Raw genomic sequence first — 111,573 nt, 5'->3', positions numbered from 1 at the left:
GCCAACGAGCGCGTGTTCATCGCTCGCGTGTGCACCACCGCCCACTGCGCCGAGCCCATCGAGCGTTGGAACGCCGATCCCGGCCGTGAAGTTGCCATCGGAGGCTCCGCCGACCGAGGCGCTCTCGAGGCGGTCGAGCCCGAGCTCCTCAGCCAACCGGCTGGCGCGCGCGAACAATTCCAGCGCGGCCGATTCCTCGAGCGGCGGACGGTTCGCCCCACCGGTGATGTTCAGCTCGGCATCGGGTAACGTCGCCACGAGCGCGCGCATTGCGGTGTCCACTCTGTCTTGCTCGGCGAGCGTGCGCACGCGCACGTCCACGGCGAAGCTGGATGCGGCTGGGACGGTGTTTGTGGTCGTGCCGGAGCGTAGCAATGTCGGTGTGACCGTCGTGCCGAGTTCCGCGTCGCCGAGGCTTGCGACGGCAAGGATCTGGTGCGCGGCCTCGATCGAAGCGTTAACACCCCGCTCGGGCTCGAGACCGGCGTGCGCCGCCCGCCCTTGCACTGCGACCTCGTAGAGTGAGACACCCTTGCGGGCAACCTTGAGGGCGCCGCCGTCGGCCGATGCCTCGAGCACGAGGGCAGCGGCGCATCCGAGCGCCTCGTCTTCGATGAGCTGCCGGGAGCTGGGCGAACCGAGCTCCTCGTCGCCGGTTACCAGGAGGCTCACGCCATCTCGGTTCGGAAGGGCCGCAATGGCATGGAGCGCCATGATGAGTCCCGCCTTCATATCGAAGGAGCCCGGCCCGCGCAACACATCGCCGTTGATCTCGAACGGATGATCGATGAGCGATCCGATCGGCCAGACCGTGTCGTGGTGGCAGAGTACGAGAACCCTGGGGGTACCGAAGCGCCAGCGCAGGTGCGTGCGCCCCTCGATCACGATGCGCTCGGGGGAGCAGCCGAGCAGCCGTTCCCCGAGCTGGGTGATCGTGTCCGCACTGCGGGCGATGGCGGCTAGGTCTGTGGAGGGCGACTCGCGTTCGACGACGGTACGCAGGTCTTCGAGCATCCGCTTGCTGTCGAAGTTCACTGCGCCACCTTGGGCATTGCCCGTGCGCCGAAATGCACGTACTGCTCGCCCGTCGGCAGTGCATAGAAAACCAGCGAGAGCCACGCCTGAGTGCCGGGCGCCCGCAGCGCGAATTGGCCATCGCCCACCGGGGTGAGGGCGTACTCTTCGACGGGATTCGGCATAGATTCGGCGACGACGCCGCTCACGGTCGTGCGCATACGCACGGCCTCCTCCTCCTTAAAGACCTCCATGACGACGCCGGAGCGTTCGTAGGTTCCGAGGTACGGGGACATGTCGCCCGTGTACGGCTCGGCTGGCGGGCCGAACGATCCCGTAATCGAAACCTCGGCCAGCTCGCCGAAAATCTCGTTGTAGAGCTCGATGTACAGGTCGCGCGTGTTGCCGCCGTTGGTGAGCAGTGTCACGGCGATGCCATCTTCTGGCAGGATGCGCAGGAAGGCGGCCTGGCCGATCGTGTTGCCGTCGTGACCGTAGAGGCGCTTTCCGCCCCAGTCGAAGCGGATCCAGCCGAGGCCCCAGGAATCGCCGAGCACGTGCGGGTCGGGAACGTCGGTCTGGTGCGTGGTCATGAGCTCGGCGCTCTCCGCCGAGAGAATGCGGGTACCGTCGGCTGCGAGCCCGGCCTTGAGATGCATGCGGGCGAACTCGAGCACGTCTGCCGCGGTGGCATCGATGAGTCCGGCAGGGCCAAGCGAACGAGGGAGTGACCACATCGGAGCGAGGATGGGGCCGTTCTCATCGGCGCCCACATGGCCGGCGGCGGCACGGTGAAGCAGAGCCTCCTCCGGCAGCGTCACGGTGTGCTTAAGGCCGAGCGGTGTGAACAGGCGATCGCGAAGTGCATCATCCCAGCTGAGACCTGTGAGTTTCTCGATCACGCGGCCCATCAGTGCGTAGCCAGAGTTGCAGTACGAGAAGGTCGCCCCGATGGGGTGGTTCTGCTTGACCTCGGAGAGGGCATCGACGTACTTTTCCAGGCAGTCGTCGCCACGGCCGGTGTCGGTGAAAACGTCACCGTCTATGCCGCTGGTGTGGGTGAGCAGATGGCGCATTGTCACCGACTTGCTCACCTCGGCGTCGGCAACCCGGAACTCGGGGACCACGTCGAGGATCGGAGCATCGAGGTCGAGCTTGCCCTCGTCGACGAGCTGCATGATGACGGTCGCCGTCCACACTTTCGAGATAGAGCCAATCTGGAAGACGGAGTCGTTGGTGGTCTCGACACCGGTGTTGATGTTCAGCACGCCGTGGCTCGCGAGGACAGGCTCCTCGCCGAGGCGCAGGATGCCGAGCGTGGCCCCAGGAACTTTGTGGGCGGCCGCCAGCTCGCTCAGGCGCTGCTGCCAGTGCGCGGCGTTGAGAGCCTTCTTGCGAACGGGGGTCCCGGCGGCCGGGGCATAGCGCTCCACCCAGTCGACGATGCGCTCGTTCCAGTCGGCGCGGTGCGAGGGCGCTCCGCCGAGAATAAACAGGTGCGAGCCGCCCGGGTAGAGCACGAGCTCGCTCGGCACATCCTGTTCGCGGAGGGCGGTGAACCACTGCTCGGCCTGGCCGACTGGGCAACGGTGGTCCTCGCCTCCCTGCACGATGAGGGTCGGGGTGCGAACCTGGCCCACCTGGCTGTAGGGCGATTGCGGGGCCAGGAGTTCCGGGTTCTTCCACGGCAGGGCACGGTTCTCGAGGCGCGACACGAAGTGGCCGGCATCCGATGTGCCGGCGACGCTCGTGAGATCGGCGACAACACCGCCGGCGACGGCAGCCGCGAAGCGGTTGTCGCGCGAGGTGAGATAGCAGGTCATGAAGCCGCCGTAGCTGTAGCCGGTGACGGCGAGGCGTGCGGGGTCGGCAACACCCTCGGCGACGAGATCGCCGATCGGCTCGAGGAAGTCCTTGGCGTCACTCGTGCCCCAGCCGCCGAGAGCTCCGCGGTAGAAGTCGTTGCCGTAGCCGTCGCTTCCGCGCGGGTTGACCGTGAGCACAGCCCATCCGCGGGCAACGAGTTCGTGGTGGTAGGCGTGGATGGGGTCGGCGGCCCCGTTCCACGCATTGTGCGGGCCGCCGTGCACATCGAGCAGGAGCGGGAGGGGGCCGGTGCGTTGCGGGTCGCGGCGCAGCCAGCCGTGCACGACGACGCCATCCGAGATCGTGAAACTTCGCGGCTCGGCGACGATGACGCCGGTCTCCTCTGGCGAGTAGCTCGTGAGCACCGTAACGGTGCCAGAGCACAGATCGACCGTGGAGACTTCACCGAAGGACGTTTCCGTCGCGAGCACGATCGCGGCGGTGTTGCCGACGACGGAGACGCCGGACACGTTGGCCGCTCCGCCGACGATGACACGCTGCACCGCACCGTCGATGCTCGTAGCGTAGAGGTGGGTGTAACCACCGTCGCGCAGGCAGAAGATGACTGTCTGGCCATCGGCACTGAGCTGCGGGAGAGCGCCGGGGTAGCCCGCGCCGCCCGGCATGACATTGCGGTCGAGAGCCGAAGTGATATCTCGTGGCGCTTCGCCGTCGAGGGGAAGGAGCAGCACGCTCGCGTTTCCCACCTCGGCATCGGTGCGACCGACGGCGATGAGCTTGGAGGCATCAGGCGTCCAGCCGGTGACGGAGAGCTGCACGTCGGCGGCACCCACGAGGCGTGGCCTGGCATTGCCATCGCTCGAGGACATCACATAGGCGGCCGTCTCGAAGGTGAGGTCTGAATCGGCCTCTTTGCCGGTGGAGAAGGCGATCCTTTCGCCGTCCGGAGACCAGACCGGATCGCCGGCGTGCCAGTCGCCACGGGTCATCTGAGTTGTCTCGCCGCTGCCGAGGCTCACGACATGGATGTGTTTGCGCACCGTCCCAAGGAGGCCGGCACCGTCGGCTTTGTAGCCGAGCCTGTTTGTGACGATTGGTGCCGTACGGCGCTTCGCGAAGTCATCGCTGCCTTCGGCGGGCAGCGCAGCAGAGTCGATGGGGCCGGAGAACGCGATGCGTGTGCCGTCGCCGCTCCACACGGGGTCGCCAGCGCCGAGAGCCTGCGTCGTGACCTGCTCGGCTTCGCCGCCGCCGATCGGCAGAACCCAAATCTGAGGCGCCCCATCCTGGGCACGCAGGAAGGCCAGACGTGTCCCATCCGGGCTCCACCTCGGTGTCGAGTCGCCCGTTCCCCGGGTCAACCGGCGCGGTTCGCCGCCCTCCGCGGCCACGAGCCACAGCGAGCGTTCGTCGCGGTCTTCGGCGCGGTTGGTGGTCTTCAGAACATAAGCGATGCTGCCGCCGTCCGGCGACAGAGCGGGCTGCTCTGGAAGCTGCGTGGCAATGAGGTCGTCAATGCTTACACGTTGTTGTGCCATCGTGTGGGTCTCCTGATCAATGAGTTGCGCTGTGCGGGGTTTGGCTGGAGCGGATGCTGTTACCAAGCGGGTTCGAAAGGTTGCGGTAGACGGTCTTTTGTGAGCTCGGCGAAGTGGCAGGCCGTGGCGTGCCCCGGCGTCGTGGGAAGCTGTGGGGCGCTCTGCACGCAGATCTGACGCTCGGGGTGGACGAGCGGCCCAATCGGGCAACGCGGGTTGAATCGGCAACCGCTCGGCGGGTGATGTGGGTCTGCGGGTTCGACGTCCAACGGAGCGGCCGGATCAACGGCAAGAAGGTTGCCGTTGCGGGTCGGCACGGATGCGAGCAGCTCGCGGGTATACGGGTGCTTGGCGTTGTTCAGAACCTCATCGACCGGTCCGAGCTCGACGATGTGGCCGAGGTACATCACTGCGATGTAGTCGCTCAGATAGCGCACGACCGAAAGGTTGTGCGAAATGAATAGCATCGTGAGCTCCAGCTCGGCGCAGACATCGCGCACCAGGTTCAGAACCGAGCCCTGCACCGAGACGTCAAGAGCCGAGGTGATCTCATCGGCGATGATGACCTCGGGTCGTGCGGCAAGCGCCCGAGCGAGGCCGATGCGCTGACGTTGGCCGCCCGAGAGAGCACCCGGGAGCGAACCCGCACGGTCGGGGTCAAGGTTGACAAGCTTAAGCAACCGCCCGACCTCGGCTCGCTTGGCCGCGGCTGAGGAGAACGTGCCACGCGGAATCATCTCGGCGATGGACTCACCGATCGTCATGCGTGGATCGAGCGAGGAGAACGGGTCCTGAAAGACCATCTGAATTGGATGCCGGCGCCGCAGCGTCGTGACATCGACGCCGTCGAGCGTGATTGTGCCACCCGTGACAGGGGCGAGTCCGATGGCGGCGCGGGCGAGCGTCGACTTGCCCGAGCCCGATTCGCCGACGAGGCCGACGACCGAACCGGAGGGGATGGTCAGCGAGACGTCATCGACAGCGGTCAGGCCTGTGCTGCGGGATCCATATCTCACGCTGACATGATCAAAACGTAGCTCGCTCACTGTGCGCCTCCCACAGTTGCGACCGGCGCAGCTTCAGTGTGCGCGGCGGCCGTTAGTTCCGGCAGTGTCACGCGAGTATCGCTCTCTACGGGGTTCCAGCAGGCGACCCGGTGCTTATCCCTGTGGATCTCCAACTCGGGGTCGGCCTCGCGGCACTGTGCCGTCGCCAGCGGGCAACGGGCGGCGAAGGCGCATCCAAGCGGTACTTCGCCGGGTGCCGGCGGGCGGCCGGGAATCACGCCGAGGGGCTGTTCGCGGTCGGTGTCGAGATCGGGCACGACCTCAAGCAGGGCTCGGGTATAGGGGTGGCGTGCGCCCGTGTAGAGTTCCGCCGTCGGAAGATCTTCGACGACGCGGCCGGCGTACATGACAAGCACGCGTTCGCAGCTTTGCGAGATGACGGCGATGTCGTGGCTGATCAGCAGGATCGCCGCGTTCGTGTCGGTGCGCACCCGTTCAAGGAGCCGAAGAACCTGGCGCTGCACCGTGACATCGAGGGCGGTGGTCGGTTCGTCGGCGATGATCAGTTTGGGGCTGTTCATGAGGCCCATCGCGATCATCGCCCGCTGTCGCATCCCGCCGGAGAATTCGTGCGGGTACTGTTCGGCGCGCCGGGTGGCCGCGGGCACGCGCACGGCCTGAAGCTGCTTGACGGCGCGTTTCATGGCTTCCTTCTTGCTCATGCCCTGGTGTTCCTGTGCGGCCTCAGCGAGCTGGCTGCCGATGCGTCGGGTGGGGTTGAACGAGGTCATTGGATCCTGAAACACCATTGCGAGTGACGTACCGAGCAACCCACGAATGGTCTTCTCCGGCGCGGTGAGCATCTGGATGCCGTTGAACTCGAGTCGATCGGCGTCCACGACGCCCGGCGGTTCGATGAGCCGGGAGGCGGCCAGCGCGGTCAGGCTCTTGCCCGAGCCGGATTCGCCGACCACGCCCAGCGCCTCACCCTCCCTGACCTCGAAGCTCACTCCGCGAACGGGGTGCACCAGACCGCTGGGGGTTGGGTACGAGACGCGGAGGTTCTCGATGCTGAGAATCGTGCCGACGGAAACGGTAGAAAAGGCGGGAACCGCACGGGTGGTGGGCTGCGGCCGCGGCGGGAGCGTCCAACGACCGATGGTGACGCGGCCACCGGCCACGGATGCTGCGGTCTCGCCGAGCAGGTTGAACGCGAGGCCGGCAACGATAACGGCGACGGCCGGGCCGAAGGCTGCAGCGGGGTTGATGTAGATGCGGTTGAGTCCCTCGCCGAGCAGCTTGCCCCAGTCGTAGGCGGGAACCTGTACGCCGATACCGAGAAAAGACAAGCCGGCGAAGGCCAGTAGCGCACCGCCGGCGGCAACGGTCGCGTTGACGATGAGAGGCTCGGCAATGTTTGGCAGTACGTGCCGGATGAGCACGCGCAGGCGCGAGACGCCGGCGGCGCGTGCGGCAGAGATGAAGTCACGGCCTGCGATCGCGGCAGACATGGTCTGGGTGAGGCGGGCAAAGCCCGGGGCCATGGCAAAGCCGATGGCGAGCACGGCCCCGGTCGTGCCGACACCGAAGATCACGGCGAAGAACAGCGCTAGCAGGAGGCCAGGGAAGGCGACGGCAATGTTGACGATGCCGACGACGAGGCGTCCGGCCCAACGCGGGAGCACGGATGGGGCCGTGCCGAGCAGGGTTCCGACCGTGACGCCGATGACGACTGCGATGACCGCGAGTGCGACCGAGAGCTGGGTAGCAATCAACACGCGGGCGAGAACGTCGCGACCCAGCGCATCCGTGCCAAGGAGGTGCTCAGCGCTTGGACCCTGCTGTGTGCCAGAGGTGTCGATGGCCTCGGCCTGTGCGCCCCAGATCAGGGGGGCAAAGACTGCAAGCAGGGCAAGGAGAAGGACGAGAACTGTGGCGGTGGCCCCGACCGGGCTACGGACGATGGAAAGCCATTTCAGACGAGTGGGCATCAGGACTCCCGAATTGTAGAGCGCGGATCGAGAAGTGCAAGCACGATATCGATTACGAGGTTGACGAGAAGTACACCCATTCCATAGATGAGCACGATGGACTGCACCACCGGGTAGTCCTTGGACAGGATGGACTGCACGATCATGGTGCCGAGGCCGGGCCAAGCGAAGATGTTTTCGACAAGTACGGTGCCCGCTACCATGCCGCTGAGGAGGAGACCGGTGAGCGTGAGCGTCGCCGTCATGGCATTGGGGAGGGCGTGGCGGATATAGATCTTTCGCGGCGCCAAGCGCTTGGCGCGGGCGGTGCGAACGAAGTCTTGGCTGAGGACGCTGAGGACCTCGACTCGGATGATGCGCGAGAAGACAGCGATTGGCCCGACGGCCAGAGTGACAACGGGTAAGACCAGCGCTAACGGACTGTCATTGCCCGCGATCGGGAACCAACCGAGGTTGACCGCGAAGATGTAGACGAGCCCGACGCCGAGGAGGAACTCGGGGATTGCCGCGAACACCACACAAATGATGGCGAAGGTGAGTTCGAGCCCGCGTCTGCGGCTGCCGCGGGTCACCACGGCCATTGTGACGCCGAGCGGAAGGGCGATGAGTAGAACGAGGAGGCAGGCGAGCAGGGCGAGCTGCAGGGTGGCAGGGAACCGTGTCGCGATAATGTGGGCGACCGGCTCGTTGGTGATGGTGGAAACCCCGAGGTTGCCGGTGAAGAGCTTGGCGAAGTAGTTCACATATTGCACGATCAGCGGCTGGTCGAGACCGAGCGCGGCGCGCCTGGCCTCGACCAACTCGGCTGGTGCGTTCATGCCGAGCGCCGCGCGTACGGGATCGCCGGGCACGAGGTGGATCATGAGGAAGGCCGCCGTGATCAGCACCCACAGCGAGAGGATGAACTGTCCGCCGCGTCGCACCGCGAAGGTCAGCCAGGGGCTGATTCCTGCGCGTGATGCGGCAGTCGGTGCCGCCACCGTTTCGGTCATGGTGCTGGTCATGGGGCTACCAAACCTCTCGAGCTACTTGAACAGACGAATTGACGCGGGCTCGAGGCTGTCGCTCTGAACGAACTCCGCCTTGCTGCCGAACACTGACACAACCGAGTTCGCGAACGGGATGACGTCTGCGGCTGCAATGAGTGCTGCCTCAGCGTGCGACCAGTCGTCACAGCCTTCTTTGCCGGGCTTCGTCGCGGCAGAGGTCGTGGCGGCGATGTAGTCGGCGTTATCGGTGTAGCCGAAGTTTGAGCCTTTCGGCGGGGTTGCGCCGGAGAAGAATGGCACGATCTGGCTGGGCAGGCCAACGCCGACTGAGATGAGTGAAACGTCCCAGTCGCCGGTACCGAAGAGCGTCTGGCTCACGCCGTTGGCATCGACACCCTTGGGGGTCGCCGCAACGCCGATCTCTTTCCACATCGACTGCAGCAGCTCCGAGGTCGAGCCGAAGGAGTCGGAAATATACGAGGGGTAGATAACGGTGAGTGAGAGCTTCACTCCGCCCTTCTCGCGTATGCCGTCCGATCCGAGCTTCCAGCCGGCGGAATCGAGTGCGTCGGCTGCGGCCTTCACATCGAAGGCCGGGATGTTGGCCGTCGCCACGTCGGCATGGCAGGGGTTCGGCGCCGAGTTGACGAGGCTGGTCGGCGCGGTGCCCCTGCCGTTCGAGATAACCGCGCGCAGCTTATCGAGGTTCAGGCCCTTGGTGAGGGCAATGCGAAGAGCCTCATCAGAAAGCAGCTTCTTTGGGTTCTTGTTGAACTGAATCTGTCCCAAACCAGCTTGAATATCACTGGAGAAGAGCTTCTTGGTGCGCAGCCGCTCGGAATCGGGCCCCACAACCTGTGCGGCGTTCAGCTCGCCCGAAAGTAGCAGATTTGTCGCAGTGGTCTCGTTGGGCAGGACCTTGAAGATGACAGTGGCGGGGATGCCAGCCTGCTTCGGGTCCCAGTCGCCAGGGCCCCAAACGAACTCCTTGCGCCGGGTCAGTGTGTACTGCGAGTTCGGGGCGATCTTGGTCATCGTGTACATGCCGGTCGCGCCTTCACCCTTGGCGAGCGCATCCGCGTGGCCGAGAGCCGGCCCGCACACCATGTGCACGCTGCCAACGTTTTCGAGGAGGAAGGCGTCGGGCGCGCCGCTCTTCACGCTCAGCACGCCGGTGGCGTCGTCGCCTGTCGCGACCGTGCCGGCTTGTACGTTTAGCCCGACGAGGGGCGAGCCGTTCTTCGGGTCCGCAATGAAGTTGATGTTCTCCGCGAGCATTGACGCGGTGATCGCGGTGCCGTCAGCGCAGGTGGCGTCCTTGCGCAGGGTGAAGGTGGCGTTGGTGGTGTCGGCCTTCCACTTGCTCGCGAGCCCGGAAACGATGGTGCCGTCACTCCCTACCTCGACGAGGCGCGAATAGAGGAAGCGGTCGATGGTGCGCGCGACACTCATCGCGGTGATCATGGGGTTGAGGTTTCCAGGGTCGGCGCCGATTGCCATCGTGAATGTGCCGTCGGTCGCAAGCTCGTTACCGGAGTGGTTGCCGGAAGCGCCGGGCGCGGCGCAGGCCGTGAGAGCAAGTGCTGCCGCCCCAACGAGGGCGACGAATGGGGTAATGGAACGCATGAAATGCCTCCAGCTGGTCGTGTGCGAGATGGGATGTGTGCGGGTGGAGTTACGAAGAGAGCTCCCGGAGGTGCTCAACCGCGAGGTGACCGGCCACGCCGATGGAGGCGTCGACGGCGGGCAAGCGGTCTGCCAGCGAGTCGGCTCTGGTGAAGACGGCGACCGCATACTGCCGTCCGTCTGGGTAGGTGACGACGCCCGCCTCATTGCGCACTGCGGGCACGGTTCCCGTCTTCGCGGCAATCAGTACATCACTCGGGAATCCCGACGACAGCCGGTGCGGCCAGATCTGCTGCGCCATGATGTCTCTGGCGGTCTTGCAGGCCGCTGGAGACGCTGCGGTGTCAGTCCAAATTGCATTCAGAAGCGTCGTGATGTCCCGCGGAGTCGACGCGGCAGTACGCACCGGATCAAGGATCGAGAGGCCCCAGATCTGCTCGGCCGTCGCCGCTTCCAGCAGCTCCTTGAGGTCGCTCTCCGCACCGCCGCCGAGGTCTTCGACGACCGAAGCGAACAAGTCTTCGCAGCAGCCGATCAGACGCGTTTGGCTGAGCCCGAGGTCGCTCACGACCTGGTCAACTGCCTCCCGACCGAGTTGGTGGTAGAGGACGTCGGTTGCGGCATTATCGCTCATCACCATCATGTTGTGGGCAAGGTCACGCCAGCTGGCCTCGACATCGTCGGCGAATCCTGCGGTGCCAACTCCGCCGGTGCGGTAGCGCGCAGTGACAATCGTCCGCCCGCTTGGATCCAGCTGGCCGGCATCAACCGCGCGGACAAAGGCGACCAGGACGAAGATCTTGAAGACGGACGCGAGGATTACGCGCTCGTCGGAGCGGACGGAGACCTCGTGGTCGCAATCCGCCCCGATTTCACGCGCGTGTAGGAAGCCTGTGGCTCCAACCCGCTTGAAGACATCCGGGATGGCGGCGCTCATGCCGACACCCGGCGGTCGGCGCGACCGGTGTGCAGGTACAGCGCGTTGCCGTTGCCGTCGTTGCCCACGAAGGCGTGCGGTGTGTGTAATCCGTTACGGGCTTTACGTGCGATGAGGGTGTCGCCCTTCCAAGGCACCAGCTCGACCGGGGGCCGCTCCAGGGCAAGCTCGGCGAAGATTCCCTTCATCGTCTGTTCGATCCAGATCCGCCCCTCTGTGTCCTGGGTGACGTGGGAGTCCGCGACCTGTGAGCTGTAGGTGCCGACGTAGCGCGAGGCATCGATGGCGTGGACGTCGTTCGCGGGGGTGGGAAGCTCCGGCACGACAATGCCAGTGAGACGGTTGATGACGGGGGAGATGAGCTCCTTGTAAAGGCCAAGAACGTCGCCGCCGTTTGTCAGCACCGCAATCGCGGCCTTCTGCCCAGGGATCACGCGGAGGAAAGCGCTCTGGCCGATTGTTCCTCCGTCGTGGCCGATGACGGGGCCGCCCTCCCAATTGAAGAGCTCCCACCCAAGACCCCAGCTGTCGCCCATGAGACCGAGTTCCGGAAGCTTGACCTGCTGCTCCTGCATTGCTGCGACGCTTTCGGCGCTCAGGATCTGTTTGCCATCCGGGCCAACTCCGCCGTCGATGTGCATCTTTGCGAAGGCGATGAGGTTGCTCGCGCTCATAGCGAAAACGGATCCGGCCGGAGCGTTCGAACGCACAAGTGACCAGACCTGTGCCGGCTCCGGAGCGGCGTCCTCGCTCGGGCTGATGTGACCAAGCGCGGCACGGAACATGATTGCCTCCCCCGCCCCCGTGGCCGCGTGCTTGAGCTGCAGCGGGTCGATGAGGTGTTCGCGCAGGCAAGCCTCATAGTGCTTGCCACGAACAACCTCGACGATGCGGCCGAGAACCGAGAAGGCTGCGTTGTTGTAGGAGAACATTTCGCCGGGTTCGAAGAGCTGTGGCACATCGGCGAGGATCGGCATGAACTTCTCGACGGCGTCTTCGCCCTCGGTCGTGGCTTTGAAGATATCGCCCTCAAAACCGGAGAGGTGGCTGAGGAGCTGACGAACGGTGATCTTCGCCGCGGCGGCCTCGTCGGCGATGACGAAGTCCTTGACGTAGCGGCGAACGGGTGCGTCGAGGTCGACGAGTCCCTCATCGACAAGCTGCATGACGAGCGAGGTTGTCCAGACCTTGGTGATGGAACCGATCTGGAAGACCGAGTCGGTGGTGGCCTCAACGCCGCTCGCTTTGTTCAAGATGCCTGCCGCGGTCCGGACCACGTCGCCATCACTGAGAATCGCCACGGATGCGGCGGGTACCTGGTATTTGGCGATGAGGTCGGGCAGCTTTTCCTCGACCCAAGCACCGATCTGTGACAGTGATTCCACCATGAAAGTTCCTCCTCGTTGAGAATGCGAATTCGCTGAGCCTATTCGCTGCTGCCGCACTAAAAACTGGTAGCAACCGACGAGACTTGCGTGCAGCTTGGTTCGATTGCACAAAGTGGCCCGCTCGCCGTTAGACGCCTCGGATCGCGTGCATCCCGGGCAAAGTAGGTTTCGGTCATCGGGGGTCTCCCTTGAGCGGGCGGCCGGGGAACGCGTCCGTCAGCATGAGACCGCCCCGCACGACGGCTGTACCGCCGACGAAGAGATGGCGCACACCGACGGAGGGACGGGTGGAATCGAGGTAACTTGCGGTGTCGGAGAAGCGCTCCGGCTCGATCACGACGATGTCGGCGTCCGCACCGATACCAAGGTGGCCCTTGGCCCGTGCGCCGGACGCTGCATCGTCGAGAACGCGCGCCGGCAAGTAGGAACAGCGCCGGAACGCCTCGAGCCAGCTCCAGGCGCCGGTCTCACGCACCATCATGCGAATCGACCGGGCAAACGTTCCTGCCGTGCGAGGGTGGGTGGCGCCCCCGGCCGGTAGCGGCCACTGGAGCGATTCGCGAACTTCGCGGGCCCACGTGACGGGCATGGCATCGCTCGCGACGATGGCATCGGGAAAGGCGAGGGCGCTCTGAAGGAGGGCCCGGTCGCTCGGATCCTCTTCGTTGAGGAACGCGACTACGCACGCGGCGGCCGGGTCGGTGCGGCGAATCTCTCTCAGGCGCGCGGCATCCGCGACCCGTTCACCGGTGGTGACGATTGTGATGTCGCTCGGCTTGATGCCCCAGGCGCCGAGGCGCTCCGGAGCGAGGAAGAATGCACCGATCGCGGTGCTGCCCGCGCCATAGGGGTAGGTCTCCACGGTGACGCGGTTTCCCTCGGCCTGAGAGCGTTCGAGCATGCCGAGTACACGGTCAATGTAGCGGCGGGAGGTGCTGTTGACGTGACAGTGGTGCATGGCCGCGCCGGTTTCGGCGGCGGCAATCATGATCTCCGCAGAGCCGTCGATCGGTGTCGTCGGGTCCGCCTCGATCAGTTCACGCACGTGGGTGAATGTTGGAGCCTTCGCTGCGGCGGCGAGACGCGCGACCGCAAGGAACTCCGCCGGATCGGTGCGCGGCGCATAGCCGAGCAGGATGCCGATTCCGAGGGCGCCGTCTGCGATCTCTGTCTCGAGCTGCGCGAGCCAGGTGTTCAACTCACGCGGGCTCGAACTGCGCTGCCACTCTGGTTTGGCGAGTAGGCCGAGGGCGTTGTGCACATCGGCGACCGGTGCCTCGCCTAGGTGAGCAAAGGCGCGCGCCTGCGCCCAGGAGGCCGAAAAGCCGTAGTTGAGGGGGCGGCCCTCGCGGGCGGCATTGGCCATCGCCACAGCGACGGGGGCCAGCCCAGCTTCGAGGTCAAGTGCCGTCGTGACTCCGTCCATCGCCTGCAGGCGCTGCCCGGCGACAGAATGAACGTGGCTGTGGAGGTCGACGAAGCCCGGGCCGACTATGCATCCGCTGACGTCGATGACCGTGGCCCTCTCGGTCTCGGCGCGGGACAGCTGGGCCCCTGCCGCTACTATGCTGCAGTTCTCGATGAGGAGATCGCCGATGTTGTCATGTCCGGTGCCGGGGTCGATGACCCGCCCGCCCTTCAGAAGTGTGCGCATTGAGCCAGCTTGGCAGGTTTCGGATGCCTGCCAATTGGCCATTCTGACGATCGGCACCCCGTGACATCGTCGGGTTGAACCACAACGAGCGCCGTCGTTCGCTTAACTCCGGACGCGCCCGGCCCGGAGCCTGGACCACACCGCGGGCGCCAATACCACCGCGACGCCGACGACGGCCCCGATCACCGTCTCGACGATGCGGTCCCGCAGCAAGAGCCCGGGCGGGACGTTGGCCACCAGCAGGGTGGAAATGAGCGCCAGCGGCGTGACGAATATCTGTGCCACGAGATATTGGCGCGCAATGAAGAGCTCGGCCCCGAACTGGCATGCGGCAATCACCAACACCATTTGCCATGGCGCCGGGCCGAGCCAGAGGATTCCGGCCAACACCAGCAAACCGAGCAGGGTCCCGACGATCCTCTGGATTCCCCGTTGCACCCGATGCCGGGTACTGCGCCCCACCAAGGGAACCACTGCCGCCACCATGGCCCAATAGCCGTGTCCGAAACCGAGCCATTGCCCAGCCAAGGTAGCAAGCGTTCCGGCTAGCCCGGCAGCCACGAAGTAGCCCGAGCCTTCCAGCCAGGCTGCCCGGATTTCCTGTGGCAGCAGCCGTTCCGCCGGTGGTCGCTTCCAGGGCGTCCGGTAGCTCGGGACCACCCGTGCCGACATTCCGATCAGCAACGCCAACACCGCGGTCAAAACGGCGGCCAACATCCCTTCCCAGAGCGGCGGCTGCTGAGGTACGGAGGCGATCGCGGCGAAAGCGAAAATATGGAAGAGGGAACCTGCCGGGCGAAGCCGCCACAGGGCCGTCACCACGGAGCAAAGCGCAGCAACCAACGTGGTGCCGAGCGTCAGGATCCACACGTAAGCGTCCGAACCCTGCGCAGCCCTGGCCGTCAGGGTGGCGAGCAGGATGATGCCCAGCAGCAGCGAACCGGCCCGGAGCTGGCTTCGAAAACGGTGGCTGTGGGGCTCGTTACGGCCATAGATATTCGTGAAGGCCGCAAAGCTGGCGAAGACTACAAGGTCCAGGCGTCCGAACAACACGAGGGTGATCAATGGCAGGAAGACGCCCACCGCGCAGCGCACAGCCGGGTGATGGTCCTTGTTCCCGGGACCGATCCTGAACATCTCTGCCAGGGCGTTCAATGGATTGCCTGCCTCTGTTTGCTTCTCTTGAGCGCTGTACGGCCCAACTAATCCCCACCCCCACCCTCGCCTCGCAAGCTCGGCCAGGGAACCCTGGCGGCGTGGGCCCACGACGGCGGCACTGGCATCCGCTCCGACCTTACGCCGGGCGGCTCCAGGCAGCCCGGTCCCCTTCCGTTGAATGGTAAGCCCTGGCTGTGAGCATGACGCCTCGTCGGCTTCGATTGATAGTCTCATTTCGGTTGTTACCAGCCGGGCCGGGCCTCATTCCGGCCACACCACCCGTACCCATCACCGGAGGTCATCCATGCTCAAAGGTTTCAAGGACTTCGTTCTTCGCGGCAACATTATCGAGCTGTCCATCGCGGTTGTCATCGGCACCGCGTTCACAGCCTTGGTCGCAGCGTTCACCACCAACATCATCAACCCGGTCATCGCCGCCGCCGGCGGTGTCAACGCCGAGGGCCTGGGTTTCTCCATCTGGCCGGACAACGCTAAGACCTTCGTCAACTTCGGCGCCGTCATCACCGCGTTCGTGACCTTCCTGATCACGGCCGCCGTGGTGTACTTCATTTTCGTTGCGCCCATGAACAAGATCAACGAACTGACCAAGCGCCGCGCCTCCATCGAAGAGCCCGAGGACGAGCCGCTACCGGCCGACACCGCCCTGCTGGTTGAAATCCGCGACCTCCTGACCGAGCTCGCAGCTGCCAACAAGAGCAACGAGAACGCTCGTTAATTTTCGGGCGCTAAGGCCAGTTCGGCGCGTCCGGTCGGCGCCGAACTGGCCCGCAGCAGTGCTGCCTAAGATCGTGACGTAGGCGCAATCCGCCTGAAACAGGGCTCCGGCACGATTGGTGCCATGAAGCCGAACACGAGGACTCCCGCTACAGCCGAGCTCACCTGCGAAGTGTGCGGCCAGATGCCCGAGGCTCCGAAGGCCCGGGTAACAGTGGCCCAAATCGCCGTGATGCTGCCCATCGAACTTCTTGTCCACGCCGCCGTGGTTGAAACGCAACTGCCTTACCTGGCCAAGGTGCTCCTCCTGACGGTGACAGCGACGGTCCTGGTCATTTGGGTCGCCGAGCCATCCGCGGCCAGGATTCTGCGGCGCTGGATCCACGCGCCTGCCCTCCGCCACCGCAGGAAGCTCCATTCGGCCCCGGCGCTTTGGCGGGCGAGGACCGTGCTCCGCGACCAGCCGGGCTCCCTCCAACGCATCACCCAATCGCTCGCGCGAACGGACATCAACATCCTCAGCATTCATGTCCATCCCGTGGATGGAGCCGTCATGGACGAATTCGTGTTGTCCGCCCCGGGCCACCTCGGCGAGCATGAGCTGCTGACAGCGCTCGACGACGGCGGCGGTCGGGATTCGCACGTGTGGCCTACCACTGCACTCGCCATGGCGGACGGCCAGACCAAGGCCCTGAGCCTGGCTGCCCGGATCGCCGACAACCCGGACGAACTGCCGCTAGCGGTTGCGGAACTCCTCTCGGCGAAAATCGTCACCCCCGAACCCGAAGGTCCGGCCGCGGAGGCGGAGGCCGCCGTCGGGCCCTCCACGACGTTCCTCAAGATCCCTACCGCCTGGCACGGACCGCTCCTGTTCTCCCGGCCGGGCGAGCCGTTCACACCGGCGGAATCAGCACGTGCCCATCGGCTTGCCGAGCTGGCGGAAATCCTGGCGCACACCCGCAGCGCCGAGTCCAAGGACCGGGACTAAACCGGCCGACAACTGGAAGGCGGTGGCGGGATGAGCGCCATGGACCCGAGGGAGCTGGATTCCGCAGGGGTGCCCGTTCCCGGCCAGCCCAGCGCCGAGGCGGTGGCCACGAGCCGGGAGCCCCAGCACTGGGGCCGGGCGATGGCCGTTGCCATCAGCAAACTCGCGGACCAGCTGACATCGGAGGATGGGCATGAAGCCCTCTTAGGCCGGGAACTGCGGCTCCGCATCACGGCGGATCCGGACGGCGTGCGCATCGCGGTGTGGTGTTTACCGGAGGACTAGTAAGGCGGACGGGACGCTCCGGATTTCGCATCGTGAACCCGACGCCGGTGCCCGCAAACTCCGCAGGTACAGTTTGTCGGGTGACTACCAAGATTGATCTGGAGCGTGCTGCCGATACCCTTCGGGCGTGGGCATTGGATGAAGACCTGAAGCAACATGTCATGTCCACACCAGCCTTGGCGACGATGGCCTCGCGCGTGGCAAGGCGATACTCGGCCGGAGACACTGCCGCGGACGCCATCGAGGTAGCGGCGGCGGCGGTGGCCCGCGGGCATGCCGCGAGTATCGAATACGCCGGTGAGAGCGTACGCAACGCGGACCTGGCACGCTCGGAAGCCGGGGTGTTCCTTGAGTTGGGCGCTGCCCTCGGGAAGGCCGGCCTGCCGAGCACCATCTCTTTCGATCTCTCCCACCTCGGCGCTCTCGTGGACCGCGACCTGGCCCTCAACCATGTGCGCCAGCTTGCCGCGATAACTGAACCGTACGGAACGGGACTGATGATCTCGGCCGAAGGTTCGGATCGGACCGATTTGGTCCTCGACCTGTACGACGAGCTCGCTGCTGAGATCCCCCGCGTCGGGATCACGCTCCAAGCGCGCCTGCACCGCACGCTCGGAGACCTTGAGCGGGTCCTTCGCCACCCGGGCACCGTTCGGCTGGTCAAAGGCGCGTTCCTTGAACCCGAGTCCGTCGCCTACCCTCGCAACAGCGTCGAGCTGACTGCCGCCTACCTCGATCTGGCGAACGAGCTGATCCTTTCCGGCCATTCGCTGTCCCTCGCGACCCACGATGACGCGCTCGTCAACACGCTCATCGCCAGGCACGGCGACGCGCTGAAGTCCGGCGCGATCGAATTCGAGATGCTCCTCGGGCTGGGACCTGAGCTACTGGACCGACTCCATAGGGACGGCTACCGGACGCGCGAGTACGTCATCTTCGGTGGCGAGTGGTGGTTGTACGTCCTCAACCGCACCGCGGAACATCCCGAGCGAGCACTGACGGCTCTCGCCGACCTGAATCCGAGCTAAGCCCTCCCCGATCCTGTCCGCCCTCGACGCCCGAAACGCCTAGTGACTCAGAAATTCCCTATCGACACCGGAATTCGCGCGTCGCCGTACTTTCTCCTCGTCCCATAGCCAGCCGCGCGTCGTGAGGTAGGGAGCGCGTCGTGAGGTAGGGAGCGCGTCGCGAGGTAGGGAGCGCGTCGCCGCCACAACGGGAACCCCGGTACCCTATCCCGCGCCCCCAGGCACCTTTACACCTTCCGGTATCCCACCTGCCCGCCACGCCACCCAAGAAACGCCGCCAATCCAGCCCCGCCAGGCACTCGGTCACATTCCATTTCTTCGCTTTGTATACCAAAACTCTTGACAGTGCGACGGGTCACATCTAATTTTGATTTTGGGATCCCAACGCGGGATCCCAAAACGGACTCAGCGAACCGGCAGCGTCCCTCCTCCAGAAAGAGGACCGGGCCGTTACAGCTGCCGCCGGCGCGAGTCCAGCTGCCGCGGCAACCCGCACCCAGCTCAACAATTCAAGACTTTCCCCGCTCCTCAAACTCCCCCTGAAGGAGAAACTGTGTCTCTCCAAAACACCGAAACAGCGGCGCATGCAGCCGAAGGAAAAACAGCAGAAGAAGCCGGCAAGGACGGCGTGCAGCGACGCACGCGTGTCCGTTGGAGGCTCTTCGTCCTGCTGCTGATCCTGGTAGCCGTCAACTACATCGACCGCGGCTCCATTTCCGTGGCATTGCCCATCATCCAAAAGGAATTCAACCTCGCACCGGAGCTCGTCGGGCTCCTCCTTTCAGCATTCTTCTGGACCTATGCCCTCATGCAGATCCCGGTCGGCTTGCTCATCGACAAGTTCGGTCCCCGCAAGGTCGTCACCGCGTCGTGCATCGGCTGGGGTGCCGCAACGGCAGCATCCGGCCTGGCTGGCGGCTTCCTCAGCATGTTCATTGCACGTTTGGGCATCGGCGTAGCTGAGGCTGGAGTCATGCCGGCCGGCGGCAAACTCAACGCCATCTGGATGCACAAGAAGGAGCGCGGCCGCGGAGCCACGATCCTCGACGCAGGCGCCCCGCTCGGAGCTGGCCTGGGCGGCATCCTCATCACGTGGCTCATCGCCTCAACAGGCAGCTGGCGCTACTCGTTCATCATCGCCGGCGCCGCGACGGTCCTCATGGGCTTGGCTGTCTGGTGGTACGTCCGCGACAATCCCCGCAACCACAAGCGCGTCAACGACGCCGAGGCCGCGTACATCGAGTCGTCTCACGCCGAGGAAGACGCAGAGGCCAGGAAGGACGGCGTCAAGGGCAAGCGCGCCCTCCTCCCCTACCTGAAATTCCGCTCCTTCTGGGCCATGTGCTTTGGCTGGCTTGGCTTCAACGGCGTGTTCTACGGCCTGCTGACGTGGGGCCCGTTGTACCTGGCCCAGGCCAAGCACTTCAACCTGAACACCATCGGCTGGTCCACCTTCGTGATCTTCGGCGCCGGCTTTGTCGGTGAAATCCTTGGCGGCACCATCGCGGACAAATGGCGTGCGGCCGGCGCCTCGGCAAACAAGGTCATGCGCACCCTGCTCGGCATCTCCAGCGTCGTAGTGATTGGCGGCCTGGTAGGCGTCACCATCGTGGCAGACCCGACGACGGCCGTTGTCCTGCTGTCCGTGGTCATGTTCTTCCTCCGCTGGGTCGGCCTCTTCTGGAGCATCCCCGCCATCCTGGGCGGCCGCACCAACTCGGGCGTCCTGGGTGGCGCGATGAACTTCAGCGGCAACATCTCAGGCTTCGTCACCCCGATTGTGGTAGGCCTGATTGTCGGGGCCACGGGCTCCTACACCTGGGCCCTCCTGTACTTTGTCGGCTCCGCGATCATCATGGGCGTCTCCGTGCTGACGCTGGACTACGGCAAACGGCTTCCGGTCTAACTCGCCTGACCGGTCTGGCCGGACGGTCCTGAACCACCCGAAAGCCAGACGCCCGCCGGGCAGCCGGGCGCAATGACTCAAGAGAACACGAATGGAGCAAAGATGCTGATTGCAGATGAAACCCCCACCACGGACCGTCCCCTCAGGGAGTCCGTGCGGGACACCATCCGTTCGCGAATCTTCGAGGGTCATTACGCGCCCGGCACCCGGCTGGTGGAGCGGGACCTCGCTGCCGAATTCAACGTGTCGCGCCTGCCCATCCGCGAAGCCCTTCGCATGCTGCGGCAGGAAGGCCTCATCCAGGACCGGGCCTCCCGCGGTTCCGAAGTGGCAGGGTTGAGCCCCAAAGACGTCGAGGACCTCTTCGACGTCCGTCAGTCACTCGAAGTCCTCGCATGCCGCCTGGTAGCGACCCGTGCCACGGACAAGGACCTCAAACACCTGGCTGGGCTCCTCGATGAGGCCGATCGCTTCCTCGCGAAAGGCTCAATCCTCGAGGCGCACCGCGCCAACAGCGAATTCCACGATGCCATCACGGCCATCGCCAACAACGATTTTCTCCGCACCGCGCTGGAACCGCTCCAGGGCCGCATGCACTGGCTCTTCCGCCACGTGGACGACCTGCCGGAACTGATCCAGGAGCACCGCGATCTCTACGCCGCCATCGCCAGCGGCGATCCCGAGCGCGCCGCAACCCAATCGGCGTCGCACATTGGAAAGTACCGCGAGCAGTTTCCGCAGGACTCGCCCGCCACCGAACTCAAGTTGCAAGGCAAACGACCATGAAATTGCTAGTCATCAATCCCAACATCAGCGAAGATGTCACTGCGCTGATCGACGCCGAAGCCCGCCGCTCGGCGGGGACTGACACCGAACTGATCGTCCGGACCGCCGGACACGGCGTCGAATACATCGAGACCCGTTTTGAAGCCCTCATCGCAGCCGGCGCCGTCGCCGAAATCATCGCCGAGCACTGCGCGGCTCCCGCAGCGGACCACATCGACGGCGTCGTGGTGGCCGCATTCGGCGATCCTGGAATGCCTGCGCTCAAGGAACTCACCGACGTGCCGGTCATCGGCATCACGGAGGCCGCCCTCTGCGCCGCGGCCCTGCAGGGCCAGCGCTTCTCCATCATCGCCATTTCGGACCGCATCACCGCCTGGTACCGGGACTGCGTAGAGCATTTCGGACTTGGCAGCCGTCTCGCTTCGATCCGTTCCATCAACCAGAGCCTCAACGGCATCGGCACCGTACAGCAGGATTTCAAGGAAACCCTCCTGGCACTGAGCCGGCAGGCAGTCGCGGAGGACGGCGCCGACGTCGTCATCCTGGCAGGTGCGCCGCTTGCCGGACTCGCCCGCGAACTTGAAGGACAGATCCCCGTGCCCGTGGTGGACGGGATTTCCGCGGGCATCCGCATGACCGAAGCGGTCGTGGCGCTGCAGTCCGGTTTCCACCGCGAGGGCGCTTTTGCGCCGCCGCCCGTCAAGCACCGCCGGGGGTTGTCCGAAAACCTCGACGCCGCCCTGACCGCCATCCAGTCCGCCGCCGGCTCCTCAGCTGCCGGCAACGCCGCCGTTCCAGCCGGAAAGTAGGGACCACCGTGACCATCCCAGATCTCGTCATCGCCCACGGCACCGTGGTCAACAGCACTGTCTTCAATGACACCGGCCGGCAGGCCGCCCACGTAGTGATCGACGACGGCCGCATCACCCGGCTCATCGACGCCGCTGAACCGGTCCCCGCCGCCTCCCGCACCATCGACGCGTCCGGCAAGTTGGTCATCCCGGGCGGCGTGGACGGCCATTGCCACGTGGCCCAAGTGACCGGCCGCTTCCGTACCCTGGACGACTACCGCACCACCTCCACCGCGGCCCTGTGGGGCGGGACCACAACCATCATCGACTTTGGTATTCCGCGTGACGCCCAGGAATCCCCGCTGGACGCCGTCCTGAACAAGAAGCGATTGGCCGCCGAGTCACGCTGCGACGTCGCGTTGCACGGCTCCGTGGTCAGCTGGGATGAGACCGTGCCCTGGCAGCTGGAGCAGCTCGCCGCCGAGGGCGTCCGTTCGGTAAAGATGTACACCACCAACCGCGGCTCCACCATGGCCGACGGCGACACCATCCTGAAGGTCATGCGCGAAATGGTGCGCTTGGACGGACTCACGTACATCCATGCGGAGCACGATCCCATCATCGCCGACTGCACAGAACAGCACGCCGCTGACGGCCGGATCGGCATCGAGCACCTGCACTCCACGCGCCCTGAACTCGCCGAGGAAATTTCCGTCAAAGAGACCCTCGCCATGGCCGAGTACACCGGAGCGCCGGTCTACTTTGTGCACCAGTCCACCCCGGGTGCCGTGGATCTTGTCACTGAGGCCCGCGAGCGAGGCCAGGAAGCCTACTCCGAGACGTGCCCGCACTACTTGACGCTGGACGACACCGTCTACGGCAGCGAGTTTCCCGAATGGTATGCATGCTGCCCGCCGATGCGCAGCGCCGAAACCGTGGCCGCGCTGAAGGAACGCCTCGCAGCCGGAGCCATCCACACCGTGTCCTCGGACCACTCCTGCTACGACCTCTCGCAGAAGCGCGAGCGCACCGACGACGTCCGCTTCATGCCGCACGGACTGCCCGGCGTCGAAACCCGCATGCCCGTCACGTTCACGGCGATGGGGCCTGACAGCACCGTGGAGGACTTCGTTGAGGTCTTCTCGGCCGGCCCGGCGCGGATCAACGCCGTGCCCGGCAAGGGCACTATCGCCGTAGGGTTCGACGCCGATCTGGTCATCTTTGATCCCGCCGAAGAACGCGAGGTCGACGGCGGCGCCCTCCACATGGGAACTGACTTCTCGCCTTTCGAAGGGAAGACGCTGAGCGGCTGGCCCGCCGTCGTCGTCTCCGCCGGACGCGTGGTGGTCGACGACGGCGGTTTCCACGATCCCGGCCCAGTGGGCCGTTTCGTGGCCCGCAACGGCTTCGCCGCCCACCGCGATGCCCTGTCCGTTCGAGAATCGCTGTCCGTTCCCACCACCGTTCCTGCTTAGGAGAACCATGCCTTCCGCACACCGCCCCACCCGCATCGGCATGATCGTGCCGTCGTCCAACACGTGCCTGGAGCCGCAGAGCTACCGGATCCTGGGTGACCGCCAGGACGTCACCATCCACTTCACGCGGATTCCGGTCACCCGGATTGCGCTGGATGATTCTTCGGACAAACAGTTTGACCCGGCCGTCATGCGGGAGGCCGCCGCATTGCTTGCGACGGCGGACGTGGACGTCATCGCGTGGAACGGAACCTCGGGTTCCTGGCTGGGTGCCGCGCATGACGAGGCCCTGGTCCGGGAAATCACGGAGGCCACCGGGATCCCGGCCACGACGTCCACGTTGGCTTACCTGGAGGCCTTCAAGACGTTCGGCACGGAGAAGATCGGCATGTTCACGCCCTATACCGGGGACGTAAACCAAGCCGTCATTGAGTCATATGCGCGCGAAGGGATCAAGACGGTGGACCATCGCCACCTGGACCTCAGCAACAACGAATCCTTCGCCCGGGTCACGGACGCAGAAATGCTGCCCGGGTCCTTGGAACTTGTCGCCTCGAACCCGGACGCGCTCATTTACTTGTGCACGAACCTTTACGGCGCCAACGTCACCGCGGAAGTGGAGGAAACCACCGGAGTACCAGTGCTTGATTCCGTAGCGGTGACGCTGTGGCATTGCCTCAAGCTTGCCGGAGCGCCGTTACTGGCGCCCAAGTGGGGCCGGCTGCTTGCAGAACTGCCCTAGGAAAAGTGCCCTACCGTCACAGGGGTTGGATGTTCTCCGCCTGGGGGCCTTTCGGGCCCTGCACGACGTCGAACTGGACCCGCTGATTCTCGTCCAGTGATCGGTACCCACTCGAGGCGATCGCCGAGTAGTGGGCAAAGACGTCCGCCGAACCGTCGTCGGGGGCAATGAAGCCGAAACCCTTCTCGGCGTTGAACCATTTGACAATACCTGTTGCCACGGCCGTGTTCCTTCTCTGAATCTGACTGGCCACCGGCTTCAAACCCGGTGCCCCCGAACGTATACGTCCGCTTCCTCAAAGCTACGGGGCTAGGTTCGGGGGCGCAAGGATCTCCGGAGGTCGCATAGCTGCTTTCTTTCCGGGTGCCCGAATCTTGAGGATTTCTTGCTCCTCTGCAGTGCGGGATCTTGAAACTGGGACGGCAGAGTGGTTGACGAATAGCGTCGTCGGCCACAAAGGAGAACACCAAATGGGGTTGCTCCGGCGACGGTTCGAGGCGGCAGCGCCAAAGATCCACGTGGACATCCTCGAAGACCATGCACTGCTCCGGGAGGGTCTGGCTTCTTGGCTTGAGGCCAACGCCACAACCGTTAAGGTGGTGGGCAGGTACAGCTCCTGGGCCGAGCTCGCCGCCTCACTGGGACAGTTGTCTGACGTTGTCCTGTTGGACATCATCCTTGGTGACCGAATCCCGCTGCGCTCCAAAATCCAAGCCATTCTCTCTACCGGATCACAAGTGGTGGTCTGCAGTTCCCTGGCGACGCCACTGGTGATCCGCCAAGCGTTCGACGCCGGCGCCCTGGCCTACATACCCAAGACAGCGGGGGCCGAAGTGCTCACCACAGCCGTGCTCGCCGCGGCGCGCGGCGAGAAGTTCGTCCTGCCCGAGCTTGCTGGCGTCTTTGACGTCCCGGGGCCCCGGATCCGCCTCACCCCGCGCGAACACGAGGCCGTCACGCTGTATCTTGGCGGCCCGGGCGGGACAATGGCCGATGTCGGCGAGAGCCTGGGCATCAGCGCCGACGGCGTGAAGAAGCTCCTCGTCTCAGTCCGCCGCAAAGCCCACGACGGTCTGGAACCACTCGGCCGGCCCGCGCTCCGGGAACTGCTGATCGCCGATGGCTGGCTGCTCCCTGATCAGTGAGGGGCTGTGCCGAGCGGCGACTCACCGCGGCACGCGGCGTGGCCTTACAGCAATGGCGGCTTCAAGGTCGGCTGAGCAGGGGTCCAAGCTACTAGGCGATGATGTCTCGGGATGAGACCACCCGGGCAAAACCGTCGCCCAGGGCTGCGACGAAGGCTGCGTGAACCATCTCGGCGGGGACCACGACCCCGCCAAACTCAAGATCCGGGGCGGCGCATGCGTCATGGACCAGAACAACGTCGAACCCCTGTTCCGCAGCTGCCCGAACACTGGAGTCCACGCACATGCTTGTCATCATTCCGAGCACCACCAGCTCACTTGCTTCAAGCCGCTTGAGCACGGCGCCAAGTTCAGTGCCAACAAAGGCATTGGGCGAGGCCTTGATGATCACAGCCTCCCCTGGGAGCGGCCGCACCGCTTGGTGGATCTCGACGCCGGGGGTTCCCGGTCGCATGAAACTCGCCTCTGGTTCGTCCCACACATGCTGGACATGCACTACTGGCTCGCCGCCCCGCCGAAAGACCTCAACAACCGATGCGGCAGCAACAACCGCCATATCTGAACCGGCAAGGGGGTGTGCGCCTCCAGGGAAGTAGTCGTTTTGAATGTCGATAACAAGCAGTACGCGGCTCACACAATTCCATCCTGTTGCTGGTAGTGCATAATCAAAGAGAATGCCATTCGCTTTCACTATTATGCCCGATTCGCACCAAAGCCGATGGAGGAACACCGTGTCACGCATTACCACTGGCCAAAGCAGGGTCACCGTTGACAACTGGCAGGAGCCAGGGAATCTGCCCTGGTCCTTCCTTCACATGGATGAGCTGTTCGGGACCGCCGCGATTCGCGCCGCGGCCTCGGACTCCGCCGGCCCACCGCAGCGGGCGGTGCCGGGGGATCCCCTCGGGCTCCGAGGCCTGGCGGTGCGCCTGCCCGACGGCTCGGAGAGCACCGTCGAGCGGGTTCTGGCCGCCACCAGCACTGATGCCTGGATGGTCATGCACGGCGATGAGGTTCTCGTCGAGGAGTACTTCGGGGCGATGACACCTGACACAAGGCACCTGCTCATGTCGGTGAGCAAATCCATCGTTTCCACCGTGGTAGGCGTCCTGGCGGCCCAAGGGAAAATCGACACCGCCCAGCCGATAGAGCACTACATTCCCGAACTCCGCGCCAGCGGCTACAGCGGAGCCAGAGTGCGGGACATACTGGACATGCGCAGTGGCATCAAGTTCTCGGAGGAATACCTCGACGCAGGGTCCGAGGTGCGGAAGCTGGACGAGGCCGTGGGCTGGGCACCCCGCAGCGGCGGAGCAGGCACGCTCAAGGAGTTCCTGCTGACATTGGAACAGGTCCGCGAACACGGCGGCGATTTCGAATACCGCAGTTGCGAGACGGATGTACTCGGCTGGCTGTGCGAAGCTGCGAGCGGGAGGCAGTTCGCGGAACTCGCCTCTGAGGTCCTCTGGTCACGGATGGGTGCCCGCCACGACGCCTACATCTCCCTCGACGCGGCCGGTACCGGCATGTTCGACGGCGGCATCTGCGCCACGCTCAGTGACATGGCCCTGTTCGGGGCCATGATCCGCGACGGCGGGGTCTCACTGAACGATGAGCGGATCCTCGAGCCTGCCTGGGTTGACGACATCTTCGCCGGAGGCCCCGATTCCGCAGCGGCCTTCGCGGCCGGCAATCATGCGGAGGCGATGCCAGGCGGGAGGTACCGCAGCCAGTTCTGGTTCCTCTCGGACGATTCGGATACGGCATACTGCCTCGGCATCCATGGGCAAATGGTCTACATCAACCGGAAGTCAGGCGTAGTGGGGGTCAAATTCTCTTCAACCGCGCTGCCCGTCGATCCTGTTGCGGGCCCTGCAGCCGCCGCGATGTTCGAGGCCATCAGCAGGCGGTTGACAAGTTGAACGAGCACTGACGGACGCCACCCCCGCCCTTTGCCGGGACAGGGGTGGCGGTCTGGAGCGGCAACGCGGCCCCGGGGCCTAGAGAAGTCCGACCTTGGTCATCAGCTCGGTGACCTTCTCGCTGTTGAGCTTGGCGGGGTCCACCGAAGGTGCCTGGAGATCCTTGAGGGGCACAAGCTTGGAGTTGGCCGGCACGTCGGAGCCAACGGTGTACTCAAAGGAGTCGCCGTTCTGGAGGACCTGCTGACCCGCTTTACCCGTGATGAACTTCAGGAACTCCTGGGCTTGGGCCTGCTTCTTGCTGGACGCCAGGACAGCGCCGCCGGAGACGCTGACGAATGCACCCGGGTCCTGGTTCTTGAAGTAGTGGAGATCAACATTCTTGCTGTTTTCTCCGGTCTGTGCCTGGTCCACGAAGGAGTAGTAGTGGTAGAGGACTCCTGCGTCGACCTCGCCAGCGTTCACAGCCGCGAGCACCGGGGTGTCGTCCTTGTAGGACTTGAAGTTGGTTTTGGCCGCCTCCAGCCATTTCTGGGTGGCATCTTCTCCCTTGAGCGCAAGCATGGCGCTGACGATGGCCTGGAAATCGGCTCCGCCGGTGGACGCGCCGATGCGTCCCTTCCATGACGGGTCCGCGAGGTCCATCAAGGACTTGGGGAGCTGGTCTGCGCTGAGCTTGTTCTTGTTGTAGGCCAGCACGGTGGAGCGGGCAGCGATGCCCGTCCAGTCGCCGGTGGAGGGCCGGTACTGCGCTGGAACCTGGCTGAGGGTTGCCTGGTCCACAGGGGCGAGCAAGCCGGCACTCGCGATGCGGACCATCGCCGGGGAGTTTTCCGTGAGGAAGACGTCCGCTGGCGAGTTCTTGCCTTCCTCCGTGAGCTGGTTGCTCATTTCAAGGTCGTCACCATTGCGGAGCGTGACCTTGATTCCCGTCTCCTTGGTGAAGGCGTCCACCCACGCGCCGGTGAGGTTTTCATGCTGCGCGTTGTATACGACGATTCCGTCGCCGGATGCCGCGCCGGCAGCGGAACTGCCGCTTGCGGTGGTTCCGCTAGGTGCGCCGCTACACGCCGAAAGCGCCAGCAGCGTGGCCGTGGCGGCGGCAAGGGCCGCAGCGGATTTGATGCCGAATTTCATGGGGGGCCTTTCGGTTTCCGGCTGGGACCGGAATGGTTGGGGGTAGCCCTACCCTTCATGCAGAGCAGCCCGACGGGTCGGGGGAAACGGCAGCAAGATAGGCAAGGCAATCCTTACTGTAATAACAACATGCCGTTGTTGCGTAATTCTGAACACGCTGAGGTCGACTGTTACAAACAGCTGGACAGAACCACTGCCAGAATGAAGCAATGCCCAACCCTCAGCAGTCACAGTCCCACAAGGCTGAGCTCTTTCGCTCGCTTCACGTTCCCGGCAAGCCGTTGGTCCTGAGCAATGTCTGGGATTCAATCAGCGCCCGCACCGTCGCTTCAGCCGAGGGAGTGCGGGCCTTGGCCACGGCAAGCCATGCGATTTCCGAAATGCACGGCGTCCGCGACGGCGAAAACCTGGACCTCGAAACCGTGATCCTCTGGGCCCGCATCATCAGCACCTCGGTGGATCTTCCGGTGTCGATCGATTTTGAAAAGGGATACGCTCCGACGGCGGGTGGAGTAGCGAGGAACGTTCGGCGGCTCATCGAGGAGACACAGGCGGCCGGTCTCAACATCGAAGACACAATAGACGCCGACGCCACGCTCTATTCGCTTACCGAGGCATCCGATCGAATCTCTGCCGCGCGTCGCGGAGTGGAAGAGAGCGAAGTGCCAGCCGTCATCGCAGCCCGGGTGGATGCCCTCGTCGTCGAGCCGGAAAACTGGGACGGCGCGATCGAACGCGCAAACGCCTACCTCCTCGCGGGCGCCGACCTGGTGTTTGTGCGGAGGCTGGCAACAGAGGCTCAGGTAGCGCGCGCCCTCAACGAGATTGACGGCCCGCTCTCAGTCATATGCAATCCAAGCAGCGTTCCCCTTTCCCGCCTTGCCGAGCTCGGCGTGGCCCGCGTTAGTTTTGGTCCGGCGATGATGGGCCTGGCACAGTCAGCACTCTCGTCTGCCGCGGCTACTGTCACGGCGCTCGGCGAATATCCGCCCGCGCTGTCCTTCCCCGTGTAGTCACAGGATGCGGTAGGCCATTAGTGGATCAGCCCGGAAACAAGGTTGATCGTGGTGGCCAAGACAACCACGCCGAAAAGATAGGACAGCAAAGCTTGCCGCAACGCGATTCCGCGAATATCGGACGTTTGGAGATCAGTGTCCGAAACCTGGAACGTCATTCCGATCGTGAAGGCGAGGTATGCGAAATCCACGTAGCAAGGTGGGCGTTCCTGGTTGAAGCCGATGCCGCCGTCGACCCCTTCGTAGTAGATGTGGGCATACCGCAGCGTGTACAGGGTGTGCACCAGCAAGCCTGAGACCGCCAAAACGACCAAGGCCAGGAGGACGATCAAGTCCCGCTCACTCCCTTGGACCGATCCGACTTCCAGAAGCATCACGGCGACGGCCCCTATGCTTGCCACTCCGGCGACGAGGACCAGTACGTTCGAAACGGTCCGGGACGGGTCCTGACGCGTTGCGTGTAACGCAGTGTGTTCGGCGTCCATCCGACCAATCACCGCCCAAACCATCACCAGGTAGACGGACGAGGCAACACCCCACCCCACGGCTGGCCCCAGCGCCGGGGCTCCCGCTGCTGCGGTGCCAATCCCGGCCGCCACGCCCAAAACCACCATGACCACCAACCGCGTACTTGCACGGTAAACGCGGGAACCGTAGGCACGATTCTCCATGACTCCATCGTCCCACCGCTTCACCTTTTAAGAGCGCGCTAAATCTCCACTTGCTGGCGTAAGGAAACCATCAAGACCGACGACGGCCGCCCGGTTTGGTGGTCTGATGAAGATAATAAGGAATGCCCACTCGGGCTTCGGGCTGATCCTCCGAAGGAGCTGAACTCGCCATGAAACGCACTCCCCTCAACAAAGAAACGGCACACGATACCGAGCCCGCCGGCGCTGGTCCGGAAGACTACGTCGTTGTCGATGAGCTCGGTGATTTCACGTACTACCCGTCCAAAACTGCCATGCTCGAGGACTTGGAGTACGTTGACGAAGCAGCCAGCATTCTGGACCGGGCGGGCAACAACTTCCACTTGACGTTGGAAGAGGGCCGGAAGCTAAGGCTGGGCTCCTCGTTCGGCCGAGTGGAATTCACGTGGCTCCGCCAGACCTGGATCAACGACCGGCGCCGCGAACCGCAAGCGCATCGATTGCTCCGCCTCTACCCCACAACGCTGGATGCCCTTCTGGCCGGAATATTTGAAACCCTCACCCTGGAGTTCGCCAGCAGCGCCACCAGTTCGCCCTGGGTATTGGGTGTAGCGGGAAAAGTGACCCACCCCGCGACGCTAAGGGACGTCGATGGCGTCCTCGCGCGGCTGGATCACCTTGAACGAGTAACCGTGCGCGACCCCTTCGGACACGACTACCGGCCAATCCGTCATGCAACACACCGCCTGCACGCCCCTGGCGCAGGGGCGATCTACTACGTGGAGATTGAACCCCACGCCGGAAAGGCCGATCACCGTCCCTGACAGTTTGCCGTGAGTTTCTTCAATGCAGGTTACCGACCGGTAGACGTTCTGCGATAGTTGGGAAGCGCCGTGTCCGCGGCATCTCCCCGGCGCTCTTCCCGCCCAGCAACACAGGAGTCCTAGAAATGGCACAGTTCCTCGTTACCTACCATGGCATGGGCCACCCGACCCCGGACATGATGGAAGCCGGCCGAGAGGCCTTCCGTGCAGTGAGTGCCTGGGCGTCTGAAACCAGGAAGCGGCGGCTGCGAACAGGTTCGCGGCCGCCGCTCTCTGTTTGACCCGAGCTTCAACCCGCACAGAGGAACAACCATGGTGAACGTTCAAACCGAAATACTGATCCAGCGGCCCCGTGAGGTCGTGGCAACTTATACTTCCGACCCCGACAACGCGCCGGCCTGGTACGTGAACATACGATCTGCACAGTGGCAAACGCCGCGACCCCTGGTCGTCGGATCCCTGGTTGCCTTCACCGCGCGGTTCTTAGACCGCAATCTCGACTACATCTACGAGTTCACGGAGCTCGTCCCCGGCGAGAAACTCACCATGCGCACGAGCCAGGGTCCCTTCCCGATGCAGACCACCTACAGCTGGTCCGATGAGAATGGCGCGACACGCATGACTCTTCACAACACGGGTGAACCCTCAGGGTTCTCCACGCTGGCGGGCATCATCATGGCGCCAATGATGCGCATGGCCATGCGAAAGGACCTGGAGAACCTCAAGAGGATCCTCGAAGCCACCTAGGTCACGACGGTCGCAGGCTCTCCCCCACGGCTACGGCGCATCGCAGCGTCCCCGGCCTGAGTTCGGAATGAGCGTCCCGGAGGCCTCCGGCGCGCAGGTTCCCGCTTGGCATCCGGAAGCCAACCAAGCTCAAGCAACAGCACCGCAGCCCGCTCGCTCGATCCGAAGCAGCGAAAACGTGGGGCGAGGCGCCCTGTTCGCCCTCCCGGCCCTCCCGATCGGCGTCGTTCTGTGGCTCGTCATCTGGAGTTTTGGCTGGATGTCCTCGCTCGTCACCTTCGCCGCTGCCGCGATGGCGGCCCGTTTCTATGTGATGGGAGCCGGCGGCCTGAGCCGAAAAGGCGTGTGGGTGATAGCGGGTATCACAGCTGCCACCGCGCTTTTGTCTTTCGTCGCTGGAGTCTGGCTAGACGCCGCCAAATACATCAATAGCCAACCCTTGTCTTTGATCACCAGCTCCGAACCGTGGGACCTGATGAACTACAACCTGGCGAACAACCCGAATTTCGTGAAGGGGTACATGAGCGACTTCTTCATGGCGCTGCTCTTCGGCGCCTTGGGTTGCTTCTTCACGCTTCGTCGCATGTTCGCCGCCACCAAGAACTCCTAACGCTCACAAGGAAGCGGCGGCTGCGAACAGGTTCGCGGCCGCCGCTCTCGCGCTAGCGCTAGGGCACGACGGCGACAACGTCGATCTCGACGAGGAAGTCGCCCAGGAACGAACCCACCGTTGTCCGGGCCGGGTAAGGGGTTTCGACGAACTTTTCGTAGATGGCGTTGAATCCCGCAAAGTCGCGGCCCGGATGGTGCAGGTGCACCGTCGCTTTGACGACGTGGGAGAAGTCGAGTCCGTTCGCGGCCAAGACCGCGCCCAGGTTGTTCATGGCCTGGAGCGTCTGCTCTTCAATGGTGGTTCCCACGGCATCACCGGTAATGGGGTCATGCGGGGTCTGGCCAGCCGTGTAGAGGAAGCCGTTGGCGACGATGGCCTGGGAGTAGGGACCGGCCGGGCTAGGTGCGAGCTCCGTGGTTACCTGCTTGCGGGACATTGGATTGGTTCCTTTCTGGGGACCGGCGTTGGCCGGCCGGGGTTGCTGATGTTCAGAGGACCTTCGAGAGGAAGGCCCGGGTGCGTTCGTGCTGCGGGTTGCCCAGGACGTCCTCGGGCCTGCCGCTTTCAACAACTACGCCCTGGTCCATGAAGACCACCTGGTCGCTGACTTGGCGCGCGAAGCCCAGTTCGTGCGTGACCACCACCATGGTCATCCCGGCTTCGGCCAGGGACTTCATGACATCGAGCACTTCGCCCACGAGCTCCGGGTCCAGGGCCGAGGTTGGTTCGTCGAAGAGCATGAGTTTGGGCTTCATGGCCAATGCGCGCGCAATCGCGATCCGCTGTTGCTGCCCGCCGGAGAGCTCCTGGGGGTAGGAATGACCCCGGTTGCCTAGCCCTACCCGGTCCAGCAGCGTCTGGGCTTCGGCCGTAACTTCGTTTCGGGGACGGCCCAGGACGTGAACCGGGGCTTCCACGACGTTCTCCAGCACGGTCATGTGCGGGAAGAGGTTGAAGCGCTGGAAGACCATCCCGGCGGTCAGCCGGGAACGGGCGGTCTGCCGTTCCTTCATTTTCGTAGAGCTTGCCGTTGCGCTCGGCGTAGCCGACCAGATGTTCGTCGACGTACAGGCGGCCGGCGTCGACCTTCTCCAGGTGGTTGATGCATCGGAGGAAAGTTGTTTTTCCGGAGCCGGACGGACCGATGAGGCAGGTGACGGAGCCTCGTTCGACCTTCAGATCAATGCCCTTGAGGATTTCGGTCGAGCCGAAGCTCTTGCGGACTCCTTGGGCCTCCACCATGGCGGTAGTCATCGTACTGTCCTTGTCTTTAGCCGGCGCGTCCGTCGCGGTGCGGCGTCGAAACCGCGGCCATACCGTCGTTCGAGTTTGGTTTGGAAGAAGCTCAGGATGGTTGTCATGAGCAGGTACCAGAGGCTCGCGACGATGAGCAGCGGGATGGTCTGGTAATTGTTGGCGTAGATGATCTGCGCCGAATACAGCAGATCGGAGATGGCCAGGACGCTGACCAAGGCGGTGCCTTTGAGCATCGAAATGACCTGGTTGCCGGTGGGCGGGAGGACGACGCGCATCGCTTGCGGGAGGATGACCCGGCTCATGAGCTTGCTGCCGTTCATGCCAAGGGCCCGCGCGGCGTCGTACTGGCCCTTGTCCACGGATCCGATGCCGCCCCTGATGATCTCGGCCATGTAGGCGGCCTCGTTCAGGGACAGTCCGAGCAATGCCGCACCGAGCGGAGAGACGAGCACGTTGGCCGAACCAAGGACCACGGAGGGGCCGCCGAAGGGCAGTCCGAACGCGATCACCGGATACAAGGCGGCAATGTTGTACCAAAAGATCAGCTGCACAAGCAGCGGGGTGCCGCGGAAGAACCAGATATAGGCCCGGCTGATGGTGTTGACGATCGGGTTAGCCGAAAGCCGCATGATCGCCAGGACCGTGCCAAGGGCAATGCCGACGCTCATCGACACCACGGTGAGGAGGATCGTGAGCCCGGCTCCCGTGATGATCTGCGGGGCGAAGAGATAGGAGAAGACGACGTCCCAGTGGTACCGCTGGTTTACCGCCACGTCCCACGCGGCACTCAATGCGACAAGAATGAGGACGATCGCGATGGCGAGGCGGACCGGGTGCCTGAGGGGGACCACGGGGATGGAGTCGCCCGGTACCGTAGCAGGGCTTTGCCTTGTGTCGGGGATGGAATGTTGCTGCATGATAGTCACCTTTTATTGGGCGAAGTTGACGCGGGCGTCGGTAATGGCGCTGGATTCAAGGCCGTACTTCCCGAGGACCTTGACGTAGGAATCGCTCTTGATCACGGTGTTGAGGGCGGCGGAGACGGACTTGACCAGGCCGGAGTCCTTCGGCATGCCGACGCCGACCGGTGCGAAGCCGTACTTGGCGGCGATCTCGATCTGCGGGTTCTGCGTCGCGGCGAAGTTCAGGATGGGCGAATCAGCCAGAACGGCGTCGAGGCGTCCGCTGGTCAGGGCCGAAATAGCCTGGCGAGTGTCCTGGAACTCGTTTGTCTGGATCTTGTCCTTACCGCCGTCCGTGCACGATTTGTCGAAATCGGGGACGTCGACGGTGAGCTGGTAGGAACCGGTCAGGACTCCGACCTTCTTGCCGCAGAGGGACTTCTCATTGAGCCCCAGCGGATTGCCCTTCGCGACTGCGACAGTGCTGCCCATTTGCATGTAGTCGACGAAATCAAGCACCTTCATGCGCTCCGTCGTCGGGGTCATCGAGGAGACAGTCATGTCATACCGCCCGGCTGCGATCCCCGGGATGATGGAATCGAAATTGGCTACCTGGATTTCGACCTTCACTCCGAGCGCCTCTCCGATCAAGCGCGCGACGTCGGGGTTGGCACCGGTCATCTCCTGGGTGCCTTCCCGGTAAAACTGGGTTGGCGGCTCGTTGGTGGGGATGGCCACGCGCAGGACCTTGCTCGCCTTGATGGAGTCCGGGAGCAACTGCGCGGCGGCCTGGTTGACGTCAAGAGCGGGGACGCTCGCGTCCTGCCCGGGGGTACCGCCCGGCGACACTGCCGAAGTGGCGGACGTTGCTGGAGAGCAAGCCGTGACGGCGAGCAACAGTGCCGCCGTTGCGATGGCGGCGGGGACGCCGAGCCTGGAGGGTTTCGTGGTTGGGGATTTCATCGGGAGGACCTCGTTTCTGCGTAGGCCATCTGGGCCTCGGGGGTGGGGGTGATGCCTGGGAACGCTTCGCTGCGGTGCCGGATCAGGTCACGGCCCTCTTCCCGGAGTTCCTGGATGGTGGAGACTCCGAGAAGCATCATGGTGCGCGTGATTTCGGCGGAGAACAGTTTCAAGACGTGAGCTACTCCTGCTTGGCTGGCCGCCGCCAGTCCGTACAGGTAGGGGCGTCCGATGGAGCAGGCATCGGCGCCGAGGGCGAGAGCCTTGACGACGTCGGAGCCGCGGCGGATGCCGCCGTCGACGATGATTTCGAGCCGTCCGGCCGCCTTCTCGGCGATGTCCGGAAGGACGTCCAGCGGCGACGCCATGTGGTCCAGTTGCCGGCCGCCGTGGTTGCTGACCTGGATGGCGTCGATACCAAGCTCGGCCGCGATGACGGCGTCCTTGGGGTTGACGACGCCTTTGAGGATGATCGGACCGCTCCACCGCGACCTCAGGTCACGGATGTCGTCCCAGTCCGTCGGTTCATAGGATCCAGCCAGGAGGGTCCGCCACATATCAGGGCTGCTGGAGAGCGGGCCTTCGGGAATTTCGGCGTCGAGATTCGGGAAGGCGATTGCGTCGTTGGCCAAGAACCCAAGGGCCCATCTGGGATGCAGCGCCCCTTCGATGACGGTCTTGGGTTTGATCGACGGCGGCGCGGTGAATCCGTTGTGGTAGTCACGTTCCCGGTGGCCAATCGCCCGGCAATCGACGTTGACGAGAAGCGCTTCGTAACCGGCGTTCGAGACCCGGTCCAGCACGGCCTGGAGGAGGCCCTTGTCCGCAGTGGGCTCGATATTGAACCAGCGCCGAAGGCCCGGGGTGGCGGCGCTGACGTCCTCCATGGTGGTGGTGCTCAAGTGCGCCAGTCCGTACGGAACGCCCGCCTCAAGGGCCGCGCGGGCGACGGCGGTCTCGCCGTCGGGGTGGAAGAGCCTGGTGCCGCCGGTGGGCGAGAGCGTCAGCGGCATCGCTACGGGACCGCCCAGGAGAGTTGAACTAAGGTCCAGATGCTCTACTGAGCCCCACTTCGGGAGGAAGGCCCAGTCATCAAAGGAGGATCGGTTGCGCTTCAGCGAGGCCTCGTCCTCGCCGCCGCCCTCGATGTAATCGAACACGCTTCCTGGAAGGCGTTTCGCGGCCAGTTTCCTCATGTCCTCGACGCTGTAGCAACGCCGGGACAGTCGTTCCGATACGGACCGGGCCGGTCCCTGCACCGAGGCCAGTGCCCCAATGTCCTTGAATCTCATTTTCTGTTCCTCTGTTTTTTGGGGGGAAATCTCGTTTGGCGCCTTTCTCAATAGTGATGTAGATCTCTCCCCTTCTACATGTTGATTCCTCCATAAGATCTGCTTGCGGCCTGTGATATCTTCCAACTATGGATACGAAGGAAGGGCGCCGCTCAGAGCCCGATTTACAGACCGCGGTGGTGCGATTGTCCGACTGCATCCAGCTCATGCAGGCCGATTTGGTGCACGCCAATCCCACCCCCGAAAACCTCGGACATCCCGTCTCGGACATACTCATGTATGACCCGAAGGACGAATGGACCAGCATCGACGGCCGCATCATCCTTGCCGTCGGGCTTACATGCGGTTCGCCCGATTTTGACCAGCTGCTTTACCGGGCCTCGAACAGCAACGCCGCGGCGGTGATCGTCAAGTCCCATGGGACGCCGCTGGAAGAACTGCGCTCGGCGGCGATCCGCCACGACCTGGCGGTCCTTATCGCGCCTGACACCGCCGATTGGACCCGGCTTGTGGCGCTGGCCAGGGCGTCCGTCATGGGAGCGGCCGCGGATTCAGTTTCGGGCGTCCGTCTCGGGGACCTCTACGCGTTCGCCAACGCTGCCGCGTCCATCACCAATGGTGCGGCCAGCATTGTGGATCCGCTCGGCAGGATCCTCGGCTACTCGACACTGCCGGGCCAGCCCATCGACGAGCTCCGCCGCGTCACCACCCTCGCGCTGCAGGAGGTCAAGCCACCGGCGTTCGATGCGGACTTCAAGACCGTTTATGCGTCCGGCGGCGCCGTGCTCATCCCCGGAATCGATGAAGAGATGGCCAGGCTGGCCCTTGCCGTGAGGGCCGGCGGCGAACTGCTTGGCTCGATCTGGATCATCGACCCGGGCGCAGGCAGACGGGAGGCAGCCCTGGAGGCGCTCGACAGGATGGCGCCGCTGGCTGGACTGCATATGCTGCATGCCCGCTCGGCATCCGATTTCGGGGAACGCCGGAACGGAGACCTGATCCGGACGCTCATGGAGGACCCTGGACATGCTCCCTTTGCCGCAGCCCAACTGGGGCTCGAATCCTCCGGCGGGCTCGCCGTCGCGGCCTTTTCCATCGTCCGGCCCGAAACAGGCAGCCTGGAATCAGTCCGTGAAATCCATCGGCTGCTGCACTTGGTGACCACCGTCTGCAACGTGCAGTTCAACACCAGCCACAGCGCCCTCATTGACTCGGTGGTCTACGCGCTTCTTCCTTCCGACGGGGCCACCTCAAGGGCAATCCATCGCCGCGTTGTCCAGGAAATCGGAGCGTACGGCCACACGATCAGCTCCTATCCGCTCATTGCTGCCGTCGGCGGCATCGCCGCCCGCGTAGAGGAGCTGCCAGGATCCAGATCGGAAGCCCTGCAGACACTTCAATACCTGCTCCACCAACAATCGACGAAGCCGGATGCCCCAGGCCGGGCAGTCCCTTCCGTCGGGCTTTTCGAGGATTACAGGATCCCCCTGAATCTCCTGAAGATCGGGGCATTCATCAGCGAGAGCGGATTTGCGGACCTCGACGACATCGCGAAAATCCAGGCCTACGACGCCGAACTGCAAACCGACTATCTGGACACCTTGCGGGCCTACATGGCCTCCAACGGAAACATCTCCGCGATGGCGGCCCGCCTCCACGTGCACAACAACACCGTCCGCTACCGGATCTCGCGCTTGGCCAAGGACTTTGACCTCGATCTGGACGATCCGCAGAAGCGGCTTTGGCTGTGGCTGCGCCTCACAACCATGGACCTCGCCGACATTACAGCGCCTTAACCGCGCTCAATACCTTGGCCAGGGATTCCTTGGCGTCGCCAAACAGCAGCGTGGTTTGCGGTTCGTACATGAGTTCGTTCTCGATTCCCGCGAATCCCGGCCGCATGGACCGCTTCAGGAAGACCACTTGGCGCGCGTCGGCCACTTCGAGGATGGGCATGCCGTAGATCGGCGAGCCCGGGGTGGTCTTCGCGGCCGGGTTGACGACATCGTTGGCACCGACCACCAGCGCGACGTCGGCTGTCCGGAATTCCGAGTTGATCTCGCCCATTTCCTTGAGGGACTCATAGGGCACGTTGGCTTCGGCAAGCAGGACGTTCATGTGCCCGGGCATGCGACCGGCCACGGGATGGATCGCGAAATCGACGTCGATGCCCCTCGCTTCCAACGCAAGGGCGAGCTCCGCCGCCGTGTGCTGCCCTTGGGCCACCGCGAGCCCGTAGCCAGGAACGATGATGACCCTTTGCGCGTAGCCGAGAAGCACGGCCACGTCTTCCGGGCTGGAGGAACGGACGGGGCGGTCGCTCACCGCCGTCGACCCCGCCGTCGAGCCTCCCTTGAACGCGCCGAAGAGGATACCCGCAACGCTGCGGCCCATGGCCGCAGCCATGGCCCGGGTGAGAATGGTGCCCGAGGCGCCCACCAGAGTGCCAGCAACCACCAAGAGCACATTGCCAAGCACCAGGCCGGAGGCTGCCACGGCCAGGCCCGTAAAGGCATTCAGCAGCGAGATAACGATGGGCACGTCCGCGCCGCCTACCGGCAGCACCAGCAGCACGCCCGCCGCCAGCCCCAGCACCAAGAGCACTAGGGCAAGCGCGAGGGAACCACTGAAAACGACGGCGACGGCGGCACCCACCGCTGCAAGCAGCACCGCTCCCATGAGGGTCGGCAGGCCGGGGAACACCACCGGGCGGGTGGTCATGAGCTCCTGGAGTTTCGAGAACGTGATGGCGGAACCCGCGAACGACACCGCCCCCACCAGCAGCGTGAAGACGATGGCCACACGCACCCAGTGGTCCTCCGTGTGCGAGAGTTCCAGGAGCGCAACGAGCGCCGCGGCACCACCGCCCACGCCGTTGAACAGCGCCACGAGCTGCGGCATCTGTGTCATCTTGACCTGGCGCGCGACCGGCGCTGCCACTCCCGAACCGACCACCATCGCGCCCAGGATCAAGGGAACGTTGTCCATTTTGACCGACAAAAAGACCGTGGCGACGGCGAGCGCCGCACCGAAGGCGCCCACCAGGTTGCCTCGCCGGGCGGTACGTGGCGAATTAAGTCCCTTGAGCGCGAGGATGAAACAGACCGCAGCCGCGAGGTAGAGGAGTGAGGTCCACACTGGATCGATGAGGGTCATCGCGTGCCCTCCTTGGACTCGGATGTCTTGGCCTCTACGGCTTCCGGTTTCCCGCCTGGGGGTGCTTCACGTTTGCGGCCGCGGAACATCTCCAGCATGCGGTCCGTCACCACGAAGCCGCCCACGAGGTTGGCGGTGGCGAGGACGACGGCGAGCAAAGCGACCGCGAGGACCCAAGGGTCCGAGGCCTGCCCCGCGACGATGATCGCGCCCACCAGGATGATTCCGTGAATGGCATTGGCCCCGGACATCAAGGGCGTGTGCAGCGTGCTTGAAACCTTGGAAACCACTTCGAAGCCCACGAAGACCGCCAAGACGGTGATGGTGAGCAGGGCGATGCCGTCCATCAGGAGACCCCCTCGTTTGCGGAACCCACGGATTCTGCCGTCTCGGCGGCGAGCGCCGCAAGGGCCTCGGCCGTCGGACCGTGCCGCACCTCGCCGTCGTGCGTCAGGCACGCGCCCGCCACCACCTCATCGTCGAAGTCGGGGACGACAGCTCCATTACACGTCATCAGGGCCAGCAGGTTCGCGACGTTCTTCGCGTAGAGGCGCGAGGCGTCCGCGGGCATTGCGGAGGCGACGTCCTTCATCCCCACCAGGGTGACCGTGCCCTGGCCGTCCGCCGTCGGTATTTGTAGATCCAGGCCAGGCACCGAGCCTTCCACGTTGCCGCCCGACTCCGCGGCGAGGTCGACGACCACCGAGCCCGGGCGCATGTGCTGAACCATTTCACGGCTCACTAGGAGAGGGGCCCGCCGTCCGGGAACCGCCGCCGTCGTGATGAGCACGTCTGCCTGGGCCACGTGCGGGGCGAGCAGCTCACGCTGCAGGGCGCCGCGGTCAGCGCTGAGCTCGCGCGCATAGCCGCCGGACGATTCCGCCGTCTCCACGTCGAGCTTGATGAAGGTGCCGCCCATGGATGCCACCTCGTCCGCAGAGGCCAGCCGGATGTCGTTGGCGGAGACGCGCGCGCCCAACCTCTTCGCGGTGCCGATGGCCTGCAGGCCGGCCACGCCCGCACCCAACACCAGCACGCGGGCCGGGGGAATGGTTCCGGCGGCTGTCATATAGAGCGGGAAGAAGCGCGGGAGGCGCATTGCCGCCTCGAGCACGCAGCGGTATCCGGCCACAAGGGCCTGGGACGTGAGCGCGTCCATGGATTGTGCCCGGGAAATGCGCGGCACCAACTCAAGCGCGAAGGAGGTCACGCCCGCTTCGGCGAGCGCGCGGACGGTGGGAAGTTCCGACGACGGCGAGGCCAGGCCCACGGTGACGGCGCCCCGGCGCAGCGCGGCCGCCGTCGTGGGTTCGAGGGGGCGAACGTGCGCGTAGACGTCCAGTCGGGCGAGATCCAAGGTGGGGACGATGAGGGCTCCTGCCCCGCGGTAGTCCTCATCGCTGTGGCCCGCGGCAGTTCCAGCTCCGCTTTCGACGAAGACTTCCAGTCCAAGTCCGGCCAACTGCTTGACGGTCTCCGGCGTCGCAGCCACACGCCGTTCACCATCCAAGCGTTCCCGCGCTATGCCAAGTTTCACCCGCGCTCCCTTCCCGAAACCCCGTTGTCCTTCTGAACATCATTGCCCCGAGCCGTTGTTGGCTTGAGTCTAGGACGAGGAAGGCTCCGGCGGGAGTAGGGACCTGGGTCGCGGGCCCGATGTATGAATATCCATACTCTGTGCGGTGTTGGGATATTCATACACCGAACAATGTTCTAATATTCATACATCGTACGATGTCGTGATATTCATACAGGGGACCTCAATGCCAAGCTTCGAAGCACGCAACCCCAAGAACCTCGGGGCGGCCATAAAGCATGCACGGACTGCGCGCGGGATGACCCAAGAACAGCTTGCGGAGGATCTCGGGATTCCCCGCCTGTATCTAGTCAGCCTCGAAAATGGAACGTCGAATCTCTGGGCCACCAGAATGTTCCGCACGCTGCGGCGACTCGGTATCAAGGTAACTGTGAGCTTCGAATTACCGGCGGGAATTCCTCATGATTGAACTCCTTGATGTTTTCCTGCGCGACGACCACATCGGCGTCATCACCCCCACCCGCAGGGACAGACGCCAGGTGACATTCACAATAGACTCCTCATACGCGGGGTCACCCAGCATGCTCACCGAAGGCTTCTCCCTGATTCCCGGAACCAAAGCGGATACCCGGCACGCCTCCAACTTCTTTGGTGGGTACGCGCCTGAAGGCAACCACCGTATTCGTCTTGCCAGCAACGCGCGTATCGACGAGAGTGACCTGTTTGCTTTCTTGAAACACTATGGCTTGACCATGGCAGGTGCGCTCTCGATCCGCACTGACCTGCCGAGCGATCATGTGCCCGGCAAATATCGGCCCCTGAGTACCCGCGAAGTTGTCCGCAAGCTCGAGAAGGCCCAGCGAGACTTCGATCTTGGCAACGAGCCGGACAGCGGCCGTTCCATGCTTCCCGGCTTCCAGCCGAAACTACTACTTGCGCGATTCGGGGAGGACTGGGCGTATCCCGAGAATTTGGCCCATTCCACTCACATCCTCAAGCCAGCACCCTCCCACCGCCCCGCTACGATCTTCGATGAGTACTACTCGCACCAGATCGCGCGCCACATGGGCCTGACGGGTTTTCACAGCGAACTGATCACCTACAACCAGACGACATTCCTCTCCATCGAGCGGTACGACCGGATTGTGGCAGGAAATACGGTCCGCCCCATCCATCAGGAAGACGCCGCGCAAGCACTTGGCTTGGACTGGACCGACTCCGCTGCAAAATTTCAGAATCCCCAGCAGCCACGCTCTCCAGCCCGACCCACCGCGCAGCGGATCGCAGAACTCCTTGGCTCATTTGGTGACGGCACGGACATGGAGATCTGGCTCCGCCATTTGCTCTACAACGTGATCATCGGCAACCATGACGCACACGCAAAGAATGTATCCATCCTCCACAAAACCAGCGATGAATCCACGATCGCGGACCTCTACGATGCGGTGCCCATCCTCCACATCAACGACGACCCTTCAAGGGTCGGATCGAAAAAGATCGGCGATGAACTCTCCTTGGCAATTGGTGGCGAATTCAACCATCACAAAGTCACCCTCGACCACTTCCGAGCAGAGGTTGCAAGCTGGGGAGGCCTCAGCGGCCGTCGCGCGGATTCGATCCTCACTGACACTCTCTCCAGATTCGGGGCTGCACTCGAAGAGACTCCAGGCGTTCCCGGTGGCAGTCCCGCGCTCCGGGACCGTATTGGGTACAACTTCGAGCGGATCAGTTCCGGCCGGGCGATCGGAAAGCCAAAGATGCCGCTCAGTGTCTGGCATAGGGCCAACTGAAGCCGTTCCATTCGAATGGCCGGCCATTCCCATCTGCGAGCTGCTCTAATAAGCTCGCTGTGGGCTGGGAGCCTCCAGTTACCGTACCGTCGATGAGCCGGTTCCGGCCGCGCCGTCGGGAAGGAACATGCCATGGCCACGTACAAGATCGGATACTTCGTCGGCAGCCTCTCAAGCCGATCCATCAACCGGGTCCTGTCCGAGGCGCTCATCAGCGTAGCGCCGGAGGAACTCGAATTCACCGAGATTCCCATCAAGGACCTGCCCCTCTACAGCTCTGACTACGACGCCGATTTCCCGCCTGCAGGCCGGGCACTCAAGGACGCGATTGCGGCGTCGGACGGCATCCTGTTCGTGTCCCCCGAGTACAACCGCTCCATCCCCGGCGCCCTCAAGAATGCCATCGACTGGGGATCCCGGCCTTGGGGAACCAACTCCTTCGCCCGCAAGCCCACGGGAATCATCGGAGCCTCCCCCGGCAGCATCGGCACGGCCGTCATGCAGTCCTCCATGCGCAGCGTCCTGAGCTTCCTCGACGCACCTCAGATGAACGCCCCGGAGGCCTACATCAAATTCGATCCGGCAGCCTACAACGAGGATGGATCTGTCCGGGACGAAGGCACCGCGTCCATCCTGCGCCACTACATGGAGGAATATAGTGCGTTCGTCCAACGCGTCGTGGCCGTCAACGCACCCGGGCACATTGGTGACCAACACCCGGATGGCGCCAAGCTGACGCGGTAGCGCGGGGCGGCGCCGGGTTCGAGGGTCAGCGCGTCCAGAGAAGAATCTCGTGGGTGGGCCCGGCGAACTGGCTGACTTGATGGAAGCCGAGGTGTGTCAGTTTGGCGGCGTCAGCGGCGGCGTCGGACTTCTTCTGGGGTGTGGTGACAAGCCACACCCTGGACGTTCGGGCGACCTGGTCCTGCACTGCATCGAACGGGAGCTGGAGTGACCACGGGGACGTCAACCGTTCGGGTCCAGTCACTGCTGCGATGTCCCTGACGTTGCGGAAAGACGCCGGGTAGCCGGACAGCGCGTTTCGTCCGGATTCGATCGGATCCCCCGGGCTGTCGTCGAAGAGGATCCCATCTCCCGGCGTGCTGTTGCCGTCGATAGTCTCGGCGATGAAGGAGAAATCATCGACGACGAACTTTCCGTTGGGCTGCCGCTGCGAAACGTATATCGGAGCGGCAATCCCTGCCAGAAGCACAACCGCAGTGACTTTAAGCCAGACTCGCGGCAGGTTCCCGAGGGCACATGCGAGCAGGATCGCAAAGGCGGGAACCGTGGAAATCAAGTACTTCGGCGTGTATGCCGGTGAGACCAGAAAGGAGTAGACGAACACCGCGACTGTCGGTAGGACGACGCTCGGCACTGCAAAGAGCAATGTCCGGCGGTAACGCTTCCATCCCGTGACCAGCAAGGCGGCAACGAGTATCCAGGCGATTCCGGCCAGCACGACGGCGAGCGATCGTACCCATTCCTGGTCCGGCGTGGTGAAACGCACCACGGTCTTGTAAGGGAAGAACTGCTCCACGAAGACTTGGGCAAACATTTGGGCCGGAGTGGTGTTGATCCAGCTGATCTGCGCTGCCGCCTGGGTGCGGGCAAGCAGAAAGAGCGGGACGGTCAAGGCGAATATCCCAGCAGTTGCAACGCTCAGGACGATCCTTGACCGCCTCGTTCGGGACAAAAGCATGCCGGACAGCCACAGCGATCCGACGGCGAGCACGGCATACATGTGCAGATACACGGCAATGACGCCCACCACTACATAGAGCACAGCGGTGAGGATCCGGGCGCGTTCCGTCAGGAGCAGCATCAGCCAGCCAAGAACGGCAACCATCGCCGCGCACATCGCATAGGAGCGGGCTTCGATTCCCATGGCGGTCATCCTCGGCAGCACAGCGAATGCCATGCCGGCGGCAAGGCCCAACCAGCGGCTGTGCAGCCGGGTCCCGATCGCGACGACTGCGGCCACACCGACGCCGACAGCAGCGGCACTCGGAAACCGCAAGGTCAAAGGGTTTGTCCCCACAACACTCAACCAGCCATGCATGAGCCAGTAGTACAGCCCGAAGACGCCGTCGATGCGCCCTACGATGGCAAACAGTTCCTGGCTCGAATGGTTGGCCACGTAGGCGGTGGCAGCCTCGTCCCGCCAAATCGACGGGATCCAGCTTCCGGCAAAGGACACGAGGAAACCGAACAAGCCGCCCCACAAGGGATCCAGCCGTGGGGAGAACCGTTGCCGAACCCGGTGGTTCTCCAACACCAGGTCAGACATTGGACTCCTCAGGACGGTACGGCACTCCCAACCACTCTAACGTGCCGGTTCCGGGCAGCCGGGCGTGGATCAGGCCCACCGGCTTCCATGCCCCAGCGCCTCCGTAAACAGCACAGCGGAGTGCGGAATCGCCATGAAATAAAAGGCGCTACGCAATCTTCCTTGGATAAAGCTGAATTTTGTCGATAATCTAGCCGTGAATATCAGCCAATCAGCGCTTCTCACGCGTGGATAGAGCACATAGCTGCACTCATTGGGGCGACCTGACATTGCATTTGGGGGAACTTATGAATTTGGCGCTTCGCTCTGCCCTGCGCCGGCGGTCCATCAGACGTCGCACACGCACGAATGACAGGATTTGATAATGTCTTACGACTTTTACGTGTATGCGGCCGAAGCTGCGGAACCGGGCCGTCTCCTGGACCTGGTTAAGTCCGTTCCCGGCCTCACCCCGGCCGAGGGTGCGGAGACCCATGGTGAGGTGGCGTTCCTTCCGGTGGTGAGGGCAACGACGAATTCCTATTGCTTCACCGTGGACGGACCGGAGCAGGTAGACGCCGACGAAGTTCCCGAGAACGTCACCGCGACGGTACTGGCCGTTGGCTACCGCTACGGCGTTCTGGTCGAGGGCGGAGACCAGGCTTCCGTTCCCCTCGCCCGGAGGTTCGCCCGGAAACTCGCGGGCGCCGTCGACGGCGTGTGCCTCGACCCGCAGACCGAGGAACAATGGCCCAAAACCTCACTTCGCAAAGCCCCAAAACCCCCGAAAGACACCGAAATCGACGCCGTTGGCATCTACTGGTACTACCTCACCCAGGAAGCTCCAAAGGATCTGTTGACGCGTTTCCTCCAGGCATGCCGGACATCATTCCCCGAAGCGCTCCCCCGAAAGTACAGTGCCGGCGGCACGAAGCTCGGCACGCTTCAAACCAACGGGGACCAAGCATTCCTGAACCACTATGAAAACGAACCACTCTGGGGTCTCTACGCCGCCGCACCTTTCCCGTGTTCAGCATCGGTTTCGATGGGCTGAAAGGTTTCGCCAAGGACAACACGCGGTCCATCTCGCTCATGGTGGATCGTAAAGCCTTGAACGATGAACGCTGGCGCCGCGGATTGCAGGACTTGTTCACACGAGTGGCCCGCGAGTCTGGCTGTTTCTTCGCCAGCGCAGAAGTTGCTCGTCGCTGGAGTTGGAACGGCAGGAGTCTCAGCGCCAACCTCAGTCTGGCGGAACCAGCGTTCAGTTGCCATTTCTCAGGCATCTGGAGAGGGCTACCCCCATACCCTCAATGGTGGAACTGGTTCTCAACGGAGTACCTCGCCGGCGTCGAACCCTACCTGCTCGGGGAAACCGAACATTACGAAGAAGGAACCTTCTACAGCTGGTCCCCCGAACCTCTGGACCGCGACGAACTCACCAAACGCCTGCCAGATCCCACCAAGCCCTGGATCCCCGAAGAACTCAGCTACGGACTCGACGAATACCGCCGACCCGGAATCCCCGCACAGAAAATGCCCCCAAAACTCAGGCACGACACCCAAGAACCATAGCAACGTAGGCAAATTTCTTACTGGGACGGTCGGCGAAAGGATAAAAAGTGTCTTATGACTTGGCTATCTACGTTGCCGAAGAACTATCGCCCGCAGAGCTTGCGGAACTTGTTCGTGTGTCTCCCGGGCTGGAGCGCTTGGACGGCCCGGCGACGCTTGGTGGCGAGTCTGTCCATTTGCGAGTCGGGCAGGGTGCGCGCCGCACGTATGGCTTCACGGTGGAAGGCCCGATCGCTGTAGAGCCTCAGGACGTCCCGGAAGAAATTACTGCCGTGGCCTTGGGGATCAAGTATTTGTTTCAGGTTTTCGTGGAAGGAACCGCCGACGCGTCTGTTCCCCACGCGATCCGATTCGCGCGGAGACTTTCGAAGCAATTGTCCGGGGCTGTCCTTGACCTTCAGACAGGTGAGGTTTGGCCAAAGAAATCGTTGCGAACGAGACCTTCCCCTGTGTCGCCAGTCAAAACTGACATAGTTGAAATTTGTTGGTATATCGACGCCGATAAGAGGCCTCAAGGCCTGGCCGAGCGATTCCTGCGACTTGCTCGTAGGAATCTGCCGGAGGCGCTGCCTAGACAATTCGGTGTTCGTGAACCGTTTCAGGGACGGCTGGACCGCGACGGCGATCAAGGGTTCGTGGACATGTGCGAAGCGGCGCCTGGGGATACGAATTTCATGGTTGGTACGTACCCGGTGGGGCTCGGTTACATTGACGGGGCCGGGCGAAAGCGGCCGATGTCCATGGTTTCCATGACGGTGGACCGGGCAGCGCTTACTACAGAACCGTGGCGGCAAGCCCTGCGCCGCCTTTTCATCGAATTCTCCATCGAATCGCGCAGCGCTTTCGCTCGCGCTGAGGTGTTGCGGAATTACGTTTGGAAGTCCCGATGGTTCAATAGCTCAAAAGAGTCGGAGTCGGCTATCGATCCGTGCTATATCGGCCAATGGACAGGCCTTTCCACTTATCCGCAATGGTGGACCTGGTATGGCCCAGACTACGTCGAATTGGTCACTCCTTACCTGCACGGGCAGGCTGAAGTACATCCTGATGGTCTCTTCCATTCCGGGCAGACGAGCCGCTGGGCCGTGATGAGCTCGTAGCTCGGTTGCCGGACCCGAGCCGGCCCTGGATTCCCAGCGACTTCTCACCGACCATTTCTGCAGACGATCGATTCGAGAAGTCGGCAGTGGTCATTCCGCCAGGTCTTTACAGGGGACCTGTTCTTGCCCGCTAAGCCCGCTCCAACTTGTTCTCGAAAGCTAAGCAGTCCATGATCATTTACGACCGCCTGCAGCGGGATCCGAAGAACTCCAAGGAGGTACTCCGGATCCTGGCCGAAGCCCTCTACCGGCTCCGGCGCACCCTCTACGCCAGAGAACACGAGCAAGCCTCCGGCGCCCTGACCGAACAAGACCTGACCTCGTCCCTGCGGAACCCCCACCACCCCGACGAGACCGGCTACGCCGTACATTTCCTCGCCGAACTCGACGCACTGCCGGACTTGGAGGAACTGCCCAAACACTCGGACACGTGGGTCCGCAAAGACATCAACAACTCCATCAAGAAGCTCCAAAGGCAGCGGGCAAGAAGCGAACGCAGGACTTGATCATGTCTTACGACTTTTACGTGTACGCGTCCGCGGCCGCAGAACCGGAGGCGCTCTTGGAGTTGGTTAAGTCCGTTCCGGGCCTGGCCCCGGCACGGGACGCAGGCACCGACGCTGAACCCGCGTTCCTGCCCGTCGTGAAGGCGGCCGCGAATTCCTACTGCTTCACCGTGGACGGACCCGAGGAAGTGGACGTCGACGAGGTTCCCGAGAACGTCACCGCGACAGTACTGGCCGTAGGCTACCGCTACAGCGTCCTGGTCGAGGGCGGCGATCAGGACTCCGTTCCCCTTGCCCGGAAGTTCGCCCGGAAACTCGCGGGCGCCCTCGACGGCGTGTGTCTGGATCCGCAAACCGATGAACAATGGCCCAAAACCTCACTTCGCAAAGCCCCAAGGCCTGCTAAGGACACCAAAATCGACGTCGTAATCGTCTACTGGTACTACCTGGTCCAGGAAGCACCAGTGGATCTGTTGACACGGTTCCTCCAGGCTTGCCGAGCCTCATTCCCCGAAGCGCTCCCCCGAAAGTACAGTGCCGGCGGTACGAAGCTCGGCACACTTCAAGCCAACGGAAAGTTAACGAAACTGGGGGCACGCTTACGCTTTGGTTCCGGCCCGAGACTAAACTCTCGAAACCCTTGCAGGATCTGATCAACGGCAATAGGCCGGATCTGTTGGATGGCAGCAGGATCATCCGCATGAACTTCACTGAATTCCTGTACTGAGCAGCCTCCACTACTGTTGAAAGCAAAACGGTCCATGATCATTTACGACTCCGTGTCATCCCATTCCAGGTCACAGAACTTCCCGAAGGATCTGCCGAAGAGTGCAGCAGCCACCCACATAGGCTTCTTCCTGGCGTGGGCGGTGCTCCGTGGCCTCACGAGCGCCCAGCACGGAGCCGGATTGGCGGGCCTCGAAGCGCGGGCGGTCAACCCCGCGGAATACTTCCGCAGTCTGCGGCGGGACAAACTTACCGATGAGGATTTCATCTTCCGAGGCAACCGCTTCGCCATGGCCTATTACAACAGGGAAGAGTGGCAGGTGCCCCACCCCGGCGATGTCTACTACACCGACGACTACCAAAGAGTATTCGCCGAGCAAGGCCTGGGCGTCTACGAAGTAACCGACGACTGGGCACACTTTGACCTGATCGCCCAAAGAATGGATGAGGTCTACCGGAACCATCTGGCGGGAGAACCGCTCGATGATCTCCAACGCGCGGTCCTCCGCAAGGCAGGCGATGCGACAGCACGCTCCGTTCCCGCTTTCGCCTCGCACGACACACCGGACCATGAACGCGGCATCCTCCGCGATCTCGCCGGGGTAGGAGTCGACGTCGACAACCTGGGCCAGCTACTCGCCTCGGCCATCCCCTATCCCGAGGCGGTTCCCGTCTTTCTTGACTGGGCAGAACACCTCGAGGAAAGAGTCGAACCTGAATCCCAGCGGGATCTTCTCCGGAGTCTGGGTTTCCTGCTGCAACGCCCGGAAGAGAAGAGGCAGACATACCCGGTCCTGATAAGACATGTCAGAGACAACAAATTCGACGGCTTCACTCTGCATAATGTCGCATTCACGGCGAGCTTGGCTGTCACCGACGCCGACTTTGACGACGTCGCGCGCATCCTTGAGAACCCCGACACAGCCACCTACATGACTGGATTTCTGTCGCCGTTCATCAGGGATTCCGGACGGCCGGAAGCCCCGCAGCTGCTTATGGACGCTTTGACGGTAAGGTCGAACACCTCCGACGCCGCGACCGCCTTGGCGGACCTGGAAATCACCGAGGCCATACCCCTGATCGAGGACGCCCGCCTGCAGTGGGACCCGAAGAACTCCAAGGAGGTCCTCCGGATCCTGGCCGAAGCCCTCTACCGGCTCCGGCGCACCCTCTACGCCAGAGAACACGCACAAGCCTTCGGCGCCCTGACCGAACAAGACTTGACCTCGGCCCTGCGAAACCCAAAGCACCCCGACGAAACCGGCTACGCCGCACACTTCCTCGCCGAACTCGGCGCCACCGACGCACTGCCTGCCCTGGAGGAACTGCCCAAACACCCCGACACGTGGGTCCGCAAAGACATCAACAACTCAATCAAGAAACTCCAAAGGCAGCGGGCAAAAAACGAACGCAGGACTTGATCTTGTCCTACGACTTTTACGTTTACGCGTCCGAAGCGGCAGAAACGGGCCGGTTACTGGAGCTGCTCCGGTCCGTGCCGGGACTCGCACCGGCAGAGGATGCGGATACAGACTCAGAACCGCAGTTCCTGCCCGTCGTTAGGGCAACCACTGGCTCGTACTGCTTCACCGTTGACGGGCCGGAGCAGATGGGCGCAGACGAGGTGCCGGAAAACGTCACGGCGACGGCCTTGGCCATCGCCTACCGCTACGACATCCTGGTCGAGGGCGGCGATCAGGACTCCGTTCCCCTTGCCCGGAGGTTCGCCCGGAAACTCGCGGGCGCCCTCGACGGCGTGTGTCTGGATCCGCAAACCGATGAACAATGGCCCAAAACCTCACTTCGCAAAGCCCCAAGGCCTGCTAAGGACACCAAAATCGACGTCGTAATCGTCTACTGGTACTACCTGGTACAGGAAGCACCGGTGGATCTGTTGACACGGTTCCTCCAGGCTTGCCGAGTCTCATTCCCCGAAGCGCTCCCCCGAAAGTACAGTGCCGGCGGTACGAAGCTCGGCACGCTTCAAGCCAACGCTGACCAAGCTTTCCTGGACCACTATGAAAACGAACCACTCTGGGGCCTCTACGCCGAAGGAACCTTCCCCGTGTTCGACATCAGTTTCGACGGGCGTGAAGGCCTCACCCCAGGCCAGATTCGTAACACTTCCATGACGATCGATCGCACCACTCTTAACGACGAGCGCTGGCGCCACGGACTGAAGGACTTGTTCACACGGGTGGCTCGGGAGTCAGGCAGCTTCTTTGCCAGCGCGGAAGTGGCACGCGGCTGGAGTTGGAGTGGCAGAAGCCTCAGCGTAAATGCGAGCACAGCCGAACCAGCCTTCAGCTGCACCCTCCCCAACACTTGGGGAGGACTGCCCCACTACCCTCAATGGTGGAACTGGTTCTCGACGGAGTACCTCGCCGGCGTCGAACCCTACCTTCTCGGGAAAACCGAACATTACGCAGAAGGAACCTTCCACAGCTGGTCCCCCGAACCCCTGGACCGCGACGAACTCACCAAACTCCGCCCCGATCACACCGAACCCTGGATCCCCGAAGAACTCAGCTACGGACTCGACGAATACCGCCGACCCGGAATCCCCGCACAGAAAATGCCCCCAAAACTCAGACAAAGCCCTCAGGCACCTGAAACAACAACGTAGGAAGAAGCCCCCTGCCCTACTCCCCAGTCAGCCCGTCCACCGACTCCCGGAGGAGGTCGGCGTGGCCGTTGTGTCGCGCGTACTCCTCGATCATGTGGAGCACGATCCATCGCAGGCTGGGTGCCCGGCCATCAGACCAGGTGCGGGCGGCAAGCCGGTCCAGGCCGCCGTCGTCCATTGCTTCGGCGACCAGCAAGCGGGAGCGGTTCACGGTGTCCTGCCAGAGCGTACGGAGATGCTCCGGCGAGTCCTCGGCGGCTGAGTGCCATTCCCAGTCCGGGTCGGCTTTCCAGTCCACGGTGTCCCATGGCGGCTGCCGGTCCCGGTTGTGCATGCATTGGGAAAACCAGTGCTCCTCAACATAGGCCAAATGCTTGAGCAGCCCGCCCAGGGTCATTGACGACGGAGCCACGGTCGCCTCCAACCCGGATGCGTCGAGCCCCGCGCACTTCCACGCAAATGTGGCTCGCTGGTAATCCAGGAAGCCCAGCAGGCTAGCGGCCTCGTCGGCTGCGAGGGGAGGTTCCGGGCGTCCTTGCTCATCCACGTCGGTCATGGGCCGTGAGCCTACGCGTTGCAACGCGCGGTGGCAACGGCCCAAAAAGCTAATGCTTCGCCGAGACATCCTGCGATATCGTCCGCGCGGTCTCCACGATCTGCTCCCTGACCGATTCGAGGTAGGCCTCGGGGTCTGGCTGGGCGGCGACGTTCTGGGCTTGGAGCGAGACGTTGACGGCGGCAGCCACATGGCCCGCGTTGTGGTTCCATACAGGCGCAGCGATGGACATAAGCCCGAGTTCCAGCTCTTGGTCCAGGAGGCACCAGCCCTGCTTGCGCACCCGGTCCAGCTCGCCCAGAAGCTCCGCGCGGGACGTGATGGTCCGCGGTGTCAGGGCCTTGAATTCCACTTCAGCCAAATACTCGTCAAGTTTCTGCTGCGTCAGGCCGGCCAAAAGCACCCTACCCATGGACGTGGCGTAGGCAGGGAAGCGCGTGCCCACCGAGATGCCGACCGTCATGATCCGGCGCGTGGTCACGCGGGCCACGTAGAAAATGTCCGCGCCATCCAGCACCGCGGCCGACGTCGACTCCCCCAGCTTCAGTGAGAGATCTTCGAGGTGCGGCTGTGCGAGCTGGGGCAAGGACAACGCCGACAAGTACGAGTAGCCAAGCTGCAGCACCATCGCCGTGAGCGCGAAGGTCTTGCCGTCCGTGCGGACGTAGCCCAGCTCCACCAGGGTATGCAGGAACCGACGGGCCGTGGCACGCGTCAGGTTGGTGCGCGCCGCCACCTCGCTGAGTGTCATGACGGGGTTGGCCGCGTCGAACGCACGGATCACGGCCAAGCCGCGTGCCAGCGACTGCACGTACTGGTCACTCGCCTGGGGAGCACCTGCTTGCGGCACTCCGGCTACTGCTGCGTCGGTCATGGTTACCAATCTTATTGGCGCGAACTAGCAGCAGGTGCCCCTTCAATTGCTTCCAGAGGGCATCTGCTGCCAGTTCGCGCTCGGCTTTGAGCGCGTTAGAGGCCGACGACGGCGCCAGCCGCCTTCTCGTCGAACGGCACCAGCGGGACCGGCACCAGCGTCTGGAGTTCTTCGAAAGTGCAGCCGAACGTCTCACGCACCCTCACGCCGTCGGGCCCTATCAGGAAGACGGCCTTGTCCGTGTACACGCGGGTCACGCAGCCCACGCCGGTGAGCGGGTAGCTGCAGGTGTCGACGAGTTTGGAGGCGCCGTCGCGGGTCAGGAGAGTCATCATGACGAACACGTCCTTCGCGCCGGTGGCCAGGTCCATCGCCCCGCCGACCGCCGGGATCGCGTCCGGCGCCCCGGTGTGCCAGTTGGCGAGGTCACCCGTGGCGGAGACCTGGAAAGCGCCCAGCACGCAGATATCCAGATGGCCGCCTCGCATGATCGCGAAGGAATCGGCGTGGTGGAAATACGAAGCGCCGGGGAGCTCGGTGACCGGGATCTTGCCGGCGTTGATGAGGTCGCCGTCGATCTCCTCGCCCTTGGCCTCCGGGCCCATCCCGAGCATCCCGTTCTCCGTGTGGAGCGTGATGTTCTGCTCTTCCGTGAGGTAGTTGGAGACGAGCGTGGGCTGGCCAATGCCGAGGTTCACGAAGGAACCCGGGGCGATGTCGCGCGCCACCAGCTGCGCGAGGTCGTCGCGGCCGAGGGGTGTTGTTGAGGTTTGGATGCTCATGTCAGGCCACCTTCACGATGCTGTTGACGTAGATCCCCGGGGTCACCACGTTCTCCGGGTCCAGGGCGCCGGTCGGGACGATCTCGGACACCTGGACGATGGTGTGCTTCGCGGCCGCGGCCATGATGGGGCCGAAGTTCCGGGCGGTCTTGCGGTAGACGAGGTTGCCTTTGCCGTCGGCCTTGAGCGCCTTGATGAGCGCGACGTCGGCATGGATGGGCGTCTCGAAGACCTGCCATTTGCCGTCGAGGAAGCGGGCGTGCTTCCCTTCCGCGAGCATGGTGCCATAGCCGGTCGGCGTGAAGAATCCGCCGATGCCGGCCCCGGCAGCCCGGATGCGCTCGGCCAGGTTGCCTTGCGGGACGAGCTCCAGTTCGATCTCCCCGGCCTTGTACTTGGCGTCGAAGTGCCAGGAATCGGACTGGCGCGGGAAGGAGCAGATCATCTTACGGACCCGTCCTTCCTTGATGAGCAGCGCCAGGCCCTGATCGCCCTGGCCCGCGTTGTTGTTCACCACGGTGAGGTCGGTGGCGCCGGAATCGAGCAGCGCGTCGATGAGTTCGAACGGCTGGCCCGCGTTCCCGAAGCCCCCGATCATCACGGTGGAGCCGTCCTTGATGCCGGCGACTGCTTCGCCGACCGTGTCAATGAATTTCAGCATTGCCTTAGCCCTTCACCGATTGTGCCGAAATTCCGGCAGTGACGTTCTCAAGCACCACGGCCAGGCCTTGCCCGACGCCGATGCAGATGGCCGCGACCCCCCAGCGCTGACCGGAGGCCTGAAGGCTGCGGGCCAGGGTCCCCAGGATGCGCGTGCCCGAGGCGCCCAGGGGGTGGCCCATGGCGATCGCGCCGCCGTGCCGGTTCACGATGGACGGGTCGATACCCCACGCATCGATGCAGGCCAGGGACTGCGCGGCAAAGGCCTCGTTAAGTTCGACGGCGCCCACCTGGTCCCAGCCGATGCCCGCCTTCGCGAGGGCCTTGTTGGCGGCCTCCACCGGGGCGTAGCCGAAGAACTGGGGATCGTTTCCGTGTGCTCCGCGGCCGGCGATGCGGGCCAGCGGCTCCAGCCCGAGCAGCCCGGCGGCGCTTTCGCTGCCGATCCAGGCCGCGGACGCGCCGTCGGACAGCGGAGAAGCGTTCCCGGCTGTGACCGTGCCGCCTTCAGGGCCGCTGGATTCGGGCCGAAACACGGTCTTGAGCCCGCCGAGCTTCTCCGCCGTCGAACCAGCCCGGATACCCTCGTCACGGACCAACTCGGTGCCCGGAACCTGGGTCACCAACTGGTCGTAGAAGCCCTCGTCCCACGCGGCTGCGGCGAGGTTGTGCGAGGCCGCGGCGAACTCGTCCTGCCGCTCCCGGGTGATCCCGTACTTCTCACGCAACCGTTCCGTGGCCTCGCCCAAGGAAATCGTCCACTCGGCAGGCATCGCCGGGTTCACCAGGCGCCAGCCCAGGGTGGTGGAGGCCAGGGTCATGTCGCCGGCCGGGTATGGCTTCGAGGTCTTGGGCAGCACCCACGGGGCACGCGACATGGACTCGGCGCCGCCCACCAGCACCAGTTCGGCGTCGCCGGCGTTGATCTGGCGCGAAGCGATGATCGCGGCGTCAAGGGAGGAACCGCAGAGGCGGTTGACCGTGGTGCCCGGGATCGACGTCGGGAGCCCTGCCAGGAGTGTGGCCATGCGGGCGATGTTGCGGTTCTCCTCGCCGGCGCCGTTGGCGTTGCCGAACACCACTTCGTCGATCCGCTCAACGTCCAAAGCGGGGGCGCGCTTGACGGCTTCTCGCACCACGTGGGCCGCGAGGTCGTCCGGCCGGACCCCGGCAAGGCCCGAGCCGAATTTTCCAAAAGGTGTGCGCACGGCGTCGTACACATACGCCTGGTTCATGGGGTCTCCTCTAAGTGTCTGTGGTCCCAACTGACTCGCAGTTAATGTCGTTATGAGGGCTCAAAACGACATCTAATGCGAGTCAGTTGGGTGGGGCGGGGGTGCTGGGGGCGGGGGTGCTGGGGGCGGGGGCGTTGGGGGTCTTGTCGAGCTCCGCGAAGACCTGCTGCGCGGTCTTGAATGCGGTGTTGGCGGAGGGGACTCCGCAGTAGATGGCGGTCTGCAACAGGATTTCCTTGATCTCGTCCCTGCTCAGGCCGTTCGTGATGGCGGCGCGGATGTGCATGGCCAGTTCTTCCCAGTGCCCGTGGGCCACCATGGCGGTGATGGTGACGGCGGAGCGCATCTGCCGCGTCAGGCCCGGGCGGGTCCAGATGCCTCCCCAGGCGATCCGGGTGATCATGTCCTGGAAGTCCTCGGTGAAGGGATCCTTGTTCGCGTTGGCGCGGTCCACGTGCGTATCGCCGAGCACTTCGCGGCGGACCACCATGCCGGCGTCATAGATTTCCTGAGAGGTGGCCTCGCGCTGAACGGCGCCTTGCGAAAAATCAGTGCTCATCTTCCGGCCTCCTTCATGAACGTCCGCATGAGGTCCGCGACGACGTCGGGCGCCTCCGCGGGCGCCAGGTGCCCGACGCCGTCGAGCGCTACGGCAACAGCGCTACCGCCGCCTGCGTTGATGCCGTCCGCCACTTCTTCAGCGAACGACGGCGGCGCAACAGTGTCCTCGACGCCGGCCAGCGCCTGCGTGGGGACGGTGATGCTACCGAGCTGGGAGCGGACATCGAAGGCGGCGAGGGCCTCGCAGCAGAAGGCGTAGCTGAAGCGGTCGGCGTCCCGCAGGGCGTGCAGGAGGCGGCTGCTGACCACAGGTTGGCGATCCATGAAACCGGGAGCGAACCAACGCTGCGCGGACCCCTGGATCATCACCGCGGTGCCCTGGGCGCGAACGGTTTCGGCCCGTTCCAGCCATCCCTCGGGAGTACCGAGCTTTGCTCCGGTGCACTGCACAGAGAGCGACTTGAGCCGTTCTCCGTACTTGATGGCCAGTTGCAGTCCTGTGGCGCCGCCCAGCGAGTCCCCGGCGTAGTGGAATACGGCGCCGGGCGCGATCGAATCCACCAGGTCAACCACCGCGTCGGCCAGTTCGGCGACGCTGAACGTTTCGGAGGCCGCGGGCGAGACGCCGTGACCGGGAAGATCCCAGCCGATGACGTCGAACTCACCGCCGAGCAGGGCTGCCGTCTCGGTCCACAGCACCGTGGACGTTCCGAGTGAAGGCCCCACCACCACAAGGGGTTTCTCTCCCAAGGTGCGCTGAGGGGACAGCAACACCGCCTTGACGTTGGGCTTAGCCACGATCGGCTCCCTTCGGGTTAGTGTCGGAAAATTCCGGGTAGGCAACCAGGATGCGGCGGCTGATTTCGGCAGCCTCACCCACGTAGTTCGCCGGGTCGAGTAGCGCCTGCAGTTCCTCATCGGACAGCTTGCTGGCAGGGACGGCTTCCCGGAGGAGTTTGGCGTAGATCCGGGCCCGTTCCCCCACGGGTGCCCGGAGCGTCTCGTCGACGACGGCCTGCAGCTTGGCCTTCGCGTCGCTCCTGTCCGCGCCGAGGAGCGGGGCAACGGAGGATGCAACGGCTTCGCTGAGCAGCAATGGCCCGGAGAGTTCCAGGTTGCGGCGCATTGCCTCGGGGAAGACGCGGAGTCCTTCGGCGAGCTCGCGGAGCTGGGTGGCGGCGCCGAGTGCGAGCCGCAGCAAGCTCCGTAGGGCAGGCCATTCGCTGTGCCAGGCTCCGTCGGGGCGTTCGTCGTTGAAGTTCGCGGCTGCGAGATGAAGCTGCGCTGCCAGCCCGGGCGCCTGGAGCGCCGCGCTGCGGATCAGCACGGACAGCACCGGGTTTTGCTTTTGCGGCATGGCCGAGGAGACGCCGCGGCCCGCGGCAAGGGGCTCACCCAATTCAGCCACTTCGGGGCGGCTGAGGAACAGCAGGTCGGAGGCGATCTTGCCGAAGGAGTCCGTCAGGGAAGCCAAGGCGTCGCCGAGTGCAGTGACGGCAAGGCGGTTGGTGTGCCAAGGAGCCGGAACGGCAGCCAAGCCCAGTTTTGCCGCCAAGGCATCCGCCAGGTCAAAGGGGCTCGACGGCGAGCCTTCCGTGAGCACGGTTCCTGCAGCCAGGGTGCCGCCGGCTCCGCCGAACTGCACGTGCAATTCCAAGGACTCAAGGCGTCGGGCCGCGGCAGCCACTCCGTGGAACCACTGCGCCGCCTTGAGCCCGAAGGTGAACGGCAGCGCATGCTGGGTCAGGCTCCTGCCCACGCACAGCGTGTCCGCATGCTGTTCCGCAAGGCCGGCGAGCGCCGTCGTCGTGCCTTTTACTTCGGCGAGAAGCGCGGAAACCACGCGGCGCGCGAGCAACATCAGGGCCGAATCCAGGACGTCTTGGCTGGTCAGGGAGGTGTGCACCGCGGCAAGCGCGCCGATCGCCCCGCCGGGATGCTCAGCGTCGAGCTGCCTGACCCTGCCGCGGAGATCGGCCAGCAGCGGAATGACCGGGTTGGCGCCACCTTGTGCGCGTTCGGCGATGGAAGCGGCGTCGTAGGCCCAGGATTCCGCTGCCTCGGTGACGACAGCGGCAGAACCGGCGGGCGCGATGCCCGCTTCTTCGAGCACGGATGCCCAGGCGGCCTCGACGTCGAGGATGGCCGCGATCACCGCACTGTCACCCGTCAGCGCCACCACGCCGGGCGACGCCGAAACCGGGCTGAGCAGCCCGAAATCGCCGTCGCCACTCACTGGGAGGCGCCTTCGAAGCGCTCGAAGTCGAGAAAGACGGTCTCGTTCTCGCCTTGCAGGCGCAGGTCCCAGGTGAGGCCGCCATCCGCGTCGCGGCGAGCAATGAGGGTCTTGCGGCGCTCGGGATCGAGGGAGCTGAGCAGCGGATCGGCAGCGAGCGCTTCCTCGCTTTCCGGCAAGTAGATGCGGGTGAACAGGCGGTTCATGAGGCCACGGGCAAAAACGGCAACCGAGATAAACGGAGCCGCTCCCGCTTCAGTGGGCCCGGGGTTGACCGTGGTGAACGTGAACACGCCGGAGTTGCCTACCGCGGCGCGGCCCCAGCCAGTGAAGGTGTAGCCGTCGCGGACCAGGGAACCGGTGCGCTGGACCACGTTGCCTTCGGCGTCGGGCTGCCAGATCTCCAGGATGGCGTCCGGGATGGCTTCGCCGGCGCCGTCGTACACGGTGCCTTGCAGCCGGATGCTTCCGGCGCTTCCCGGGGCGAGGAGCTCGCTGTCCTTATTGAAGGGGAGGGCATAGCCGTAGAACGGACCAACGGTCTGGCCGGGAGTGGGGATCAGCTTAGTCATGTTCTACTCCTCATCCCCGGCGTCGCCGTAGGCTTCGTTTTCGGTCCAGGTCCGCTTCGAGCCACTGAGGATGATGTCCCAGTTATAGCCGAGGGCCCACTCGGGGCTCGTCAGCTCGTGGTCGTACGTGGCCACAAGGCGGTCGCGGGCGTCCTGGTCCACGATCGATTGGTAGATCGGGTCCAGCGGGAACAACTGGTCACCCGGGAAGTACATCTGGGTCACGATGCGCTGCGTGAAATCCGTACCGAACATGGAGAAGTGGATGTGAGCCGGACGCCAGGCGTTGAGGTGGTTCTTCCACGGGTAGGCGCCGGGCTTGATGGTAGTGAAGCGGTAGGAGCCGTCCGGTCCGGTGATGCAGCGTCCGACGCCGGTGAAGTTCGGGTCGAGCGGGGCGGGGTGCTGGTCGCGCTTGTGGATGTAGCGGCCGGCAGCGTTGGCCTGCCAGATCTCCACGAGCTGGCCGGCAACCGGGCGTCCGTCGCCGTCGAGCACTTTGCCCTGCACGATGATCCGCTCGCCCTGGGGTTCGCCGTTGTGCTGGATAGTGAGGTCCGATTCCAGGGCGTGCACGTCCTGGTGCCCGAACGCCGGCGAGTACAGCTCGATGGTCTCGGGGTCCGCGTGGTGCAGGCTCTTGGTGGGGTGGCGCAGGATGCTGCTACGGTACGGCGCGAAGTCCAGGCGGGGCTGGGTCTCCGGCGCGGCACCGTCCTTGAGCGCCTGGGCGTACGCCTCGCCGATGGCGTTGATCTCAGCGCTGAGATCCGCTTGGGTTTCGGCTGCGGCGTCCAACGGCGCATGCCCGGCATGCGGTTCGGCCGCAGGTACGAGCTCGTCGTCTTGGTGGTGCCCGGCATTTGCGTCTAGCAGCACGGCCGGCTCCTTTCGGGTGGTTACTGTTGTTGGCTTGCTGGGGTCAGTTGCGTTTCTGCTTAGCGGTGCAGGTGGTGGGCCTGAAGCGAGTCGTACTGGACGGCGTGACGCACGGGGGCGTTGGGGGCGCCGTAGCCGTCGTAGTTGCCGCGGCGTTCCACCATTTCGAAGAACACGCTGCCCACCGTGGCGGTATAGAAGTGGAGGAATTCACCGTTGGCATCCCTGTCGTAAAGAAGGTTCAGTTCCTTGAGGGTCGCGAGGAAGGCAGGATCGAGGGCGAATCGCGCATCGAGGTCCTCGTAGTAATTGGCCGGAATCTGCAGGAACTCGAGTCCACGTGCCTGCGCCGCCCGGGCCGTGGCCACGAGATCAGTTACCGCGAAGGCGATGTGTTCCTGATAGCTCTTCCGGGTGCCGTTGCCTTGCTGAATGACGGGAGCAAGGTTCAGGACCAGGCGCACGGCGCGGTCAGAAGTTTGCATGACCTGCGAGCGCACCAGGCCGCTGGGGCTCGGCACCTCGGCGAACGGCTGAGGTTCCAGCGCGAGGGCACTCGTATAGAAGAGGACGGCTTCGTCGAAGTGCTGCCAGGGCTGAGCCAGGTTCACGTGGTCGATCACCGCTTGCGCTCCCATGGAAGGGTGTTCGAGGCCCTCGCCAAACTCGCGGGTCCAGGCTGCGGTGCCGTCCGGGCTGCCTTGGCACAGGAAGATCTCGGTGGAGTCCGGCGCGGCGATACCTTGGAACACTTCCTCGTCCGCCTGCACCTTGCGCGGCACCACGGGGGCCTTGAGTTGCTGGGCGCGGGCCGAGGCAATTACGGGAGAGTCGACGTCGAACCCCAACGCCGCGATTGCAGGTTCACTGTGCGACGGCGCCTGTTCGTTGATGATGACGCGCGCGTGGCCCATCGACCACAGTTGCACGTCCTTGGTCCGGTGCCGGCCGTCGAATTCGAAGCCGAGCCGGCCCAGAAGCGTTTCGAGCTGTGCGGGGTCATCGGTTTTGACTTCGGCGAAGTTGAACCCGGCCGGTTCGGCCACCTTGGGCAGCGTGGCCAGTTCCATGGGATAACGACGGCGGCCGGCAGCGTTGGCGAGCGAGTCACCCCTGGCGCCTCCCGGCGTCTCTCCCGGCGCGAGGGATACCGCGTTCGCGTCGAGCCATTTGGCGCTCTGTTCCTCAAGCCAGATCAGCGAGCGCATCGCGTCGACTGCGGTGCGCTCCACATCCGATTGGCGGAAGACGTCGTTGAAGACCTCCAGCGAGACCGGTCCGGAGTAGCCCGCGCGGGCAACGTGGCCCATGAACTTGGCGAGCTCGAACTGTCCTTCGCCCGGGAACACGCGGTAATGGCGGCTCCAGGACAACACATCCATGGAGAGTTTCGGTGCGTCTGCCACCTGGACAAAGAAGATCTTCTCAGGCTTGATGGCCTCGATGGGCGCCGTATCCCAGTCACGGGAAAGGATGTGGAAGGAATCCAGGCACGTGCCCAGGTTGGGGTGGTCCACGGTGTCCACCAAACGGTGCGCGTGCTCGTAGTCGTTGACGTATTTGCCCCAGGCCAGGGCCTCGTACGCTACTTTGACGCCGTGGTCCCCGGCCAGTTCCGCCAGTCGGGAGAGCTGCTCAGCCCGGAGGTCGTCGTCGTCGATCGTGGCAGTTCCCACGTTGGTGCACACCAGGATGGTGTCCATGCCGAGGCGGGACATGAGCTTGAACTTGGCGTCCGCCCGGCGCAGGTTTTCCTGCAGGATGTCTTCGGAGACGCTGTCGAAGTCGCGGAACGGCTGGTAGAGATCCAGGCCGAGTCCGAGGTCCGCGGCCATCTTCCGCACGTCCTCCGGGCTGAGCGGCGAGGTCACGAGGTCCTGTTCGAAGATCTCGATGCCGTCGAAGCCTGCGATGGCGCAGGCCTGCATCTTTTCCTTGAGCGTGCCGGAAAGGCAGACCGTGGCGATTCCCGTGCGCATCAGTGCCCCGCCCCGGCGAGTGCCTTTTCGGCATTCGACTCTTCAGCCTTGGCTTCTTCGGCGCTCACCAGCTCGAGGAAATGTGCCCGCATCCGTTCCGGATCGGCGTCGCGGCCGGTGAAGATGCGGAAAGCGTCGGCGGCCTGCCCCACTGCCATGCGTCCGCCGTCGAGCACGCGGCAACCCTTGGCGCGGGCCTCGAGCACCAGCTGGGTCTCGATCGGCCGGTAGACGATGTCAGCCACCCAGTGCCCGGGTTCCACGAGGGACATGTCCAGTGGGAGGCCTGGATGCGCGGCCATGCCCACCGGGGTGCAGTGCACCAAGCCGTCGGCAAGCGGCATGAGTTGCGGCAGCTCCGCCGTCGTCCGTGCCGTGACGGTGCTGCCCGGGAACAGGGTGGCGAGTTCCGCCGCCCGTTCGGCGCAGCGCGAGGGATCCACGTCCACAAGGTCCAGTGTCCTGACCCCCGCGGAAAGGAGGGCATATGCGACGGCGGAGCCGGCACCACCGGCGCCGAGCTGAACGACGCGCTCCAAGCCGGCGTCGGGAAGGCCGCTGGCCAAAGCTGAACCGAAGCCGGAGAAGTCTGTGTTGTGGCCGAAGAAGCGGCCGTCCTTGATCAGCACCGTGTTCACAGCGCCGAGCCGACGGGCGTCCTCGGAAACCTCATCCAGGAACGGCAGAACCAGTTGCTTGCACGGATGCGTGATGTTGAGGCCGTTATAACCAAGCAGGGAAGCTGCGGTCAGCAAATCGCCGACGGCGGAGCCGGGCAGGGAGAGCTCCAGCAGGTCGATGGGCCGGTACAGGTAGCGCAGCCCCTGGACGTCGGCCTCCCTCTCATGCATGGGCGGCGTCAGCGAAGGCGATACTCCTTCACCGATAAGGCCCACCAGGAAGGATTCGGCTCGGTTGCTCATGCTCTTTGCTCCTTTGACAACTGCACCCGCGGATGGGCCCTCTCTGGATCACCTTGGGGTGTCCAGAGCCTGCTGCTCCGCCGGGTGGTATGAATCAGACTACACAAAATGTTCACATATTGCACTAGTGTTCTTATCGCGAACAAAAGTGGTTGCCATTAGCGCCCTTATCGCTGCGGCAGGCGGTCGGCAAGCTCGGATGCCGCGCTTTTCAGCAAGGGGACCACCGCCACCAGCTGCTCCACGCTCATCCGGAAAACAGGGACGGCGGTGGCAAGCGATGCGAAGGCGACGCCTTGGGAATTGAGGACGGGGACGGCGACGGCGCGCATACCCACCTCGTTTTCCTCATCCATGACCGCGTAGCCCTGGCGCCGGACCTTCTCGATCTCCAAGCGGAAAGCGTCGCGGCTGGTAATGGAGAACTCCGTCAGCGGCTCCAACTTGAGCCCTTCCACCAAATGCTGACGCTCGTCGTCGTCCGCGAAGGCAACAAGCGCCTTGCCCACTGCCGTGGTGTGGAGCATTCCAAGATGCCCCGGATCGCTGGTGACACGGAACATCTGAGGGCCATCCACCTTGTTGACGGTGAGGTGGTGATGGCCATCGCGCACAGAGAGGATGGTGGCTTCGCCGGTCCCCTCCGTCACGCGCTGCAGGATGGGCCGCGCGGTGCCGGCAAATCCATGGTGGTTCGATACCCGTTGACCGAGCTGGAAGACGCGAAGTCCCAGATGGTAGCGGCGGCCGTCGGCCTCGTAGTCAACGAATCCGTCGCGCGTCAGGGATCCGAGCAGCCGGTACGTAGTGCTGAAGGGCAGCTCCGCCTGGCGGGCGAGCTCCGAGGCGCTGGCTCCCTTCGGCTCATTGCCCAGCAATACGAGGAGGCCCAGGGCCTTGCCGATCATGTCGGTTTTTGTGTCTTCCTTCACATCCATAACTAAAGATTGCCACATCGTGAGAGCTATATCTAGATGGTGAGTAAATATCTTGACAAGTGACCATGCTCACAGTCATCATTGCTATATCGCACAAGTAGCTCTCACAATGTGGCTACAGTGTGAGGCCGCTGCCGGACCCACATCGACGTTCCAGGTACGCACATTTCAGCCAGATGCGACATCGCCGTCACACAAAAGGAACACCATGAGTCACACGATCCCGTCTACGACGCCGGGCACTGCCACGGCAGGAACGCCGAAGAAGGCCGCCCTCGCCAGCTTCCTCGGTAGCGCCGTCGAGTACTACGACTTCTTCATCTTCGGTTCGGCCGCGGCCTTGATCTTCCCGCACGTCTTCTTCCCCAGCGCCGACGCCAACGCAGCCATCATGTCCTTCGCGACGTTCGGCTTCGCCTACGTGGCAAGGCCCATTGGAGCCATCATCCTTGGGCACTTCGGCGACCGCATCGGCCGCCAGCGCGTGCTGATGTTTACCTTGGTACTCATGGGCGGTGCGACGTTCATCATCGGCTGCCTCCCCGATTTCAAGGCCATCGGCTGGTGGGCTCCGGCGCTGCTGGTCTTCGCGCGCCTCTGCCAGGGCCTCTCGGCTGCCGGCGAACAAGCCGGCGCTTCGTCCATGACGCTGGAACACGCCCCTGACAACCGCCGCTCGTTCTTTACCTCCTGGACCCTCACGGGAACCCAGGGCGGCCAGATCCTCGCAGCGTTGATCTTCATCCCCGTGGTCGCGCTCCCCGACGAGATCAAGTACGGCATCGGCTGGCGCATCCCGTTCTGGCTCAGCGCCGTGGTGGTCCTGGTCGCGTTCTTCATCCGTCGCACCCTGCACGAACCGCCCGCATTCGCCGAGGCCAAGAAAAACAACCAGATCGCCAAGCTCCCGGTGGCCGACCTCCTCCGGCTGCACTGGGCCGATGTCCTGCGCGTTGTCTGCTGCGCCTTCATCTCCGCCGTGAGCACCGTCTTCGGCACCTTGGCCATTGCCTACGCCAAGGATGTGGCCCACGTGAACAGCACCATCACCCTGTGGCTCGTCGTGGCAGCAAACGTCGTTGCCCTCGGCACCCAGCCGGTGTTCGGCAAGATGGCTGACCGGATCGGCCGGAAGCCCGTCTTTATCTACGGTGCGGTAGCCAGCGCCATCGTGACGCCGGTGTTCCTCTTGACGCTTGAATCCGGAAACGTGCCGCTCATGTTCCTGGTGTCCGTGGTGTACTTCGCCCTCGGATACGCCGCCGCCAACGCTGTGTGGCCCTCCTTCTACGGCGAAATGTTCAGCACCAAGGTCCGTTTCTCCGGCTTGGCCATCGGCACGCAGATCGGCTTCCTCATGGCTGGCTTCGCCCCGACGATCGTCACCGCGATGGGCGGCACCAAGGCCGGCGGCTGGGTCCAGATCAGCATCTTCACCGGCGTCATCTGCATCATCGCGGCCGTCTCCGCGATGACTGCCCGGGAATCCTTCAAGACCCCGACGGCGGAGCTCGGCCTGAAGTAGCCCCACCCGCTCTCGCCTGCATCCATTGCTCCACACCGGTCGTTTTGAGCCCTCAGAACGACCGGTGTGGAGCAATGGATTTTTTTGCTAACGGAAGTCTTACCCACGGCTAACCCAGCCGAAACCACCCCGCAACATTGGCCCGCCACACTGGAATAGCCGGCAAACGCTGGCAGCTCCAGCCAGGGAGGCCATCATGTTGAAGGAAGTATCGACCCACCCCACAAGAATCCGCGCACTTGACCAGTTGCACCGCGGCGACCAGATCGAAGCCCGCCTCTCCGTCGGACCCTCCTACGATGACGTTGTCATCCGCAGGGGCAGCGTCCAGGAAACGGCCCCGGGCATCGGCGTCGTCTGGATCATGGATCAGCTGACGGGCCTGCGCAAGGCCATCAATGCCGACGAATGCACAGTCTGGCGAGTGGCCTGACCTGGCCCCGAACCGCTCAGCCGCCAGCCACGGACTGGATGATCAAGACCTCCTGGCCGGCTGCAACCTCAGTATCCAGGCCCTTCAGACGCCGGACCTCCTCGCCATTCACGTAAATATTCACGTAGCGGCGGAGCGAACCGGTTTCATCCCGGATCCTCCGGGCCAGCACTGGGTAGTCCCCGGTCACAGCATCAAGCAAACTTTCCACGGTCACAGCTCCGTCGGCGGGCGTAGTCAGGTAGGACTGCCCGCCGGCGAGGGGCTGGAGAACGCTGGGCAAAACCACGGTGATGTCGGGCAAGGTCCGTCCTTAGGCCGGAATACCGGATGTCGCGGCGGCAGCGGCCAATTCGGCGGCCACATCGCCGGAGACAACGGCAGCCCGGATGCACAAAACATCAGGTAGGTGCGAGGCAACTTCGATGAAGGACTCGCCCTCATCGGCGCTGGCGTAGACCGAACCGCCGCGTGTTCCGAAGTACACCCCGGTAGGTTCAGCAGAATCCACCGCGGCTGCGTCACGGAGCACGGCGTTGTATTCGTGGTCCGGGAGGCCCACATCCAAGCGCTTCCAAGACTCACCGGCGTCGTCCGTGCGGTGCACCGCAAGCCGGCCGTCCGGCGGAATCCGCTCACTATCGGCCTTGATCGGGATCACCCAGGCGGTCCCTTCGCGGCGGGGGTGGGTGAGCATCACGAAGCCGAAATCTGCCGGGAGACCGTCCGCGATGGAGATCCAGTTCTCACCGTTGTCGTCCGTGCGGTACACGCCGTGGTGGTTCTGCGCATACAACCGGCCTTCGACGGCGGCATCCGCGGCGATCTTGTGCACGCACTGGCCGAACTCGGGGTAAGGATCCGGCATGAAGCGTACCTGGATCCCCTTGTTGCGGGCCTCCCAGGAGGCTCCGCCGTCGAGCGAGCGGTAGACGCCTCCAGTGCTCATGGCGACGTGGACGTTCTCCCCGGAAGGGTTAACCACTATCGAGTGGGCGGCAGCGCCGCCGTAGCCGGCTCCCCACTCGCTGCGATGCGGGTGGTCCCAGAGGCCGCGGTTCAGCTCGAAGTGCTCGCCGCCGTCGGTGGACTTCCAGACGGAGATCGGTTCGCAACCTGCCCAGACGACCCCGGGCCGGGAGGCGGAGTCGGGATAGATCTGCCAGATCCGTTCCAGTGCGGCATCGGTGCCCTCCGGGAATTTGATGGCGCCTTGTTCGGGCTCGGTCCAGGTGGCGCCGAGGTCATCGGAGTGGGCCACGGTGGGACCCCAGTGTTCGGAGCGCACGCCCACCATGATCCGGGGGTTGTCCCCGCGCGTATCAATCCCGATGCTGGGGATCTCGCTCATGAGGAAGTGCGGACCGGAGAGGGACCATTCCTTGCGGTCTGTGCTGCGTGCCAGCCACAGTCCTTTTTTGGTCCCGATCGCCAAGACATAACTCTCTGCGGTAGCCATGAACCCCATGCAACCATCCCCGCGCGGGAGCCGCAACGGTTTTATGAACCGGTCTAGGAAACCGCCTCAGTCCACGAACTCGGACTGCGTCTCAATGAAGTCCCAGTCGGCATCGCTCAGCCCCCCAGCCAGCTCTTCAAGTCGCGGGCCACCGACATCCGCGATGCGTTGCAGAACTTCCAGCGGAAGCTCCGTGGCGCGCAGGTTTTCGCGCAGCCATTCCTTGCTCTTGAGGTCTATGTCCAGCCACCACATGAAGATCTCCACGTGGACCACCCCTTCCTGTGCAAGTTAACGCTAGGCCTGCGCTGGGTGCTCTACAAGGGGCAGGGAAGCTGATCGAACGCCGGATTCCGCCCTAAATTCGGGCCTGGAAAAACTAAAGTGAAAGTAGTTATTCGGATTGGTAGCGGAGTGCTGTTGGGGCACGTAAGCTAATTGTCAGCAGGAACCCCAAGAACCTGCTCCAAAGTCCGCTCCGGAGTGCGTATCCCCCAATAACGCACTCCGGAGCTCTTTGTTTAAGCCGAGGTTTCCGGTCGGGGCGCTGCGTGTTTCCCCAGTCCGGCGACGACCTCGCGACGCGCAAATTTCCCGGGGGTGCGCAAAATCCCTGGCGACACCGGAATACAGGTGTCGCCAGGGATTTTCCGTGTCGCTCAGCTCTCCTACGCGAGGGCGGCGGTGAAGGCTACGGCCCTGGCCGAAATATCAGCCCAGTCGCCTGCGGCCACGACGGCGGGAGGGACCACGCTGGTTCCACAGCAGACTGCCGCGGCACCGGCGTCGAGATAGCTCTTGGCGTTCGACGCGTCGATCCCGCCGGAAGGCAGAAGCCGGATACCGGGGTAGGGACCCTGGAGATCCTTCAGGTAGGCGGGGCCGAGCTGCCTGGCCGGGAAGATCTTGACTGCGGCGGAACCAAGGTCAAGGGCCTGCGCAACCTCGGTTGGGGTCATGGCGCCCAAACTGAAGGGAATACCGGCGGCCGCGGCCACCGCCGCAACCTCAGGACGAAGGCCTGGCGTCACCAGGAACCGGGCACCGGCGTCGATGGCTGCTTTTGCCTGCTCAGCCGTCATCACGGTGCCGATCCCGACGGCGGCGCCGTGCTCCGCGGCGGTGTCCGCCGCCCGCCGCACATGCTTCAGCACATCCGGCGTGGTGAACGTCAGTTCGACGCTGCGGATGCCACCGTCGGCCAGTGCTCGGCAGAGCTCCGCGGCGTCCGGGATAAACGGCGCCCGGACGACGGCGAGGGTGCGGTCGGCTTCAAGCTGTTCGACGAATTCTTCAGGAGTCATGCGATTTCGGTACTTCCTGCTCGGGTGCGTCCGTCGGGGCTGCGGCGCAGGGCGCGGCCGGCACGGACGCCGGTGGGCTTCCCGCCGTCGATCGCTGCCGTCCCATTGACGAACACATAATGGATGCCAGTGGCTGGCTTGCGGGGGTTTTCAAAGGTGGCTTCGTCACGGACCGTGCGCGGATCGAAAAGGACGACGTCGGCCGCGTAGCCTTCGCGGACCAGGCCGCGGCGATCAAGCTTGAGCCGCTCAGCGGGACGGCCGCTTAAGTGCTGGACCATTTCTTCCAGGCTCAACAAGCCCAAGTCACGGCTATAGTGGCCCAAGTAGCGGGGGAACGTTCCCCAGGCGCGCGGGTGCGGCTTCGCTCCGACCAAGAGACCGTCGCTGCCGCCGGTGTGCTTGCGATGGACCATGATGGCCTGCACGTTTTCCTCGTGGCCAACGTGCTGCAGGATCCCGGTACCCAGGCGGTCCTCCTGGAGGATCTGTGCGAACACGTCGAACGGTTCTTGTCCCGTTTCGGCGGCGATCGCGGCGATGGTCTTGCCCACATGGCCGGCGAGCGCCGGGTTCTGGACCCCACTGATCTCCAAGGTGTGCCACTCGGCAACCACTCCGTGGCAGCCGTCGGAGCCGTAGATCTCCACGCTTTCGCGGATTTTCACTAGCGTAGCCGGATCGGCCAACCGGGCGAGGGTGGCCTCGGTACCGCCTGAGGATGACCAGCTGGGCAAGATGGCCGCAAGCGTGGTGGCGCCGGGGAGGTAGGGGTAGGTGTCGAGCGTGATGTCGGCGCCGTCGTCGAGCGCTGCATCGATGAGCTCAAGCAGCTCGCCCGCCCGGCCCTTGTTTTCGGCGAAATTCATGGTGGCGTGGGACAGGTGCAGGGCGCAGCCGGTACTCCGGCTCAGCTCGATCATCTCGGCGTAGGCGCCGAGCGCTCCCTTCCCGTAGGAGCGGTGGTGCGGAGCGTAGAAGCCACCCAGCTCCCCCACGATCCGGCAAAGTCCCGCCAGTTCCTCGGTCCGGGCGTACATGCCCGGCGAGTAGCTCAGTCCGGAAGACATCCCCACAGCGCCTTCCTCCATGGCGGCGCGGACCACGTCCTGCATCCGTTCCTGCTGCTCCGGCGTCGGGTCCCCTTCGGCGAAACCCATCACCAAGGCCCGGACGGTTCCTTGCGGCACGAGGTAGGCGGCGTTGGTGGCGATCCTGTTGCCGTTTTCGTGCGCGTCGAGGCGGTCCAGGTACTCGCCCACCGTCCGCCAATTCCAGTCGAAATCCTGCGGGTTGTCGTTCCAACCGGCGATCTTTTCGCGGACCCCGGTAAGCGTCGCGTCGTCCACCGGAGCGTAGGACAGGCCGTCCTGCCCCAGCAGTTCAGTGGTGACGCCCTGGCTGAGCTTGGCGTAGTGGTCCTTGTTGACCAGCAGCTGCAGGTCCGAATGGGCGTGCATGTCGATGAAGCCCGGGCTCAGGACGAGTCCCGTGGCGTCGATGGTCCGCTCGGCGCCGGTTCCGCTCGCGGTGAGGGATCCGGCGTCGGCGACGACGGCGATCACCTTACCGTCCAGCAAGACGTCCGCGGGACGGCGGTCCGCCCCGGTTCCATCCACCAGGATGGCGTTGCTGATGAGGGTCTTCATGGCCTGTGTCCTAGAAGAAGGTATGGATGAGGTCGACGACGGTTTGGTCGCCGTCGGTATCCGCGAGCACGGGAATGAGCGTCCACTTGTCGAAGGCTGTGCACGGATGCGAAAGTCCCAGGCGCACGACGTCGCCGGGCCGCACGGTGGTGGTGCCGGCGTCGAACGCCATGAAGCAGTGCTGGTCGTTGACGGCGGTGATCTCGGCTGCGAGCGGCTGCATGGGACCACCCAGGGTGTGCCCGATCAACTGCGGACGGGGCAGGCCTTCGTCAATGGGCAAGTCCCGTTTGCCGGCGTCGAGGATGGCAAGGCCGGGTTCGGGCTGGGACACGACGCGCGCCCAGCCGTGCATAGCTGCCGCGAACGGTTCGCCGCCGTCGCGGGAAAACGGCGAGATGCCGCGGTAGAAGCCGTCGTCGTGGATGATGTAGGCGCCACTGCGGATCATGAGTTCCACCCGGGGGCCTGCCTCGGAGCCAGCGGTGATGCAGGGCGAAAGGACGCCGACGACGTCGTCGAAGTAGGAGCTGCCGCCTGCGGTGAGGATAACGGCGTCGGATCCGTAGAGACCTTCCTCGAGGAGCCGCTGATGCAGCTCACCCAACTGGCCCAAGTACCCGCGGACGGCGGCAAGACTGCCGGCGTCGGCCGCGTGGGCCAGCGATCCTTCGTAGCCGCTCACCCCCACTAGCCGCAGGTGCGGGGAGGCAGAGATGGCGCGGGCGACGTCGAGTGCAGCCTCCACGCCTCGCACTCCGGTGCGGCCACCGATTCCGCCAAGCTCAACAAGGACATCAAGGACAGCATTGCTTCCGACGGCTTCCAAGGTGCGGCCAATGACATCCACGGTGACGGTGGAGTCGACCCAGGACAGGATCGGCTGATCCGGACTCGCGGTCGCGGCGACCCATTCGATAGCGTGCGGATCGCTGAGGCTGTTGGCCAGCTGCAGGCGCCGCACGCCGAATTCGCGGGCCACGCGGAGCTGGGCGAAGTTCGCCACGGTGATCCCCCAGGCGCCGCGGCTCAGCTGTTCGGCCCAGAGCTGCGGCGCCATGGTGGTCTTTCCGTGCGGAGCCAGCAAGACGCCGTGCTCCGCGCACCACGAAGCCAGCCGATCGGCATTGCCGCGCATCGCCCCGGCATCAAGCGTCAACAAAGGTGTCTGGAGATCCGCGAGCTTCGGGGCTATGGAGAGGAACTCGCGGTGACTGGTGCCGTTGGCTGTGGCGGCCACGGCTTTGTGCCGCCAGTCGAGCCGGACATCCGCCAGGCGTGCCACGGTGTCCGCTGCAATTGCCCCGGCCTCGGCTCCAGCCCCCGGCGCTGTCCCGGCTCCGGACGTGGGAGTGCTCAACAGTTCGTTCCCTTCTCGGTGCGCAAGATTCACTGTTCGCGTTCTGTTCGCAGATTCCGTTGCGTTGCGTATTTTGCAACGCAGGTTGCAAAGCTGTAGGTGATATGTCTAACATGGTGCCGGATTGGGAGTCAAGGCCGCGGCATGGCCCGGCACGCCCTGATCAGGCCACGGAAATCCCTTCTTCATTGGGGGTGTCGAGTGCCGCTCGACGCGGCAGAGGAGCGCGGGAATTTCATGCTTTCAGCTGTATGTGTGGGCGAGACGATGGCCATGCTCACCCCGGCGAAGCCCGTCCCGCTGCACCAAGCCACGGAGTTGCACTGTGGCATCGGCGGCGCGGAATCGAACGTTGCCATGGGCCTGGCTGCCATGGGCATGGACTCACACTGGGTAGGCCGGGTGGGCCGGGATGGATTCGGCACCCGGATCCTGGATGAGCTCAGCGGCCACGGTGTAGGGATCTCAGGGGTCGAGATTGATCCTGGACGGCCCACCGGCCTTTACGTCAAGATCCCCGCCCAGGCATCAAATCCCGACGGCGGCAGTTCAGTTTTGTATTACCGGCAGGGTTCCGCCGCGTCGGCCATGAGCCTGGGCACCCTGGCGAATCCCGCCGTCGCGCGATTGTTGGAAGGAGCCGCGCTCGTCCATCTGAGCGGCATCACGGCGGCGCTCTCGCCGGAGTGCTTGGAGCTGACCGAAGCCATCCTCGCTGCGCCGAGGCAGGGCCGCGTTCTGAGTTTCGACGTTAATTGGCGGGCCGCACTCTGGACCGGCCGGGACCGTTCCGTGCTGCGCCGCCTGGCCAATCTCGCCGACATCGTACTGGTGGGCAAGGACGAGGCCGAGCACGCCTTCGGCACCACGGACGAAACTGAACTCCGGCGCCTCATGCCGGATCCCGCCGTGGTCGTCATCAAGAACGAAGCCATCAGCGCCATCGCCCTGGAACGGGACGGCACGCGGTCCGAAGTGCCTGCCTTGTCCGTGGACGTGCTTGAGCCAGTGGGCGCGGGCGATTCCTTCGCTGCCGGGTACCTCAGCGGCATTTTGTTCGGCCTCGACCAGAAGGCCAGCCTCCGCCGCGGCCATGTTGCAGCCGCCTGCACGCTTACTGTTCACGGCGATCGCGGTCCGCTCCCCGATGCCTCCCGGCTTTCCGCCATCCTCGACTCCACGGACGCCGAATGGGCTGCGATCCACGTTGCCGGCGGGCACTTCACCACTCAAGACCGGAGCCTTCAAGATCAGAGCCTCCAAGATCGGAGCCTCCAAGATCAGAGCCTTCAAGATCGGAGAACAGCGCCATGAGCCAAAGCCTGATGCGGGCCATCGACCTGCTTGCCGAGCTTGCGGCCAAACCGGCCACCCTGGACGAGCTCGCCTCCAAGGCTTCGGTGCACAAGACCACGGTGATGCGCCTCCTGCACGCCATGGAGGAAAAGCGGTTCGTCGTCCGCGATGAGGACCAGCGATTCATGCTTGGTTCGAAGCTGTTTGAGCTGTCCTCGCTCGCCTTGGAGCAGCGGGACATCCGCAAAGTTGCGCATCCGTACTTGGCCGAGCTGAACGGAAAGACCGGGCACACCGTGCACCTTGCCGCGTTCGAGGGCAATGACGTGGTGTACATCGACAAATTCGAGTCGCACCATCCCGTGCGGATGTACTCCCGGATCGGCCTGACCGCGTCCCTGCATTCGGCCGCCGTAGCAAAAGTCCTGCTTGCCGACATGCCACGCAGCCGGCAGGAAAAGATCGCGGCGGGACTCGACTACACAAGAATTACCGACACCACCCTGACCTCGCCGCAGGCCCTGTTGGCCGAACTGGAGCAGGTCAGGGTCCAGGGCTGGGCCCACGACAACGCCGAGCACGAATCCTTCGTGCACTGCATCGCGACCCCCATTCGCGACGCGAGCGGCGCCGTCGTGGCCGCAGCCTCTTGTTCGGTACCGGTGGTGATGCTCAGCTATGAAGGACTGCTTGAGCTGCTGCCTGACCTCAAAGCCAGCACCGAGGCCATCTCCCGCGATCTCGGCTGGATCAGCCACGAAAGGAACTCGGCATGAGTGAAAAGACTGTAGTACTGACCGAAAATGCTCCGGCCCCGGCGCACGTGTTCTCCCAAGGCATCCGGAAGGGTGGCCTGTTCCAGGTGTCCGGCCAGGGCGCCATGGATCCCGCTACCAACCAGTACATCGGCGAGGGCAACGTCCGCGTCCAGACCCGCCGCACACTGGAGAACGTCAAGGCGATCCTCGAAGCCGGCGGCTCCTCGGTGGAAGACGTCATCATGTTCCGCGTCTACCTCACCACCCGCGACCACTTCGCCGCCATGAACGAGGTCTACGGCGAATTCATCACCGAGAACGTCCCCAGCGGCCAACTGCCCAGCCGCACCACGGTCTTCGTCGACCTCCCGCACGAAGTGATGCTGGTGGAAATCGACGCGCTGGCAGTTACGGCGTAATCCCCCGAGCCCGGCTTGGTGGCACTATGGGGTGATGCCCTTCATGCGCGTTCCCAGGCCTAAGAGGGCGTCTTCCCAGGAGGGACGCCAAGCGAACCGGCTGGCGTCGGCTTCAACCGGATGGTGGCTGCTGGTTGTCGTCTTCATCGAGGCTGCGGTCGCCTTGTCTATCCGGCTGCCATTGGCTTTCGGGCTTCCACCGTGGGGCGGCATCGATGGATCAACCGGATTCCCCGCTCTTTTAGCGCTGCTGATTGTGCCCCTGGTGGTGCTGGCGGCGTGGCGCCTCATGCGGCAGCAGCAACGGGAACGAAGCCAGGCGTTCCGGACCTCGCGCTTGATGGACACAGTGCTGCATACAAGCCTGGACTGGCTGTGGGCCACTGGGCCAGATGGTCGATTTACGTTCTGCAGCCCGGCTTGCAAGGACATCACAGGATACGAACCTTGGGAGCTGCTGGGAAGGCGCATCACCCGCGTCATCGACCCAGGGGACCTGGCGGACGCACGGGAGGACTGGAAAGCCAGGGAAAGCGGTGACTCCTCGTGGTCACGGGTGGTCACCGTGTGCCGCCACCGGGACGGCAGCCGCGTCTTGATTGATGTTGCCGGGAGGCCGATGCGGGACAGGGAGGGTAGGGACTGCGGTTTCGAGGGCACCTCCCGTATCTTGAATCCCGAGGCAGCACGTTCGCGTGCAGAAGTCACTGCCCGCATCGAGGCATTGCTCACTGACGGCGCACTCACAACAGCGTTCCAGCCGATCCGGTGCCTGGAAACGGGCAGCACCATTGGAGTGGAAGCGCTGACCAGGTTCAGCGGGTCCCAGGGGTTGTCCCCGGAGGTGCGTTTCATGGAAGCCGCCTCGATCGGCATGGATATCGAGCTCGAAATCCTTGCGCTCCGGACCGCGCTGACCACCGCTGCTGGGCTCCCACCGGAACTGTACGTCGCGGCAAATCTCTCACCCCGCGCATGCCTTGACTCCGGGTTGGCAGCTGCGATTGTGGAGTCGGCCGTCCCTCCACGACGCATCGTGCTTGAGGTCACCGAACGCCACGAAGTCGCCAACTACGAACCGCTCGCCGAAGCACTGGCACCGTTGCGGCGCGCGGGCCTGAGAATAGCGGTCGACGACGCCGGTGCCGGCTTTGCTTCCATGCGCCACATCCTGCAGCTCAAGCCAGACCTCATCAAGCTCGATCGCGAGATCATCGCCGGCATCGACACAGATCCGGGACAGCGGGCCCTGGGGGCTGCGATGGTGGGTTTTTCTTCCGAAATCGGAGCCGCCCTGGTAGCCGAAGGGATCGAGACCGAGGCCGAGCTGGCTGCGGTCACCAAGCTCGGGATGACCGCAGCCCAGGGTTACCTGATCGGCCGCCCCTCGCTCAGGCCCGAGGACTGGGCGAGATGGGGGTAGCGATGGCCGCCGCCCTCGTCGCTACGGCTCGAGTTGATGCGCCGTGACCAGGCCGTCCGGAGGCCGCACAACAACACCGTCAGCCGTCTCCACCGGAAGCCCGTTCCGCGCCCAATACTCCATGCCGCCGATCATTTCGCGCACCGGGTACCCGAGCTCGGCGAAGGCCAGGGCCGCGAAGGTACTTCCGTTGCAGCCCGGTCCCCACGAATAGACCACTACTGAACTCCCAGCCGGGATCAGTGCGGCGGCCCGGGCGGGAATCTCGGCGGTCGGAAGGTGTACGGCACCGGGGATATGTCCGTGGTCCCACGAAGACTGCCTGCGTGTATCCACGAGCACGAAACTGCCGGGAGCCGAATCGGCAGCGTCCATGACGTCGATCTCGAACTGCAGCTTCGCGCGGAAATACGCGCCCGCGGCACCTCCAGCGCCACCCGCGCCTTCCGCCCCAACCCCAGCACCGGCGTCGTTCATTGGCTTTTCCATCCGCACCCCTAATCCAGCTTGGCGAGTTTCTTGTAATGGGTTTCTTTCCGAACCTTTTCGCATACCCCCAGGGGGTACTTGATTTATACCCCTAGGGGGTATACCTTTGCAAGCATGAGCACGATCGATGTGAACCCCGCAGATTTGAAGCACACAGATTTGAAGTCCACAGATTTGAACCCGGTTGACTTGAACCTTAACCAGCCGGGCATCGAAGTCGAAGATGGAGCGCATTCCCAACACGGTTACTCCTCCAACAAGGACGCATACCTGCGGCGCCTTAAGCGGATTGAGGGCCAAGTACGCGGTATTGCGCGCATGGTGGAAGAGGACAAATATTGCATCGACATCCTCACGCAAGTCTCGGCAGTCACTAAAGCCCTGCATGCCGTGAGCCTCGGGCTCGTGGAGGAACACATCGGGCACTGCGTTGTCGGAGCTGCCTCCGAGTCCGATCCCGTCGTGCGCGCAGAGCAAATCGACGTCAAGGTCAAGGAGGCCGCCGATGCCATCGGGCGCCTGCTGCGGTAACCCCGCAAGCACTCACCACACCATTCACCTCACCACCAGGGAGCACGCCATGGGCCACACCGCCACCATCCAGACGAACGTCAGCGTTTCGGGCATGACCTGCGGGCACTGCGTTTCAGCCGTCAGCGAGGAAATTGAGTCCTTGGCGGGAGTGGAGAATGTCGAGATCGATCTAAATGCCGGCGGAATCTCCACCGTCACCATCACCTCCACCCAGGAATTGTCGCCGTCCGAAATCGGCGAAGCCGTCGCCGAAGCCGGCTACCTGGTAGTCGCCAACGAGGCCTAGGGGCCAATGTGAGCAATCACGACATCCTCCACCAAACGGGCACCCGCATCATCGAACTCGACATCGAGGGTATGACCTGCGCATCCTGCGTGGCCCGGGTAGAGCGAAAACTGGGCAAGCTCGACGGCGTGGAGGCTTCAGTCAATCTCCCCCTCGAATCAGCCCAGGTTAAAGTTCCGGCCAACGTCACGGACCAACAAATCGTGGACACAGTGAACGCAACGGGCTACAAAGCCTGGATCCGCGAATCAAGGCCAAGCCCCTCCAGCACCGTCACCTACGACGGCCGTGCGGGTGACGACGGCGTTCCGGAGCATGACCACAGCGACGGCGCCGGTGTTATGCGGCAGCATGCGTCTAAGCGAGGGACGAGCGAGCATGCCGAGCATGGCGCCGGTGGCGGCGCGCAAGGCGAGCACCCTGAGCATGGTGACCACGACGCGCGCGCCCACGAAGACCACATGCACCATGGACCAGCAGCGTCCAAGTTGCGCCCACGCCTAATCGCCGCCGCCACGCTGACGGTCCCGGTCTTCGCCATCTCGATGATTCCAGCATTGCAGTTCCCGCAATGGGGTTGGGTCGCGGGGCTGCTGGCCCTTCCCGTGGTGACGTGGGCTGCGTGGCCTTTCCACCGCGCCGCCGCCATCAACGCGCGGCATTTCGCCTCGACCATGGACACGCTCGTCTCCATTGGTGTGCTGGCCGCATACCTGTATTCCGCGTGGCAGCTCTTCGCCAACCCCATGATGACGGAACACCCGGGCATGGAGGCCATGGGAGGCATGAGCGATGGACTGTACTTCGAAGTCGCGGCCGTGGTCACCACGTTCCTGCTTCTGGGCCGCTTCCTCGAGGCCAACGCCAAAGCGAAAGCCGGCGATGCCCTCAAGGCCCTGCTGAGCCTGGGGGCCAAGGACGCAACGGTGCTGCGCGACGGCGTCGAGCACAAGATCCCGGCCGAGCAGCTCGTAGCCGGGGACATCTTCGTGGTTCGCCCGGGCGAGAAGATCGCCACTGACGGCGTGGTGACGAGCGGTTCATCTGCTGTGGATGCCTCATTGGTCACCGGTGAATCCGTGCCCGTGGAGGTCGGACCGGGAAGCCAGGTCACGGGCGCCACCATCAATACTTCGGGCCGTTTGCTGGTCCGCGCGACCCGCGTTGGTTCCGACACGACGCTGGCGCAAATGGGGCGGTTGGTCAGCCAAGCGCAGACGGGCAAAGCCCCGATTGCACGGCTCGCCGATCGCATCAGCGCAGTCTTCGTTCCGGTCGTGCTGGTCATCGCAGTCATTACCTTCGTAGTCTGGCTCGCCCTGAGCAGGGACCTCAATGCCGCGTTCACGGCTGCTGTGGCGGTGCTCGTGATTGCCTGCCCGTGTGCGCTTGGGCTCGCGACACCCGTGGGTCTCCTGACCGGGACCGGTCGGGGCGCGCAGCTCGGCATCCTCATCAAAGGCCCCCAGGTGCTTGAAGATACGCGCACGGTGGACGCCATCCTTCTGGACAAGACCGGGACAGTCACCAGCGGCAAGCTGGCCGTTGGACACACCCTGGCCTTGAACGGCCACTCCCCCGCCGATGTCCTGTCTCTGGCTGGCGCCGTCGAGGCAGCTTCGGAGCACCCGATCGCCCACGCCATTGCCGCTGCCGCCAAGTCCGCAATGCCCGACGCCGGCCCGCTCCCCGCTGTGAAGGACTTCAGTTCCGCCCCGGGTGGCGGAGTCCGGGGGATGGTTGCGCTGAACGGAGCCGGAAATGGCGCCGAGCGAACGGTCGTGGCCGGCAGGACTGGCTGGTTGGAAGACAACGGAATCTTCCCTGACGATGCACAGCGCCAGGCACTGGCAACTGAGGAAGCTGGTGGCGCTACCGCCATCTGGGTTGCTGTGGACGGGAAGCCCGCTGGAATCGTGACGCTAAGGGACACCGTCAAACCCGGTTCGGCTGCGGCCATCGCGAAGCTCAAGGAACTCGGGATTCGCCCTATGCTGCTGACTGGAGACAACTTCGCCGTCGCCGCCCAAGTGGCCACCGCCGTCGGGATCGCCCCGGAAGATGTATTCGCTGGGGTCCTGCCGGAGGGCAAAGTGGACGCGGTCCGGAAACTCCAGTCCCAGGGCTCCACTGTGGCCATGGCCGGGGACGGAGTCAACGACGCCGCAGCCCTCTCGCAGGCCGACCTTGGCATCGCGATGGGGTCGGGCACGGATGTCGCCATCGAGGCCTCGGATCTGACCGTGATGGGCAGTGACCTCGGCCAGCTGGTGCAAGCCATCGAGCTGTCCCGGAAGACGCTCACCACCATCAAGACAAACCTGTTCTGGGCCTTCTTCTACAACGCCATCGGCATCCCCGTGGCAGCCCTTGGTTTGCTCAACCCGATGATCGCAGGCGCGGCCATGGCTGCGAGCTCGGTCCTGGTGGTCGCGAATTCGCTACGGTTGCGCTCGTTCGCAAAGTAGTCCCTGCCCGCCGTAGTCCCTCTCCACCCAACTGACTCGCAGTTGTTGTCGTTATCCGGCGTGAGAACGGCAACAACTGCGTGGGCCCACGCCGCCGGGGTTCCCTGGCCGAGCTTGCGAGGCGAGGGTGGCGGTGGGGACAGATTGGTGAAGCTAGGCCGTTCAGTTTGGGGAAGCTAGGCCGTTCCGAAACGAACGGCCGCGCGGGCCCTGGCTTTGGCCGCCTCCTCGTCGCGGTTGCGCGCGGGCGCATTGGTCACGAGGGAATCGAGCAGATGCTGGGTGATATGCGCGATCTCATGGACAGCCTCGGCGAAGGCCTCCTCGTTGGCCTGCGACGGCTTGGTGGAGCCACTGATCTTGCGCACGTATTGCAGGGCTGCGGCTTCCACCTCCGCCGAGGTGGCTCGTGGCTCGAAATTGTGGAGGGTGTGAATGTTCCGGCACATATCAACATGCTAGGCCCCGGTCTCCCTTGCCGGGACCCCGGAAATGATATCGGAGCCCCCAGGAAGGCCACCGACTAGTGGCTGCGAGGCCATCAGAGGTGGTTTTAGTGAACCCTCTCGGAAGGAACCGGCTCGACGTCGTTTGCGTGGTCAAGCTCCAGGGCCGCGTGGTCTTTACCGGGCTCCACGGCATCACGCTTGTCAGCCCGTAGCTCGTCGATTCGCACCAAGATCACCCCGCACACGATGAGTGCCCCGCCCGCGAGCTGGATGGCTCCCGGTAATTCGGCCAGCAAAAGCCAGGCCCACACTACGGCGAACAACACTTCCGTCAGCGAGACGAAGGATGCCACCTTGGAACCGAGGCTTCGGGCTGCCATAATCCCCGTGACGTAGGACAGCACGGTGGACAGGATGACGAGGCCGGCGATCGAGACCCACCACGGCGTGGTCCACGGCCCGAGTTGCGTGTCCGCGGTGGCGAATGTCATGGTCACCAGACCGGTCCCGCCGGCAATCCAAATAAGGATTGAACCTGCCATGAGACCGCCGGAAGCCAGCACGATGGGCGGCAACGTGTCGTTCTGCTTGGCTGTGATGAAGAAGTAGATGACCAGGCAGACGGCCGCGGCCATGCCCCACAGGACGCCAACGAAGTCCACTTTCACGGAGCCAGTGAGGTCGAGCACCAGGACGAGTCCGCCGAGGGAAAGCAGCGTTCCAATGGCGGTGAGGGCCCGGGGACGGCGTCGGCTCGCGGCCCACAGCCACAAGACGATCATGGTTGGCGCGAGGTATTCGAGCAGGAGGGCGACGCCCACGGACAGCTTGGATACCGCGTTGAAGTAGAAAAGCTGACATCCGGCGACGCCAATCACGCCGAACAACAGGATGGTAAGCCAGTTGTCCTTGAGCTGGTGCCAACGGCCCCGGAGAGCGACCACGGCCGGGATAACCAAGATGAGCGCAGCACCGCTCAGTCGGATGGCAACTGCCGCGCCGGGGGTCCACCCGGTTTCCAGGAGGGACTTGGCAAACGAGCCCGACAAGCCGAAGACCGCTGAGGAAAAGAGCGCGAGCCCCAGGCCCGACGCCATGAAGCCCGCAGCACCAGCCCGGTTTGTTGCAGCTGACACAGCAGCCTCCTGTCAGGAGTAAAATGGGTTACGCTGCTGACAATACTCCCGAGAGATGTAAGGAGTCAAAGTGCTTTTTGCACCTGACACTGAAGTGGCGCTTCGCAGCGTGGTCAATTTGATCAATACGGCCGCCAACGGCACCGAATCCCTCATGGGTGTCGCCGAGCTCCACGCCTTCCTCGACGCGGAAGAATTCACGGGGACCAGGGCGGGAACCGAGGCCGAATTAGTCAGCGTGAAGCGACTGCGGAGCCAGCTGGCCACCCTGTGGACGGCCGATGAGGACGCGGCCGCAAAGACCGTCAACCAGCTCCTCACCGACGCACGCGCACTCCCCCAGCTGGTCAAGCACGACCACTGGGATTGGCACCTGCACGCCACCACCCCTGAAGCGCCCCTCGCGGAACGCATGGGCACGGAAGCTGCCATGGCACTTGTGGACGTCATCCGCAGCAAGGAAATGGACCGCCTGCGGGTGTGCGCGGCGGACGATTGCGACGCCGTCGTGCTGGACCTAAGCCGCAACCGCTCCAAGCTCTATTGCGATACCGGCAACTGCGCCAACCGGACGCACGTGGCCGCTTACCGGGCCCGGAAGGCGTCCGGGTCCGAATAAATGGACGGCATCGCGCCGTGCAACTTTCCAGGGCGCACGACGGCGGCCTGCCGCGAGTTTCCGGGGTTGCTGCGGTGGCCGGCCGGCAAAAAGTTGCGTGGCCTGACACGAAAGAAGACTAAGACGGCCTAGTCAGCGTCGGGGGTTTCCGTCTCGCTGCCCGCATGGGGGGCCGCAGAACCGTGGCCGTGGCTTGGCTTCCTGGAACTCAGGTTGACGCCCGAGCCCTTGCCGAGGTGCTCGGCGTTTTCCTTATGGCTCATGGAAAGCATCGCAGCGAGGACGAGGCTCACAATGAATGCGATGCCGGCGCCGGTAAAGGCGAGGTCAAAGCGGGGAGTGCGGGCGCTGCCGCCGGAGGCGAAAATCAGCACGGCGAAAAAGATCACGACGCCCCAGAACGCGGAGAACATCAGCGGTCCCTTAACCGAGGTCCGCATCTTGCGCGGCTCTCCTGGTTTCTGGTCAGCCAAGGTCATTCCTCCAATGTGGGTGCTGGCGCCGTTCGCGCCTTGAGAGTTCTACGCAGGGTAGAACGTACGACTACTAGTTTACGGCCTCAGCGGAGGGGGTTCGCCCATCGTGCCGCAGGCTCAGCCCGGACAGCACCCACAAGACTCCGGAGATGATGGCGCCGCCGCCGGCAACACCGAGAAGCGCGTGCGCTCCAAGGCTGATGAAGAACGGCAGAGCAACCGCGGTGCCGATGCCCACCACGCCGGAAATGATCCAGTCGCGGGCAAGCACGTGCCGTCCGCGCTGCCGGAATCCCTGGACCAGCTCAAACGCGCCGAGCACCAGCAATCCTACGAGCGCGGAAACGCCAACCCCCGTGTCCGACTGCGTAATCAAGGCACCCACCCCTGCCAGGCCAACGACGACGGCCGCGGCCGCCGGAGCACTCGCAGCCAGGAACGCGGCGCCCGCGGTTGCGACCAGGTAGAGCCCGGTGGCCCAGGCCAGAACGTGAACGGATGGCGAGCCCCAGAAGACTGTCACGGCCCCAAACACCAGCGCAGCACCGGCGCGGAGAAGTACGGGCTTCCAGAGCCCGGCCGCTGTGGGCGTGGATGAAGTCGCTGAAGAGGTGGGGAGAGTCACCAGCCCAGTTTAGTGCGAACCGAGGACCATCCATTTGTCAGAGCGCGCCCGCAGCCCCAGAGTGACCCCGCGGGCCAGCATGTAGCCCAGCGCGAACCCGGCCCAGAGCCACACGAGCCCCGCCGCGCCGTCGGGCCTTGTCAGGTGGACTGCCGCCAAAAGCGGCAGATATACCGCGAGGTTCACGACGCCGGCAATCGCCAGGTAGCGGGCATCGCCCGCGCCGATCAGGACGCCGTCGAGGACGAAGACGTAGCCCGCGAGGGGTTGCCCGACGGCGAGTACCCACAGTGCCGCGGTGAGCGCGGACTGAACGCCGGCGTCGGAGGTGAAAAGGAAGCCTGCCCACGGAGCGGCCAGCGCGAGGAGCACGCCGGTCACCACGCCGAAACCCACACCCCAGCGGATCATCGTGCGGGTGAGATCGCGCGCCCGCGCCGGATGGGAGGCTCCGAGTTCCTTGCCGATGAGGGCCTGCGCAGCAATCGCCAAGGCGTCCAGGGCGAAGGCAAGGAAGGAGAAAATGGTCATCGCGAGCTGGTGCGCGGCGAGGTTCACGGACCCCTGGGAAGTGACCACCAGGACCGTGGCCAGGATAGCCAGGCGCAGGCTGAGGGTGCGGAGCATGAGCCATGAACCCACGCTGGTCATCGTGCGGATTCCACGCCAGTCCGGGCGCAGCGAAACGCCGTGGCGCCGGGCATTTCGTCCCACCATCGCCAAATAGACGGCCGCCATGGCCCACTGCGCAATGCTGGTGCCGATGGCTGACCCCGCCACGGACAAGTGCAGCCCGTAGACCAGAACCATGTTGAGGGCGATGTTGACGGCGAATCCCGCTGTCGCGACCACCAAGGGCGTGCGGGTGTCCTGCAGTCCGCGCAAGACGCCGGTGCCGGCGAAGATCAGGAGCATGGCGACGAGTCCCGGCATGGACCAGCGCAGATACTCGACGGCGTATGCCCGGACCTCGCCACTGGCTCCGAGCAGCCCGACCAGCGGCTCAGCCGCGAGGAAGCCGGCCACCGCGAGGACGGTGCCCAACAGTAAGGCCAGCCAGACGCCGTCGCGCCCTGCGGCCAGCGCCTTGGCGAGCTTTCCGTCCCCGATGGCCCGAGCCACCGCGGGAGTTGTCGAATATGCCAGAAAGACCATAAGTCCGACGGCGGTATACAGCAGGGTGGAGGCCAGCCCCACGCCGGCCAGTTGAGGGACGCCAAGGTGGCCGACAATGGCGGAGTCGGCCAAGAGAAAGAGTGGTTCGGCGATGAGCGCTCCAAAGGCGGGGACAGCCAGGCGCAGGATCTCGCGGGCAGTGGAGGGCGCGGTGGGACGGGTCACTGTTTGGGGCACTTTCCCAGCCTAGCGGGGCAGCGGCGGGTAGATTGTTGAGGTGTCGCTCGAGCATCCCATCACCGTTTCCGTCGCCCGCACCATCACCCCCGGCTACACCCGCCAAGCCAACGCATGGGCCCACGCGGGTCAGGAACTTGCCCGGGAATGGCCCGGCTACCTGGGTTCAGGGTGGGTGCGCACGGCGGCCGATTCCGATGAATGGCACATGCTCTACCGCTTCGCGGACGCTGAATCCCTGCAGGCTTGGGAGGAATCCGAAGAGCGCCGATGGTGGATCGAAAGTGCCGCCGAGCTCATGGAGGTCACACGGGTGGAGCGCCGTTCCGGCATCGAAGGATGGTTCTCCCAACCCGGCGACGTGAACCTCGTCGTCCCGGAGACGGTGGTGCCGCCGCGATGGAAGCAGGCCGTCAGCATCTTCGTGCCGTTCTTTCCCTTGAGCTTGCTGGCCAATTTCCTGCTGCACCCGCTGGTCCTGGGCTGGCCGCTGGTCCTCCAGGTTTTGTTGAACATCTGCATCCTGACGCCGCTCATGGTCTACATTTTCCTGCCGGTCACCACCCGGCTCCTGAAGCCCTGGCTGGAAGCAAAGCGGAAGGGCCAGTAGCCTCTGCCGGGACTTCGGAGGCGGCCTTGCCGCGTCACGTTTGTTTGACACTTCAAGCAAAGTCCGAAAGGCTTGAGTTGAAGCTTCAACAAATTGGCTCCGGCCTTGGGAGCTTCGCGACAGCCAACCGCTACCCGAAAACGGTGCAAACACATGAACCAGTCCACCCTGACCAACACAGCCCTTACCGTCCTGCGCGTCATCGTCGGCTTCATCTTCGCCGCGCATGGCTGGCAGAAATTCACCGAGTTCACCATCGCAGGCACACAGGCCGCCTTCGGCAAGATGGGCGTACCCGCCGCCGACGTGGTGGCCCCGATCGTTGCAACCATCGAGCTTGTCGGAGGCATTGCCCTCATCGCAGGTGTGCTGACCCGCGTCTTCGCTGCCCTCCTTGCACTGGACATGCTCGGCGCCCTGTTCCTGGTCCACGCCCCGGCCGGCCTGTTTGCCGACAAGGGCGGGTACGAACTCGTCCTGGCCCTCGCCGCCGCGGCGGCAGCCGTGGCCCTGACCGGCGCCGGACGGATCTCCATCGACGCCGCGGTATTCGGCCGGAGGGGTTCCAAGCTGCGCGTCCTCGCCTAGGATCGCACGCGCTGCCGCGCTGGCGACATCCAAGTGCGCTGGCGACACCCGGATCCGGGCGTCGCTGGTCGCCAGTCCGTCATACAGCGCGTCGGCATCCGCACCGTGGATACACTCACGTCATGAGCGAGCTCCCCTCCCACTCCGTCACGCTGCGGTTCCTTGCTTCCCCCACCGACGTCGGACACAGCGGGTCCGTCGACGCCGGCACAGTCCTTGAGTGGGTCGACAAGGCCGCGTACGCGGCAGCTGTTGGCTGGGCGAAGTCCTATTGCGTCACGGCATATGTGGGCAACATCCATTTCGCCGATCCTGTGAACAGCGGAGACATGGTCGAAGTGGAAGCGACTATCGTCTACACGGGCCGCTCTTCCATGCACATCCGGACCATCGTGTCCTCCGGCGACCCCAAGGGCGGGCCGGCCACGATGCGCAGCCAGTGCCTGGTGATCTTCGTTGCGGTCGGTCCCGACGGACGACCGGTTCCCGTCCCCCAGTTCGAGCCCTCGACGCCGGAGGAAATCGAGCAGCGCGACCACGCCCTCGCGCGGATCGCCGTGCGGGAAAAGATCGTCGAAGCCATGAACGCACAGGAATATACCGACGCCGGCACGGCCGAGCGCGTTGTTCTCCGCTTCATGGCGGCCCCCACTGATGTGAACTGGGGCGGGAAGGTCCACGGCGGCATCGTCATGAAGTGGATTGACGAGGCCGCCTACGTCTGCGCTTCCCGCTATTCCGGCAAGGACGCCGTGGCCGTGTTCTCCGGGGGCGTGCGCTTCTACCGCCCACTGTTGATCGGCGACGTAGTGGAAGTCGAAGCCCGGCTCGTCTACACAGGCCACAAAGGCATGCATATTGCCGTGCATGTGCGCTCCGGAAACCCCAAGAGCCGTGAGATGAACCTGACCACCTACTGCCTCACAGTCATGGTGGCCAGGGACCAGACCGGCACGTCCGTTCCGATCCCGCCCTGGACGCCGGAAACCGACGAGGACCGGCGCCTTCACGCCCACGCCCGCGAACTGCTGGAGATCCGGGGACGGGCTCCTGGGAACCGGACGCCGGACCATTTGCTTAATGGCCGTTAGGCTGAAGCAAAACGCAAGGTGCAGTGGCCGCCCCCAGCGGTGGCCACTGCACCTTTTTAGTTACCGATTACCGTGAGCTGCCGATGACTAGCGGCTGATAGCGGCCGGCACTGTTTCCAAGGGCACGTGCCGCACGGCTCCCTTGTCCGCCGAAAGCGCGAACGCCGCGTATGCGCGCAGCGCGGGCGAGACGGCGCGTTCGCGGTTGCGGGGCTGGTAGCCGGTGGTCACCTCGAGCAGTGCGCGACGGCGGTCAAGCTCGTCCTCGGGCACCTCAACAGTGATCGAGCGGGCGGGAATGTCGATGGAAATCGTGTCGCCGTCCTCGATGAGGGCGATCGCTCCTCCTGCGGCGGCTTCGGGAGAGATGTGGCCGATCGATAGCCCGGAGGTGCCCCCGGAGAATCGTCCGTCGGTGATGAGTGCGCACTTGGCCCCGAGTCCGAGACCCTTCAGGAATGACGTCGGGTAGAGCATTTCCTGCATGCCAGGGCCGCCGCGCGGGCCTTCGTATCGAATGACGACGACGTCGCCCTCGACGATTCGCTTGCTCAAGATTGCCTCTACGGCGTCATCCTGCGATTCGAAAACCACGGCCGGGCCGGAGAAGCGGAAGATCGACTCATCCACGCCGGCGGTCTTTACGACGCATCCATCGGGCGAGATGTTGCCTCGGAGCACGGCCAGGCCGCCTTCCACGGTGTGGGCGTTGGCGATCGAGCGGACGCAGCCGTTCTCGGCGTCGGTGTCCAGGCTCTCCCAGCGCTCCGACTGGGAGAAGGCCGTAGCCGAGCGGACACAACCGGGGGCAGCGTGGAAGAGTTCGGTGGCCTCGTCGCTCGCGTGGCCGCCGCGGATGTCCCAGGCGTCCAGCCAGGAGCGCAGGTCTGAGCTGTGCACGGAGCGCACGTTGTGGTTGAGCATCCCGCCGCGGTCCAGCTCGCCCATGATGGCCGGGATGCCGCCGGCGCGGTGGACGTCTTCGATCAGGTAGGTGCCGTTGGGCGCCACCTTGGACAAGCACGGGGTGCGGCGCGAGATGGCGTCGATGTCCTCGAGGGTGAAGTCGAGTTCGGCTTCCTGGGCAGCGGCGAGCAAATGCAGGATCGTGTTGGACGAGCCGCCCATCGCGATGTCCATGGTCATCGCGTTCTCGAACGCCTCACGGCCCGCGATGGACCGGGGCAGAACGGAATCGTCGTCGTCGAAGTAGTGCGCCTTGGTGATGTCGACGATGGCTTTGCCGGCGTCCTCGTAGAGGTCGCGGCGGGCGGTGTGGGTGGCGAGCGTCGTGCCGTTACCCGGCAGCGAGAGCCCGAGCGCCTCGGTGAGGCAGTTCATCGAGTTGGCAGTGAACATCCCCGAGCAGGAACCACAGGTGGGACACGCATTCTCTTCCAAGGTGAGCAGATCGGCGTCGGAGACGCTTTCGTCCACGGAGTCGGCGATCGCGGAGATTAGGTTCAGGCGCTTGCGCACGGTGCCATCGACCAGTACGGCGGTGCCACCCTCCATCGGGCCGCCGCTGACAAAGACCGTGGGAATGTTCAGGCGCAGTGCGGCCATCAACATGCCAGGGGTGATCTTGTCGCAATTCGAGATGCAGATGAGCGCATCGGCACAGTGGGCGTTGACCATGTACTCGACCGAGTCGGCGATCAGTTCGCGAGACGGGAGCGAGTAGAGCATGCCGCCGTGACCCATGGCGATGCCGTCATCCACCGCAATGGTGTTGAACTCGCGCGGGATGCCACCTGCCTCGATGATGGCGTCGGAGACGATACGTCCGACCGGCTGAAGGTGCGTGTGTCCGGGGACGAATTCGGTGAAGCTGTTCGCGACGGCGATGATCGGCTTTCCGAAGTCGGCCCCGTTCACGCCGGCGGCACGGAGCAACGCCCGTGCGCCGACCATGTTGCGACCGTGGGTGACTGTTCGTGAACGTAGTTGAGGCATTTCACCAGTCAATCAGCCGAATCACGGGGGTTGAAGACGCTCTTGGTACTAGTAGTGGCAGTGCTAGATTTAGTGGAATGAGTGAGGAGCGCAGGCGGGAGTTGGGCCAATTCCTGCGCGACAGGCGCGGAAACCTGGTTCGGGCGGAGTTGGGGTTGCCGCCGATTGGACGGAGCCGCACCCTCGGGCTGCGCCGCGAAGAGGTCGCTTCGTTCGCCGCGGTCAGCGTCACTTGGTACACCTGGCTCGAACAAGGCCGCGAAATCAATGCCTCCCGGCAGGTGCTCGAGGCGATTGCGCGGGTGCTTGGCCTCACCGGGGCCGAGAAGTCCTACCTGCTGGCACTGGGCGGCTACACCCCCGTGCCGGATGCCGAGGTGGGAGTGATCGAGGAGGCTCCGGCGCACGTCCAGCGGCTGCTCGATTCTGTTGACTTCCCCGCCTTTGCCGTGGCCCCGGACTGGGGGATCGCCGGCTGGAACCGCGCTTATGCCGGCCTGTATTCGCGGATCGCCGCCGTCGACCTGGCCGACAGAAACCTCTTGTGGCTGATCTTCACGGACCCGCACCTGCGCGAGATGCTGCCCGATTGGGAAGAGACGTCACGCCATTTTGTCGCCGAATTCCGGGCGGAGGCGGGCGCCCGGCTCGGCTCGGCCGCCCACACCACGCTGATCAACCGACTGGTCGAGGCCAGTCCGGAGTTCGCGAAACTCTGGGCGGACCGCGGCGTGGAGCGGTTCGCGTCCAGGCAGCGCGTGTTCCTGCATCCCGTGGTCGGCGAACTGGTCTTTGAGCAGCACCGTCTGGCGCCCTCGGATGCGCCGCAGCTGCACCTCGTGATGTACGCACCGGTACCGGGCACGCCCACGAGTAATCGGATGCGTGCGCTGGTGGAGGGCTAGCGTCCGGCCCTAGAACCCACCGCCGCCGCCGCCAGTCTCGCCCGCCATATTGGCGAAACGGGAGTAGTGCCCCTGGAAGGCAACCACGATGTCCTTGGTGGGACCGTTACGGTGCTTGGCGATGAGGATGTCAGCCTCGCCGGCGCGGGGGGATTCCTTGTCGTAGACGTCTTCGCGGTGAAGCAGGATGACCATGTCGGCGTCCTGCTCGATGGAGCCCGATTCACGGAGATCCGAGACCATGGGCCGTTTGTCCTGGCGCTGTTCGGATCCACGGTTGAGCTGCGAGAGCGCGATGACGGGAACCTGGAGCTCCTTGGCCAACAGCTTGAGGGCACGCGAGAATTCGGAGACTTCCTGCTGGCGGGATTCCACCTTCTTGCCGGAGCTCATGAGCTGGAGGTAGTCGAGGATCACCAGTTTGAGGTCGTGCTGCTGCTTCAGGCGCCGGCACTTGGCCCTGATTTCCATGAGGGACATATTGGGGCTGTCGTCGATGAACAACGGGGCATCGTTCATGCGGCCCATGGTGGTGGCGATCTTGGACCACTGCTCGTCCTTGATGGTGCCCTTGCGAAGGTCCTGAAGGCCGATGGTGGCCTCCGCGGACAGCAGGCGCATCGCGATTTCGTTGCGTCCCATTTCCAGGGAGAACATCACGGTGGCGAGATTGTTCTTGATGGCCGCGGAACGGGCGAAGTCAAGCGCGAACGTGGACTTACCGACGGCGGGGCGCGCGGCGATGACGATCATCTGGCCCGGGTGCAGACCATGGGTGAGCTCATCGAGTTCGTAGAACCCGGTGGGGACGCCCGTCATGCCCTCTCCGCGGTGGCCGGATGCCTCGATCTCGTCAACGGTGGATTCCATGACGTCCTTGAGCGCCACGTAGTCTTCCGCAGTGCGGCGTTCGGCCACGGCATAGATCTCGGCCTGGGCCTGGTTGACGAGGTCTTCCACCTCTCCGTCCTGGCCGTAGCCCATCTGGACGATCTTGGTGCCGGCGTTGACGAGCCGGCGCAGGACGGCGCGTTCGGCGACGATTTCGGCATAGTAGCCTGCGTTGGCCGCCGTGGGCACGGTCTGGATCAGCTCGTGCAGGTAGGCAGGGCCGCCGATCCTGTTGATCTCGCCGCGCTTGGTCAGCTCATCGGACACCGTAACGGCATCGGCAGGTTCGCCGCGCCCGTAGAGATCGATGATGGACTCGTAGATCGTCTCGTGGGCCGGGCGGTAGAAGTCATGGCCGCGGACAATCTCCACGACGTCCGCAATGGCGTCCTTGGACAGCATCATGCCGCCGAGAACCGATTGCTCAGCGGGGATGTCCTGCGGAGGTTTGCGGCTGGCGTCCGATGTCCGGCCGCCCTCGATCGAATCCAAGTGCGTAACTGACAAGCCGTCCTCCATTGTGTACCGCGGCAGATAACTGTTCCGGGCGGTGCGGTAGGCCAATGCCCAGGTGTGGGTTGCTCCGACCGCCCGGTTTATGCCGGCTGGTCCAAACTGTTCCGTAGGGCACCGACAATTTTGGATTCCCGAGATTTCCACAACTTATCCACAGACAGGTCCGCGGGCGTGCTGCTTACCGACGGCACCGAGGCACCATCCACGAGAAACAGGGGTTTTCCAAGTACCTAAAGCAGGTACTCAGCCACGTTAGCCCTGCTTTTCCGAGGCACCAAGCCGGGCCTGTGGATAAAGTGTGGAATACATACCCCTACTTGTGCACAGTCTGTGCATGACCCTGTGGAAAGAGAAATTCTTTTTGCGGCAAATAGCCTCTGAACTGGGAAAACGTTCTTCATGACATGTGGATCAAAAGTATTTTCTTCGGCGGATCATCCACAGGCCGATTCGCTCAATCCACGCCCAGCCCCTCGTCCAATGGCCCAAAGAGGGATAAATATGCCAAAAATGTGATACTCCCCACAATCTCTCCCAGAATTTGACAGCCGGCTCTCAGAAGCTATGCCAAAGCGGGAATGTGCTGTGGATAACTGCGTTCTGACATAAGCTCTAGGTATGGGTTTCACTGTTGGGGATGTACTGCTGGTCGCAATGCCCGTTGTCATCCTCGTGGCTGTGATTTGGGCCCTCACGGCGGCATTCAAGCCACGCAACTCAGGGTTGTCCGACGCTGAGCGCTATCAACGGGAGCTGGCCGCCCGCTCGGCAGCCCACCAGGCCGCCCAAGTGCAGGCGGCAACGGCGGCAAGGGCCCGCATCGATGCATCCACGAGGCCGAGCCAGAACGCGCAGCAACAGTCCCAGCAGGACAGCCAGTCGAGGGCCGCGTTGAGGGCGCAAGTCGGGGCCAGTCCGGGGGTCGGCCAGGCCGGCTACAACGGTCCCATCCTGCCAAACGGGCAGTTGAATCCACAGTTCGCCCTGCAATTGCAGGGCATGGTCCGCAGCGGGCAGAAGATTCAGGCCATCAAGCTCCTGCGCCAGCAAACCCACTCGGACTTGTTGACCGCCAAGAACTACATAGATCGGCTTTAGCGCATGTCATCCCTACTCGTTCCGGTCTTGATCCTGGCGGCCGTCGTCATCGGCGTGCTGCTGATCAGCCGCGTGCTCTCCCGCCGCTCCGCGGAACTCCGCGGCATTGCTGCGACGCGCAAGGCGTCCGTGGACCCTGTGGAGCTGGCCCGCGAGGCCGCCGCGAAGCTCAGCGAGGATCAACACCGGCAGCTGTATTCCCTGATCGCCCAAGGTCAGGCCATGGCGGCCATCAAGCTGTACCTCAGCGCCACCGGAGAAGGCCTGCGCGCCTCACGGGACGCCGTCGGCGCCCTCGCAGCGCACCCGCAGCCCTTCCGCAAGCCCGAACCTGCCCCGCAGGACCTCATGCCCGACGACGACGAGCCGGAGCGCTTCCCGTACCGTTACCGGGCAATCGCCAGCAAGGGCGACGTCACGCGTGAAGTGAGCAGCAACATGCTCAATGACGAGATCTACGGACGGATCCGCACCTTGGCCAAGAGCGGCGACGTCGAAGCTGCGGCGTTGGCCCTGACCAAGCATTCCGACATCAGCATGAAGCAGGCCCGGGAGTTCATCGAGCTGCTGGACGATTAGTGCCAGGAGCGGGCAGCCGGGGCTCGCCTAGCGTCCGGCGGTGATCCCTGCGAGGAGCTGCTCAAAAGGCAGGGATTCCATCGCGTCCGCCTTGCGGTGCGGTTGCTCGCCGCTCAGGAGCCGGGACAGCTCGCCCGCCGCCCGGTCCACGCGGACCGATAGTGGCGACGCGCCGTCGTCGGTGTTTCCCCAATCCTGGGGCCCGGCGAAAACGGACGTCTGGGTTATCCGGGTGCGAAGGTAGGTGAAGAGCGGACGCATGGCGTAGTCGAGCACCATTTGGTGCCGATCCGTGCCGCCCGTGGCGCCGAGAAGGACTGCCTTGCCGTCCAGGGACTTCGGGTCCAGAACGTCAATGAAGGACTTGAACAGCCCGCTGTAGGAGGCGCTGAAGACGGGAGTGACGGCGATGATCCCATCGGAATCCTCGACGCCCGCTATCACCTCCGCGAGACGCGGTGCGGCATAGCCCGTGACGAAGTTGTTGGCGATATCCACGGCAAGGTCCCGGAGTTCGATAACGTCCACCTGCACCTCGTACCCGGCATCGCCCAGCTGGCGCTTGGCCGACGCAGCGAGCTGGTCTGCAAGGAGCCGACTCGACGACGGTACGCCAAGTCCGGCGGAAAGGACGGCTATGCGGCGGGTCTCCATTGCGATCTCCTGTTGCTAGGCGGTTCGATGGCTTCAAACCAGAGTACATGCGTTTGCATCTATACTCCCAAACTGTGCCCCCGTTCCTTTTATTCCCCTGCTACAGCCGCACGGTTCCCTGGATACACATCACCGAACTCCCACCGACCCAGATGTCGCCGTCTTCCGCCTTGACGTGGATGCGTCCCGCCCGGCCCAGCACGGTACCCTGCGCGGCGACGTATTGCTCCGGCGCCCGGCCGCTGCCGATCAACCACTGGGCAGCGCCCGCGTTGAAGCTTCCCGTCACAGGGTCCTCCACCATGGCGTCTCCGGGAATGAATGTCCGGACTTCGAAGTCGACGCCGGCACCCGGTTCATGGGGACCAATCACACCAACCTTCAGATCCCCCAGCGCCGCAAGGTCCGGCTCAAGGCCAAGGACCTGCTCAGCCGAATCGAGTAGTACGCCGATCCATTGCGGGCCATTTACAAGCCACGAGGCATCCAAGAGCGCGGTTAGAGGCAGCCGAAGTCCAGCGGCCAACTGTTCCATGATTGCCTCGCCCACGGGCCCGAAGCGGGTCAGTGGCGGCGCAGCGAAGGCGAGGCGGCCGCCGTCGAGCTTTACCTTCACCAAGCCTGCGCCGCATTCCTGAACCAGTACCCCGTCCTGCTTCGGCACTCCGCCGGACGCCAGCCACGCATGCGCCGAGCCGAGCGTCGGATGTCCAGCGAAAGGAAATTCCTCGCTGCCGGTGAAGATCCGGACGCGGTAATCGGCCGCAGGATCGCTCGGCGGCAGCAGGAAGGTGGTCTCAGACAGGTTGGTCCAGTTGGCAAAGTGCTGCATCTGGTCCGCGCTGAGCCCTTCAGCGTCGACGACCACGGCAAGCGGATTGCCGAGGTACGGCACGTCGGTGAAGACATCCACTTGCGAGAAGGGCCTGGTGCGCATGGTTTCAAGGTTCACCGCTGCAGGCTATCACCGGGCTGACATGCCTGCCGGGGTCTGCGAGACTACGGGCATGTCAGAGAACAAGACCATGCCGAGCAACGGCGCCGTTGAAGACTTCTTGGCTTCCGTGGAACATCCGGTGCGGCGCGCGGACGGCTTCGCACTGCTGGACCTCATGCGCGGCATCACCGGTCAGGAGGCAGTCATGTGGGGTCCGAGCATCGTTGGTTTTGGCAGTTACCACTACAAGTACGAGAGTGGCCGCGAGGGCGACTCCCCCGCAGTGGGCTTCTCGCCGCGGAAGGCCAACCTGGCGCTGTACGGGCTGACCTACGGGCCCGACGCCGGGCGGCTGCTGCCCAAGCTCGGCAAGCACAAGACGGGCGCCGCCTGTCTCTACGTGAACAAGCTCGACGACGTTGACGTCTCCGTCCTGGCCGAGCTGGTTGGCACGGGCTACAGCCACGTCATGGCGGAACTACACAGCCTTCCCTAGCGACCGACTTCCCTAACGCGAACAGGCAGCTAATGCCCCTAGCTAGGCCGCCAGAGGGCATCTACTGCCAGTTCGCGCGCCCCGAAACCGCGCAAAGCAAAGGACCCCCGCCTCCGGAAACCGGTGACGGGGGTCCTTCGAGCTACGTCAGAGATTATCGCTACGTGATGCCCCTCGAAGCTTCGCAAGCTCAGCTTCCAGGGAACCCTGCATCACTTGCTTGCAACGACCTCGAGGTCGATGACAGCAGAAACGTCCTCGTGCAGGCGGACGTTGGCCTGGTACGAACCAAGAGACTTGATGTGGTTCGGCAGTTCAACGTTGCGCTTGTCGATGGAGCCGAGGCCAGCGGCCTCAACTGCAGCAGCGACATCAGCCGGCTTGACGGTGCCGAAGAGACGACCGGACTCGCCGGCCTTCACTACGAGCTTGACCTTCTTGGAAGAAAGCGCAGAAGCCTGGGCCTGTGCAGCTTCAACCGAAGCGTGTGCACGAGCAGCGCGGGCAGCCTTGATGGACTCAACCTGCTTCTCGCCACCCTTGGTCCAGGTCAGAGCGAAGCCGCGGGGCAGCAGGAAGTTACGTGCGTAACCGTCCTTGACCTCGACAACATCGCCAGCAGCACCGAGACCGGTTACTTCGTGGGTCAGAATGAGCTTTGCCATGTTAGTTAATCCCTTCCTTAGCCGCGGCCAGCGCCGGAGTAAGGCAGCAGAGCAACTTCGCGGGCGTTCTTGATTGCCTGGGCGATTTTGCGCTGTTCCTGCACCGTGACGCCAGTGACGCGACGTGCGCGGATCTTTCCGCGGTCGGAGATGAACTTGCGCAGCAATGCTACGTCCTTGTAATCGATGACGGTGATGTCAGCGGCCTTCAAGGGGTTGGACTTTGGTTTGGGCTTACGGAGTTCAGCCTTAGCCATCGTGGAGCTCCTTTTCTATGGAGCCCGTGGAATGGATCCACGGGATGGTGGTGCTCGACGGCGGTCGCCACCCGGGTGCCTCGCGGCACGTCCGGCGGGTTCCGGCGTCGAACTTTTATGAGTGTTTAGAAGGGAGGTTCGGAATCCGGGCCATTGCCCCATCCACCCGCATTGCTGACGCCCGGGGTAGCCCAGGGGTCTTCCTGCGGTGCGGATTGGCCGCCGCCCCACGTTCCGCCGGAGTTGCCGCCCTGGTTTGCACCAGCGCCGCCACCTCCGAAGCCGCCGCTGTTGTTGCCGCCACCGAAGCCGCCCTGACCACCCTGACCGCCGGAGCGCTGGGTGCGGTTGACCTTGGCGTTGGCGTAACGCAAGCTCGGGCCGATTTCATCGACTTCGAGCTCGATAACGGTGCGCTTCTCGCCTTCCTTGGTTTCGTAGGAACGGCTCTTCAGGCGGCCGGAAACGATCACGCGCATGCCCTTGGTCAGGGATTCGGCGACGTTTTCAGCCGCTTCGCGCCAGACCGACGCGCGGAGGAACAGGGTTTCCCCGTCCTTCCACTCATTGGACTGCCGATCGAAGGTCCGGGGAGTAGAAGCGATGGTGAAGTTCGCTACCGCCGAGCCTGACGGTGTGAACCGCAGTTCGGGGTCATTGGTGAGATTACCGATGACCGTAATAGTGGTTTCGCCTGCCATCTACTGCCTCCTTGTTCGTTCCTGCGGGGTAAAGAATGAAAGCCTGGAGCTGAAATTACTCAGCAACGACCTTCTGCTCTTCGGGGCGGGTGATCTTGGTGCGCATGATGGTCTCGTTGAGACTCAGCTGGCGGTCAAGTTCCTTGGCGGTTTCCGGCTTGGCGGTGAAGTTCACCACGGCGTAGATACCTTCGGACTTCTTCTTGATGTCGTAAGCGAGGCGACGGCGGCCCCAGATGTCAACCTTTTCGATGGTTCCACCATCGGTGGTGATGACATTGAGGAACTTCTGAAGCGACGGCTCTACGGTACGCTCTTCGACCTCGGGGTCGATGATTACCATCAATTCGTAAGGACGCATATGTGAACCCACCTCCTTTGGGCTAAGCGGTTACGGCATTTCCGTAACAGGAGGTTCATTTGCGATGAACAGTGCTGACGACCGCTTCCAGAAGCGGAGGCAGGGCGCAGCACAGACTTCAATATCTTAGTCCATTTCCCGTGTCTAAGCCTATTCGGCGTGTCGCCAAGGTGGAATGAGCGGCGTCGCGTATGTGGATAACCCAGGTATGTGGATAACTCGCGTGGAACCGCCACGCCAGGCTCAGGCAGACTGAACCCATGACCATCCTCAAATCGACTGCCCTCTTTGTCCTCGCGGCCATCGCCGAGATCGGCGGGGCCTGGCTGGTTTGGCAATCGGTCAAGGAGGCCAAGCCCTGGTGGTGGGCCGGTCTTGGGATCGTGGCACTGGGCATCTACGGTTTCTTGGCGGCGTTCCAGCCCGACGCGCATTTCGGCCGCGTGCTTGCCGCTTACGGCGGCGTCTTCATTGCCGGATCCTTGGCCTGGGGAATGCTCCTTGACGGCTTCCGGCCGGACCGCTGGGACATTATCGGAGCCATGATCTGCCTTCTCGGCGTCGCGGTGATCATGTTCGCACCTAGGCCGTCAAGTTAAGCGGAGCGGCGTGACGCGCTGAGCAACTTTCCGGACGGTCCGACGTCGGGATCCGCCGGTTTTCCGCGACGCCGCTCCACGCCGGACGCCGAGAGTTTGCGTGGCGTGACGCCGGGGCCTGCCGCCAGGCGTGCCATGATCTGACTATGAACGCCGCAGCAAAGAACCCAGGTCCGAAGTCTGCCCGTGCCAAACGTTCCCAATTGCGATTCGGGCTCATGATCGTCACCGGCATCGCTGCAGCAGTAGCGACCGGAATATGGGGTCAATGGATCTACGCGCCCGCCGCGGGCTGGGCAGTGGCCGCGGCGGTCTACAACGTTTTCGTGTGGACGGTCATCACCCCGATGAAAGCCGATCGGACGGCAAGCCATGCCACGGAAGAAGATCCACGGCGCTCCACCTCCGATCTCCTCATCCTGTGTGCCGCCGTCGGTTCCCTCGCAGCCTTCGTGCTGGTGATGTTCGGAGCCAAGGATGCGCACGGCGTCGACAAATTCATGCTCGCCCTGCTGGCCCTCGGTGGTGCAGTGGCGTCGTGGCTCCTGGTGCACACCCTGTTCACCTTGCGCTATGCCGAGGTGTACTACACGGCCGAGCCGCCCCGTGGCATCGAATTCAACCAAAAGGAACCGCCGCAGTACACGGATTTCGCCTACATGTCGTTCAGTCTCGGGATGACCTACCAAGTCTCGGACACGTCGATCACCACCAGGGCAATGCGGTCTGCCGCCTTGCGGCACAGCCTGCTCGCCTACGTTTTCGGTGTCGGGATCCTGGCCACCACCATCAACCTCGTGGTGAGCCTCGCATCCTGAGCTAGATCGCCGTGCGGAAGAACAACTCCGCCACGGTGGCCAGGTGGCGCGGGTCCTCAACGCCGCATAGCTCGCGTGCCGAGTGCATCGACAAAAGGGGCACTCCGACGTCGACCGTCCGGATCCCCAGGCGGGTAGCCGTCAGTGGGCCGATGGTGGAGCCGCACGGGACGTCGTTGTTGGAGACGAACTCCTGGTAGGGAATCCCCGCCTCGCCGCAGAGCCGGGCCCAGAATGCCGCGCCGGTGGCGTCCGTAGCGTAGCGCTGGTTGGCGTTGATCTTGAGAAGCGGTCCGCCATTGAGGATGGGCCGGTTGGCGGGATCGTGACGCTCGGGGTAGTTGGGGTGCACGGCGTGGCCGGCGTCCGCAGAAACACAGAACGACGCCGACAACGCCTGGCGCCGTTGACTCACCGTGGCGCCGAATCCGTCGGAGATCCGGGTGAGGATGTCTTCGAGGATGGGTCCGCAGGCGCCGGAGCGCGAGGCAGAGCCGATTTCTTCGTGGTCGAAGGCGGCCAGGACCGCGATGGGGCCCCCAACCGGCGCACCCGCGGCTGCGTGCGCAATGAGCGCCGCAAGCCCCGCATGGGTCGACGAGAGGTTGTCGAGCCGTCCCGACGCGAAGAGCTCGCCCTTGGCACCGAACTGCTCAGGCGCCTGAGTGTCCGCGACGACGACGTCGTAGCCGCCGATCTGCGCGGGATCCACGGAAGCTCCGGCCACGGAGTCCGCGAGGATTGCCAGGACGTCCGCGGAATCGGGATCGGGATCGCCGAGGCCGAACACGGGGTTCATGTGCTGTTGCTTGTCGAGGGTGAGGCCGTCATTGACGGCCCGGTCCAAGTGGATGGCCAACTGCGGAAAGCGCAGGAGCGGTCCAGTAGCGGTGAGGTGCTCGGTGCCGTCCAGCATCACGAGCCGGCCCGCGAGCCGAAGCTCCCGGTCTAGCCAGGAGTTCAGCAAAGGGCCGCCGTAGACCTCAACGCCAGCCTGGAGCCAGCCGAACTTGCCCGTTGTCGGCTTGGGCTTGAGCTTGAAGGACGGAGAATCCGTGTGGGCGCCAAGGATATTGAATGCCGTGGTCGGAGTTGCACCTTCGGGCGTCACCCAGGCAATGAGGGCACCATCCCGGACCACATAGAAGCTGCCCGCACCGCCTTCCCATGGCTGAAGTTCATCAAGGGCCGTGAAACCGGCCGCATCAAGCCGGCGCGCGGCCTCGTGGACGGCGTGGAAGCTCGACGGCGATGCGCTCACATATGCGCCAAGGTCCTGGATGTGTTCTGCAGCGGAGTTCGAAGGCATGGCTCCGAGTCTAGCCGTGGCCGCGGATTTGCCGGCCAGGCAGTATCCGCGTCACTAGTAGTCCGGGTTGCTCGGGATCACGAGTCCTGTTTCGTACGCGTAGACCACCACTTGGACCCGGTCCCTCAGGTGCAGCTTGTTGAGGATGCGCCGGACGTGGGTCTTGACCGTGGCCTCGGACAGGAAGAACTTGTGGGCGATTTCCGCGTTGGACAGCCCTCCGGCGATAGCCTCCAGCATCTCGGTTTCGCGGGGCGTCAGTTCTTCGAGCAATGGATCGCGGGGCTGGGCTATTGCCTGGCCTGGCACGCGGCCTCCGCGGACGTAGGTCTCCAGGAGCCGCTGGGTGACCCTCGGAGCGACCACTGCGTCGCCGCTGGCCACAAGCCGGACGCCCTGGACCAACTCGGCAGGCGCAACATCCTTGAGCAGGAAGGCGGAGGCCCCTGCCTGCAGGCCGGAGAAGGCATATTCATCGAGGTCGAAAGTTGTCAGGATGATGATCCTGGCGTTGGATGCCGAGGCGGTGATCTGCCGTGTGGCTTCGATTCCATCCATCGCAGGCATCCGGACGTCCATGAGCACCACGTCCGGTTCCAGTTCCTCGACCTTCCTCACGGCTTCGGCTCCGTCCGAGGCTTCGCCCACCACCGCGAGGTCCTCTTCCCCTTCCAGGATGAGTCGAAATCCCATGCGCAGCAGGGGCTGGTCGTCCACCAGCAGAACCCTGATGGGAGCGTTGTCAGTCATGATTTCCCCTTGTCGCCATTCCAATTCAGCTCCGCATGGACACGCCACCCGCCGTGTATACCAGGACCGGCATTCACGGTTCCAGCATAAATTCCCGCACGTTCATGCATCCCCGCGATGCCCTGGCCCGTTCCCAAGGCCGCCTCTTCGGTTCCCGGATCCCGGGAGCCCCGGCCGTCGTCGAGCACTTCTATGGTGACCGAGTCACTGTCCCTCACGATCCGCACCTCCACTTGACTCAAGGAGCGCCCGTACCTGAGCACGTTGGTCAGGGATTCCTGCACGATCCGGTAGACGGTGAGCTGGAACGCCGGGTCTTCGGGAAGGGCCGGCCCCGTGTGCGAATAGTGCAGCGGCAGCCCCGCCGTCCGGAATCCATCCAGCAGCTTGCTCAGGTCGTGCCCGGAAACCAAGGGCTCCAAAGGTGCCGGGCGGGCGGAGTCGTCCCGCAATACGCCGAGGACGCGGCGCATGTCGGCCAGCGCGGTCCTGCCAGTGCGGGAGAGTTCGCCAAGCACCTCACCCGCGCGCTCCGGATCCTTCTTGACCACGACGGCGGCGCCGTCCGAGAGGCTGATCATGACCGTCAGGGAATGGGCCACGACGTCGTGCATCTCCCGGGCGATCCGGTTGCGTTCGGTAACAGAACCCAAGCGGGCCGTGCGGGCCGCCCAGGCCCTGATTTCATTCTCGTGCTCGCGCCGCTGCCGCACCGAAATGCCGATGCCGGTGGCAATCAGGTTGGACAACAAAATGCTGACCGCGGCGGCGATGTTGCTGATGAGATGGAAATTCTCCGGAATCGCCTCTCCGCTGGACGGGGTCACCGGGCTGGTCCACATGAAGAGATACACGAGGGTCAGCGGCAGGCTTGCCGCCCCGAACACAGTCAGCGCGAAGGTACGGGTCCTCGCCACGGCCACCGCGTACAGCGCAAACCACAATCCCGCGGAGACGTTCGAACCCCACGGATTCAGCAGCGTCACGGCCACTTCGAGGACCGCAACGGCCGCAGTGACACTGAGCGGATTGCGGCGTCGAAGGAACAGGATGGCGGCAATGGCGACGAGCAGCAGGGCGGCGAACCACTTGCCATCCACGATGGAGCTGATGAACGTGGTCAGTGCCAGCAGTGAATAACAAAGCACCACCACCGCGACCGTGACCCGCGGGTGCTGAAAGAGATAGCGGCGGATCCTGCCGCGGCGGCGCAGCGTGATTTCAGCAAAGGACGCGTCGGCCACGTGGGCCGACGCGTCCTGTGCTGGCAACTCTTCGCTCATGGCTTGAGCCTAGTGGCCTTGCCCGGAGTGGGTGTCCCTGGATTGCGAATCAGACGTCGCGCTTCTTGAGCACAATGAGGGCAGGAATCATGAACAAGATGACGTAGCCAAGGAACACGAGGCCGCCCGCCCATGAATCGAGGGTGCCGTCCACGTGGCCGATCGACAAGAAGCGGCCGCCGGCCTCACTGGGCAAGTACTGGGGGACGTACTTCCAGAAGTCTCCCGGTGCGAAGCCGAGGAACTGGCCGGCGAACGGGAGGACGAACATGATGCCCACCAGGACGGTGATGCCGCCGGCCGGGTTCTTCAGCATTGTTCCAAGCGAGAGGCCGATCAGCGCGACCCCGGAGACGTACAGGCCGCCGGTAAAGACGCTGTAGAGGACACCATCCGTGTTCCATCCGAGGTCAAGACCGAAGTTGGCGAACATGGGAGACGCCAGCAGGAACGTTACGATGCCGGCCACTACCGAAAGGACGTAGGAGACCACAACCAGGACCACGGCTTTGGCACCGAAGGTGGAGAGCCGGCCCGGCCCCGCGTTCATGGTTGACCGGATCATGCCGGTGGCGTACTCGGAGGCAATGAAGAGTACAGCCAGGGAACCCATGACGAGGATGCCGATGTTGAGTCCGGCGTTCGGCAGGTTGTAAAGATCGAATCCCGAACCTGGCGGGAAGGAGGCTACAGCTTGCTGCACCGATTCCTTATGACCCTGCCGGCCGACTTCGACCATCTGGTTGATGAAGTTCCAGCGGACCAGGGCGGACAGGAAGCCGATGCCGACAATGGCCACGAAGGTCACGACCAGCAGGAGCTTGGTGCTCATGAGGGTGCGGAACTTGATGGATTCGGAGTTCAGTATCCGGAGGAAAGTGACGCCACCGGTCCCGGCTGACGGGACCGCATGTTTCTTGCTGATGGTGGTGGTGCTCATGACTGGATCCCTTCCATAGTGGCAGCGGATGTGGCGCCGACGCCGGCGGGGCTTCCGTCCAGAGGCCCGCCTGTTGCTGCCGGTCCGCCGGTGATGTGCGAGTGGTATTCCACTTCGTCCTTGGTCAGCTGGAAATAGGCCTCTTCCAGCGACGACGTGAGCGGAGTGAGCTCGTAAACCAGTACCCGGTTGTCGAGGGCGAGCTCGGCGATGCGGAGCGGCTCCACTCCGTACACTTCCAGGGTTTCACGTTCGTTCTGCTCCACCCGGACGCCGTCGCGGGCCAGCAACTCGGACAAGCGCGTGGTTTCCGAGGTACGGACCAAAGTGCGCTTGCGGCTCTGGCTCTCAATCAGCGCATCCACCGTGGTGTCGGCAATGATCCTGCCGCGACCGATCACAATGAGGTGGTCCGCGGTCTGGGCCATCTCGGACATGAGGTGGCTGGAAATGAAGATGGTCTTGCCCTGGCTTGCCAGGTAGCGTGCAAGGTTCCTGACCCACTGGACGCCCTCGGGATCCAGTCCGTTGACCGGTTCGTCGAGGATGAGCGTCTGGGGATCACCCAGCAGTGCGTTGGCGATGCCAAGCCGCTGGCCTATGCCGAGGGAGAACCCTCCGGCCTTCTTCTTGGCAACGGCGGTGAGGCCCGTCATCTCGATGACTTCCTCAACGCGCGAGTTCGGAATCCCGTGGGTTGCGGCCATGGCGCGCAGGTGGTTGTACGCGCTGCGGCTGGTGTGCACCGCCTTGGCATCGAGCAGCGCTCCCACTTCGTGGAGCGGGGCTTTGTGCTGGGAGTAATGCCGGCCGTTGACGATGACGTCGCCCGACGTCGGGCGGTCGAGACCCATGATCATACGCATGGTGGTGGACTTGCCGGCGCCGTTCGGGCCAAGGAAGCCCGTGACTTTCCCGGGCTGTACGGTGAAGCTGATTCCGTCCACGGCTGTCTTTGCGCCGTAGACCTTCCTCAAGCCTGTTGCCTCAATCATGGAAGCGTTCCCTCCGCTTGCTGCAGCTATGTGGTGACTGTAGCTACAACGCTAGCCACCGACACAGCGGAATTCGCCGGTCTCAGGGATGATTCAGGGGCCGGTCAGGGTAGTCCCTATGGATGATGCCGGCCGCGGCCAAGGCTTCCCCGGCACAAGGAAAGCACTAGGAAAGCGGGGAATACACCCGCAGCGCCCGGCGCTTCACGGTGAACTCCGCGGTCCGCACACCAGGCAACGGCTCGCCGTCGACCGCTATCACGAGCGGTTCGCCGGACGCCTCGATGCTGACCTCCGCCGCCTCACTGAGATGGGTCACCTTGGATGTGCCCACGGTTCCAGTGAGGACCGCCCACAGCAGACGCAGCCGTGCAAAGGGCTCATCGGCCGTGACCATGCGGATGTCCAGCACCCCGTCGTCAAGCACGGGCCGCGTCAATGGCGCCAGATCCCGCGGGTAGTAGCGCCCGCGGCCTATATAGAGGATCCACAGCTTGTGGCGCACTCCGTTGATCAGGAGAGTGGTGGGGGTTGCGGCCCCGAAGGTACGCAGTCCCGCAACAAGCCCCGCAAGAGGTTTCCCCATGGCAGGCTGCAGCCGTTCGCGGCGCCGCACCAGGTTGGGGTAGACACCGATGCTTGCCGTATTGAGCATGATGAGCTCAGCGGTCTCGTCCTTGCCCTCGACGCCGCGGCCCGCGCTCACATGACCCAGGTCCGTCCACGCTGCTGCTCCCGTCTTGGCGGCTTTGAGGGCCCCTTCCAGGGATCGGGCGTCCACGTCACGTGCGAAGTGGTTGAGCGTTCCGCCCGGCAACACCAGCAAGGGCAGGTCGTGCTCGACGGCGGCCGCCGCGGCAGTGCCGACGGTTCCGTCGCCACCCCACACGCCCAAGGCCTTCGTCCCGGGTCTCCTTGCTGCGGCCTGGATTTCGGCAACCACATCATCGCCTTCGGAAATCATGCTAATATGCGCCTTGGGGAATATATCTCGAAGCTGCGTCGCGGTCTCCGGCGAGTAGGAACCGCCAAGAGAGTTGACCGCAATGCTCAGCCCCTCGCCGTCGCCGACTGCGGGCGCGTCGGCCGGTGAACGGTCCGTGGCCGGAACTGGAGGCCGGACCGGCCACCATTTTCGCGTGAGCAGGGCCGCTCCAACGCCGATCGCCGAGCCGAGCACCACGTCGGAGGGCCAGTGGGCGCCCGTATGAACCCGGGAATACGCCACACCCGCCGCAACCGGAGCCAAAAATACGCCAAGACGAGGATTCACCAGCGCGACGCCGAGGGTGAATGCAACAGCAGACGCCGAATGGCCGGACGGCATCGAGGAGCTTGTGGGCTGCGGGTTGACAAAGCGGAAAGCCGGAAGGAGCTCGGGCAATGGCCGCGTCCGCGGAAGAAGCGTCTTGAAACCGAGATTGGTGACGGCCGACGCAACGCCAAGGGCCAGGAGTCCGTGGATAGCCGAGTTCCTGGGCTTACCGGGAAATGCCGCGCAAACGCCAGCAATGGCAAACCAGAGCTTGCCATTGGTGGCGGCCTCCGAGAGGTTTTTCAAAACCGCGTCATGCGGACCCTCCGGCCACCGGGAGACCGCTCGGACCGCTGCCCTATCGAGTCGGGCTACCCGCCCTGGCCCCCATCGCAGCATGCTTAGCATCCCACCAGACTATCGGCGGGCTGGTTAGGATGTGGGGATGGTGAGGGTCATTCTCCCCCGCAAGCTCGACCAGGGACGCACAATGGTCATCTCGACCGTGCTGCTCGCCGTCGCCGTGCTCCTGGGCGGCATCCTGCTTGAAGGGGATCGGAACCCGCCGTTCCAAGGCCTGGACGATGCCTGGTACGGGTTCGCGGCGACCCTCCACTCACCGTTCTGGGACGGCGTGAACCTCGTCCTCAACTGGACCGGCTACACAGGAATGCTGATCTTCCACATCCTGCTGGCCTCGGCGTTGTTGTTTCGCAGAAGACCCCTTTCGGCCGCATTCTCCGCCGTTGCAGGACTGACCGTGATGTTGCTGACCCAACTACTCAAATGGATCATTCACCGGCCGCGCCCTCTCAATGCGCATGTCGCCACGGACACCTATTCATACCCCTCGGGGCACGTATCGGCCACCACGGCTTTCGTTCTGGTGGTGGCACTCTTGATCGGACGTGGCTGGGCGTGGCTCCTCGCGATCGGCGGAATGCTGGCCATGATGATCAGCCGGATCTATTTGGCTGCCCATTGGCTCACGGATGTGGTGGGTGGGGCCTGCTTGGCGTCCGGCGTCGTGCTCCTCCTATGGCTGGCATCCCAGAAGATATGCATCGAGGAGAATATAGACGCACGCCGTGCCCTCGACTGGAAATCGAGGGTCGCGCGGCGCAAGCGCCACGCTGGGCAGGGCGTCACGTAGGGTAAACCATCAGGTAGCACTCGGTCTTCTCCAAGAGACCGACCATAGTCTTCGGGCATGCTTACAAAACCTCAACTCATCAACAGCGGCATCGGGGTGGCCGTTCTAGGCATTGCCGCCGGCGCCTTCTTCGTGATGAACGGCGTGCCGCAAACAGCCTCCGACACCACAGCCCGTACCGTTGCGGTCAGCGCGGCGGACCTCACCGCCGTGTCTACCGCGAGCGGAAACGTCTCGCCCGCGAGCACCACCGTCATCAACGCGCAGAACTGCACCGGGCCGATCGCCTCGGTCTCTGCGGTCACGGGCCAACAAGTCACGGCCGGGCAAGTGTTGGTCACGATTGATCCGACAAACGCCCAGAACGCCCTTGCCGTTGCGCAGGCCCAGTTGGATTCGGCTGCGGCACAGGCAAACCAGCAGCAGGCTTCTGCAAGCAACCAGGTAGCCTCGGCAAACCAGAGCCTGGCCAACGCCCAGCAGACGGCCAATCTGGACGCGAGCCAGCAGGCCAGCGCAGTGGCCGCAGCGCAGACGGCCGTGAACAATGACAATGCCACTGTCGCTACAGCTCAGACCGCCGCCAGCGCCCAGCCCACCAGCCAACCGGCCCAGAACGCCCTCAACGCGGCTCAGGCCCAGTTGGCAAAGGACAACCAAGCACTGACCCAGGCGGCCAACCAGCAAGCCAGCTCGGCCCTCAAGGACAAAGAGCAACTCGCCTCGGCTGCGACGGCCCTCAACTCCGCCCAAAGCGGTGGCGGCGCGACGTCCAACACGACCTCTGCCCAGATCGCGGTGGACACTGCGACCAAGAACCTGGCGTCCTGCTCCCTCGCCGCGCCGGTTTCGGGTACCGTCACCGCCGTGAACGCCGTCGTCGGCGGAAACGCCGGCAGCAGCTCCGGCTCATCCGCTTCCGGGTCCTCGGGTTCCGGCTCTTCCGGCAGCGCTTCCACAAGCGCCGCGAGCACATCGTCCTCCGGTCTGATCACCATCAGCGACACCGCGCACCTGCAAGTCATTGCCAACTTCGCCGAATCGGACATTGCCGCCATGAAGACCGGCGACTCAGCCACCTTCACCTTCCCGGCACTCAAGACCGACCCCTCCGCGGCACCCGTCACCGGTACCATCACGGCGATCGCCCAGAACGCCACAACCACTAACAACGTGGTCAGCTACCCCGTGACGATCTCCATCAAGAACCCCCCGGCTGACCTCCGTCTTGGCCAGAGCGCAAACATCTCAGTGACCACGGCGACTGCCAAGAACGCTTTGGCTGTGCCTTCGCTGGCCATCACCACCACCGGAACCAAGCAGACCGTCAACGTCATGAAGAACGGGACCTCGACGGCGGTGACCATCACCACCGGGATCACGGACAACGGACGCACCCAGGTGCTCACCGGACTCAGCGCGGGGGATCAGATTGAACTCCCGACCATCTCCTCCACCTTGGACACCACCGGCACCACTGGACGAACCGGGGCAGGCGGCTTCGGCGGCACGGGTGGATTTGGTGGAACCGGAGGCGCCGGAGTTACAGGCGGCACCGGTGGCACCCGTGGAAATGGCGGGTAAGCAGCCGTGAACGACGCTGTCATCCAACTGGACTCCGTGAGCAAGATCTATGGCAAAGGGGAGGCCGAAGTACGGGCGCTGGATTCCGTCAGCATCTCCATTGACCGGGGCGACTTCGTGGCCATCATCGGCGCCTCGGGCTCCGGAAAGTCCACCATGATGAACATCATCGGCTGCCTCGACGGCGCCACCCAGGGGACTTATCATCTGGACGGCATCGATACCGGGACCCTGGACGAATTCCAGCTCGCGCAGATCCGCAACCGGAAAATCGGCTTCGTCTTCCAGAACTTCAATCTGATACCGCGCACGCGGGCCGTGGACAACGTCTCCATGCCGCTCGCTTACGCAAAAGTGCACCGCAAAGAACGGCGTGAGCGGGCCTTGGAAGTGCTCGGGTCAGTGGGTTTGGCGGAACGGGCCGACCACAAGCCTTCACAGCTCTCCGGCGGACAGCAACAGCGCGTTGCAATCGCCCGGGCACTCGTGACCAACCCGGTGCTGCTGCTGGCCGACGAGCCGACCGGAGCCTTGGACACCAAGTCCTCGCACGAGATCCTGGATCTGTTCGAGTCGTTGCACGCCAACGGCCGGACCATCGTGATGATCACCCACGAGGCGGACGTCGCGGCGCGGGCCAACCGCGTAGTGCGATTCCAGGACGGGCACATCATTGAGGACCACAGGATCCGCAGCGTTCATGCGCACCCGGTAGCGACGGCGGTGCCAGCATGATGATCGCCGAATCCGTCCGCTTCGCCCTGACTGGGGTGATGGCCAACAAGATGCGCTCCATCCTCACCACCCTGGGCATCCTGATCGGCATCGCATCCGTCATCATCCTGCTGGCCGTAGGCGCCGGAACCTCCAACGCCATCAAGTCCCAGATCGGCAAACTGGGAACCAACGTGCTTACCGTGAGCCGCCAGACGACGGCGGGAGGCCGCGCCGCAGGCGGCGGACAAGCCGTCACCGGTCCGCGGTCCCGTGGCACAAACCTCACGCTCCAGGACATGGCCGCGCTGACCGATCCCGTCATGGCCCCCGACGTCGCCGCAACGGCGCCGGTGGTCACGGCACAGAACGTCACGGGTACTTACCAGGACGCAACCCACGCGGTCGCAACATTCGTGGGGACCACGCCGTCGTACTTTTCCATTTCGAACGACACGCTCGCGGCGGGGTCCTACTTCAGCGACGGTGACGCCAGCAGCGGCACCGCGGTGGCCGTGATCGGCAATACCGTGGCGCAGGACCTGGTGGGCAGCTCGGTGACCTCGGCCGTGGGGCAGACGATCGCCCTCAACGGGCAGAACTTCGTGGTCTCCGGCGTCCTGGCTCAAAAGGGGTCCTCGGGCCTCAACGACCCGGATGACATTGTGGTGATCCCTTACAGTGCAGCCCAGGACAAGTTCACCGGATACTCGCCGTCCCTCGCCTCCATCACCGTCCAGGCCAAATCAGCGGACGTGATGAACCAGGCCCAGAACGAGGTTCAGATGATCCTCGATGCCAGGCACAATGTCACCTCCGCCAACCGTGACTATCAAGTGCGGAACCAAGCGCAGATCCTCACGACGGCCACCACCACCACGGCCACGCTGACCGTCCTGTTGGGCGCCGTGGCCGGTATTTCGCTCCTGGTAGGCGGAATCGGCGTCATGAACATCATGCTTGTCACGGTTACCGAACGTACGCGCGAAATCGGCATCCGCAAGGCGATAGGAGCCTCGCGGGGCAGCATCGTGAGCCAGTTCCTGATCGAATCGCTCATCATTTCGCTGATCGGCGGGGTGCTGGGCATTGCCGCGGGCTACATCGGCAGCGCCTTCCCCCTGCTAGGAACGCAACCCGAAGTCCAGTGGTGGACCGTGTGGCTGTCGTTCCTGGTATCCGCGGCGATCGGCCTGGTCTTCGGAATCTACCCGGCCAACAAGGCGGCGAAACTACGGCCGATCGACGCCCTGCGGTACGAATAGCCGCCAACAGCTCCACTCCCCAGCAACGTAAAAGAAGAAACAGTCAACAGGAGATCCACAAATGTCCTATTCAGCACCGGAGCCCGGTCCCATGAACCAGCCGGAGCCCCAGCAGCCCTACACCCAACAGCCCTACGCCGGACAGCCGACCGCGGTCCTGCAAGCCACTGGCCAGGAGCCCACCGGACAGGGTTGGGGCCAACCCCAGGCGCCGGAGCCGTTCGTGCCCAAGAAGCGCTTCAAGATGGGTCGCCTGACGCAGATCCTCCTTGCCGTGCTGCTGGTTGCCGTCGGGTTCTTTGCGGGCGTCGGAGTCACTAAGGCAATGGACGCGGGCCAGGCCCGTCCCGGCCGAGGCCAGTTCCAGAACTTCAACGGCCAGGGCGGCCAAGGCCGGAACCGGCAGAGCGGCGCTCCCACCAACGGGGCATCGCCGAGCGCTGTTCCGTCGGCACCGGCCACCTCGGCGCCGTAACCACCCGTCGTCGTAGCCACACCCAACTAACTCGCAGTTGTTGTCGTTAAAGCGCGTCATAACGACAACAACTGCGGGTCAGTTGCTTTTCACCAAAGGTTTCGCGGCGCCGGCCAGCCACAGGGCAATCAGGATCGGCGCCCCGATGGCAAGCAGGGCCATGTGGATGCCGGTGTGGTCGCCCAGGTATCCCAGAAGCGGCGGGCCGGCAAGAAACGCCACATAACCAATGGTCGAGACCACTGAGACGCGTGCGGCTGCGTGTTTCGGATCATCGGCAGCAGCGGACATGCCCATGGGGAAGGCCAAGGCTGCCCCGATACCCCAAAGAGCCGCGCCCACAGCCGCAAGGATGAGGTTGTCCGCGAAGACGAAGAGCGCCAGGCCCACTGCCGCGGCAGCCATGCTGACCCGCAGCACGGCTACACGTCCGAACCTGTCGATCGCGCGGCCGCCAACGAAACGCATCAGGGTCATCGCGGCCACGAAGAGCGCAAACAAGAGAGCGCCCGTCGACTCGCTAGTATTCAGGCCATCCACCGAGGCCTTGGCGATCCAATCGTTTCCGGCGCCTTCCGTGAGGGTTGCGCCGAGTACCACCACGCCGATCAACAGGGTGCGGGAGTCCCGCCACGCCGAGGGACCCTTGACAGCGGGCGCGCCGCCGTCGGACGCCATTCCCGTAGTTTCGTGGGACAAGAAGTAACGCGGCGCCGTCAAGGTGAGGAGAACCACGACGCCGGCAATGACCAGCAGGTGCTCCGGAAGGCCGACGCCGACCTGGGAAAGCCACGCGCCAATCAGCGCACCCACAAAGGCGCCCCCGCTGAAAGCGGCGTGGAACTGCGGCATGACGGTGCGCCCGAGCCGGTGTTCGACGTCGGCCCCTTCGATATTCTGCGACACATCCCACAGGCCGACCCCCACACCGAAGAAAAAGAGCGCCACTGCTGTGGCGGCCACGGAGCCGGCCATCAAGGAGAAGGCGATAGCCGCTCCGGCCGAGGCGGCTAGCAGCCCGGCGGCGCGGACGGTATTGGCCGTGCCGATCCTGCCGACAATCCATCCCGCGGATGGCAGCGCCACAAGGGACCCGACGGCGGTGCACAGCAGGAGGGTGCCCATCTGTCCGGACGTCAGGTTCAGGGTCTGGGTGACGGCGGGTATCCGTGCCGCCCAGCCGGCAAAAACCAGCCCGTTCATGCCGAACACCAGGAAAGTGGCGATTGCCGCGGCTTTGACGTTCGGGGCGGTTCGGGTACTGGTGGTCATACGATCACAACTTCCACGGAGAGATTTTCAAGTAGGGTGCGTTCTTCAGTGCTCGGCTTCCGGTCAGTCACAATGACGTCTACCGCGTCCATGGCTGCAACCAAGGCCACGGCCTGTGCATTCCATTTATTTCCCGTGCAGGCCACGATCACCCGCCCGGCCGATTCCAAGCCTGCCCGCTTAATGGCGGCGTCCTCGAGATCGTGGGCCAGCAGGCCGTCCTTGAGGTTGATGGCGCACGGCGTGACGATCGCGGTGTCAAAGCGCAGTGAGCGGATGTTGCCCTCTGCCATCGGTCCCCGGAAGGACTGCTCGCCGGGAACCAGGCTGCCCCCGGGCAACAAGAGACCCGGACGCCGTCCAGAGGGAAGGTCCGTGGCCAGGAACTCCACCGCACGAAGGGACATCGGCATGATGGTCAGTTCCCGCTGCGCGAGCCGGCGCGCGATCTCCGTTGCCGTGGAACCGCTGTCCAGCCACACGTGATCGCGGTCGCGGAGTAGCCGTTCGACGCCGACGGCGATCCTCTCCTTCGCGTCCTGGTCCTCGAGTTCGCGCTGCCCATAGCCGGGGTTGTCGCCGCGGGCCACGAGGCTGCGGGCCCCGCCGTGCACCCGGCGCAGGACACCGTGGGAAGCGAGGATTTCCAGGTCGCGCCGAATGGTGGCTCCCGATGCTCCGCATTCGGCAACCAGTTCGTCAACGGTGATCTCTTCGCGCTTGCGCAGCAGCTCGCCAATAAGCCGGTGGCGGTCAGCAGTCCTCATGCTCATATGCTATCCAGAAATGATCATCTAATCACCTTTGGTGATCAGATGGGCGCGTTGGGCCGAGCAGCTCAGACGCTCGCTCATTTATGAGGAGTTTCAAGCTAACGCTCGCTCACTTATAAGGGCTTTCAAGCTGACGCTCCCTCATCGTCAAGCTGGTTGTGAGTCATTCATTACCTGTTGATTGAAGGAGCCGGCGATGGCCGTTGATA

At 64.1% G+C, this 111,573-nt stretch carries 114 protein-coding genes and 1 pseudogene (1 of these 115 only partly in view); 50 read left to right on the top strand and 65 right to left on the bottom strand.

The annotated features are described in order from the left end of the window. The 10 genes from NFJ07_RS08975 to NFJ07_RS08930 all read right to left on the bottom strand — a co-directional run. Window positions 1–1,035 carry the 5' portion of a M20 family metallopeptidase gene (locus NFJ07_RS08975; RefSeq protein WP_269993761.1) on the bottom strand. The gene continues 99 nt to the left of window position 1, outside the view, so the window shows 1,035 of its 1,134 coding nt (coding positions 1–1,035); the start codon lies at window positions 1,033–1,035; its stop codon lies off the left edge, out of view. Next, window positions 1,032–4,379 carry a serine hydrolase gene (locus tag NFJ07_RS08970; protein ID WP_269993760.1) on the bottom strand — a complete coding sequence of 1,116 codons (3,348 nt, stop codon included), beginning with the start codon at window positions 4,377–4,379 and terminating at the stop codon, window positions 1,032–1,034. Before NFJ07_RS08970 ends, NFJ07_RS08975 begins: the two co-directional genes overlap by 4 nt. 59 nt (window positions 4,380–4,438) lie before the next feature. Beyond that, entirely contained in the window at window positions 4,439–5,395 is a 957-nt protein-coding gene (locus NFJ07_RS08965; protein ID WP_269993759.1) for an ABC transporter ATP-binding protein, read from the bottom strand. 26 nt (window positions 5,396–5,421) lie between these two features. After that, on the bottom strand, window positions 5,422–7,377 hold the full coding sequence (locus NFJ07_RS08960; RefSeq protein WP_269993758.1) for a dipeptide/oligopeptide/nickel ABC transporter permease/ATP-binding protein: 1,956 nt from the start codon (window positions 7,375–7,377) through the stop codon (window positions 5,422–5,424). Continuing rightward, window positions 7,377–8,381: an ABC transporter permease gene (locus NFJ07_RS08955; RefSeq protein WP_269993757.1), complete on the bottom strand. Its 1,005-nt coding sequence runs from the start codon at window positions 8,379–8,381 to the stop codon at window positions 7,377–7,379. Before NFJ07_RS08955 ends, NFJ07_RS08960 begins: the two co-directional genes overlap by 1 nt. Window positions 8,382–8,402: 21 nt before the next feature. Further along, window positions 8,403–9,992 (bottom strand): ABC transporter substrate-binding protein, encoded by a 1,590-nt coding sequence (locus tag NFJ07_RS08950; protein WP_269993756.1) that lies wholly within the window; start codon window positions 9,990–9,992, stop codon window positions 8,403–8,405. A gap of 49 nt (window positions 9,993–10,041) precedes the next feature. Further along, complete coding sequence (locus NFJ07_RS08945; RefSeq protein WP_269993755.1) at window positions 10,042–10,929, bottom strand: serine hydrolase; 888 nt, start codon at window positions 10,927–10,929, stop codon at window positions 10,042–10,044. Next, window positions 10,926–12,317 carry a serine hydrolase domain-containing protein gene (locus tag NFJ07_RS08940; protein WP_269993754.1) on the bottom strand — a complete coding sequence of 464 codons (1,392 nt, stop codon included), beginning with the start codon at window positions 12,315–12,317 and terminating at the stop codon, window positions 10,926–10,928. The genes NFJ07_RS08945 and NFJ07_RS08940 overlap by 4 nt, the downstream gene beginning before the upstream one ends. A gap of 172 nt (window positions 12,318–12,489) precedes the next feature. Further along, window positions 12,490–14,013, bottom strand: coding sequence for an amidohydrolase family protein (locus NFJ07_RS08935; RefSeq protein ID WP_269993924.1), 1,524 nt, complete (start codon window positions 14,011–14,013; stop codon window positions 12,490–12,492). Window positions 14,014–14,073: 60 nt separating this feature from the next. Continuing rightward, window positions 14,074–15,126: an FUSC family protein gene (locus NFJ07_RS08930; protein ID WP_269993753.1), complete on the bottom strand. Its 1,053-nt coding sequence runs from the start codon at window positions 15,124–15,126 to the stop codon at window positions 14,074–14,076. Between the two features lie 307 nt (window positions 15,127–15,433). On the opposite strand from NFJ07_RS08930, the gene mscL reads away from it, so the two are divergent. The 9 genes from mscL (at window position 15,434) to NFJ07_RS08885 (ending at window position 23,865) form a co-directional block, all read left to right on the top strand. Continuing rightward, window positions 15,434–15,865, top strand: coding sequence for a large conductance mechanosensitive channel protein MscL (gene mscL / locus NFJ07_RS08925; protein ID WP_269993752.1), 432 nt, complete (start codon window positions 15,434–15,436; stop codon window positions 15,863–15,865). A 123-nt stretch (window positions 15,866–15,988) separates the two neighbouring features. Then, on the top strand, window positions 15,989–16,852 hold the full coding sequence (locus NFJ07_RS08920) for an ACT domain-containing protein (RefSeq protein ID WP_269993751.1): 864 nt from the start codon (window positions 15,989–15,991) through the stop codon (window positions 16,850–16,852). Window positions 16,853–16,882: 30 nt separating this feature from the next. After that, the gene (locus tag NFJ07_RS08915; protein ID WP_269993750.1) at window positions 16,883–17,137 is read left to right on the top strand and encodes a hypothetical protein; all 255 of its coding nucleotides are present in this window, start codon (window positions 16,883–16,885) and stop codon (window positions 17,135–17,137) included. An 80-nt stretch (window positions 17,138–17,217) separates the two neighbouring features. Beyond that, complete coding sequence (locus NFJ07_RS08910) at window positions 17,218–18,165, top strand: proline dehydrogenase family protein (RefSeq protein ID WP_269993749.1); 948 nt, start codon at window positions 17,218–17,220, stop codon at window positions 18,163–18,165. Window positions 18,166–18,718: 553 nt separating this feature from the next. Beyond that, complete coding sequence (locus NFJ07_RS08905; RefSeq protein WP_269993748.1) at window positions 18,719–20,071, top strand: MFS transporter; 1,353 nt, start codon at window positions 18,719–18,721, stop codon at window positions 20,069–20,071. A 102-nt stretch (window positions 20,072–20,173) separates the two neighbouring features. Then, a complete protein-coding gene (locus NFJ07_RS08900; RefSeq protein ID WP_269993747.1) occupies window positions 20,174–20,857 on the top strand; it encodes a GntR family transcriptional regulator in 684 nt (227 codons plus the stop codon). Further along, the gene (locus NFJ07_RS08895; RefSeq protein WP_269993746.1) at window positions 20,854–21,666 is read left to right on the top strand and encodes an aspartate/glutamate racemase family protein; all 813 of its coding nucleotides are present in this window, start codon (window positions 20,854–20,856) and stop codon (window positions 21,664–21,666) included. Before NFJ07_RS08900 ends, NFJ07_RS08895 begins: the two co-directional genes overlap by 4 nt. Before the next feature lie 8 nt (window positions 21,667–21,674). Next, complete coding sequence (locus NFJ07_RS08890; protein WP_269993745.1) at window positions 21,675–23,123, top strand: amidohydrolase family protein; 1,449 nt, start codon at window positions 21,675–21,677, stop codon at window positions 23,121–23,123. A gap of 7 nt (window positions 23,124–23,130) precedes the next feature. Continuing rightward, window positions 23,131–23,865: a maleate cis-trans isomerase family protein gene (locus NFJ07_RS08885; protein ID WP_269993744.1), complete on the top strand. Its 735-nt coding sequence runs from the start codon at window positions 23,131–23,133 to the stop codon at window positions 23,863–23,865. Window positions 23,866–23,881: 16 nt separating this feature from the next. Here NFJ07_RS08885 and NFJ07_RS08880 read toward each other — a convergent pair whose 3' ends face one another. Beyond that, on the bottom strand, window positions 23,882–24,085 hold the full coding sequence (locus tag NFJ07_RS08880) for a cold-shock protein (protein ID WP_035743560.1): 204 nt from the start codon (window positions 24,083–24,085) through the stop codon (window positions 23,882–23,884). Window positions 24,086–24,335: 250 nt separating this feature from the next. Between NFJ07_RS08880 and NFJ07_RS08875 the strand changes: the two genes are divergently transcribed. Then, window positions 24,336–25,010: a response regulator gene (locus tag NFJ07_RS08875; protein ID WP_269993743.1), complete on the top strand. Its 675-nt coding sequence runs from the start codon at window positions 24,336–24,338 to the stop codon at window positions 25,008–25,010. 91 nt (window positions 25,011–25,101) lie between these two features. On the opposite strand, the gene NFJ07_RS08870 is transcribed toward NFJ07_RS08875, so the two are convergent. Next, the gene (locus tag NFJ07_RS08870; protein ID WP_269993742.1) at window positions 25,102–25,644 is read right to left on the bottom strand and encodes a cysteine hydrolase family protein; all 543 of its coding nucleotides are present in this window, start codon (window positions 25,642–25,644) and stop codon (window positions 25,102–25,104) included. Between the two features lie 97 nt (window positions 25,645–25,741). On the opposite strand from NFJ07_RS08870, the gene NFJ07_RS08865 reads away from it, so the two are divergent. Beyond that, window positions 25,742–26,932, top strand: coding sequence for a serine hydrolase domain-containing protein (locus tag NFJ07_RS08865; protein WP_269993741.1), 1,191 nt, complete (start codon window positions 25,742–25,744; stop codon window positions 26,930–26,932). 78 nt (window positions 26,933–27,010) lie between these two features. Here NFJ07_RS08865 and NFJ07_RS08860 read toward each other — a convergent pair whose 3' ends face one another. After that, on the bottom strand, window positions 27,011–28,069 hold the full coding sequence (locus NFJ07_RS08860) for an iron ABC transporter substrate-binding protein (protein WP_269993740.1): 1,059 nt from the start codon (window positions 28,067–28,069) through the stop codon (window positions 27,011–27,013). A 209-nt stretch (window positions 28,070–28,278) separates the two neighbouring features. Here NFJ07_RS08860 and NFJ07_RS08855 point away from each other — a divergent pair, with 209 nt between their 5' ends. Continuing rightward, a complete protein-coding gene (locus NFJ07_RS08855) occupies window positions 28,279–29,082 on the top strand; it encodes an isocitrate lyase/PEP mutase family protein (RefSeq protein ID WP_269993739.1) in 804 nt (267 codons plus the stop codon). A 20-nt stretch (window positions 29,083–29,102) separates the two neighbouring features. Here the strand turns inward: NFJ07_RS08855 and NFJ07_RS08850 are convergent, their stop codons facing one another. Continuing rightward, window positions 29,103–29,756, bottom strand: coding sequence for a DUF1345 domain-containing protein (locus tag NFJ07_RS08850; protein ID WP_269993738.1), 654 nt, complete (start codon window positions 29,754–29,756; stop codon window positions 29,103–29,105). Between the two features lie 170 nt (window positions 29,757–29,926). Between NFJ07_RS08850 and NFJ07_RS08845 the strand changes: the two genes are divergently transcribed. The 3 genes from NFJ07_RS08845 to NFJ07_RS08835 all read left to right on the top strand — a co-directional run bounded on the left by NFJ07_RS08845 (window position 29,927) and on the right by NFJ07_RS08835 (window position 31,916). Beyond that, window positions 29,927–30,559, top strand: coding sequence for a hypothetical protein (locus NFJ07_RS08845; protein WP_269993737.1), 633 nt, complete (start codon window positions 29,927–29,929; stop codon window positions 30,557–30,559). A 312-nt stretch (window positions 30,560–30,871) separates the two neighbouring features. After that, window positions 30,872–31,306, top strand: coding sequence for an SRPBCC family protein (locus NFJ07_RS08840; RefSeq protein WP_269993736.1), 435 nt, complete (start codon window positions 30,872–30,874; stop codon window positions 31,304–31,306). 67 nt (window positions 31,307–31,373) lie between these two features. Continuing rightward, window positions 31,374–31,916 (top strand): hypothetical protein, encoded by a 543-nt coding sequence (locus NFJ07_RS08835; protein ID WP_269993735.1) that lies wholly within the window; start codon window positions 31,374–31,376, stop codon window positions 31,914–31,916. A 58-nt stretch (window positions 31,917–31,974) separates the two neighbouring features. Here the strand turns inward: NFJ07_RS08835 and NFJ07_RS08830 are convergent, their stop codons facing one another. The 5 genes and pseudogenes from NFJ07_RS08830 to NFJ07_RS08810 all read right to left on the bottom strand — a co-directional run bounded on the left by NFJ07_RS08830 (window position 31,975) and on the right by NFJ07_RS08810 (window position 36,333). Beyond that, window positions 31,975–32,355, bottom strand: a complete 381-nt coding sequence (locus NFJ07_RS08830; protein ID WP_269993734.1) for a RidA family protein — start codon at window positions 32,353–32,355, stop codon at window positions 31,975–31,977. Between the two features lie 52 nt (window positions 32,356–32,407). Then, a pseudogene (locus NFJ07_RS08825) lies at window positions 32,408–33,173 on the bottom strand (amino acid ABC transporter ATP-binding protein). Beyond that, the gene (locus NFJ07_RS08820) at window positions 33,170–34,093 is read right to left on the bottom strand and encodes an amino acid ABC transporter permease (RefSeq protein WP_269993733.1); all 924 of its coding nucleotides are present in this window, start codon (window positions 34,091–34,093) and stop codon (window positions 33,170–33,172) included. The pseudogene NFJ07_RS08825 and the gene NFJ07_RS08820 overlap by 4 nt, the downstream one beginning before the upstream one ends. Before the next feature lie 12 nt (window positions 34,094–34,105). Further along, window positions 34,106–35,041 carry an ABC transporter substrate-binding protein gene (locus NFJ07_RS08815; RefSeq protein WP_269993732.1) on the bottom strand — a complete coding sequence of 312 codons (936 nt, stop codon included), beginning with the start codon at window positions 35,039–35,041 and terminating at the stop codon, window positions 34,106–34,108. Then, window positions 35,038–36,333: an alpha-hydroxy acid oxidase gene (locus NFJ07_RS08810; RefSeq protein ID WP_269993731.1), complete on the bottom strand. Its 1,296-nt coding sequence runs from the start codon at window positions 36,331–36,333 to the stop codon at window positions 35,038–35,040. Before NFJ07_RS08810 ends, NFJ07_RS08815 begins: the two co-directional genes overlap by 4 nt. Window positions 36,334–36,461: 128 nt before the next feature. Between NFJ07_RS08810 and NFJ07_RS08805 the strand changes: the two genes are divergently transcribed. Continuing rightward, a complete protein-coding gene (locus tag NFJ07_RS08805; RefSeq protein ID WP_269993730.1) occupies window positions 36,462–38,129 on the top strand; it encodes a helix-turn-helix domain-containing protein in 1,668 nt (555 codons plus the stop codon). Here the strand turns inward: NFJ07_RS08805 and NFJ07_RS08800 are convergent. The 3 genes from NFJ07_RS08800 to NFJ07_RS08790 are packed head-to-tail and all read right to left on the bottom strand — an operon-like array spanning window position 38,116 to window position 41,026. After that, entirely contained in the window at window positions 38,116–39,489 is a 1,374-nt protein-coding gene (locus tag NFJ07_RS08800; RefSeq protein WP_269993729.1) for an NAD(P)(+) transhydrogenase (Re/Si-specific) subunit beta, read from the bottom strand. The two genes, NFJ07_RS08805 and NFJ07_RS08800, sit on opposite strands and share 14 nt — an antisense overlap. After that, window positions 39,486–39,836, bottom strand: a complete 351-nt coding sequence (locus NFJ07_RS08795) for an NAD(P) transhydrogenase subunit alpha (RefSeq protein ID WP_269993728.1) — start codon at window positions 39,834–39,836, stop codon at window positions 39,486–39,488. The genes NFJ07_RS08800 and NFJ07_RS08795 overlap by 4 nt, the downstream gene beginning before the upstream one ends. Beyond that, window positions 39,836–41,026, bottom strand: coding sequence for a Re/Si-specific NAD(P)(+) transhydrogenase subunit alpha (locus NFJ07_RS08790; protein WP_269993727.1), 1,191 nt, complete (start codon window positions 41,024–41,026; stop codon window positions 39,836–39,838). The genes NFJ07_RS08795 and NFJ07_RS08790 overlap by 1 nt, the downstream gene beginning before the upstream one ends. A 226-nt stretch (window positions 41,027–41,252) precedes the next feature. Here NFJ07_RS08790 and NFJ07_RS08785 point away from each other — a divergent pair, with 226 nt between their 5' ends. From NFJ07_RS08785 to NFJ07_RS08775, 3 genes are all read left to right on the top strand, one after another. Beyond that, on the top strand, window positions 41,253–41,495 hold the full coding sequence (locus NFJ07_RS08785) for a helix-turn-helix transcriptional regulator (RefSeq protein WP_269993726.1): 243 nt from the start codon (window positions 41,253–41,255) through the stop codon (window positions 41,493–41,495). Further along, window positions 41,488–42,816: a type II toxin-antitoxin system HipA family toxin gene (locus NFJ07_RS08780; RefSeq protein ID WP_269993725.1), complete on the top strand. Its 1,329-nt coding sequence runs from the start codon at window positions 41,488–41,490 to the stop codon at window positions 42,814–42,816. Before NFJ07_RS08785 ends, NFJ07_RS08780 begins: the two co-directional genes overlap by 8 nt. 132 nt (window positions 42,817–42,948) lie before the next feature. Beyond that, on the top strand, window positions 42,949–43,560 hold the full coding sequence (locus NFJ07_RS08775) for an NADPH-dependent FMN reductase (protein WP_269993724.1): 612 nt from the start codon (window positions 42,949–42,951) through the stop codon (window positions 43,558–43,560). 25 nt (window positions 43,561–43,585) lie between these two features. Here NFJ07_RS08775 and NFJ07_RS08770 read toward each other — a convergent pair whose 3' ends face one another. Next, window positions 43,586–45,106, bottom strand: coding sequence for a glycosyltransferase family 39 protein (locus tag NFJ07_RS08770; RefSeq protein ID WP_269993723.1), 1,521 nt, complete (start codon window positions 45,104–45,106; stop codon window positions 43,586–43,588). Window positions 45,107–45,470: 364 nt separating this feature from the next. On the opposite strand from NFJ07_RS08770, the gene NFJ07_RS08765 reads away from it, so the two are divergent. The 7 genes from NFJ07_RS08765 to NFJ07_RS08735 all read left to right on the top strand — a co-directional run bounded on the left by NFJ07_RS08765 (window position 45,471) and on the right by NFJ07_RS08735 (window position 51,618). Continuing rightward, complete coding sequence (locus NFJ07_RS08765) at window positions 45,471–46,139, top strand: hypothetical protein (RefSeq protein ID WP_269993722.1); 669 nt, start codon at window positions 45,471–45,473, stop codon at window positions 46,137–46,139. Then, on the top strand, window positions 46,112–46,660 hold the full coding sequence (locus tag NFJ07_RS08760) for a hypothetical protein (RefSeq protein WP_269993721.1): 549 nt from the start codon (window positions 46,112–46,114) through the stop codon (window positions 46,658–46,660). Before NFJ07_RS08765 ends, NFJ07_RS08760 begins: the two co-directional genes overlap by 28 nt. 47 nt (window positions 46,661–46,707) lie before the next feature. Next, the gene (locus NFJ07_RS08755) at window positions 46,708–47,760 is read left to right on the top strand and encodes a hypothetical protein (RefSeq protein WP_269993720.1); all 1,053 of its coding nucleotides are present in this window, start codon (window positions 46,708–46,710) and stop codon (window positions 47,758–47,760) included. 170 nt (window positions 47,761–47,930) lie between these two features. Continuing rightward, complete coding sequence (locus NFJ07_RS08750) at window positions 47,931–48,266, top strand: hypothetical protein (protein ID WP_269993719.1); 336 nt, start codon at window positions 47,931–47,933, stop codon at window positions 48,264–48,266. Between the two features lie 2 nt (window positions 48,267–48,268). Then, window positions 48,269–48,919 (top strand): hypothetical protein, encoded by a 651-nt coding sequence (locus tag NFJ07_RS08745; RefSeq protein ID WP_269993718.1) that lies wholly within the window; start codon window positions 48,269–48,271, stop codon window positions 48,917–48,919. Window positions 48,920–49,027: 108 nt separating this feature from the next. Then, window positions 49,028–50,413, top strand: coding sequence for a HEAT repeat domain-containing protein (locus tag NFJ07_RS08740; protein WP_269993717.1), 1,386 nt, complete (start codon window positions 49,028–49,030; stop codon window positions 50,411–50,413). 2 nt (window positions 50,414–50,415) lie between these two features. Next, window positions 50,416–51,618: a hypothetical protein gene (locus NFJ07_RS08735; protein WP_269993716.1), complete on the top strand. Its 1,203-nt coding sequence runs from the start codon at window positions 50,416–50,418 to the stop codon at window positions 51,616–51,618. A 16-nt stretch (window positions 51,619–51,634) separates the two neighbouring features. Here NFJ07_RS08735 and NFJ07_RS08730 read toward each other — a convergent pair whose 3' ends face one another. The 13 genes from NFJ07_RS08730 to NFJ07_RS08670 all read right to left on the bottom strand — a co-directional run bounded on the left by NFJ07_RS08730 (window position 51,635) and on the right by NFJ07_RS08670 (window position 63,813). Beyond that, the gene (locus NFJ07_RS08730; protein WP_269993715.1) at window positions 51,635–52,174 is read right to left on the bottom strand and encodes a DinB family protein; all 540 of its coding nucleotides are present in this window, start codon (window positions 52,172–52,174) and stop codon (window positions 51,635–51,637) included. 49 nt (window positions 52,175–52,223) lie between these two features. Further along, the gene (locus NFJ07_RS08725; RefSeq protein ID WP_269993714.1) at window positions 52,224–53,048 is read right to left on the bottom strand and encodes an IclR family transcriptional regulator domain-containing protein; all 825 of its coding nucleotides are present in this window, start codon (window positions 53,046–53,048) and stop codon (window positions 52,224–52,226) included. 95 nt (window positions 53,049–53,143) lie between these two features. Then, window positions 53,144–53,830 carry a 3-oxoacid CoA-transferase subunit B gene (locus NFJ07_RS08720; RefSeq protein ID WP_269993713.1) on the bottom strand — a complete coding sequence of 229 codons (687 nt, stop codon included), beginning with the start codon at window positions 53,828–53,830 and terminating at the stop codon, window positions 53,144–53,146. Window position 53,831: 1 nt separating this feature from the next. Next, a complete protein-coding gene (locus NFJ07_RS08715; RefSeq protein WP_269993712.1) occupies window positions 53,832–54,491 on the bottom strand; it encodes a 3-oxoacid CoA-transferase subunit A in 660 nt (219 codons plus the stop codon). Between the two features lie 4 nt (window positions 54,492–54,495). Next, window positions 54,496–55,725, bottom strand: coding sequence for a thiolase family protein (locus NFJ07_RS08710; protein ID WP_269993711.1), 1,230 nt, complete (start codon window positions 55,723–55,725; stop codon window positions 54,496–54,498). Window positions 55,726–55,807: 82 nt separating this feature from the next. Continuing rightward, window positions 55,808–56,284 (bottom strand): 4-carboxymuconolactone decarboxylase, encoded by a 477-nt coding sequence (pcaC, locus tag NFJ07_RS08705; protein ID WP_269993710.1) that lies wholly within the window; start codon window positions 56,282–56,284, stop codon window positions 55,808–55,810. Continuing rightward, the gene (locus tag NFJ07_RS08700; protein WP_269993709.1) at window positions 56,281–57,084 is read right to left on the bottom strand and encodes an alpha/beta fold hydrolase; all 804 of its coding nucleotides are present in this window, start codon (window positions 57,082–57,084) and stop codon (window positions 56,281–56,283) included. Before NFJ07_RS08700 ends, pcaC begins: the two co-directional genes overlap by 4 nt. Then, the gene (locus NFJ07_RS08695) at window positions 57,077–58,522 is read right to left on the bottom strand and encodes a lyase family protein (RefSeq protein WP_269993708.1); all 1,446 of its coding nucleotides are present in this window, start codon (window positions 58,520–58,522) and stop codon (window positions 57,077–57,079) included. The genes NFJ07_RS08700 and NFJ07_RS08695 overlap by 8 nt, the downstream gene beginning before the upstream one ends. After that, window positions 58,519–59,094: a protocatechuate 3,4-dioxygenase subunit alpha gene (pcaG, locus tag NFJ07_RS08690; protein ID WP_269993707.1), complete on the bottom strand. Its 576-nt coding sequence runs from the start codon at window positions 59,092–59,094 to the stop codon at window positions 58,519–58,521. Before pcaG ends, NFJ07_RS08695 begins: the two co-directional genes overlap by 4 nt. Before the next feature lie 3 nt (window positions 59,095–59,097). Next, the gene (pcaH, locus tag NFJ07_RS08685; RefSeq protein ID WP_269993922.1) at window positions 59,098–59,970 is read right to left on the bottom strand and encodes a protocatechuate 3,4-dioxygenase subunit beta; all 873 of its coding nucleotides are present in this window, start codon (window positions 59,968–59,970) and stop codon (window positions 59,098–59,100) included. A gap of 62 nt (window positions 59,971–60,032) precedes the next feature. Further along, a complete protein-coding gene (locus NFJ07_RS08680; protein WP_269993706.1) occupies window positions 60,033–61,952 on the bottom strand; it encodes a bifunctional sugar phosphate isomerase/epimerase/4-hydroxyphenylpyruvate dioxygenase family protein in 1,920 nt (639 codons plus the stop codon). Next, window positions 61,952–62,875: a shikimate dehydrogenase gene (locus tag NFJ07_RS08675; RefSeq protein WP_269993705.1), complete on the bottom strand. Its 924-nt coding sequence runs from the start codon at window positions 62,873–62,875 to the stop codon at window positions 61,952–61,954. Before NFJ07_RS08675 ends, NFJ07_RS08680 begins: the two co-directional genes overlap by 1 nt. Before the next feature lie 167 nt (window positions 62,876–63,042). Continuing rightward, window positions 63,043–63,813 (bottom strand): IclR family transcriptional regulator, encoded by a 771-nt coding sequence (locus NFJ07_RS08670; RefSeq protein WP_269993704.1) that lies wholly within the window; start codon window positions 63,811–63,813, stop codon window positions 63,043–63,045. 208 nt (window positions 63,814–64,021) lie between these two features. On the opposite strand from NFJ07_RS08670, the gene NFJ07_RS08665 reads away from it, so the two are divergent. Together NFJ07_RS08665 and NFJ07_RS08660 are read left to right on the top strand one after the other, a co-directional pair. Beyond that, window positions 64,022–65,338 carry an MFS transporter gene (locus NFJ07_RS08665; protein WP_269993703.1) on the top strand — a complete coding sequence of 439 codons (1,317 nt, stop codon included), beginning with the start codon at window positions 64,022–64,024 and terminating at the stop codon, window positions 65,336–65,338. A 196-nt stretch (window positions 65,339–65,534) separates the two neighbouring features. After that, window positions 65,535–65,771: a hypothetical protein gene (locus tag NFJ07_RS08660; protein ID WP_269993702.1), complete on the top strand. Its 237-nt coding sequence runs from the start codon at window positions 65,535–65,537 to the stop codon at window positions 65,769–65,771. 16 nt (window positions 65,772–65,787) lie between these two features. Here NFJ07_RS08660 and NFJ07_RS08655 read toward each other — a convergent pair whose 3' ends face one another. From NFJ07_RS08655 to NFJ07_RS08630, 6 genes are all read right to left on the bottom strand, one after another. Further along, entirely contained in the window at window positions 65,788–66,075 is a 288-nt protein-coding gene (locus NFJ07_RS08655) for a MoaD/ThiS family protein (RefSeq protein ID WP_059388806.1), read from the bottom strand. A gap of 9 nt (window positions 66,076–66,084) precedes the next feature. Beyond that, window positions 66,085–67,239 carry a WD40/YVTN/BNR-like repeat-containing protein gene (locus tag NFJ07_RS08650; RefSeq protein ID WP_269993701.1) on the bottom strand — a complete coding sequence of 385 codons (1,155 nt, stop codon included), beginning with the start codon at window positions 67,237–67,239 and terminating at the stop codon, window positions 66,085–66,087. Between the two features lie 57 nt (window positions 67,240–67,296). Beyond that, window positions 67,297–67,497: a hypothetical protein gene (locus tag NFJ07_RS08645; RefSeq protein ID WP_059388808.1), complete on the bottom strand. Its 201-nt coding sequence runs from the start codon at window positions 67,495–67,497 to the stop codon at window positions 67,297–67,299. A 401-nt stretch (window positions 67,498–67,898) separates the two neighbouring features. After that, entirely contained in the window at window positions 67,899–68,534 is a 636-nt protein-coding gene (locus NFJ07_RS08640) for a bifunctional 4-hydroxy-2-oxoglutarate aldolase/2-dehydro-3-deoxy-phosphogluconate aldolase (protein ID WP_269993700.1), read from the bottom strand. Then, entirely contained in the window at window positions 68,531–70,183 is a 1,653-nt protein-coding gene (locus NFJ07_RS08635) for an N-acyl-D-amino-acid deacylase family protein (RefSeq protein WP_269993699.1), read from the bottom strand. The genes NFJ07_RS08640 and NFJ07_RS08635 overlap by 4 nt, the downstream gene beginning before the upstream one ends. Window positions 70,184–70,193: 10 nt before the next feature. Beyond that, window positions 70,194–71,543: an alanine racemase gene (locus NFJ07_RS08630; protein WP_269993698.1), complete on the bottom strand. Its 1,350-nt coding sequence runs from the start codon at window positions 71,541–71,543 to the stop codon at window positions 70,194–70,196. Between the two features lie 237 nt (window positions 71,544–71,780). On the opposite strand from NFJ07_RS08630, the gene NFJ07_RS08625 reads away from it, so the two are divergent. Genes NFJ07_RS08625 through NFJ07_RS08610 form a run of 4 tightly spaced genes read left to right on the top strand, consistent with a single transcriptional unit; the run spans window position 71,781 to window position 75,439 of the window. Further along, a complete protein-coding gene (locus NFJ07_RS08625) occupies window positions 71,781–72,857 on the top strand; it encodes a sugar kinase (protein WP_269993697.1) in 1,077 nt (358 codons plus the stop codon). Further along, window positions 72,854–73,615: an IclR family transcriptional regulator gene (locus tag NFJ07_RS08620; protein ID WP_269993696.1), complete on the top strand. Its 762-nt coding sequence runs from the start codon at window positions 72,854–72,856 to the stop codon at window positions 73,613–73,615. The genes NFJ07_RS08625 and NFJ07_RS08620 overlap by 4 nt, the downstream gene beginning before the upstream one ends. Then, window positions 73,612–74,016, top strand: coding sequence for a RidA family protein (locus NFJ07_RS08615; protein ID WP_269993695.1), 405 nt, complete (start codon window positions 73,612–73,614; stop codon window positions 74,014–74,016). The genes NFJ07_RS08620 and NFJ07_RS08615 overlap by 4 nt, the downstream gene beginning before the upstream one ends. 34 nt (window positions 74,017–74,050) lie before the next feature. Next, window positions 74,051–75,439 (top strand): sensor domain-containing phosphodiesterase, encoded by a 1,389-nt coding sequence (locus NFJ07_RS08610; RefSeq protein ID WP_269993694.1) that lies wholly within the window; start codon window positions 74,051–74,053, stop codon window positions 75,437–75,439. Window positions 75,440–75,460: 21 nt separating this feature from the next. Here the strand turns inward: NFJ07_RS08610 and NFJ07_RS08605 are convergent, their stop codons facing one another. Further along, window positions 75,461–75,814, bottom strand: coding sequence for a rhodanese-like domain-containing protein (locus tag NFJ07_RS08605; protein WP_269993921.1), 354 nt, complete (start codon window positions 75,812–75,814; stop codon window positions 75,461–75,463). Between the two features lie 228 nt (window positions 75,815–76,042). Here NFJ07_RS08605 and NFJ07_RS08600 point away from each other — a divergent pair, with 228 nt between their 5' ends. From NFJ07_RS08600 to NFJ07_RS08590, 3 genes are read left to right on the top strand one after another with little or no spacing between them, the layout of a single operon-like run. Beyond that, window positions 76,043–76,459, top strand: a complete 417-nt coding sequence (locus tag NFJ07_RS08600) for a metal-sensitive transcriptional regulator (protein WP_442865315.1) — start codon at window positions 76,043–76,045, stop codon at window positions 76,457–76,459. A 49-nt stretch (window positions 76,460–76,508) separates the two neighbouring features. Continuing rightward, a complete protein-coding gene (locus NFJ07_RS08595; protein ID WP_059388821.1) occupies window positions 76,509–76,748 on the top strand; it encodes a heavy-metal-associated domain-containing protein in 240 nt (79 codons plus the stop codon). Window positions 76,749–76,756: 8 nt separating this feature from the next. Then, entirely contained in the window at window positions 76,757–79,216 is a 2,460-nt protein-coding gene (locus NFJ07_RS08590; RefSeq protein WP_269993693.1) for a heavy metal translocating P-type ATPase, read from the top strand. 176 nt (window positions 79,217–79,392) lie between these two features. On the opposite strand, the gene NFJ07_RS08585 is transcribed toward NFJ07_RS08590, so the two are convergent. Together NFJ07_RS08585 and NFJ07_RS08580 are read right to left on the bottom strand one after the other, a co-directional pair. Further along, entirely contained in the window at window positions 79,393–79,665 is a 273-nt protein-coding gene (locus tag NFJ07_RS08585; RefSeq protein WP_269993692.1) for a DUF2277 domain-containing protein, read from the bottom strand. Window positions 79,666–79,769: 104 nt separating this feature from the next. Next, window positions 79,770–80,801 carry an EamA family transporter gene (locus tag NFJ07_RS08580; protein WP_269993691.1) on the bottom strand — a complete coding sequence of 344 codons (1,032 nt, stop codon included), beginning with the start codon at window positions 80,799–80,801 and terminating at the stop codon, window positions 79,770–79,772. Between the two features lie 70 nt (window positions 80,802–80,871). On the opposite strand from NFJ07_RS08580, the gene NFJ07_RS08575 reads away from it, so the two are divergent. After that, a complete protein-coding gene (locus tag NFJ07_RS08575; RefSeq protein ID WP_269993690.1) occupies window positions 80,872–81,420 on the top strand; it encodes a CGNR zinc finger domain-containing protein in 549 nt (182 codons plus the stop codon). Between the two features lie 128 nt (window positions 81,421–81,548). Here the strand turns inward: NFJ07_RS08575 and NFJ07_RS08570 are convergent, their stop codons facing one another. The 3 genes from NFJ07_RS08570 to NFJ07_RS08560 all read right to left on the bottom strand — a co-directional run bounded on the left by NFJ07_RS08570 (window position 81,549) and on the right by NFJ07_RS08560 (window position 83,874). Then, the gene (locus NFJ07_RS08570) at window positions 81,549–81,899 is read right to left on the bottom strand and encodes a hypothetical protein (RefSeq protein ID WP_269993689.1); all 351 of its coding nucleotides are present in this window, start codon (window positions 81,897–81,899) and stop codon (window positions 81,549–81,551) included. Between the two features lie 67 nt (window positions 81,900–81,966). Continuing rightward, window positions 81,967–82,521, bottom strand: a complete 555-nt coding sequence (locus tag NFJ07_RS08565) for a hypothetical protein (RefSeq protein WP_269993688.1) — start codon at window positions 82,519–82,521, stop codon at window positions 81,967–81,969. A gap of 9 nt (window positions 82,522–82,530) precedes the next feature. Then, window positions 82,531–83,874 carry an MATE family efflux transporter gene (locus NFJ07_RS08560; RefSeq protein WP_269993687.1) on the bottom strand — a complete coding sequence of 448 codons (1,344 nt, stop codon included), beginning with the start codon at window positions 83,872–83,874 and terminating at the stop codon, window positions 82,531–82,533. A 40-nt stretch (window positions 83,875–83,914) separates the two neighbouring features. Here NFJ07_RS08560 and NFJ07_RS08555 point away from each other — a divergent pair, with 40 nt between their 5' ends. The 3 genes from NFJ07_RS08555 to NFJ07_RS08545 all read left to right on the top strand — a co-directional run bounded on the left by NFJ07_RS08555 (window position 83,915) and on the right by NFJ07_RS08545 (window position 86,163). Beyond that, a complete protein-coding gene (locus tag NFJ07_RS08555; RefSeq protein ID WP_269993686.1) occupies window positions 83,915–84,484 on the top strand; it encodes an antibiotic biosynthesis monooxygenase in 570 nt (189 codons plus the stop codon). A gap of 153 nt (window positions 84,485–84,637) precedes the next feature. After that, a complete protein-coding gene (locus tag NFJ07_RS08550) occupies window positions 84,638–85,072 on the top strand; it encodes a DoxX family protein (protein ID WP_269993685.1) in 435 nt (144 codons plus the stop codon). 122 nt (window positions 85,073–85,194) lie between these two features. Further along, window positions 85,195–86,163, top strand: coding sequence for an acyl-CoA thioesterase (locus tag NFJ07_RS08545; RefSeq protein WP_269993684.1), 969 nt, complete (start codon window positions 85,195–85,197; stop codon window positions 86,161–86,163). An 87-nt stretch (window positions 86,164–86,250) separates the two neighbouring features. Here NFJ07_RS08545 and ilvD read toward each other — a convergent pair whose 3' ends face one another. After that, on the bottom strand, window positions 86,251–88,119 hold the full coding sequence (gene ilvD / locus NFJ07_RS08540; protein WP_269993683.1) for a dihydroxy-acid dehydratase: 1,869 nt from the start codon (window positions 88,117–88,119) through the stop codon (window positions 86,251–86,253). 77 nt (window positions 88,120–88,196) lie between these two features. Between ilvD and NFJ07_RS08535 the strand changes: the two genes are divergently transcribed. Next, window positions 88,197–89,024, top strand: coding sequence for a helix-turn-helix transcriptional regulator (locus NFJ07_RS08535; protein ID WP_269993682.1), 828 nt, complete (start codon window positions 88,197–88,199; stop codon window positions 89,022–89,024). A gap of 9 nt (window positions 89,025–89,033) precedes the next feature. Here the strand turns inward: NFJ07_RS08535 and dnaB are convergent, their stop codons facing one another. Beyond that, window positions 89,034–90,422, bottom strand: coding sequence for a replicative DNA helicase (gene dnaB, locus NFJ07_RS08530; protein WP_269993681.1), 1,389 nt, complete (start codon window positions 90,420–90,422; stop codon window positions 89,034–89,036). 627 nt (window positions 90,423–91,049) lie between these two features. Here dnaB and NFJ07_RS08525 point away from each other — a divergent pair. Together NFJ07_RS08525 and NFJ07_RS08520 are read left to right on the top strand one after the other, a co-directional pair. Then, window positions 91,050–91,529, top strand: a complete 480-nt coding sequence (locus NFJ07_RS08525) for a hypothetical protein (RefSeq protein ID WP_269993680.1) — start codon at window positions 91,050–91,052, stop codon at window positions 91,527–91,529. 3 nt (window positions 91,530–91,532) lie between these two features. Beyond that, the gene (locus NFJ07_RS08520; RefSeq protein ID WP_269993679.1) at window positions 91,533–92,108 is read left to right on the top strand and encodes a hypothetical protein; all 576 of its coding nucleotides are present in this window, start codon (window positions 91,533–91,535) and stop codon (window positions 92,106–92,108) included. Between the two features lie 27 nt (window positions 92,109–92,135). Here the strand turns inward: NFJ07_RS08520 and NFJ07_RS08515 are convergent, their stop codons facing one another. Both NFJ07_RS08515 and NFJ07_RS08510 read right to left on the bottom strand, forming a co-directional pair. Further along, entirely contained in the window at window positions 92,136–92,762 is a 627-nt protein-coding gene (locus NFJ07_RS08515; RefSeq protein WP_269993678.1) for an FMN reductase, read from the bottom strand. Between the two features lie 100 nt (window positions 92,763–92,862). Next, window positions 92,863–93,699: a PhzF family phenazine biosynthesis protein gene (locus NFJ07_RS08510; RefSeq protein ID WP_269993919.1), complete on the bottom strand. Its 837-nt coding sequence runs from the start codon at window positions 93,697–93,699 to the stop codon at window positions 92,863–92,865. Window positions 93,700–93,769: 70 nt separating this feature from the next. On the opposite strand from NFJ07_RS08510, the gene NFJ07_RS08505 reads away from it, so the two are divergent. Next, entirely contained in the window at window positions 93,770–94,195 is a 426-nt protein-coding gene (locus NFJ07_RS08505) for a DUF1801 domain-containing protein (protein ID WP_269993677.1), read from the top strand. Window positions 94,196–94,407: 212 nt separating this feature from the next. On the opposite strand, the gene rplI is transcribed toward NFJ07_RS08505, so the two are convergent. From rplI to rpsF, 4 genes are all read right to left on the bottom strand, one after another. Further along, window positions 94,408–94,860 carry a 50S ribosomal protein L9 gene (gene rplI, locus NFJ07_RS08500; RefSeq protein ID WP_234752901.1) on the bottom strand — a complete coding sequence of 151 codons (453 nt, stop codon included), beginning with the start codon at window positions 94,858–94,860 and terminating at the stop codon, window positions 94,408–94,410. Window positions 94,861–94,877: 17 nt separating this feature from the next. Next, window positions 94,878–95,117, bottom strand: a complete 240-nt coding sequence (rpsR, locus tag NFJ07_RS08495) for a 30S ribosomal protein S18 (RefSeq protein ID WP_003800144.1) — start codon at window positions 95,115–95,117, stop codon at window positions 94,878–94,880. A gap of 125 nt (window positions 95,118–95,242) precedes the next feature. Continuing rightward, entirely contained in the window at window positions 95,243–95,818 is a 576-nt protein-coding gene (locus NFJ07_RS08490; RefSeq protein ID WP_078107100.1) for a single-stranded DNA-binding protein, read from the bottom strand. Between the two features lie 55 nt (window positions 95,819–95,873). Further along, on the bottom strand, window positions 95,874–96,179 hold the full coding sequence (rpsF, locus tag NFJ07_RS08485) for a 30S ribosomal protein S6 (protein WP_028267876.1): 306 nt from the start codon (window positions 96,177–96,179) through the stop codon (window positions 95,874–95,876). A gap of 260 nt (window positions 96,180–96,439) precedes the next feature. Between rpsF and NFJ07_RS08480 the strand changes: the two genes are divergently transcribed. Next, entirely contained in the window at window positions 96,440–96,778 is a 339-nt protein-coding gene (locus NFJ07_RS08480; RefSeq protein WP_269993676.1) for a YnfA family protein, read from the top strand. Here NFJ07_RS08480 and NFJ07_RS08475 read toward each other — a convergent pair. Further along, a complete protein-coding gene (locus NFJ07_RS08475; RefSeq protein WP_269993675.1) occupies window positions 96,775–96,915 on the bottom strand; it encodes a hypothetical protein in 141 nt (46 codons plus the stop codon). The two genes, NFJ07_RS08480 and NFJ07_RS08475, sit on opposite strands and share 4 nt — an antisense overlap. Window positions 96,916–96,924: 9 nt before the next feature. Here NFJ07_RS08475 and NFJ07_RS08470 point away from each other — a divergent pair, with 9 nt between their 5' ends. Then, window positions 96,925–97,596, top strand: a complete 672-nt coding sequence (locus NFJ07_RS08470; RefSeq protein WP_269993674.1) for a DUF1345 domain-containing protein — start codon at window positions 96,925–96,927, stop codon at window positions 97,594–97,596. A 1-nt stretch (window position 97,597) separates the two neighbouring features. On the opposite strand, the gene NFJ07_RS08465 is transcribed toward NFJ07_RS08470, so the two are convergent. The 6 genes from NFJ07_RS08465 to NFJ07_RS08440 all read right to left on the bottom strand — a co-directional run bounded on the left by NFJ07_RS08465 (window position 97,598) and on the right by NFJ07_RS08440 (window position 104,536). Next, entirely contained in the window at window positions 97,598–98,905 is a 1,308-nt protein-coding gene (locus tag NFJ07_RS08465) for a M18 family aminopeptidase (protein ID WP_269993673.1), read from the bottom strand. Window positions 98,906–98,959: 54 nt separating this feature from the next. Beyond that, window positions 98,960–99,655 (bottom strand): response regulator, encoded by a 696-nt coding sequence (locus tag NFJ07_RS08460; RefSeq protein ID WP_269993672.1) that lies wholly within the window; start codon window positions 99,653–99,655, stop codon window positions 98,960–98,962. Then, on the bottom strand, window positions 99,652–100,938 hold the full coding sequence (locus NFJ07_RS08455; protein WP_269993671.1) for a sensor histidine kinase: 1,287 nt from the start codon (window positions 100,936–100,938) through the stop codon (window positions 99,652–99,654). The genes NFJ07_RS08460 and NFJ07_RS08455 overlap by 4 nt, the downstream gene beginning before the upstream one ends. A gap of 49 nt (window positions 100,939–100,987) precedes the next feature. Next, a complete protein-coding gene (locus NFJ07_RS08450; RefSeq protein WP_269993670.1) occupies window positions 100,988–101,878 on the bottom strand; it encodes an ABC transporter permease in 891 nt (296 codons plus the stop codon). Next, complete coding sequence (locus NFJ07_RS08445) at window positions 101,875–102,873, bottom strand: ABC transporter ATP-binding protein (protein ID WP_269993669.1); 999 nt, start codon at window positions 102,871–102,873, stop codon at window positions 101,875–101,877. The genes NFJ07_RS08450 and NFJ07_RS08445 overlap by 4 nt, the downstream gene beginning before the upstream one ends. Before the next feature lie 166 nt (window positions 102,874–103,039). Then, on the bottom strand, window positions 103,040–104,536 hold the full coding sequence (locus tag NFJ07_RS08440) for a bifunctional phosphatase PAP2/diacylglycerol kinase family protein (RefSeq protein ID WP_269993668.1): 1,497 nt from the start codon (window positions 104,534–104,536) through the stop codon (window positions 103,040–103,042). A gap of 37 nt (window positions 104,537–104,573) precedes the next feature. Between NFJ07_RS08440 and NFJ07_RS08435 the strand changes: the two genes are divergently transcribed. From NFJ07_RS08435 to NFJ07_RS08415, 5 genes are all read left to right on the top strand, one after another. Then, window positions 104,574–105,281, top strand: coding sequence for a phosphatase PAP2 family protein (locus NFJ07_RS08435; protein WP_269993667.1), 708 nt, complete (start codon window positions 104,574–104,576; stop codon window positions 105,279–105,281). Between the two features lie 57 nt (window positions 105,282–105,338). Further along, on the top strand, window positions 105,339–106,865 hold the full coding sequence (locus tag NFJ07_RS08430) for an efflux RND transporter periplasmic adaptor subunit (protein WP_269993666.1): 1,527 nt from the start codon (window positions 105,339–105,341) through the stop codon (window positions 106,863–106,865). Window positions 106,866–106,871: 6 nt separating this feature from the next. Continuing rightward, window positions 106,872–107,600, top strand: coding sequence for an ABC transporter ATP-binding protein (locus NFJ07_RS08425; protein WP_269993665.1), 729 nt, complete (start codon window positions 106,872–106,874; stop codon window positions 107,598–107,600). Then, window positions 107,597–108,844, top strand: a complete 1,248-nt coding sequence (locus NFJ07_RS08420; RefSeq protein ID WP_269993664.1) for an ABC transporter permease — start codon at window positions 107,597–107,599, stop codon at window positions 108,842–108,844. The genes NFJ07_RS08425 and NFJ07_RS08420 overlap by 4 nt, the downstream gene beginning before the upstream one ends. Before the next feature lie 61 nt (window positions 108,845–108,905). Further along, window positions 108,906–109,319 (top strand): hypothetical protein, encoded by a 414-nt coding sequence (locus NFJ07_RS08415; protein WP_269993663.1) that lies wholly within the window; start codon window positions 108,906–108,908, stop codon window positions 109,317–109,319. Between the two features lie 78 nt (window positions 109,320–109,397). On the opposite strand, the gene NFJ07_RS08410 is transcribed toward NFJ07_RS08415, so the two are convergent. After that, complete coding sequence (locus tag NFJ07_RS08410) at window positions 109,398–110,591, bottom strand: MFS transporter (protein WP_269993662.1); 1,194 nt, start codon at window positions 110,589–110,591, stop codon at window positions 109,398–109,400. Next, window positions 110,588–111,358 carry a DeoR/GlpR family DNA-binding transcription regulator gene (locus tag NFJ07_RS08405; protein WP_269993661.1) on the bottom strand — a complete coding sequence of 257 codons (771 nt, stop codon included), beginning with the start codon at window positions 111,356–111,358 and terminating at the stop codon, window positions 110,588–110,590. The genes NFJ07_RS08410 and NFJ07_RS08405 overlap by 4 nt, the downstream gene beginning before the upstream one ends. Window positions 111,359–111,573: the final 215 nt, after the last annotated feature.

It is taken from the genome of Arthrobacter sp. B2a2-09 (genome assembly GCF_027587375.1).
Lineage (GTDB): Bacteria > Actinomycetota > Actinomycetes > Actinomycetales > Micrococcaceae > Arthrobacter.
This window is presented reverse-complemented; position numbering and strand designations above follow the sequence as displayed.

Excerpts from the sequence above, each read along its gene's own strand:
- NFJ07_RS08405 (WP_269993661.1), bottom strand. The coding sequence starts at position 111,358 with ATGAGGACTGCTGACCGCCACCGGCTTATTGGCGAGCTGCTGCGCAAG.
- rplI (WP_234752901.1), bottom strand. The coding sequence starts at position 94,860 with ATGGCAAAGCTCATTCTGACCCACGAAGTAACCGGTCTCGGTGCTGCT.
- NFJ07_RS08450 (WP_269993670.1), bottom strand. The coding sequence starts at position 101,878 with ATGAGCACCACCACCATCAGCAAGAAACATGCGGTCCCGTCAGCCGGG.
- NFJ07_RS08840 (WP_269993736.1), top strand. The coding sequence starts at position 30,872 with ATGGTGAACGTTCAAACCGAAATACTGATCCAGCGGCCCCGTGAGGTC.
- NFJ07_RS08535 (WP_269993682.1), top strand. The coding sequence starts at position 88,197 with ATGAGTGAGGAGCGCAGGCGGGAGTTGGGCCAATTCCTGCGCGACAGG.
- NFJ07_RS08615 (WP_269993695.1), top strand. The coding sequence starts at position 73,612 with ATGAGTGAAAAGACTGTAGTACTGACCGAAAATGCTCCGGCCCCGGCG.
- NFJ07_RS08765 (WP_269993722.1), top strand. The coding sequence starts at position 45,471 with ATGTCTTACGACTTTTACGTGTATGCGGCCGAAGCTGCGGAACCGGGC.
- NFJ07_RS08680 (WP_269993706.1), bottom strand. The coding sequence starts at position 61,952 with ATGCGCACGGGAATCGCCACGGTCTGCCTTTCCGGCACGCTCAAGGAA.
- NFJ07_RS08885 (WP_269993744.1), top strand. The coding sequence starts at position 23,131 with ATGCCTTCCGCACACCGCCCCACCCGCATCGGCATGATCGTGCCGTCG.
- rpsR (WP_003800144.1), bottom strand. The coding sequence starts at position 95,117 with ATGGCTAAGGCTGAACTCCGTAAGCCCAAACCAAAGTCCAACCCCTTG.
- NFJ07_RS08415 (WP_269993663.1), top strand. The coding sequence starts at position 108,906 with ATGTCCTATTCAGCACCGGAGCCCGGTCCCATGAACCAGCCGGAGCCC.
- NFJ07_RS08480 (WP_269993676.1), top strand. The coding sequence starts at position 96,440 with ATGACCATCCTCAAATCGACTGCCCTCTTTGTCCTCGCGGCCATCGCC.
- mscL (WP_269993752.1), top strand. The coding sequence starts at position 15,434 with ATGCTCAAAGGTTTCAAGGACTTCGTTCTTCGCGGCAACATTATCGAG.
- NFJ07_RS08725 (WP_269993714.1), bottom strand. The coding sequence starts at position 53,048 with ATGACCGACGCAGCAGTAGCCGGAGTGCCGCAAGCAGGTGCTCCCCAG.
- NFJ07_RS08440 (WP_269993668.1), bottom strand. The coding sequence starts at position 104,536 with ATGCTAAGCATGCTGCGATGGGGGCCAGGGCGGGTAGCCCGACTCGAT.
- NFJ07_RS08860 (WP_269993740.1), bottom strand. The coding sequence starts at position 28,069 with ATGAAATTCGGCATCAAATCCGCTGCGGCCCTTGCCGCCGCCACGGCC.
- NFJ07_RS08835 (WP_269993735.1), top strand. The coding sequence starts at position 31,374 with ATGAGCGTCCCGGAGGCCTCCGGCGCGCAGGTTCCCGCTTGGCATCCG.
- NFJ07_RS08810 (WP_269993731.1), bottom strand. The coding sequence starts at position 36,333 with ATGAGATTCAAGGACATTGGGGCACTGGCCTCGGTGCAGGGACCGGCC.
- NFJ07_RS08585 (WP_269993692.1), bottom strand. The coding sequence starts at position 79,665 with ATGTGCCGGAACATTCACACCCTCCACAATTTCGAGCCACGAGCCACC.
- NFJ07_RS08845 (WP_269993737.1), top strand. The coding sequence starts at position 29,927 with ATGAAACGCACTCCCCTCAACAAAGAAACGGCACACGATACCGAGCCC.
- NFJ07_RS08800 (WP_269993729.1), bottom strand. The coding sequence starts at position 39,489 with ATGACCCTCATCGATCCAGTGTGGACCTCACTCCTCTACCTCGCGGCT.
- NFJ07_RS08545 (WP_269993684.1), top strand. The coding sequence starts at position 85,195 with ATGAGCGAGCTCCCCTCCCACTCCGTCACGCTGCGGTTCCTTGCTTCC.
- NFJ07_RS08960 (WP_269993758.1), bottom strand. The coding sequence starts at position 7,377 with ATGCCCACTCGTCTGAAATGGCTTTCCATCGTCCGTAGCCCGGTCGGG.
- NFJ07_RS08830 (WP_269993734.1), bottom strand. The coding sequence starts at position 32,355 with ATGTCCCGCAAGCAGGTAACCACGGAGCTCGCACCTAGCCCGGCCGGT.
- NFJ07_RS08715 (WP_269993712.1), bottom strand. The coding sequence starts at position 54,491 with ATGCTGAAATTCATTGACACGGTCGGCGAAGCAGTCGCCGGCATCAAG.
- NFJ07_RS08945 (WP_269993755.1), bottom strand. The coding sequence starts at position 10,929 with ATGAGCGCCGCCATCCCGGATGTCTTCAAGCGGGTTGGAGCCACAGGC.
- ilvD (WP_269993683.1), bottom strand. The coding sequence starts at position 88,119 with ATGCCTCAACTACGTTCACGAACAGTCACCCACGGTCGCAACATGGTC.
- NFJ07_RS08915 (WP_269993750.1), top strand. The coding sequence starts at position 16,883 with ATGAGCGCCATGGACCCGAGGGAGCTGGATTCCGCAGGGGTGCCCGTT.
- NFJ07_RS08780 (WP_269993725.1), top strand. The coding sequence starts at position 41,488 with ATGATTGAACTCCTTGATGTTTTCCTGCGCGACGACCACATCGGCGTC.
- pcaC (WP_269993710.1), bottom strand. The coding sequence starts at position 56,284 with ATGAGCACTGATTTTTCGCAAGGCGCCGTTCAGCGCGAGGCCACCTCT.
- NFJ07_RS08665 (WP_269993703.1), top strand. The coding sequence starts at position 64,022 with ATGAGTCACACGATCCCGTCTACGACGCCGGGCACTGCCACGGCAGGA.
- pcaG (WP_269993707.1), bottom strand. The coding sequence starts at position 59,094 with ATGACTAAGCTGATCCCCACTCCCGGCCAGACCGTTGGTCCGTTCTAC.
- NFJ07_RS08935 (WP_269993924.1), bottom strand. The coding sequence starts at position 14,013 with ATGGCCAATTGGCAGGCATCCGAAACCTGCCAAGCTGGCTCAATGCGC.
- NFJ07_RS08970 (WP_269993760.1), bottom strand. The coding sequence starts at position 4,379 with ATGGCACAACAACGTGTAAGCATTGACGACCTCATTGCCACGCAGCTT.
- NFJ07_RS08950 (WP_269993756.1), bottom strand. The coding sequence starts at position 9,992 with ATGCGTTCCATTACCCCATTCGTCGCCCTCGTTGGGGCGGCAGCACTT.
- NFJ07_RS08710 (WP_269993711.1), bottom strand. The coding sequence starts at position 55,725 with ATGAACCAGGCGTATGTGTACGACGCCGTGCGCACACCTTTTGGAAAA.
- NFJ07_RS08465 (WP_269993673.1), bottom strand. The coding sequence starts at position 98,905 with ATGCCTTCGAACTCCGCTGCAGAACACATCCAGGACCTTGGCGCATAT.
- NFJ07_RS08455 (WP_269993671.1), bottom strand. The coding sequence starts at position 100,938 with ATGAGCGAAGAGTTGCCAGCACAGGACGCGTCGGCCCACGTGGCCGAC.
- NFJ07_RS08650 (WP_269993701.1), bottom strand. The coding sequence starts at position 67,239 with ATGGGGTTCATGGCTACCGCAGAGAGTTATGTCTTGGCGATCGGGACC.
- NFJ07_RS08640 (WP_269993700.1), bottom strand. The coding sequence starts at position 68,534 with ATGACTCCTGAAGAATTCGTCGAACAGCTTGAAGCCGACCGCACCCTC.
- NFJ07_RS08470 (WP_269993674.1), top strand. The coding sequence starts at position 96,925 with ATGAACGCCGCAGCAAAGAACCCAGGTCCGAAGTCTGCCCGTGCCAAA.
- NFJ07_RS08505 (WP_269993677.1), top strand. The coding sequence starts at position 93,770 with ATGTCAGAGAACAAGACCATGCCGAGCAACGGCGCCGTTGAAGACTTC.
- NFJ07_RS08490 (WP_078107100.1), bottom strand. The coding sequence starts at position 95,818 with ATGGCAGGCGAAACCACTATTACGGTCATCGGTAATCTCACCAATGAC.
- NFJ07_RS08620 (WP_269993696.1), top strand. The coding sequence starts at position 72,854 with ATGAGCCAAAGCCTGATGCGGGCCATCGACCTGCTTGCCGAGCTTGCG.
- NFJ07_RS08730 (WP_269993715.1), bottom strand. The coding sequence starts at position 52,174 with ATGACCGACGTGGATGAGCAAGGACGCCCGGAACCTCCCCTCGCAGCC.
- NFJ07_RS08855 (WP_269993739.1), top strand. The coding sequence starts at position 28,279 with ATGCCCAACCCTCAGCAGTCACAGTCCCACAAGGCTGAGCTCTTTCGC.
- NFJ07_RS08660 (WP_269993702.1), top strand. The coding sequence starts at position 65,535 with ATGTTGAAGGAAGTATCGACCCACCCCACAAGAATCCGCGCACTTGAC.
- NFJ07_RS08605 (WP_269993921.1), bottom strand. The coding sequence starts at position 75,814 with ATGGACGCTGCCGATTCGGCTCCCGGCAGTTTCGTGCTCGTGGATACA.
- NFJ07_RS08550 (WP_269993685.1), top strand. The coding sequence starts at position 84,638 with ATGAACCAGTCCACCCTGACCAACACAGCCCTTACCGTCCTGCGCGTC.
- NFJ07_RS08940 (WP_269993754.1), bottom strand. The coding sequence starts at position 12,317 with ATGGTGGAATCACTGTCACAGATCGGTGCTTGGGTCGAGGAAAAGCTG.
- NFJ07_RS08820 (WP_269993733.1), bottom strand. The coding sequence starts at position 34,093 with ATGCAGCAACATTCCATCCCCGACACAAGGCAAAGCCCTGCTACGGTA.
- NFJ07_RS08435 (WP_269993667.1), top strand. The coding sequence starts at position 104,574 with ATGGTGAGGGTCATTCTCCCCCGCAAGCTCGACCAGGGACGCACAATG.
- NFJ07_RS08610 (WP_269993694.1), top strand. The coding sequence starts at position 74,051 with ATGCCCTTCATGCGCGTTCCCAGGCCTAAGAGGGCGTCTTCCCAGGAG.
- NFJ07_RS08475 (WP_269993675.1), bottom strand. The coding sequence starts at position 96,915 with ATGGCACGCCTGGCGGCAGGCCCCGGCGTCACGCCACGCAAACTCTCG.
- NFJ07_RS08850 (WP_269993738.1), bottom strand. The coding sequence starts at position 29,756 with ATGGAGAATCGTGCCTACGGTTCCCGCGTTTACCGTGCAAGTACGCGG.
- NFJ07_RS08520 (WP_269993679.1), top strand. The coding sequence starts at position 91,533 with ATGTCATCCCTACTCGTTCCGGTCTTGATCCTGGCGGCCGTCGTCATC.
- NFJ07_RS08600 (WP_442865315.1), top strand. The coding sequence starts at position 76,043 with ATGAGCACGATCGATGTGAACCCCGCAGATTTGAAGCACACAGATTTG.
- NFJ07_RS08955 (WP_269993757.1), bottom strand. The coding sequence starts at position 8,381 with ATGACCAGCACCATGACCGAAACGGTGGCGGCACCGACTGCCGCATCA.
- NFJ07_RS08670 (WP_269993704.1), bottom strand. The coding sequence starts at position 63,813 with ATGGATGTGAAGGAAGACACAAAAACCGACATGATCGGCAAGGCCCTG.
- NFJ07_RS08745 (WP_269993718.1), top strand. The coding sequence starts at position 48,269 with ATGTCTTACGACTTTTACGTGTACGCGTCCGCGGCCGCAGAACCGGAG.
- NFJ07_RS08635 (WP_269993699.1), bottom strand. The coding sequence starts at position 70,183 with ATGAAGACCCTCATCAGCAACGCCATCCTGGTGGATGGAACCGGGGCG.
- NFJ07_RS08770 (WP_269993723.1), bottom strand. The coding sequence starts at position 45,106 with ATGTCTGACCTGGTGTTGGAGAACCACCGGGTTCGGCAACGGTTCTCC.
- NFJ07_RS08420 (WP_269993664.1), top strand. The coding sequence starts at position 107,597 with ATGATGATCGCCGAATCCGTCCGCTTCGCCCTGACTGGGGTGATGGCC.
- NFJ07_RS08750 (WP_269993719.1), top strand. The coding sequence starts at position 47,931 with ATGATCATTTACGACCGCCTGCAGCGGGATCCGAAGAACTCCAAGGAG.
- NFJ07_RS08920 (WP_269993751.1), top strand. The coding sequence starts at position 15,989 with ATGAAGCCGAACACGAGGACTCCCGCTACAGCCGAGCTCACCTGCGAA.
- NFJ07_RS08795 (WP_269993728.1), bottom strand. The coding sequence starts at position 39,836 with ATGGACGGCATCGCCCTGCTCACCATCACCGTCTTGGCGGTCTTCGTG.
- rpsF (WP_028267876.1), bottom strand. The coding sequence starts at position 96,179 with ATGCGTCCTTACGAATTGATGGTAATCATCGACCCCGAGGTCGAAGAG.
- NFJ07_RS08675 (WP_269993705.1), bottom strand. The coding sequence starts at position 62,875 with ATGAGCAACCGAGCCGAATCCTTCCTGGTGGGCCTTATCGGTGAAGGA.
- NFJ07_RS08510 (WP_269993919.1), bottom strand. The coding sequence starts at position 93,699 with ATGCGCACCAGGCCCTTCTCGCAAGTGGATGTCTTCACCGACGTGCCG.
- NFJ07_RS08595 (WP_059388821.1), top strand. The coding sequence starts at position 76,509 with ATGGGCCACACCGCCACCATCCAGACGAACGTCAGCGTTTCGGGCATG.
- NFJ07_RS08775 (WP_269993724.1), top strand. The coding sequence starts at position 42,949 with ATGGCCACGTACAAGATCGGATACTTCGTCGGCAGCCTCTCAAGCCGA.
- NFJ07_RS08785 (WP_269993726.1), top strand. The coding sequence starts at position 41,253 with ATGCCAAGCTTCGAAGCACGCAACCCCAAGAACCTCGGGGCGGCCATA.
- NFJ07_RS08815 (WP_269993732.1), bottom strand. The coding sequence starts at position 35,041 with ATGAAATCCCCAACCACGAAACCCTCCAGGCTCGGCGTCCCCGCCGCC.
- NFJ07_RS08900 (WP_269993747.1), top strand. The coding sequence starts at position 20,174 with ATGCTGATTGCAGATGAAACCCCCACCACGGACCGTCCCCTCAGGGAG.
- NFJ07_RS08895 (WP_269993746.1), top strand. The coding sequence starts at position 20,854 with ATGAAATTGCTAGTCATCAATCCCAACATCAGCGAAGATGTCACTGCG.
- NFJ07_RS08430 (WP_269993666.1), top strand. The coding sequence starts at position 105,339 with ATGCTTACAAAACCTCAACTCATCAACAGCGGCATCGGGGTGGCCGTT.
- NFJ07_RS08625 (WP_269993697.1), top strand. The coding sequence starts at position 71,781 with ATGCTTTCAGCTGTATGTGTGGGCGAGACGATGGCCATGCTCACCCCG.
- NFJ07_RS08805 (WP_269993730.1), top strand. The coding sequence starts at position 36,462 with ATGGATACGAAGGAAGGGCGCCGCTCAGAGCCCGATTTACAGACCGCG.
- NFJ07_RS08460 (WP_269993672.1), bottom strand. The coding sequence starts at position 99,655 with ATGACTGACAACGCTCCCATCAGGGTTCTGCTGGTGGACGACCAGCCC.
- NFJ07_RS08410 (WP_269993662.1), bottom strand. The coding sequence starts at position 110,591 with ATGACCACCAGTACCCGAACCGCCCCGAACGTCAAAGCCGCGGCAATC.
- NFJ07_RS08445 (WP_269993669.1), bottom strand. The coding sequence starts at position 102,873 with ATGATTGAGGCAACAGGCTTGAGGAAGGTCTACGGCGCAAAGACAGCC.
- NFJ07_RS08875 (WP_269993743.1), top strand. The coding sequence starts at position 24,336 with ATGGGGTTGCTCCGGCGACGGTTCGAGGCGGCAGCGCCAAAGATCCAC.
- NFJ07_RS08720 (WP_269993713.1), bottom strand. The coding sequence starts at position 53,830 with ATGAGCATCCAAACCTCAACAACACCCCTCGGCCGCGACGACCTCGCG.
- NFJ07_RS08570 (WP_269993689.1), bottom strand. The coding sequence starts at position 81,899 with ATGACCTTGGCTGACCAGAAACCAGGAGAGCCGCGCAAGATGCGGACC.
- NFJ07_RS08525 (WP_269993680.1), top strand. The coding sequence starts at position 91,050 with ATGGGTTTCACTGTTGGGGATGTACTGCTGGTCGCAATGCCCGTTGTC.
- NFJ07_RS08515 (WP_269993678.1), bottom strand. The coding sequence starts at position 92,762 with ATGGAGACCCGCCGCATAGCCGTCCTTTCCGCCGGACTTGGCGTACCG.
- NFJ07_RS08740 (WP_269993717.1), top strand. The coding sequence starts at position 49,028 with ATGATCATTTACGACTCCGTGTCATCCCATTCCAGGTCACAGAACTTC.